The sequence below is a fragment of the Knoellia terrae genome, assembly GCF_048606435.1.
In the GTDB taxonomy this organism is placed as follows: Bacteria; Actinomycetota; Actinomycetes; order Actinomycetales; family Dermatophilaceae; genus Knoellia; species Knoellia terrae.
The window spans coordinates 1-113567 of sequence record NZ_JBMBWH010000004.1 but is presented as its reverse complement, the minus strand read 5'-3'; the positions used below and the strand labels follow the sequence as shown (position 1 = coordinate 113567).

The window sequence follows — 113567 nt, the reverse complement described above, 5'->3', positions numbered from 1 at the left end:
ATGTGGCTGAAGTCCGGGAGGATGAGGTCGATTCCGGGGTGGTGGTCGTCGGGGAACAGGACGCCGCAGTCGATGACGAGCAGCTGGCCCCGGTGCTCGAGAACCGCCATGTTGCGGCCGACCTCACCGAGTCCGCCGAGGGCGACGACCCGGACGCCGCCCTCCTGGAGCGGGCCCGGCAGCGACAGCTCGGGATGGGGGTGGCTCACCGCAGGCCGGCTTTCGCCAGGCCCGCCCGCAGCAGCTCGAGGTGCTCGGGCGGTGACTCCACCAGCGGCAGCCGCACGAAGGCCGACTCGATGACGCCGAGCTCGGCGAGCGCCGCCTTGGCCATGATGGCGCCCTGCGACGTCGTCATGATCGCGTCGACCGCCGGGACGAGACGGCGGTGGATCTCACGTGCGGCGACGAGGTCACCGGCGTCCACGGCAGCCAGCATCGCGGCATACTCTGCGCCCGCGACGTGGCCGACGACCGAGACCACGCCCACGGCACCCTGCGCGAGGTGCGCGAGGGAGAGCACGTCGTCGCCGCTGAACCAGAGCAGGTCGGTCGCGGCCATGACGTGGGTGGAGGCCCAGAGGTCAGCCTTGGCGTCCTTGACCGCCGTGATGCGTGGGTGCTCGGCGAGCGCGACGAGCGTCTCCGTGCTGAACGGCACCCCCGTGCGGCCGGGAATGTCGTAGAGCATGATCGGCAGCTCGGTCGAGTCGGCGACGGCGCAGCAGTGCGCGAGCAGGCCGGCCTGGGTCGGCTTGTTGTAGTAGGGCGACACGAGGAGCAGGGCGTCGGCGCCGACCTCGGCGGCCCGGGCCGCCATCTCGATGCTGTGCGCGGTCGAGTTCGACCCGACCCCGGCGGTGACGGCCGCACGGTCCCCCGCGACCTCCTTGGCGAGCCGGACCGCCTCGATGCTCTCCTCGTCGGTGAGGGTCGCCGACTCCCCCGTCGTGCCGTTGACGACGATGCCGTCGTGACCGCTCGCGAGGAGGTGCTCGACGACGGCGCGCAGGCCTCCCTCGTCCACGGATCCGTCGGGGCGCATCGGGGTGACCATGGCCGTGATGACCCGGCCGAAGGGGTTCGTCGTCATGGCCCACAGGGTAGTCGCCCACCTCACGGGGACCGTCGAGGCGCGGTCGGTGCCCGCGACTACGCTCGGGGCCATGCGCCAGTACCTCGACCTCCTCGACCGCATCCTCGACGAGGGGGTCGAGAAGTCCGACCGCACCGGCACCGGCACCCGCTCGGTCTTCGGCCACCAGATGCGCTTCGACCTCGCCGAGGGCTTCCCCGTCGTGACGACCAAGAAGCTCCACCTGCGCTCGATCATCGGCGAGCTCCTGTGGTTCCTGCGCGGCGACACCAACGTGCGCTGGCTCCAGGAGCGCGGCATCTCGATCTGGGACGAGTGGGCCGACGAGCTCGGCGATCTCGGCCCCGTCTACGGCCACCAGTGGCGGTCGTGGCCCACCCCCGACGGGCGGCGGGTCGACCAGATCGCCAGGGTCATCGAGTCGATCCGCACCAACCCCGACAGCCGCCGCCACATCGTCAGCGCCTGGAACGTCGCCGACGTCGACGACATGGCGCTGCCGCCGTGCCACGCCCTCTTCCAGTTCTACGTCAGCCCGGCGGTCGACGACCGTCCCGCGAGGCTGCACTGCCAGCTCTACCAGCGCTCGGCCGACGTCTTCCTCGGCGTGCCCTTCAACATCGCCTCCTACGCGCTGCTGACGATGATGCTCGCCCAGCTGACCGACCTCGAGCCCGGCGAGCTCGTCCACACCCTCGGTGACGCCCACCTCTACTCCAACCACCTCGAGCAGGCCCGCCTCCAGCTCACCCGAGAGCCGCGCGCCCTGCCGACGATGACGATCACCCGCAAGGACGGCATCGACGCCTACGACCTGGACGACTTCCAGCTCGTCGGCTACGACCCGCACCCGGCGATCAAGGCGCCCATCGCCGTCTGAGACGGCCAACGACACGACACCCGTATGCCGGCCCGCGCAGAGAGCGTGCGACCCGCGCGCACCCCGCGCTGACGGCATACCGACCCGGGCCGGTCCACCCCTACAGTGAGTCGCATGACCCAGGTGACCCTCATCGCGGCGGTCGGGCGCAACGGCGTCATCGGCGCCGACAACGACATGCCGTGGCACCTGCCCGAGGACTTCGCCTTCTTCAAGCGGACGACGATGGGCCACGCGATGGTCATGGGCCGCAAGACGTTCGACTCCATCGGTCGGGTGCTGCCCGGGCGGCGCACCATCGTCATCACCCGGCAGGCCGACTGGCGCCATCCCGATGTCGAGACCGTCCACTCGCTGGACGACGCGCTCGGGCTGGCCGGTCCGGAGGGTGAGGTCTTCATCGCCGGTGGCGGCGAGATCTATCGGCAGGCCATGCCGTTCGCCCACCGGCTGCTCATCACCGAGGTCGACCAGGAGCCCGAGGGCGACGTGCGCTTCCCCGAGATCGACCCGACGGTGTGGCGCGAGACCGAGCGCGTGGAGCGCGACGGCTTCGCGTGGGTGACCTACGAGCGCTGAGTCCCGCGCGGGTCCACGGGCCCGGTCGAGGTGAACCGCTCGCGGTGGATGTGCGCGGCGGCGACGCCCTGCAGGCCCAGCCAGGCCTCGACGTCGGCGATGAGTCCCTCGGGACCGCACAGCCACCAGTCGTCGACGCCCTCGATGCCACCGACGTCGCCGAGCACGTCGCGCACCACGAGGGCGTCGATCCGTCCGTGGCGCACGCCCGGGACCCGCTCGCGGCTGAGGACGTGCGAGACGCGGAGCCGGCCGCCCGAGGCGTCGGCCAGCTCGTCGAGCTCGCGACCCAGCACGGTCGACTCGCGGGTGCGGTTGGCGACGACGAGGTCGACCGTGGACTCCTCGTGCTGCTCCAGGGCGGCGGCGGTGATGGCCAGGACCGGCGTGATGCCCGACCCACCGACGACGCCCGCGTGGTGGCGTGGGCCCTCGGCCTCGTCGAGGACGAACTCCCCGAGCGGCGGCAGGACGCCCATGACCTCCCCGACCTCCACCTCCGAGGCCAGCCATGGCGACATGCGCCCGCCCTGGACGGCGGCAGCGGCGACGCGGATGACTCCCTCGCGTCGGGCCCGGCTCGGCGGCACCCAGATCGAGTAGGACTGGCGGACGTCCTCGCCACCGACGAGGGCGCGCAGGGTGACGTACTGCCCGGCGCGGTAGTCGAGGAAGACCGGCATCTCGCTCACGTCGAAGCCGATCGACACCGCGTGCTCGGCGACGGGGTCCACCTCGGCGACGGCGAGGGGACGGAAGACGGGGTGGGGTGTGGCGGGTCGCCGGAGCAGGGACACGCCCCCCATCCTCACAAACGCCACCCGGTTAGGCTCGACCGCGTGGCGATCTCCTCACGCAGCACGGACCGGGTCACGGTCATCACCCTCGATCGGCCGGAGCGACGCAACGCGCTGAACCACGATGCGCTCGAGGAGCTCGACGCCGCGGTGGAGCAGGCCGTGGAGGCCTCCCGGGCCGTGGTCGTCACCGGCGCCGGTGGCCACTTCTGCGCCGGCGCCGACCTCACCGAGCTGGAGGACGACGGCTTCACCGACCGCCTCGCCGAGGTGCTCGGCCGGTTGTCGACGGCTCCCGTGACCACCGTGGCCGCGATCTCCGGGTCGTGCATGGGTCTGGGCATGCAGCTCGCCGTCGCCTGCGACCTGCGCGTCGTCGGCCCGGACGCCCGCTTCGCCGTTCCGGTCGCGCGCCTGGGGTTGATGGTCGACCACTGGACCCTCGAGCGCGTCACGCGCTTCTGGGGCGAGGGCGCCGCCCGGCACATGGTGCTCGCCGGCGAGGTGCTGACGGCGGACGACGCGTGGCGGCTGGGCTTCACGCAGGTGCGTGGCGACCTCGACGCCGCGCTGGCGCTGGCCGCTCGCGCCGCCGACCTCGCTCCCCTCACGCAGGCGGGGTCGAAGCTCGGCTTCGACGCGCGCGGCGGCGACCCTGCCGAGGTGGGGCGCTACGAGGCGGCCTTCGCCCGCGCGTGGTCGAGCGACGACCTGACCGAGGGACGGTCCGCGTTCCGCGAGCGCCGCACGCCGGAGTTCGTGGGCCGATGAGCAGCGACCACGAGGGCCACTCGCACCCCACCGGACCGGTCGCCGACGCCAGCGTCCGCACGGCGGTGCCGACCGATGCCCCCGCTGTCGGGGTGGTCCAGGCGGCCGTCTGGACCCAGGCGTATGCCGGCCGCGTCCCGGACGACGTCGTCGCCCAGTTCGTCGCTCCTGCCTTCGCGAAGGCGTGGCGGAGCTCGCTCGAGAACCCGCCGGAAGGCGTGCACCGGCTGCTCGTGGCGCGGGCCGGTGAGCAGGTCGTCGGCTTCGCGGCGATCGGCCCGAGCCAGGACCCGGACGCCGGACCGGCCCGTGGCGAGGTGACGGCCATCGGGGTGCACCCGGGAGGCCGACGTCTCGGTCACGGCTCCCGTCTGCTCAACGCCTGCGTGGACCACCTGCGCGGCGCCGGCGCCGAGGACGTGGCGATCTGGGTGCTCGCCGACGACGAGGCCACCCGGGCCTTCCTCGTGGCCTCGGGCCTCGGCCCCGACGGCGCCTACCGCGACCGCGTGGTCTCTCCCGACGGCGACACGCTCCGGGAGGTGCGGCTCGTCGCGTCGCTGGCTCCCGACGATGCGGAGCCCCGGGGGTGAGGACCACCGCCGCGGACGACGGTGGGCGCGGCTCCCACGCTCTGCGTGGGTCGGCAGACGCACCGTTAACCACGGAGCACCGCAGGGCCGTGCTGCGACAGTCGCTCTCGGTCGGCGTCGCCACCGGCGCCTACGGCATCAGCTTCGGCGCCCTCGGGGTCGCGTCCGGGCTGAGCATCCTCCAGACCGTGGCGCTGTCGGTGCTGCTCTTCAGCGGTGGGTCGCAGTTCGCCGTCGTCGGCATCCTCGGCGCGGGTGGAAGCGGACCGGCGGCCGTGGCGACGTCGACCCTGCTCGGCGTCCGCAACGGCCTCTACGCGCTACAGACCTCGCGCATCCTCGGGGTGCACGGGTTGCGCCGCCTGCTCGCCGCCCACGTGACGATCGACGAGTCGACCGCCGTCGCGGTCGGTCAGGACGACCGCCGCGCCGGGCGGCTGGGCTTCTGGGCGACGGGCCTGGCGGTCTTCGCGCTCTGGAACCTCATGACGCTGGTGGGCGCTTTCGTCGGCAACGCCCTGGGTGAGCCGGAGCGCTGGGGACTCGACGCCGCGGCCGCTGCCGCGTTCACCGCGCTGCTGTGGCCGAGACTGCGCAGCCGGGACGCCGCGGCGACCATGGTGCTGGCCGTCGCCATCGCCCTCCTCACTTCGCCCGTGCTGCCGGTGGGGGTGCCGGTCATCCTCACCGTGCTGGCCGCGGTCGTCATCGGGCTCAGTGGCGGCGGTCGGCACGAGCGCGTCGAGCCGGAGGACGTCGCGTGAGCTCGTGGACGATCGTGCTGCTCGCCTCCGGCCTCGCCTACGCCACCAAGCTCGCCGGCTACCTCGTGCCCACAGCCTGGGTCGACGGTCCGAAGCGCAGCCGGGTGCTGGCCCTGCTCCCCGTCGCCCTGCTCGCCGGCCTCGTCGCCATCCAGACGTTCGGGGGCGACGGGGGCTCGCTCCACGTCGACGCCAGGTTGGCCGCCGTCTGCGCCGCCGTGGTCCTCCTGCTGCTGCGCGCGAACTTCCTCGTCGTCGTCATCGGGGCCGCGGCGGTCGCGGCCGGGCTGCGCGCGCTCGGCTGGGGCTGACGGCGCCCTGGATCGGCGCCGACACCTCGGTCAGATGCCGAGGTAGTGCTCGAGACCCACCGTCAGCCCGGGGTGGTCCGCGACGCGGCGGACCGCGGCGACGACTCCCGGCATGAACGACACCCGGTCGAAGGAGTCGTGCCGGATCGTCAGCATCTCGCCGGCCTGCCCGAAGAGCACCTCCTGGTGTGCGACGAGCCCGCGCAGGCGGACCGAGTGCACCGGTATGCCGTGTGCGCGCGCACCGCGAGCACCGTCCGGATCGGTGGTGGTCGCATCCGGGACCTGACCCAGGCCGGCCTGCTCGCGAGCCCGTCCGATGAGCTCGGCGGTCCGTGCAGCCGTGCCGGAGGGGGCGTCGACCTTGTCGGGGTGGTGCAGCTCGATCACCTCGGCCGACTCGTAGAACTCGGCCGCCTTCGCGGCGAAGGCCATCATGAGGACCGCCCCGACGGCGAAGTTCGGCGCGACGAGCACGCCCACCTCCGGCTTGGCCTCGAGCTGGGTCCTGAGGGCGGCGAGGCGGGCCTCGTCCCATCCCGTCGTTCCCACGACGACGTGGATCCCGCGCTCCACACAGTGGGAGACGTTGCCGGCGGAGGCGTCCGGCACCGAGAACTCGACGACGACGTCGGCGCCACCGAGCTCACCGAGGTCGTCACCCGCGTCGAACCGTCCGACGAGCTCCAGCCCGTCCGCCGCCTCGACCGCGCGGCACACCTCCGTGCCCATCCGGCCGGAGGCGCCGATGACCGAGACCATCGTGGGGACCTGTGCGTTCGCGTTCACCCGAGCGAGCCTATCGGCGGCCGGACCGCCCCTCACGAGGCCGCCACGTCGGCGAGTCGTTCACCTGTTGTTCACCCATGGTCTATCCTGAGATGAACAACAGGTGAACGAAGGGTCCAGCCATGAAGAAGGTCGTCACGACCACCACCGGTCCGGCGTGCCTCACCATGCGCTGGGTCCCGGTCACGCGCGACGGGCGCACCCGGATGGAGATGCGCTGGGTCGCCCCACCGACCGTCCCCCGCAGCACCCGCACGACCCACGCCGCCTGAGCCGGGCGAGGTCGCGGGCGGTCACCGATCCCTGCGACCGCTCCAGATCTCCCCGAGCGTTCGCAGGTCCGCAGCGACGTCCTCGCGGTAGCGGGTGTAGAAGGGGTCGAACGGGGTCCGCAGGTGGTAGGCCCGGACCGTCCGCGCCTGCACCGCCACGATGCGACCGCTCGCCCGCGAGAAGAAGTCGCGGTGGTCGACCATCCGCAGGCGCTCGTCCCACCGCACGCGCTGGATCGACGCCGTCCGCGCGAGGTAGAGCTGCGGTGCCTTGGGCACGACCGGAAGCCCTCCGACCTCGGTCCCGAACGGGACGAGCGGTGCCTCCGCCCCGGGGAACAGCGCCTCGGCGCCGAGCCAGTGCACGGCCCGCCACCGGGGCAGGTCGACCCGCGACAGGGCGACGAGGTCGACGTCGGGGTGGTCGTCGAGGTAGTTCATCGCGGCTACCACGTCGCTCGCCGCGGTGAAGACGATGTCGTCGTCGGTGACGAAGACGAGCTCGGTCGCGACCGTGTCGAGGGCGGCGTTGCGGCCGGCCGGCACACCGCTGTTGAACGGCATCGGGATGACGTCGATGCCGGGCCCGAGGCCGGAGACCGGCACGCGGGAGTCGTCGGCCACGACGATCCTGCCGTCGAAGACGTCGCGAGCACTGGCGAGGCACCGGCGCAGCACCTCCGGCCGCTCGAACGTCTTCACCGTCATCGTCACCCGTCGGGCGACCTCGTGGCGTTCCTCGGCCGTGGCCCGGCCGAACCGGGCGCGGTCGGCCCGCCTCACCAGCGCCAGCTGGCTTCGCTCGACGTGGCGGTAACCCGTGCGGAGGGGTCCGGCGAACCTGCCGCGCATCACGCGCCTGACCTGCGAAGTGTCCACGTCGTCCCTCCGGCTGCCGGTGTGAAGACCCATCATCCACACCGAGGGCGAAGGCCAAGTAGTGTTCGCCGGATGGGGGGCCCGAGGACGAACTCGCACGCACCGGCGGGCATGCCGTCGTACGCGGACGTCTTGCGGACCAGGGGGTTCGTCCCGGCCTTCCTGGCCCTGAGCATCTCGACCTGGGGCGACTACATCGCCCGGATCGCCGTGGCCCTCGTGGTGCGCGAGCGAACCGGCTCCGACCTCGCCATGGCGGCCACGTTCACGGCCAGCCTCCTGCCGAGCATCCTCGGGCGCAGCCTGCTCAGCCCGCTGGCCGACCGCATCCCCTACAAGCACGTGCTCGTGGGATCCGACCTCGTCCGCGGCATCTTCGTGCTCGCGATCCTGGCAGCCGTCGCGCAGGACAGCCGGGTCTGGCTCCTCCTCGTCCTGCTGTTCGCCCTCGAGCTGTTCGGCGGCCCGGCCGGCGCCTCCGTCCAGATCCTGCTGACGGACCTCTTCGAGGACCGCCGGGCCTTCCTGCGGGCCCGGGGCCTCTTCTCGCTCGCCGAGCAGGTCAACCAGGCCATCGGACTGGCCGTCGGGGGCATCATCGTGACCGCCCTCTCCGCCCACGGTGCGCTCCTCGTCGACCTGGGGACCTTCCTCGTGTCCGCCGCCCTCTTCGCGGTGGCGGTCAAGGCACGCCCGGTGAGCGGCATACCGACTCCGGGGATCGTCGGGTTCTTCCGCGACATCGCCGACGGGGCCCGCTACCTCGCGCGCCACCGCGTGCTCCTCTCGCTCCTCACCCTGAGCCTGTTCGCCATGTGGGGCATCGTCGCGCCGGAGGCCGTCGCGATTCCCTACGTGCTCGGAAACGGCCTGCCGCAGTGGCTCGGCGGGGTGCTCATGGCGGCACCCGTGAGTGGGGCCGTCGCGGGCCTGGTCATGGTCGGGCGTTGGCAGCCCGAGGCCGCCAGCTCGCGCATGATCGCGATGGCACTTCTCATGCCCGTCCCACTGATCGTCTCGGCCCTCGTGCCCCCGTCCACCGGGTGGCTGCCGGTGGTCTGGCTCCTGTGGTTCCTCAGCGGGGTGCTCCAGGCGTTCGTCCTGCCCCTCCAGGCGACCTTCGCCCTCGTGGTCGAACCGGACATGCGTGGCCGCGTGATCGGGCTCGCCGGCGCGGCGTCGATGACGGCGGCGGCCCTGGGCTTCCTGCTGGCCGGCTGGCTCTCCGAGAGCCTCACCCCGCGGGTGGCCGTGGCCGGCTGCGCCGCCCTGAGCCTTGCCGGAGTCGCCCTGCTCGCCGCGACCTGGCCGGCGCGGTCGCTGGACGACGCCGTCGACGTGGCCTTCAACGGAGAGCTGAACGAAGGAGACCGATGAGCGAAGCGACCGGTTGCCCCGAGGCGGCGCCCCCCGCGGCGGCGGGTTCCAGCCGTCTGCGGCTCCCCCTGACCGGGCCGGAGGTCTCCTTCCACCACTTCTTCCCCGATGGACCGATGCCGGTCCCGGCCCGGGAGATCCTGCGTGACCTGCTGCCCGCCAAGGCCGTGAAACGGTGCCCGCCGGTGACGTCCGGCAGCTCGTTCGGGTGGCTGCTGTTCCCGCCGACGTCGTTCGCGGTCCGTTGGGTCAGGGACGGCCTCGAGTTCGCGCTGATGGACGACGACGGCCGGTTCGGCTCCTGGGAGGTCCTCGACTCCGGGCGCCCGGGCCGGCACCCCGGGACGGAGGCAGCCCTGGCAGGTGTCCCGGAGCATCGCCGCGAGGAGCTGCGTGAGGCCATCGGCGACGAAGGTGTCCCCCTCGTCGACCCGAACCCCGCGGACCCACGCGAGTTCCAGATCATCACCGGCGTCACCGTGCGGACGGCACCCGGGTGGGCCTCGCTCGTCCGGCCCATCCCGAACCTGCCGGTGCCGCCGGAGACGCACGACGTCGTCGACGGGCTGGTCGAGACGGCGTGGTACGGCAACGGGCTGCCGGTCATGGTGCGGCTGCGGGTTCGCGACCAGGTCGTCCGCTTCGCGCAGTCGACGCCGGTCGCCGCCATCCAGCCGGTCCCCGTGGCCGCCTTCGCGACGGAGAACGCCCGGGCCACCTCTGGCGTGCCCGGGGTCGGGAGCTGGGGCGACGACGAGTGGGAGCGCTTCGTCACCACGCGTCGCCAGCGACAGGACGCACTGCCGGGGTCCTACCGCCGCGCCATGCACGCCTACCACCGCGAAGCACCCGCCGACCAGGACTGACGGCACGGCTTCCGAGGAAGCCGGCCACGAACGCCGACGGGGCGGCATACCGCATCGGTATGCCGCCCCGTCGTCACGCGTTCATGCGTGCGGGAGTCACTCGTCGCCGGAGGCGTCCCCGGTCTCGGAACGCTGGCCACGGCCACGGCCGCCGCGACGACGGCTGCGCTGACGGCGCTCGCCGCCCTCGGTGGACTCACCGGAGTCGGCCGTCTCCGACGCGTCGTCGCCGCCCTCGGCAGCAGCGTCCGCCACCGGAGCGTCGTCGAGCGTCGGGGCGGGCGTCTCGGCCGGAGCCTCGGTGCCCGCGTCGTCGGACGAGCCGGCGTCACCCTCGGAGGCGGCGTCGCCCTCGGCGATGACGGCCGCGAGCGACAGCTTGCCGCGCGGGTCGACCTCCTTGAGCTCCACCTGGACCTTCTGGCCGACGGCGAGGACGTCGTCGACGTTGTCGATCCGCTTGCCACCGACGAGCTTGCGCACCTCGGAGATGTGGAGCAGACCGTCCTTGCCCGGGAGCAGGGAGATGAACGCACCGAAGGTGGTCGTCTTGACGACGGTCCCCAGGAAGCGCTCGCCGACCTCGGGCATCTGCGGGTTGGCGATCGCGTTGATCGCGGCGCGAGCGGCCTCGGCGGACGGGCCGTCGGTGGCACCGATGTAGATGGTGCCGTCGTCCTCGATCGAGATCTGGGCGCCGGTGTCGTCCTGGATCTGGTTGATCATCTTGCCCTTCGGGCCGATGACCTCACCGATCTTGTCGACGGGGACCTGCACCGAGATGACGCGAGGAGCGAAGGGGCTCATCTCGTCGGGGGCGTCGATGGCCTCGTTCATGACGTCGAGGATGTGGAGGCGGGCCTCACGAGCCTGGGTCAGCGCACCACCGAGCACGTCGGCCGGGATGCCGTCGAGCTTGGTGTCGAGCTGGATGGCCGTGACGAACTCGCGGGTTCCGGCGACCTTGAAGTCCATGTCGCCGAACGCGTCCTCGGCGCCGAGGATGTCGGTCAGCGCGGCGTACTGCGTCTGACCGTCGACCTCGGCGGTGACGAGGCCCATCGCGATGCCCGCGACCGGGGCGCGCAGCGGCACACCGGCGTTGAGGAGCGACAGGGTGGACGCGCAGACCGAGCCCATCGACGTCGAGCCGTTGGAGCTGAGCGCTTCGGAGACCTGGCGGATCGCGTAGGGGAACTCCTCACGCGTCGGCAGCACCGGCATGAGCGCGCGCTCGGCGAGCGCCCCGTGACCGATCTCGCGACGCTTCGGCGAACCGACGCGGCCCGTCTCACCGGTGGAGAACGGCGGGAAGTTGTAGTTGTGCATGTAGCGCTTGCGCGTCACCGGCGACAGCGTGTCGAGCTGCTGCTCCATGCGGAGCATGTTGAGGGTCGTGACACCCATGATCTGGGTCTCGCCACGCTCGAAGATGGCCGAGCCGTGCACGCGCGGCAGGACCTCGACCTCGGCGCTCAGCGCGCGGATGTCGGCGAGCCCACGACCGTCGATACGGACCTTGTCGGTGATGATGCGCTGGCGGATCAGCTTCTTCTGGACGGCGCGATAGGCCGCGGAGACGTCCTTGGACTGGTCGGCGTACTCGCCCTCGACGTCCTCGCCGTCGCCCACGAGCGCGAGGTGCAGCTCGGACTTGATCTCGTCGAGACGGTCCTCGCGCTCCTGCTTGCCGGCGATCTGGAGGGCGGCAGCGGTCTGCTCGGAGACCTTGGCCTCGACCGCGGCGTACAGCTCGTCGCTGTAGTCGAGGAAGAGGGGGAACTCCTGGATGGGCTTCGCGGCCTCGGCGGCCAGCGACGCCTGCGCCTCGCACAGGGTGCGGATGAAGCCCTTGGCGGCCTCGAGACCCGCGGCGACGACGTCCTCGGTCGGAGCGGTCTTGCCCTCGCTCTTGACGAGGTCCCACGTGAACTCGGTGGACTCCGCCTCGACCATCATGATCGCGACGTCCTCACCGGCGACACGGCCGGCGACGACCATGTCGAAGGTCGAGCGCTCGATGTCCGAGAAGTTCGGGAAGGCGACCCACTGGTCGTCGATGAGCGAGACGCGGACGGCACCGATCGGACCCGAGAACGGCAGGCCGGAGATCTGGGTGGAGGCCGACGCGGCGTTGATGGCGAGGACGTCGTACTGGACGTCCGGGTTGAGCGCGAGCACCGAGATGACGACCTGGACCTCGTTGCGCAGGCCCTTGGTGAAGGTCGGGCGCAGGGGGCGGTCGATGAGGCGACAGGTGAGGATCGCGTCGGTGGAGGGGCGACCCTCACGACGGAAGAACGAGCCGGGGATCTTGCCCGCGGCATACATGCGCTCTTCGACGTCGACGGTCAGGGGGAAGAAGTCGAACCCCTCGCGCGGGTGCTTCCCGGCGGTGGTGGTGGAGAGGAGCATCGTGTCCTCGTCCAGGTAGGCGCTCACGGCGCCTCCGGCCTGCTTGGCCAGGCGTCCGGTCTCGAACCGGACCGTGCGGGTGCCGAACGAGCCGTTGTCGATGGTGGCTTCGGCGAACGTGATCTCAGGACCCTCCATGGGTCCTCCTTTTCTTGAGTGTCAGACCGTGCATCGTCGTTGTGCACGGGTTCTCGTGATGGTCGTGCTGGGACTGCGTCCTGCTATGGAGTTGTTCTGCACATCCGAAAGAGCGGCCCTCCACAAAGGAGAGCCGCTCCGACGGAAATCGGGGGGTCAGCGACGCAGACCGAGGCGCTTGATCAGCGAGCGGTAGCGCTCGATGTCGATGTCCTCCAGGTAGCGCAGGAGGCGGCGACGGCGGCCGACGAGGAGCAGCAGACCACGACGGCTGTGGTGGTCGTGCTTGTGCTGACGGGAGTGCTCGGTGAGGTCGAGGATGCGCTGGGTGAGGAGCGCGATCTGGACCTCGGGGGACCCGGAGTCGCCCTCGGTCGTGGCGTACTCGGACATGATCTTCTGCTTGACGTCTGCGGCCAAAGGCATGGTCGAGGAGACTCCTTCTGTGCTGGTTGCGCGGCGCTCCCGGGCTGGTTCACCGAGGCTCTCTGGATCCGCGGCCGATTCTCACGGCGTGGCAAGGCTACCAGCGGGCGGGGAGGCGCCCTAATTCCCCAAGGCTGGGTGCCCCGCTCAACGCCGGGAGGATCGTCAGGAGCGCTTCGTCGATCTCGTCCGCGCACCGGGCAGCGGCGGCCGCGCCGCGCCGGTACGGGTCGGCGAGGTCCCCGTTGAGGCCGTCGGGACGGGCGACGGACAGGGCGGCGTCGAGAGCCGCCAGGCCTGCGTGCGCCGCGGGCGCCCGGCGCAGCGCGTCGGCGAGCTGGCGGAGGCCGAAGACCTTGCCGGCATGCTCGGGCCACTGCTCGAAGATGCGCATCCGATGGGCGAACTCGACGGTGACGACGACGTCGGCCTCCTCGAGGACCTCCGCGGAGACCGACCGGCTCACGTGACCGCCCGCGTCCCCTCCGCGGGCGACGAGCTCGGCGACCATCGCGGGATCCATCCCCCGCCCGGGGAACCCCGGCACGCCGGCACTCGACAGGACCACCCCCGTCGCGTGGGTGCCGAGCAGGTGCTGCCCACGGCGCTCGGCGTACGGGGAGCGCGAGATGTTGGCCGTGCAGACGAAGAGCACCCGGAGGGGGTGCGGGAGATCCGTCGTCCGAGTTCTCACCGGCTCAGGCTATCCACGCGATGGGGCTCGAGGAGGTGAACCGCTGGATAGGGTGACCACAGTCCGGCGCTCAGCGCGAGCGTGGACTTCGACGCGGGAGGGGAACTCGTGAGCGACCTGCTCCTGCTGCACGGTCTCGGCGCCGTCGTCGAGGTCCGCTGCGAGGGGGCCGCCGGTCCGGTGCTGGCCTCGGCCCTGCGGTCCGCGTGGTCTCGCTGCCGGACGCCGGCCGGCACGTCGGCTCAGCCGCGGCCCGCGACGCCGGTGGTGGCACGCCTGGACCATCCTGACTTCCTCATACGAGAGCTCATGCTGACGACTCGGAGCGTGACGCGAGCACTGATCACGGCCAGGGCCGGCGACCTGCTCATGTTTCACGCGGGAGCCGTGAGCGACCCGGGCACGGGTCGAAGCCTCGTCTACGTCGCCGCGGGAGGGACGGGGAAGACCACCATGAGCCGTCTCCTCGGCCAACGGCTGGGCTACCTCACCGACGAGACCGTGGGCATCGACCCTGCGGGCGGCATCCTGCCGTACCCCAAGCCACTCTCGGTGCGGCGCGTGGGTGAGCCCGACCTCAAGGACGAGGTGTCCCCCGACGCATTGGGTCTCTTGGCGGCGCCGGCGAATCCAACCGTTGCACGCGTGGTGCTCCTCGACCGACGGGCCGAGGTCGATCAGGACGATCTCTCGGAGGTCGGGTTCATGGACGCCGTCGTCGCCCTCGTCGCGCAGTCTTCCTCCGTGGGCGAGGTTCCGCACCCGCTCCAGCGCTTGGCCGACCTCATCGACACGACAGGACCGGTGCTCCGCCTGAGGTACAGCGAGGCCGCCTCCGCCGAGAAGGCGCTGGTCGCACTCCTCGAGGACGCGTCGTGAGGGTGCGACGCCGCCCGGCCACCGACGCGCTCACCCGAGACGGGGAGACCGTGCTCCTCTTCGCGTCGAAGGTCGTGCGGCTGAGCGCCATGGGCGCAGCGATCTACGACATTGCCCAGGAGCCGGTCACCGTAGAGGCGCTCGTCGACGAGCTCGAGCTCAGATTTGGCACCCCGACCGATCAGTCAGTCGGCGACATCACGCAGAGGGCTGTCTCTGACCTCTTGCGCCTTGGCGTTCTCTACCGCCACGTGTGACATCTCGATCGGGGAGAGGCCACGGCAGTGGCACCCGGTGAACACCTCCGGACCTTGGTCACGGTTTGATGCAGGTACCCAGGGGCTCTTCGAGCGTCTCGCAGTCTGCCGGCGCATCCACGATGACGAAGTTGGGATTGTCCGCAGCAAGGGCAGCCGCTTGGGTTTCGCCGTAGTAGAGACGAAGGTTGCGGGAGCTGTTCGTGCTGTTGAACTGAACCGTCCCGCTGCACCCGCCGACCGGAACCTCGATCACCAGACCAGGGGCAAGCTCCGGATGGGCACCGGTGTTCGCACGGACGCTGACGTAGAGGACTCCGTCGCCACCGCCATCCGGACAGATGACTCCGTCGTTGCAGACGCTGACGAAGTAGTCTTTCGCGTTCTGCCCCTCGCCCGTGCAACGGCAGCTGTCCGGTGAGAAGTCGAGCGTCGGGACGCAGCCACTGACGGCCTGCGCCTGGGCCGACGCCGATCCCATCACGGCGACGACCGGAACGCTCCATGCGGTGCCCTTGGTGATCGTCCGGCGCGAAATTCGCCGGTCCTCACGCTGTTCGGTCATTGGAACTTCCCCTTGGTTCGGCCTTCCGGATTCGAGGCAAACCTAGCAGCGGGGGGTATTCGCCGTGAGCGATCATGACAATTCGCAAAAAGTGATTCATCAACGCTCCATCAAGTGCGAAAGGGCCACCTTTTCCTAGTCACCGTGGATGGACAGCAGGTCTTCGTCGACAAGGTGCCCGAGGAAGTTCGCCACGTCTCGCGCCACCTCGTGGCGAGCCTTCCCCACGGCCCGGCCGACACCCGCGGCCACGTCCCTCTCGCCCGAGGCCGCCAGGATCCAGATGGCTGCGGCGGCGTCATCGAGAACGACCGGGGGGCCGTCGGGAAGGGACATGAGGAACACCCGCGGCGCGTCCGTGTCGTCGGCAATGACGAAGGCGAGTCGCGCCGGCACCGAGTACGTCGTCACCGATGCACGCCCCGAGCCACCTTCGCCAGCTCCTTGGCGCTGCGGCGAGCGCTGTCGACGTAGGCGGCGGCCACCTCCCGGGGGGTTGGCGGTCGGCCCAGGCTCGCCTCCATCCGGTGCCGGTTCGGCACGACCAGCCGGACGGCCACCCGGAGCGCAGATCGTCTGGTCGGTGCCGCCCTCACCCGGGCAACCCAGAGCCGCGACCGGGACCGGTCCCCGCTGGACAGCACCTTCCACAGCTCGTAGCCAGGGGCGCCCACGAAGTCGTCGAGACGACCGGTGCCGGACGCGAGCGCCACCTGGGCCCCCACGTCGTCCGCGAGCGCCAGGACGGCGGCGCGCTCGTCGTCCGTCGCGGCGTCCCACGACCGGGTGATGTCGCCCTCACCCAGGCGACCGGCTCGAGCGGCGTGGATGACGAGCACGAGTCGCTGCGCCGCCACGGAGGGCACGGCACACGGCATACCGGCAAGGTCGGTGACGTGACGCTCGGACCACAGCCTGTCGAACGCCGACCCCGCGTCGGCGTCGATGCCGGGGAAGCGCCGATGCACGTCGACGGGGGCAAGGAAGGGGTGCACCAAGGTCGAGGCGTGCTCGAACGCCGACCCGTCCTCGAACCGGTAACGGGTGCTCCAGCCGTGCTCGTGCATCGCCGAGATCAGGCGGTCGACGTGCGCCGGTCTCACGAGCACGTCCGCGTCGACGCTCGGCCGCTCGCCGTCGAGGAGCACCTCGTCGACGGCCGGACCCTTGATGTGGAGCACGTCGACGTCGTGGTCGTCCGCGAGCACCTGAAGTGCCGCGTGGGCGAAGCGAACACCCACGGAACGGGGCATCCTCACGGCATCCACGCGGCAACCCTACCGAGCGGCAGCCGGCTGCGAGGGCCGATGGTAGCGTGCCGAGATCAGGCTCACGAGGGCTCGCCACCGGATCGACATGGGGGACATGCACGTGAAGGTCGTGGTGACCGGCGGAGCCGGCTTCATCGGCTCCAACCTCGGTCGCGAGCTGCTCTCGCGGCCCGAGGTCGACGAGGTCGTCGCCCTCGACGACCTGTCCACCGGGTCACGCTCCAACCTGGACGGCACGCAGGTCCGGCTCGTCGAGGCGAGCATCCTCGACCGTGACGCCCTGGACGCCGCCTGCGAGGGCGCCGGCGCCATCGTGCACCTCGGCGCACTGCCGTCGGTCCCCCGATCTGTCCTCGACCCGGTCGCCTCCCACCACGCGAACGCGACGGGGACGCTCGAGGTGCTGCAGGCAGCGCGACGGGCCGGCGGCCCCCACGTCATCGTCGCCTCGTCGTCCTCGGTCTACGGCGCCAACCGTGAGCTGCCCAAGCGCGAGGCCATGCGCACCGCGCCCATCTCGCCGTATGCCGTGAGCAAGCAGGCGACCGAGGCCTACGCGATGTCCTTCGGGCACACCTACGGCCTCCCGGTCCTGGCGTTCCGGTTCTTCAACGTCTACGGCCCGCTCCAGGCGGCAGGCCACGCGTACGCCGCGGTGCTCCCCGCCTTCATCGACGCCGCCCTGCGGGGCGTCCCCCTCACGATCCATGGTGACGGGGAGCAGACCCGCGACTTCACCTACGTGGGCACGGTGAGCCGCGTCATCACCGATGCCGTGACGCGGACCGTGACCGACCTCGAGCCGGTGAACCTCGCGTTCGGCAGCCGCACCTCCCTCAACGTCGTCGTCGACGAGCTGGCCGACATCCTCGGACAGCGTCCCGCGGTCGAGCACGTCGACCCCCGCGCCGGTGACGTGCGGGACTCGCAGGCCGACAACTCGCGGCTGCGTGGACACTTCCCCGATGTCACACCCATCACGCTGCGCGAAGGGCTCCAGGCGACGGTGGACTGGTTCAGGACCCTGCCGGCCTACGCCTCATAGCGTTTGTGGTGCGTCGGCCTGCCGTCGGGGACTGGGCCGCATGGCTCCCCCTCCTCGTGGGAAGCGTCGTCCTGCCGGCGTGGGCACTTCTCGGCTCGGGAAACCGTCCGGGGCTGGCGCTGGACAGCCCCTACGTCGTCGCACCGCTGTCGGTGGTGGTGGGCGCCGTGCTGGGGGCGACGCTCCTGTCGCGGTGGCGGGCTGAGGACGTGTCGGCGACCCTCACGGGGGGCGTCGCAGCACTGGCCCTGGCGTCCTTCGTCAGTCCGGGTGCCGGTGGCGGAGCCCTGGGGTACGCGAACGCCAATGCCGCTCTGGCGATCCAGGTCATGGCGGTGGCCGGGCTCGCGCGGCTGAGCGCGCCACACGGCGAGGCTCGATGGCTTCTGCGAGGTGCCGTGGTCCTCTGCTTCGCGGTGGTGCTGGTCAACCAGTCTCGCGTCGGCATGGTCGTGGGCGCCGTCGTGCTGACGGTGTCGGTGGCTGCCCGGCCGGCGCGACGCCGGGCCGGGATGTGGGCGGCGGTGGCAGCAGCGCTCGCGGGCGCGGTGAGTGCAGCCTTCGTCCTCGCCTCGGCATCGGGCCGGACCCGGTCCAGCGGACTGCCCTTCCCCGACGCGGTGAGGGCCGACCTGTGGCGTGGCTCCATGGTGCTGTGGCGTGACCAGCCGTGGCAGGGCAACGGCCCCGGAGCCGTGGCCCGCGCGGTCCCAGCGGCCGCCGACCCAGACCTGGCCTCGTCCCACTCGGTCCTCCTGCAGGTGGGTGCCGAGACAGGTGTCGTGGGGGTCGCCGCGCTGGCCCTCGTCGCGATGGGAGGGCTCGTGCTCGCCTGCCGAGGCTGGGGGGGCGGCCATGCCGTCGTCGGCGTGGTCGCGTGGGCCGCACTGATGACGCACGCCCTCGTGGACCACCTCGTCGAGTTCGCACCGGTGGTGCTCACGGCCGGCCTCGTCATCGGGTGGGTGAGCTCTCAGAGGAGCTCGACGTCCCCCATGGTCAGCACCCAGGAGCTCGGTGGCGGCGGGCCGCTCCCGAGCGCCCGGGCCATGAGCACCGGCCCCTGGCCCGGCACGGGCAGCAGGCCTGCCGAGGGACCGGCCCGCAGGCCGATGGCGTAGTCCGCACCCGTGCTGCGGACGACACGGGCCACGAGCGCGGCCCCGGTCCTGCGGTCCGGGGTGAGCTGCTCGACGATGACGACCTCCGTCGCGGCGCCGCGACGTCGGAGCCGGAAGACCACCCCACCTTCGGCAGGGTCGGCCGGGGAGGCCAGGAGCACCCGGTAGGCCAGCGGGCCGAACGCCGTGCGCCACGCGAGGTACTCCGGCGTGCGGGTCGTCCGGAACCCCCGGGCGGGAGCGTGCTGGAGGAGGTGCTCGGCGAACGACGGGTCGGCGAACGCCTCACGCGCGTCGACACCGACCGTCGTCGGCCGGGACCAGAGCTCGGCGGGGACGCGCGACGTCAGCATCGTCCGCAGGGACCTCGGCCCCGAGGGCAGCACCCCGACGAGTAGGCGACCGACCTGCTGCCACCCCATCTTGAGGTAGCCGGGTCCGCTCTGGGTGTTGGGGGTGTTGAAGATGATGCCCTCGTCGGCCCGGGTGAGCTCGGACACCGCGTGCAGAGTGAGGCGTCGGAAGATGCCCAGCCCCTGGAACTCGGGATGGGTGGCGGTGTCGACGGCCCGGAAGGCGGAGACCGGCTTCCCGGTGTCGTCGGTGAACCTCCATCGCAGCAGGGTGCGGTAGCCGACCACCGCTCCGTCATGGGTGGCCACCCACTCGGGCGAGGGCCCGACCGGGTTTGCCCGGTGCTTCCACGCGAAGAAGTCCTCGTTGGGGTCGCCGTCCTGCCAGCCGAGGGTCTGACGGAAGAGCCCGAGCACCGCCGCGTGGTCGGAAGGCTCGGCGCGACGGATCTCGATCCGGTCGCCGCGTCCACCCATCTCAGACTCCTCGCTCGGTCAGCCAGCTCTGCAGCACCAGGGCGGTCCACAGCCGGTAGTCGTGGTTTCGCTCGCCGCGGTCGTGCTCGGCGAGGGCGACTCCGATCGGCTCCGGCCGGAGCACGCCACCGCGGGCCAGGGCGGCTGGGCTCAGCAGATCGTGCGACCACTCGTGCAGCGGCCCTCGGAGCCAGTCAGCCAACGGGGGGTCGAAGCCCACCTTCGGGCGGTCCCACAGCTCGGCCGGAACGTACCTGCCGAGAATCTCGCGGAGCAGCCACTTCCCGCGACCGTTGCGCACCTTGGTCCGCACCGGGAGCCTCCAGCTCAGCTCGACGAAACGGTGGTCGAGAAAGGGGACGCGCACCTCCAGCCCGACCGCCATGCTCGCACGGTCGACTTTCACCAGCATGTCGTCAGGAAGGGTGAGGACCTGGTCCGCCCACAGCATCGATTCCAGCGGTGACAGGCCGGGAGGTGGAACCGGTCGTCCCCAGGGGCGCGCGGGGTGGTCGGCCATGACCTCCTGGGGTTGCCAGACCCTGGCGAGCATCGCGTGAGCCCCGGGCACGTCAGCGCTGCCGAGGACGTGACCCAGCTTGTGCAGCTTGGTGCCCAGCTCCGGGACGGGTCGGGGCGCACGCGCCCCCACCCGGTCCCACGAACGCACCGAGGGGCGGCGCAGGGCCGAGGCGCCGAGGCGCCGCACCGGACGCGGGAGGGACAGGAGCCTCCCGACCGGGCCGTGGCCGACGAGGTAGCGGTTGTAGCCACCGAGCAGCTCGTCGGCGCCGTCACCGCTCAGGGCCACGGTGACGTGCTCGCGAGCGGCGGCGGACAGCAGTGCCGTCGGGATGGAGGAGGGGTCGGCGAAGGGTTCGTCGTGCATGGCGATCGCCCGGGCGGACATCACGAGGGGGTCGAGGTCGGGCAGCTGCAGCGTCGTGTGCTCCGTGCCGAGGTGGTGCGCCACGGCCGCTGCCGCGGACGACTCGTCGCCCGTCCCCCCCACCGCCACGGTGTACGTCCTCACGGGGTGCGCGCTCACCTGCTGGGCGAGCGCCGCGATCGTCGACGAGTCGACGCCGCCCGACAGGAAGGCACCCACGGGAACGTCTGCCATGAGCCGCGCGCGGATGGATCGGCGCAGCATGGCGTCGGCTCGCTCGACGAGGGCGTCGTCGTCCTCGTCGAGCCGACGGGCACCGGCGTCCCGGACGGCCGAGTTCAGCGTCCAGTACGGCTCGGGGTGCCCCACGGCCTGACCGGCGCGCACGCGCAGGACCGACCCCGCGGGGAGCTTGCCGACTCCGGGAAGGATGGACAAGGGGGCGGGGACGAAGCCGAGCTCCAGGTAGGCGCCCACCGCCTCCATCGAGGGAGCCGCCGGCGCCCGGGGCAGCCGGCGGAGGGCGGTGAGCTCCGACGAGAACGCGAACTGCCGTCCGACGTTCCCGTAGTAGAGCGGCTTCTCCCCCAGGCGGTCGCGGGCGAGGGTGAGGACGCGGTCGGCGCGGTCCCACAGGGCGAGCGCGAACATGCCGTCCACCGACCTGAGCGCCTCGACCACGCCCCGGCTGGCGACCAGCTCGAGCAGCACCTCCGTGTCGGAGTGGCCACGCAGCACCCGGCCAGAAGCGACCAGGGACTCTCGATGGTCCCGGTGGTCGTAGATCTCACCGTTGAGCACGAGCACCCACCGGCCGTCCGCGGAGACCATCGGCTGGTGCCCCATCGGGCTGAGGTCCACGATGGCCAGCCGGCGGTGGGCCAGGGCGATGCCGGCGTCCGCGTCGACCCACTCCCCGCGGTCGTCCGGCCCTCGATGGGCCACGGACCGTGACATCTCCTCGAGGTCGTCGAGGAGAGCGCGGTCGCCCGGCGACAGCAGACCCACGAGCCCGCACAAACCGGTGCCTTCCGCCGAGCCGACTGACCTGTCGACGTGAGCCTACGATCTTTCGCCCCGCCCGAAGGCAGAATGGGCCGGTGCCCACGCCCCGCTCCGGTCCGCCCGTCCGCGTGCTCTGGGTCATCAAGGGACTGGGACAGGGGGGTGCCGAACAGCTGCTCGTCTCCTCCGCCAGGGTGGCCGACCACACCCGCTTCGCCTACTCGGCGGCCTACGTCCGGCGCGACAAGAGCCGTCTGGCCCCGCTCCTGGAGCGGGAAGGGGTTCTCGTCACCGCGTTGGCCGCGCCGGGCGTGGCCGGGGCGCTGTGGCCGTGGCGCCTGCGCCGGCTGCTGTCCGGGGTCGACGTCGCGCACGCGCACTCTCCCCTCGTCGCCGCGGTCGTCCGCCTCCTCGCGCGCACGCTGCCCCGTGGGCGCCGACCAGCGACCGTGTCCACCGAGCACAACGTGTGGCAGAACTACTCCGCACCCACTCGCCTGGCCAACGCCCTCACCGCCGGGCTCGACACCTGGCGCTGGGCCGTCTCGGGGCCCGTCCGGCAGTCGATGTGGCCCCGCCTGCGGCCGGGCGCGGAGGTCCTGGTCCACGGTGTCGTCCAGTCCGACCTCACCGACCCGCCGTCGCGGACCGCGGTCCGCGAACGCCTCGGCGTCCCCCCGGACGCGCTGGTGGTGCTGACCGTGGCCAACCTTCGCGCCGAGAAGGACTACCCGAACCTGTTGGAGGCGGCCGACATCGCCACTCGCCAGGACCACCGACTCGTCTTCCTCGCGGTGGGCCAGGGACCGCTCGAGCAGCAGGTACGTGCCCAGCACGACCGGCTCGGCCTCGCTGACCGGGTCCAGCTTCTCGGCTACCGGTCCGACGTCTCCGAGCTGCTCGGTGCCACGGACATCTTCGTCCTCGCCTCCTCCACGGAAGGGTTGCCCGTGGCCATCATGGAGGCGATGTGCGCGGGCGTCCCGGTGGTTGCCACGGCGGTCGGAGGTGTCCCGGAGGCCGTGGAGGACGGTGTGACCGGTCGGCTCGTACCGTCGCGCAACGCCCCGGCTCTGGCCCGGGCGCTGCTCGACGTCGCCGCCGACGACCGGCTCCGGCAGCAGATGGGCGAGCGCGCCCGGCAGAGATCAGCGGCGTTCGACATCCGTCGCACCGTCGGGCGGCTCGAGAACGTCTACGAGCTGGTAGCCCGTCCCCGCGTGCTGCGGCGGACGTAGGCACCGCGCCTTGACGCGAGCGCCTTGGCAACGCGTACCACCCGTTCGTAACTGCGCTCCGCAACCAGGTCGCCCACGAGCTTCGCGGCGAAGAACTCGTCCGGGTCGGTACGCCTCACAGGAACCCGTCTGAGCTGGTGGCGGTCGGTGGAGGGGTGGTTGCGCCCGACGCTGCCGGTCGACGCACTCCGGAACCTGGAGCGCAGCGCGGGCTCCATCCGCGGTACGGCGACGCCCCAGGGATAGGTGAAGCTCGTCGGTGTGACGCCCAGGTGCTGCCCGATCGCCCGGGTGCAGTCGTCGAGCTCATCGGCGGTGAGGACCTCCGGCCGCACGTGCCTGTGCGTGTGGTTCCCGACCGTGCACAGGCCCGAGGCCACCATCTCGGCCAGCTGTGCCCAGGTCATTCCTCGTCCGGGTGTCCCTCCCGCGGTCGACCCCTCCCAGACCATCACCCGGCCGACGTAGTCGCTGGCGAGGTAGACCGTGAACGGCAGGCGGAGCTCCCTCAGCAGCGGCCAGGCGTGCTCGTAGACGTCCTCGAAACCGTCGTCGAACGTCAGGACGAACGAGGGCGACGAGTCGCCCGCGTCCAGTCGGTCGAGAGCAGCGTCCAGCGAGACCACGTCGTGGCCCTCGAGCATGCGCAGGTGGCGGGCGAAGGTGCGGGCGTCGACGTCGAGCTCGTCCGCCGTGCCCCCACCGACCCGGTGGTAGATGAGGAGCGTGGCGCCGACGGCCGGGGTGGGGCGCTGGTAGCGAGCCAACGCCTTCTTGACGGCGGCGCGGGCAGGGGTCGACGACACGGACAGGCGCGTCATGCTCTCACCGACCTCGTGGTGGAAGCAGTGCCCGTGCGTCGCGCCGCGGACCTACCGGATCCGCCGGCTCGTCCTCCTCGGGCAGGGGCAGCGCCAGCAGGATGAGGATGAACGGAAGCATGAGCACCCGCTGGCGAGCCAGGATCCCGAAGTTGCTGAACCCGGCGAACGCCACGACGAAGGCGACCGAGTACACGAGGGCGAAGGTCAGGTAGGCGTTCGACCGCAGCAGGGGGACGAGGCGACGCAGGCGCGCGCGGGAGCGGAACGCGAGAACGATGAGGAAGACCCCTTCGAAGCTCTGCAGGAGCATCTGGGGGTTCACTGCCTCCCACGGGAACGGGCGCGCGAGGACGGTGACGAGGGCGACGAGGAGGTCCAGCGGTGCGCCGATCGTCGTGGCCTCGAACTCGGACCCACCCTGTGTCGTCCTTCCGGACGCCATGTCGATACCGTCCGAGATGGCCACGAAGCTCAGGTCGTCGATGCCGAGCATCTCGGCCGAGGCGTTCGCGAGCACGAGCGCGACCACGGCCATGACGGCCACTCCCCCGAGCTTCGCCAGCACGTCCGTGGCATGGCGGCGGGTGGGACGCAGGAGCTGGGCGACGAACAGCCCGGTGAAAAGCAGGACCGACAGGTGTGGACGGATCAGTGCCGTGCCCACCGCCCCTGCGCCGAGGAGGGCGAAGGCTCCGGATCGGTGGGTGAACAGGCGGGCAGCCCCCAGGGCCGTGGCGCCGGTGAACAGGAGCAGCCACGCCTCCTTCCCCATGCTCGAGGGCCAGTAGAGGATGGAGGGAAGGAAGAACACCAGCAGGGCGTACCTGCGGTGGTTCCCTGTGGGGAACGCCACGACGAACGCGCGGTAGAGCAGGAACGCCCCCCAGAAGGCCAGCGAGCTGTAGACCGCGAACCCGACCACGGGACTCGGTCCCGTCACGGCGTACAGGGCGGTGGTCAGCCGCTCCATGTTCTGGGTTCCTGCCCCCAGCGACATCTCCCAGTCGATGTCGCCGCGGCGCCACAGGAGGTAGTGGTCGGACGCGTAGGCGTTGTAGCGCTCGGCGTCGGAGGCGCGGTCGTAGACGATGTAGGCGACGAGGTACCGGGCCACGCTTCCGAGCATCTTGGCGGCGAGGGCCGCCAGCATGACGGTGTGCAGCCACCGGGTGGCCTCGTGCCGGGTGCAAGCCCGGATGAGGACGAGGTTGAGCAGGATGACGACGGGGAGGACCAGCAGACTGCCCCAGGCGTTGTACTCGTTGGTGGTGATGGCCCACGTCAGCAGGGCGCCGTAGCCGGCGCCCAGCGCGCCACCCAGCGTGATCGCCCACAGTGGGCTCGAGCCGAGGCTCACCGCTGAGCGGCTCGCCGAGTCCGGCGGGTGACGCTGTCCTCCGAGCCGGAGGCCTCTCCCCGGTTCTCGTCCTGGCCGTAGCCGTACCCGTACCCGGCCGAGCGACGCCGCGGCACCCCGACGAGGGCCACCCCGGTCACCGGAACCTGGAACCGCCTCAGGAGCTCTGCCACCCGCTGGGCCGCCGACTCGGTGAGCCGGCCACTGCGCACCACGACGAGGACGGTGTCCACCATCGGCAGGATGTCGAAGACGTCACTGGCGTCCAGCAGGGGAGCACTGTCGACGATGAGGACGTCACACAGGTGGCGCGCCTCGGCGATCAGGGTTCCCATGCGGCTCACGAGCGCCGTGGGGTTCGCGAGGCTGGTGCCCGCGGTGATGATGCCGACGTTGGGGATGCTTGTCGGGCGGACCAGTGCCTCGAGGGACGTGCCCATCGGGTCGAGGAGGTAGTCGGAGATGCCCGCACCTTGTGGCACGTCGAAGCGCACGTGGGTGTCCGGCGACCGGAGGTCGCCGTCCAGGACGAGCACCCGCTTCCCTGCCTCGACGAAGCTGGCGGCGAGGTTGACCACCGTCGTGGTCTTTCCCTCGGTGGCGTGACCGGAGGTGACGAGAACCGCCGAGGCGGCCGGGCCACGCCCGGGGACGCCGGGCTGGGGTTCGGCCCGCGTGGCCTCGCTCTGCGCCAGGGAGTACATCACTGCCGCCCGCGCGGCGCGGTACGCATCGGCGTACGGGCTCAGCGGTTCCGAGGTGACGATGACCTCGTGAGGGCTACGTTTGGAGCGGTTCAACCGCGGGACCTCCGCGATGATCGGCAGTCCCATGGCGGCATACACCTCGTCGCGAGTCCGCAGGCGCGAGTCGAACTGGTGGAGCACCAGCGCCAGGGCGAAGCCGAGGAGGAGGCCGACAAGTCCGCCGAGCACCGTCCTGGCCCAACGGCCCGGCGGCAGCACGTAGGAGGGTCCTTCACCGTCGGCGATGGGCGTCGCCTGCTGGAGGATCGCGAGCTTCGCCCCTCCGCTCCCGGGCCGGTCCCTTCCGAAGAACGCCACGCTCTCCGCGGCGAAGGCGTTCACCACGGTCGCGACCCTCGTCGCCTCCGTGCCGGTCGAGGAGATCTCGAGGGCGAGGGCCGCCTCGTCCTCGATCACCTTGATCTGGGAGGCCAGCACGGCAGGGTCACCTGCGTAGTCGAGACGCTGGGCTGCGCGGACCGGCACCTCACCCGTCTTGACGTAGAGGGCGATCCGTCCGAGCGACACCTGCGGGACCGGCTCGTCGCCGATCTGAGGAGGCGAGGACACGAGCAGGGTCGCCGTGGCGCTGTACGACTCGGGCTTGGGCTCGGGAGGCGTCGCCGGTGTCAGCAGCCACACGACGACCGCGGCCATGAGGGCGCACGCCACGATGACCGGCCACTTGCGCCGCACCACGGCGGCGTAGTCACGCAAAGTCACTCGAACCCTCCACAACTGTTCACGTCCCCCGGGGTGCCGTGTGGGCCTCCGAGCCGCGGTGACCGTCAGACTACCGGAGCCCTTCCTGCGCCGAAGGGCGTTTGCCGTGAGCGCTGGTCAATGCACCGGAACACGCGAGAAAATCCTTCGCGTGCTGGACAATCGTGAATCGTGAGACGGCGAGGGGTGGATGAGCACCGCAGGGCGGGGGGGCTGAGGATCGGTCACCTGACCACGGTCGACATGAGCCTCGCCCTCCTGCTCGCCACGGAGCTCGAGGTGGACGTCGCCGCAGGGCACACGGTCTTCGGTGTCAGTGCCACGGGCCCCTACGTCGAACGAGTGCGACGGCTGGGTGTCACCCACGTCCCCGTGCGCTCGCTCACGCGGAGCTGGAACCTGCCGACCGACGTTCGCGCCTTCGTCGAGCTCCTCCGCACGATTCGTGGGCTGGATCTCGACGTCCTGCACACGCACAACCCGAAGACCGGGGTCATGGGGCGGATCGTCGGACGGGTGACCGGAGTTCCGGTCGTCGTCAACACCTGCCACGGCCTCTGGGCCCGCCCGTCCGACGCGTGGCGGCGGCGTGCGTTCGTCTACGCCCTTGAGGGCCTCGCGTGTCGGTTCTCGGACTACGAGCTGTTCCAGAACGCCGAGGACGAGCGCACCCTCCGACCTGCGCTGCGCGCCGGCCGCAGCAGGGTCGTCGGCAACGGCGTGGACCTTGACCGCTTCCGGCCCGATCCCGACGCAGGGGCTCGGGTTCGTGCCGAGCTCGGAGTCGGACCGGACGAGCTGCTCGTCGGTGCCGTCGGCAGGCGGGTCACCGAGAAGGGTCTCGTCGAGTTCCTCCACGTGGCCCGGCGGCTGCGCGGCCGGGCCCGTTTCGTGTGGGTCGGCCCCGAGGAGGGTCCGTCCCCCGTGGCCGGGGCCGACGACGGGTCGGTGACGTTCCTCGGAGAGCGCAGTGACATGACGGCGCTCTACTCGGCCATGGACGTCTTCGTCCTTCCCAGCCACCGCGAGGGCTTCTCCCGCGCGGGGATGGAGGCCGCCGCGTGCGGTCTGCCCATGGTCCTCACCGACATCCGTGGCTGCCGCGAGCTCGGCGAGCACGACACTCACCTGCTCCTCGTGCCCCCCGGGGACGCGGAGGCACTCGGGGAAACGGTCGCCCGACTGCTTGCCGACGCGGGGGTCCGGTCCCGTCTCGGCAGGGCGGCGAGAGTCACCGCCCTCGAGCGCTTCGACCAGCGCGACGTCGCCGCGGCCTCACTCAGCACCTATGCCGAGGTCGCGCGCGAGAAGGGTCTGCCGTGGACGAGAACCGCCGTGTGACCGTCCTGCACGTTCTCCCGGAGGACTCGCACCGAGGAGCCCAAACGTATGCCGGCCGGCTGCGGGACTGCCTCGCTGGACACCGAGCGCAGAACCACCTGGTGGCCTCGCTGTTCGAGGCGCCGACAGCAGCCCTCCGGGCGGACATCGTGCTCGGAGTCCGCTCCGGCCGTTCACGGCAACGGGGACTGGACCTGAGCGCTGCCCGCACGCTCTCACGGGCGCTCCGTCGTCACCAGGTCGACATCGTGGTCGCGCACGGTGGGGAGGCACTCAAGTACGCCGTCGTGGCGGGACGGGGGACGCCGGTCATCTACTACAAGCTCGGGCTGTCGACGGCGGAGCTGTCGCGGAGGTCCCGCACCCTTCTGTACCGGTTCCTCGTTCGCGGCGTCGTGCGCGGCGTCGCGGTGTCCACGCCGATCCGCGACCAGCTCCACGGCCTCGGGATGCCCACCGACCGACTGCGCCTGATTCCCAACGGCCGCGACCCGCAGACCTACCGACCCGGGCCGCACGGGACGAAGGCACAGCCACCCCTCGTGCTGTTCGTCGGGCAGCTGGAGGTGGGGAAGCGCCCGGACGTCTTCCTCGACGTCGTGTCGCGCCTGCGCAGCGACGGGCTGTCGTTCACCGCGATGATCGTCGGTGACGGCCCCCTCCGCTCACACCTCGAGGGTCGCGCGACACAGCTGGGGGTGGACATGCTCGGCACCCGCGACGACGTGCCGGACCTCCTGCGCTCAGCCACCGTTCTGGTCCTGACCAGCGCTCCGGGGACCGAGGGCATGCCGGGAGTGCTGGTCGAAGCCGGCCTCACCGGAATACCGGTGGTCACCACGCCCGCCGCTGGCTGCCGGGACATCGTCGTGGACGGAACCACCGGGTTTGTCGTGGAGACCGATCGCATCGACCACTGCGCCGCCGCGGTCCGACAGGTCTGCGACGACCCCGAAGCGGCGGCCCGCATGGGCAGGAAGGCACGCGAGCACTGCCTCGTCGGCTTCACGGTGGACCACAGCGCCCAGCTGTGGACAGAGCTGGTCGACGAGCTCGCGGCAGCGCGTGCACGTGCCTGACGACGACGTCTCGGCCGAGGTCCCCGTGCTCATGGATCTCGGCGATCGGGCACGGGCGGGCGCCCGGCTGACGTTCGTCACGCAGGCGGCGATGCAGCTGGGAAGCATCCTCGCGACGGTCGCCATGGCTCGGCTCCTGACGCCGATGGAGTTCGGGCTCGTGGCGGCGGTGCAGACGGTCATGGGTGTGGGTGCCTTCGCCAGCGCAGCAGCGCTGACGACGTCATTGGTGACCAGACGCGGTGACGTGGCGCGGCTGGCCTCGACCTACTTCTGGGCCCTCGCGGGAATCGGGTCAGCGATCGCGGCGCTCGTGGCGCTCGGCGCAGAGCCGCTCATGCAGTTGTTCGGCCTGCCCGAGGCCCGATGGCTGCTGGTGGTCCTGGTGGTGTCGCTGCCGCTGACCCTCGTCGTGCAGATCCCCCAGGCTCTGTTGCAGCGTGACCTCGACTTCCGGCGCCTGACCATCGCGACTGTTGTGCCTGCGCTGGTGTTCTTCGTCTGTGAGGTGGCCCTGGCGGCTTCCGGCTTCGGACCGTGGGCCGTCGTCTGGGGTCAGGTCCTCAGCGCCGTCGTCGGCCTCGGCCTCACGCTGGTTCTGGCCCGCTGGCTCCCGGGCGGTGGCATGGCGTTCGGGAAGCTGCGCGAGGACTTGGGCCTCGTGGGCGGTGTCTCGCTGAGCAGCGTCTTCGCCTACCTCTACAAGAACGTCGACTACTGGGGCGTGGGCCGCGGGCTGGGCGCGGACTCGCTGGGCAGGTACTACATCGCCTACGTCCTTCCCAACATCCTGCGCGTGCGACTGAGCGGCATCTTCCGTGTGGTCCTCCTCCCGGTACTCGCCAAGGCTCCTGACGCCGAGACGAGGCGCGCGCACTGGCGCCGGGCCCTTCTGGTCACGTTCTTCGTCGGCGCACCGACTCTCGCCGGCATCGCGGCCATCGGCCGACCGCTCGTCGAGATCTTCTTCGGGGACCAGTGGAACGGAGTGGTCCGTCCGATGCAGATTCTCATGCTGGGGTCCGTCGTCGACATCGTCGTCAACGCGGTGGGCACCATTGCCGTGTCGGAGAGGAAGGTCGCTCGCCACACGACGCTCCTCGGTGTCCGTGTCGTGCTCACCCTTGTCGGGGTGCTCCTCGCCCTGCTCCTCGCCCCCACGCTGACCGGCATGGCGTGCGCAGTCACGGCAGCAGCGCTGGCCTCCCTCGTCGTCCAGCACGTCATCGTCTCGCGCCCCCTCGCTCTCAGCCTTCGACCGATCGCCGCCGATCTGCTCCTGGTGGTGGTCATGACGACGGCCATGGGTCTCGTGGCTGCTGTGGTCACACACGAGCTCCAGGGCAGCCACGCCGTGCTGCAGATCGCTGCTGCCGTTCCCGCCGGGATCGTGACCTACCTGGGTACCGGTGTGGTCCTGTCGAGGTCGCGCACGACCATGTTGGTCCGAGAGTGCCGGCTCCTGGTGGGGCGATGAGGGCCCCGACCCCCTTCACCGTCACGCCCCGTCGGAGATGATGAGGCATGACCCGAGGAACCCGTGTTCTCTACGTCATCGACTCCTTGGCCCCGGGTGGTGCCGAGACCTCACTTGCGTTGCTGGCTCCGCGGTTCCCTGCCCACGGCATCGAGCTCATCGTGCAGCCCCTCAAGCCGTCGTCCGGGCTGGTCGAGATGCTGCAGGCCTCGGGAACCCGAGTTCTCCCCCCGCCGCCCCGGCATGGTCGGCTCTCGAACATTCGTCACCTTGTCGGGGCGGTGCGCACGCATCGCCCCGACCTGCTGCACACGACGCTCTTCGAAGCCGACGTCGCCGGGAGCTGGGCGGGGCGAGTCACCGCAACTCCGGTGAGCTCCAGCATCGTCAAGGTTCCGGGATCGCCCGGCGCCGAGGGGATCTCGAGGTGGAAGCTTCGGGCAGCGCAGCTGCTCGGAGCACTCAGCAGACGACACGTCCGGGCATGGCATGTGCTGACCGACACGGTTGCACGGGAGTCGACCCGGGTCCTGGGAATCCCTCACGAGAGCGTGACGGTCATTCCCCGGGGGCGTGACCCCGAGTCGTTCCCCTTCCGGGATGCCCGGCGCAGAGCCGACACACGGAGCAGTCTCGGGCTCACTGACGCGAACGTGCTCCTGCTCGCCGTGGCTCGACAGGAGTACGTCAAGGGCATCGACCGCCTCATCACCGCCGCCGAGCTCCTCCGCTCCACGGTGCCGGGCGTCGTCCTGCTCATCGCAGGGAAGCAGGGTCGCGCATCGGACGACCTGGCGGAGCGAGCTGCTGGAGTGGCCGTGGACGTGCGCTTCCTCGGCCATCGCACCGACATCGCGGACCTGCTGTCGGCAGCGGATGTCTTCTGCGTGCCCTCACGCCAGGAGGGCATCTGCGGCGCACTCATCGAAGCCATGGCGGTGGGTGTTCCGTCGGTGGTGTCCGACCTCCCCACCCTCAAGGATGTGCTGGGCAGGGATGAGCCCTGCGGTCTCTTGGCGGACTTCGACGATCCGGCGGACGTCGTGAGGAGCATGGAGTCAGTCCTGAGCCGTACCGCCGCCACGGAGGAGATGACGCGGCGTGCTCGGGCGAGGTTCGAACGCCACTACACCCTGGAGAGCGCCGCAGCGTCGATGGCGGACTTCTTCCGCGCTACCGCCAAGCCACCGCAATGACCGTCCGCGTCCTACATCTCGTGGCATCGACCCAGCGTCGCGGCGCTGAGATCTTCGCGACCCGCCTGTCCCGTCACCTGACCGAGACCGGATGCGACAGTCAGGTGCTGGCCATCGCCGCAAGCCGCACTGAGGCCTCGTTGGACCTCGACACCCTGGTGCAGGGCAGCAGCTTGCACGCCGGGCTCGTCTCCCTGCGGCGGGCAATGCGCCAGGTGGACGTCGTCGTGGCTCACGGTTCGCGAACCCTCCCCTACTCCGTCCTGGCCGGAGTGGGAACGAGGGTCCCGATCATCTACAAGAGCATCGGCGACCCCTGGTACTGGGCCCGCACACGCTCGAGGCGATGGAGGACCACCGCACTGCTGTCGCGAGTGCAGCGGGTCGCTGCGCTCTCGCCCGGCGCCGCTCGTGCGATCGAGCAGTGCTGGCGTGTCCCGGCCTCTCGAATCGTCGTCACCGGCAACGGGCGTGACCCTCGCACCTTCGCCCCGGCAACCCCCTGGCAACGTCGGCAGGCGCGAGAAGCACTCGCACTCGATGACGCCGCCGTGGTCGTCCTCGGTCTCGGCGCCCTGTCCCCCGAAAAACGCCCCGACCTTGCCATCAAGGTCGCCCAACAGGTCCCTGAAGCCACGTTTCTCTTTGCTGGGGAGGGACCCCTCGCGGGCGTGATGGCTTCGGGCATCGACGATCCGGAACGGCTTCGCCTCCTGGGCGGCAGACGGAACGTCGTCGAGCTCCTGCATGCCGCAGACATCCTGCTCAGCACGAGCGACTCCGAGGGCCTGCCCGGCGCGATCGTCGAGGCGGCCCTGTGCGGGCTCGCCTCCGTGGCGACGCGCGCAGGGTTCACCGCCGACGTGGTGGTGGACGGGGTCACGGGGGTGCTCACGGCCACGGGCGATGTGGAGGCTCTCGTCGCCGGCGTCCGGGCGGTGATGAGGGAGCCTCGCAGCATGGGAGACGCCGCTCGTACGCACGCCGCGGCGGCCTTCGACGAGCGGGACGTGTTCGACCGATGGCGCGCACTGGTCGAGTCAGTCGGCGGCGCCGCCATCCGGGACGGCTGACGACCTCGGCTGGCTCGACGACCGCTGGACCCACCGGGTCTTCAGCGGGTAGAGGAGCTGCCGTGCCCTGAAGTTCCACTTCACCGGGTGGCAGCAGACGAACCTCCTGATGTTGTTGCCCTTGGTCCACCTGATCCAGTTGGCGGTCTTGGCCTGGTGGGAGCGCCCGTACATGATCTGGTCCGCCTCGAGGAACTCCACCCCGTTGCTTCGCAGCGTGGCTCGGGCCTGCTCGGCTCGCGGCGCCATCCCGGGGATCTTCTCGACGTCGAAGTGGACGAGCAGGTGCGAGACCCGGTCGAGGAGACGTGCCGCATCCAGCGCGTCGATGATGTCGCACTCGGCTCCTTCGCAGTTCAGCTTGAGCCAGATCTCGTCGCCGGCCCGGGTGTTCTCGGCCATCCATTCCGCAGCATCCACGAACCGGCACCGTTCCACCGTCGCGGTTCTCGCCTTCGCCGCGTGGACACTGGCCCCGATGTCGCCGGGGTCGTGCACGTCCATGAGGGCGTCCTCCTTCCACCACCCCGCATCGACGACCGTGAGGCTGTGGCTCGGGATGGAGCGCAACACCTCGACATTGCGGGCGACGGGCTCGAACGCGAAGACGCGGTCGAACTGCCACCGCGGACGAACCGCCTCCTCGACCGTCTCGCCCACATGGGCGCCGACGTCGATGAACACCGTGCTGGTCACTGCTGTCCTTCCGTTCGTGGGCGCCACCGGGCAGGCACACCGGTGACGATGACACCGCCGGGAACGTTCTTGGTGACCACTGCCCCCGCACCGATGACCGTGTCCTCACGCACCAGCAGGCCCTGCAGGATGGTGGCGCTCGCCCCGATGAGCGTGCCCGCCCCCACCGTGACCTCGCCGGAGACCACGGCGCCGGGGTTGACCGAGACGAAGTCGGCCAGCATCGCGTCGTGGCCGACGGTGACGTGCGGGTTCAGGTGGACGTGACGTCCCAGCGTGACGTTCGTCGAGACGACGACTCCGGCGCAGACCACCGCCCCGGGCCCGATCGACGAGGACGACCCGATGATGGCGCTCGGGTGGGCGGCGGACACCGCTGTGAACCCGGCATCGTCCAGCTGCTCGACGAGCCGGAAGCGCACCTGCGGGTGGCCGACTCCCAGGACGTAGCCGACGGACCTGTCCCCCGCGGCCACGAACTGCGCGACCGACCCGAGGAGGCCGGCGCCCCGCATCGCCAGCCGGTCGCGGTTGACCGACGAGGGTGCGTCGTCCACGACGCCGACCACCTCGAGCGGTGCGCCGTCGGCGACCATGGCGTCGAGGACGTCCAGGCACTCGCGACCGAAGCCGGACGCACCGACCACGACCACCTTCCGGCGAGAGGACTCAGCGCCCGACAACCCGGTCCTGCCCGTGCGATGGCGACGAGGCGCTGCCGAGGAACGGGCTCATCGTCGCCTCTCCCTCACCACTGATGCCTTGGCGCCGCAGGACGGCGGTCGCCGTTCGGCCGATGATAGACAGGTCGAGCCCCAGACTTCGGCGTTCGACGTATTCGACGTCGAGGGCGAACCGGTCCTCCCACGACAGGGCGTTGCGCCCCGACACCTGCGCCAGGCCAGTGACTCCCGGACGGACCTCGTGCCGACGCGCCTGTGCTGGGCTGTAGCGCTCGAGGTAGTCGACGAGCAGGGGCCGAGGTCCGACCAGGCTCATGTCACCGCGGAGCACGTTGACCAGGGTCGGGAGCTCGTCGAGGCTCGTGGACCGGAGGAATCGCCCGACGCGGGTGAGGCGGTCGGCATCGATGACGTGCGTGTCGTCCGGGTGGCGCATCGTGCGGAACTTGACGAGCTCGAACACCTCGCCGTGCAGACCCGGTCGCGCCTGGCGGAAGAGGACCGGACGCCCGTGCGCGAGGAGGACGAGGACGGCGACGACCACCTGGACCGGCGCGGACACGACGAGGGCCAGCCCGCTCAACCCGACGTCGAGCGCCCGCTTGACCTGGTCGTGGCGCTCACGCGGCACGGTGGACCTGCAGGAAATCGGCGAGCACGCCGTGGACCCGGTCGATCTGCTCCTGGCCCAGGACCGACCCGCTCGGGAGGGCGAGACCGGTCTGGAAGAGTCGTTCGCTCGTCCCGTTGACGAACGCCCGGACGCCGAGGAAGACGGGCTGCAGGTGCATCGGCTTCCAGAGCGGACGCGCCTCGATGTCGTGCGACGCCAGGCTCAGTCGCAGGTCCTCCTGCGAGAACCCGGCGCGCAGCGGGTCGATGAGCACGGACGTGAGCCACCAGTTGTCGCGGGTCGAGCCCCCTGCGGCACCGGACGGCTCACCGAAGACCGTGAGGCCCGGGAGGCCCCGGAACTGCTCGATGTAGCGCAGCCGGTGCTGTCGCCGACGCTCAATCATCTCGTCCAGCCGGGCCAGCTGGACCCGTCCGACCGCGGCCAGCAGGTTGGAGAGCCGGTAGTTGTAGCCGATCTCGGTGTGTTCGTAGTGCACCACCGGCTGGCGGGCCTGGGTGGCCAGGTAGCGCACGCGTTCCGCGAGGTCGGCATCGTCCGTGAGCAGCGCTCCCCCACCCGAGGTCGTCATGATCTTGTTGCCGTTGAACGACAGCACCGCCGCGTCGCCGTATGCCGCAGCCGGCCTTCCGCAGTGAACTGCGCCTGCCGACTCGGCGGCGTCGGAGAGCACGCGAGCCCCGTGGGCCTCGGCCAGCGCCCGGATGTGGTCGTGGTCCACCGGCTTGCCGAGGAGATCCACCGGCAGCACCACCTTGGCCGGGCGGCCGTCGGCGCGGCAGTCCTCGAGAGCCTCCTCGAGGAGGGCGGGATCCATGTTCCCGGTCTCGTCGCAGTCCACGAGGACGGCCTCCGCACCGGCATACGTGATGGCGTTCACCGTGGCGGCGAAGGTCATCGTCGAGGTGACGACGACGTCCCCCCGCTGGACCCCCAGAGCGAGCAGTCCCAGGTGCAGGCCAGCGGTTCCGGAGGAGAGGGCGACGGCCTGGGTCCGGCCGAAACGGGCCGCGAGCTCGGCCTCGAAGGCGTCGACCTCGGGACCGAGCGGCGCGACCCAGCCCGAACGGAGAGCGCGGACGAGTGCCATCTCCTCCGCCTCAGTGACGTCCGGTGACGACAGGTGGATGCGATCCTGGTGCGGGAGCAAGGTGGTCACAGGCGCATGTCCGTCTCGGACTTGTCGAGCACGTACTTCAGGTCGTACAGGATGTGGCCGTCGGGGCAGCCGAAGGCCCGGATGCGCTCCGCGCCCATCGCCACGAACTGCTCGTGCGCCACAGCGACGACGACTGCCGAGTAGGCGCCCACGTCGGGCTTCGCGACGAGGTCGATGCCGTAGTGCAGCTTCGCCTCCTCCGCACGCGCCCAGGGGTCGTGGACGTCGACGTCGATCTCGTACTCGGCGAGCTCGTCGAGGATGTCGACCACGTGCGAGTTGCGCAGGTCGGGGGTGTTCTCCTTGAACGTCAGCCCTAGCACGAGGACCCGCGCGTTCCGCACCGGGATCCGCTCCTTCGTCATCCGCTTGACGAGCTGGGCCGCGATGTAGGACCCCATCGAGTCGTTGAGGCGACGCCCCGCGAGGATGATCTCCGGGTGGTAGCCGACGGCCTGCGCCTTGTGGGTGAGGTAGTACGGGTCCACGCCGATGCAGTGGCCGCCGACGAGGCCGGGGCGGAAGCCGAGGAAGTTCCACTTCGAGCCGGCGGCCCGCAGCACCTCCTCGGTGTCGATGTCGAGGCGGTTGAAGAGGATCGCGAGCTCGTTGATGAGCGCGATGTTGACGTCACGTTGGGTGTTCTCGATGACCTTGGCGGCCTCGGCGACCCGGATCGAGGAGGCCCGGTGCGTGCCCGCCGTGATGATGCTCGAGTAGAGCTCGTCGACGAAGTCGGCGGCCTCCGGCGTGGAGCCCGACGTGACCTTGACGATCGTCGTGAGCCGGTGCTCCTTGTCGCCGGGGTTGATGCGCTCCGGGCTGTAGCCGACGAAGAAGTCCTCGTTGAGCCGCAGTCGCGAGATCTCCTCCAGGACGGGAACGCACCGCTCCTCGGTGGCGCCGGGGTAGACCGTGGACTCGTAGATGACCGTGTCACCGGGAGCGAGCATCGACGCGATGGTCTCGGTCGCGGACAGCACCGGCGTGAGGTCGGGCTGCTTCGCGGCGTCGATCGGTGTCGGCGTCGTGACGATGTAGACGTTGCAGTGCTCGATGTCCTCCGGGCGCTCGGTGAAGCGCAGGCCCGTCGCCTCGGCGAGCAGCTTGTCACTCACCTCGAGGGTGAAGTCGTTGCCGGCGCTCAGCTCCTTGACCCGCGACCCGTTGATGTCGAACCCCACCACGTCCATGGTCTTGCCGAACTCGACGGCGAGGGGCAGGCCGACGTAGCCCAGCCCGACGACGGCGAGCCGCACCCCGCTCGGCATCATGGGGAACCCCTGCGTGGCAGACGTGGTCATCGGATCCTCTTTCCTGGGGCGTCGCCCCGGCCGAGCAGGGACACATCGAGGTCGTCGATGTCGAAGCGGCCGGCGAGCACGTCGGCGGGTGGAAGCTGTGGAACGGAGACCTGGGTGATGAGCGGGTGGGCCGTGTGACGACCGCGCTCCTCGTCGCTGAGCAGCACCTCGTGGAGCTTCTCCCCGTCGCGCAGGCCGGAGAAGGCGATCTCGACGTCCTTGCCGGACTCCTCGATGAGACGCCGGGCCACGTCGATGATGCGGACCGGCTCACCCATGTCGAGGACGAGGACGTCGCCGGGGTGGCCGATGGCCGCGGCCTGGAGCACGAGCTCGCACGCCTCGGGGATGGTCATGAAGAAGCGGCTGACCTCGGGGTCGGTCACCGTCAGCGGACCACCGCGGTCGATCTGTGCGCGGAACGTGTCGAGCACCGAGCCCCGGGATCCAAGGACGTTGCCGAAGCGGACCGAGAGGAAGCTCAGCCCGGTGGCGCCGGCATACCAGGCGGTGAGCCGCTCGGCGAGCCGCTTCGTCTGTCCCAGAACGCTGGTCGCATCGGCGGCCTTGTCGGTCGAGATGTTGACGAAGTGCTGCACGCCGTTGGTGGCGGCGCACTCGAGCACGTTCAGCGTGCCGAGGACGTTCGTCTTCCATCCTTCCTCGGGGAAGCGCTCGAGCATCGGGAGGTGCTTGAGTGCTGCGGCGTGGAAGACGACCTCCGGCGCGAGCCGGCTGAACACGGCGCAGAGCGCGTTCTTGTCCCGGATGTCGCAGAGGACCGTGTCATCGGTGTCGAGGAGGCCGTCGCCGTCGAGCGACAGCTTGGTCGCGTGCAGGGCCGACTCGTCGCGGTCCAGCAGGATGAGCTGCGACGGACCGAGCTGGCGCACCTGGCGAGCGAGCTCGGAGCCGATCGACCCGCCGGCGCCGGTGACGAGCACGACCTTGCCCGTCACGTAGCCGGCGATCTCGGAGAGGTCGGTCTCGATGGGGCGCCGGCCGAGAAGGTCCGCGACGTTGAAGGCGCGCAGTGCGTCGAGCTCGATCCGGCCCGAGATCATCTCGCGCAGCGGAGGCACGACGACGAGCTCGAGCCCCGCCTCGGTGCAGCGGTCCGAGACGTCCTGGATGAGCTGGGGCGAGGCCTGGCTGATGGCGAGCACGACGACCTCGGCTCCGGCGGAGCGCGCTGCGCCCACGAGGTCGACCCCGCGCCCCAGGACCCGGTAGCCGCGCACCCGCAGGAAGCGCAGCCGCGGGTCGTCGTCGATGAACCCGACGATGGAGTAGGGCGAGTCACCCGCGGCGTCGACCAGGCCTGCCAGCTGGTGCCCGGCATCCCCGGCGCCGTAGATGAGGGCGGGGACCCCGGCACCGTCGACCTGCCGTCGCCGGTCCTGCTGGCGGGCCATCCGGAAGACCCACCTCCCGCTCGCCATGATGAGGAAGGCCAGGGCCGGCATGACGAACGCGATCCCGCGGGAGAAGAGTGGCGCCGCGATGTAGAACGTCGCGCCGAGGATGACGCTGTTCGCCACCACCACCTGGCCCAGGGAGGTGACCTCCTCGAAGCTGCCGACCTTGCTGCGTCCGAGGTAGAGGTGGGACGCGAACCCGCCGAGGACCTGGAGGAGGACCGCCGCCGCAACGTACGCCACCGCGATGACCCACATCCGCTCCGTGAGCGAGAACTCGTGCCGGACCAGGAGGAAGCCCATCAGCGCCAGCACCCAGGAGGCGGCGTCCCAGCCGACCATCACCGAGCGCCGAGCGAAGATCTGAGACCTCGACATCCTGCACCCCTGAACGCTGTCGTTTCGTCAGGTCCTGACGACGAGATCGACGCTAGGCGGGTCATCAGGGCCGCGCGGAGAAACGCCCGGAAGCCACCCAAGGGGGCCCAAGGGTTGTCTCGATCAACTAGTCCGGGCTAGTCCCAACGGGTCAGGGCCGAAGAGCGACGCGTCCCGCCACGATCGTGGCGAACACGTGCATCCCGCGAAGGTGAGCCGCCGCGTGCGGACCCGATTCGCCTGCGGCACAGGGGTTGTCGTCGAGCAGCACGAGGTCGGCGAGACTGCCGGACCCCACGGTCGGCGCGTCGTCGACGCTCGCGGCGAGCGCCTGCGCGACAGTGATCGTCTCCGCCGCGTTCCACTCCTCGCGCTCGTCGCCGGTGCGGTGCACGGCGGCCGCCATCGCCTCCCACGGGTCGAGGGGAGCGACCGGCGCATCAGAGCCCAGCGCCAGGGTGACGCCCGCTCGGACCATCGACCGCAACGGGAAGCACCGATCTGCGCGGTCGGGCCAGCACTGATGGGTCACGTCTCGGTCGTCGATCAGGTGCGCGGGCTGGACGCTGGCCACCACCCCCAGCCGGCCCATCCGGTCGAGGTCCGGGAGGGCGACGAGCTGGGCGTGCTCGATCGACCCGACGGCACCCGTGGCCGCGAAGGCGTCGAGGGCGATGCCGACCGCGGCATCACCGATCGCGTGCACCGCCACGTCGAGGCCGTGGGCGCGTGCCTGCGCCAGCAGGTCGACGAGCTCCTCCGGCGAGGTGTTGGCCTGTCCGCGTGGGTGCTCCAGCACGTCGTCGCCGACATACGGGTCGTGACAGAACGCCGTCCGCGTGTTGAGCGAGCCGTCGCTGATGATCTTCAGCGGACCCATCGTCACCATGCCGCCTTCGTCGAGGACGTCCCCCGAGCGCCGACCGGCCGCGATCGTGTCGGCCAGCCCGACGGCATACGTGGCGGTGCGCACGCGCAGCACGGCGAGCCCGGACGCGGAGCGCTCGATCCACTCGGTGGCGTTGTCGGCCCACTCCATGTCACGCACGCCGACGACGCCGCGACGCAGCGCGGCGTCGAGAACCTTCGCGTATGCCGTCCGCCGGCCCTGCGTGGTCTGGGTCAGCTCGTCGAGACGGGCGAAGACGGGGAACCAGTCGTTCTCCTCCACGACGGTGTCGCGCTGCGGCACACCGAGGAGGCGCTGGGCGGCCGAGTTGAGCCAGCCGTGGTGGGCGTCGCCGCTGATGAGGACGACCGGGGCGTCACCCGTCACGGCGTCGAGCTCGGCCACCGTGGGCTGCCGGGCCCACCCCGCCGTGCGGTGGCCGAAGCCCTGGAGCACAGCGAGTCCCGGTCCAGCGGACCGCGCGCCGACCTCTGCCGCGACCATCCGGACCACCTCGTCCGCGCTCGAGGTCGCGGACAGGTCGAGCCGGGTCGCGTTGGCGGCCCACTGCCCCATGTGGACGTGCTGGTCCCACAGCCCTGGAACGAGCCAGCGCCCGTCCGCGTCGAGAACGTCGTCCATGGCGCGGGGCCGGAGCGACGGGGCCACCTCGACGACGCGGTCGCCCTCGACCCGCACGTCGACCGGGACGTCGAAGGGCCCTTCGGGTGCGGGGCGACCGGCGATGGGGACGAGGCGGGCCTGACGGATCAACAGCGAGCTCACGCGGCGATCCTAGGAGGAGAACCGGCCGGGCCCGGCTACGGTCCCGTCATGACGACCGAGCTCTCGCCCGACACGCGACGCGGCCTGCGCCGGCTCAACCTCGCAGCCGCCGCCCTCCACCTGGCGCAGGCGGTCGCGGTGCTCGTCCTCGCCACGGACTTCGCTCTGCCGGTCACGGCGAGCTACCTGGCCGGACCTCCCGGGACGGTGCCGCAGGATCCCACCGTGCTCTTCGACCTCTCGACCGGTCTGGCCGTGGCGGCCTTCCTCGGCCTCTCGGCCCTGGCCCACCTCGTCGTCGCGACGGTCTGGTTCCCTCGCTACGTCCGTGACCTGTCCCGAGGCATCAACCGGGCGCGCTGGGTGGAGTACGCGCTCTCGTCCTCGCTGATGATGGTCGTCATCGCCCAGCTCGTGGGGATCGCCGACGTCACGGCGCTGCTGGCGATCGCCGGCGTCAACGCGTCGATGATCCTCTTCGGCTGGCTCCAGGAGAAGTACGAGCAGCCCCGCGGTGGCGGCTGGCTGCCCTTCTGGTTCGGGTGCATCGCCGGGGCGGTCCCGTGGGTCGCCGTCGTCCTGTACGTCGTCGCTCCGCAGTCCCCGTCCGAGGCCAGCCCGCCCGGCTTCGTCTACGGGATCGTCGTCTCGCTCTTCCTGTTCTTCAACGTCTTCGCCCTCAACCAGTGGTTGCAGTACCGCGGCCGGGGGCGCTGGGCGGACTACCTGTTCGGCGAGCGCGTCTACATCGTCCTCAGCCTCGTCGCAAAGTCGCTGCTCGCGTGGCAGGTCTTCGGCGGGACCCTCGCGGGATAGGGCACACCCGGGACAGTCCGTCGGACCGACCTCGCGGCATTACCGTGGAGTATCCGATCGCAGATCCCGAGGAAAGCCGCCCCATGGTTCGCACGACCCCCCGCACGGTGCGCATCCACGGGCACGACCTCTCCTTCGTCGACAGCGGCTCCGGACCGGCGCTGCTCTTCATCCACGGCATCCTCGGCTCGCAGCGGCAGTGGGCCCGCCTCGTCGACGGGCTCGACGACGAGCACCGGGTGCTGGTCCCGGACCTCTTCGGTCACGGCGACTCGGCCAAGCCGCTCGGCGACTACTCGCTGAGCGCGCACGCCGCCGCGCTGCGCGACCTGCTGGACCACCTCGGCATCGAGCGCGTGACGCTCGTCGGCCACTCCCTCGGCGGCGGCATCGCCATGCAGTTCTCCTACCTCTTCCCCGAGAGGGTCGACCGCCTCGTCCTCGTCGCCAGCGGAGGCCTGGGCCGCGAGGTTAACCTCATCCTGAGGTCGGCGACCCTCCCCCTGGCCGAGCAGGTGCTCAGCGTCGTCGCCTCCACCCCGGTCCTGTCGCGGGTCGAGGCCCTGGGGCGTGGCGCGGCCAGGCTGGGGTGGCGCCCCGGGGCCGACCTCGACGCCATCTGGCACGGGTTCACCTCGCTCGGCGACGGCGAGAGCCGGCGGGCGTTCCTCGCGACGACGCGGGCCGTCGTCGACATCGGCGGGCAGAGCATCAGCGCCCACGACCACCTCGAGAGCGTGGCCCGCATCCCGATCCTCATCGTCTGGGGCTCGAAGGACCGGATGATCCCGGCGTGGCACGCGCTGAGCGCGCAGCGCGCCGTCCCGGACTGCCGGGTGGAGCTCTTCGAGGGCGCCGGGCACTTCCCGCACCTCGACGACCCCGAACGCTTCACCCGGGTGCTCCGCGAGTTCGTCGCCGACTCCTCGGAGGAGCCGCCCGCCGCGCTGCCGGGCTGATCCCACGGCGGCGCGGCCCCCGATCGAGGTCTGGCGCGCGCCCCTGCCGACGAGGACACTGGCGCTTCATGGTCAGGACCGCACCCCACACCGTCGAGCACCTCTGGCGCCGCGCGTGCGACGCGGCGATCACCTTCCGGACCGGGGTGGTCGACCGGCCGGCTCCTCCCCGGCAGGACTACGCGTCGTCGCTGCGGGCCTTCGACGCACCCCTCCCCGCGTCGGGCACCGACCCTGAGGAGGTCGTGGACGACCTCGTGCGCCTCGCCGACGCCGGACTCATGACCCCGACCGGCGCCCGGTTCTTCGGATGGGTCATCGGCGGCTCGCACCCGGCCGGCGTGGCCGCCGACTGGCTCACGAGCGCCTGGGGCCAGAACGCCGGCAACCACCAGGCCTCCCCCGCCGCCTCCGCCGCGGAGACCGTCTCGGCCAGGTGGCTGCTCGAGCTCCTCGACCTGCCGCGTGAGGCGTCGGTCGGCTTCGTCACCGGCGCGACGATGGCGAACTTCACCGCCCTCGCGGCGGCCCGCGGAGAGGTGCTGCGCCGGGTCGGCTGGGACGTCGAGCGTGACGGGCTCTTCGGCGCTCCGCCGGTCGAGGTGGTCATCGGCGCCGAGGCGCACACGACCGTGTATGCCGCGCTGCAGCTCCTCGGGCTGGGTCGCGAACGCGTCACCCGCCTCCCGGTGGACGACCAGGGGCGCATCGTCGTCGGGCCGGCGCACGAGGTCCTCGCGCGGCTGGAGGAGCCGGCGATCGTCGTGCTCCAGGCGGGACACGTCAACACCGGCGCCTTCGACGACTTCGCCGCCCTCGTGCCGGCCGCCGCGGCCACGGGCGCCTGGATCCACGTCGACGGCGCCTTCGGCCTGTGGGCCAGGGCCTGCGACGAGACGGCCGGGCTGACGAGCGGGCTCGAGGATGCCGACTCGTGGGCGGTCGACGGCCACAAGTGGCTCCAGACGCCCTACGACTCCGGCTTCGTGGTCGTTCGCGACGAGCGGGCCCACCGACAGGCGATGACCATCTCGGCGAGCTACCTGCCGATGTCGGGCGATGGTGACCGCGACCCCTCGCACTATGTCCCCGAGCTGTCGCGGCGGGCCCGCGGGTTCGCCACGTGGACGATGATCCGCACCCTGGGACGTGACGGCATCGCGGCCATGGTCGCGCGACACTGCGCGTACGCCCGGCTCATCGCGACCACGTTGCAGGCCGAGCCCGGCGTCGCGGTTCTCAACGAGGTGGACCTCAACCAGGTTCTCGTCCGCTTCGGCGACGACCGCCGGGACCTCGATGGGGACCGGCTCACCCGCGCGACGATCGAGCGGATCCGGGCGGACGGCGTGTGCTTCACCGGCGGGGCGCACTGGCTCGGGCGCGAGGTGATGCGGCTGTCGGTCATCGGGTTCGAGACCGACGAGGGCGACGCCGTGCGCAGCGCGCAGGCGGTCCTCGCGGCATACCGACACGTCCTCGAGAGCGACGGACAGCCGGGGTCTTGATCATGTGACCATTTGGTCACACAATGGGGAGGTGGATCCCGACCAGGCCGTCTTCCGGGCGCTGGCCGACCCGACGCGCCGAGCCCTCCTCGACGCGCTGTTCGAGACCGACGGCCAGACCGTCGGCGCGCTCGTCGCCCTGTTCCCCGGCGTCACCCGGTTCGCGGTGATGAAGCACCTCACCGTCCTGGAGCAGGCCGGCCTCGTCGCGACCCGACGCGTCGGGCGCGAGAAGCACCACCACCTCAACCCCGTCCCCATCGCGCAGGTCGCCGACCGCTGGGTGAGCAAGTACGCGCAGCCGTTCACGCGCACCCTCCTCGACCTCAAGGGCACGACGGAGACGGCACACGACACCAAGGAGCAGCAGCCATGACGCAGCACGTCTACGAGATCGACATCCGGGCCGAGGTGGAGGACGTCTGGCGCGCGCTCACCGACCCCGCATCGACCCGGCAGTACTTCCACGCCACGCACTGGGCCTCGCCACCGGTGGCCGGCCAGCCGTTCACGACGCTCCTGCCGGACGGCCGCGTCGCCGTCGAGGGTGTCGTCGAGGAGGTCGACCCACCGCACCGCCTCGTCCACACGTGGCACCCCCTCTACGACCCGGAGCTGGCCGCCGAGCCACCCAGTCGCGTGGCCTGGGTCCTCACGGCCGTGGGCACCGGGACCACGCACTTGCGGCTGGTGCACGACCGGCTCGACGACAGCCCGCGGACGGCCGAGAGCGTCCGCGAGGGCTGGGTACGCATCCTCGACTCGCTGCGGTCGCTGCTCGAGACCGGCGCACCCCTCCCGGCAGCCACCACACCGGGCTGACCCAGCGCATCGACCGGGTGGTCCGAGTGCGCCATCCGCGCGGTTCCCTTCGGCCCATTGCCGGGTACCGTCCCTGCTCCCTACGCTCGAGGGGGCCGATCGTGCGAGGGTCGCCCGGTCCGCCCAGGGAGCAGTCATGATCGGGAACCACACCCCCGTCCCGACGCTCGGCGTCAAGGACCTCGGCGCCGCGCGGGCGTTCTACGAAGGGACGCTCGGGCTCACGGCAGGGCGGGAGATGCCGGGCGGCGTCGCCTACACCGCCGGGTCGGGAGGCCTGTTCGTCTACGAGTCGGAGTTCGCCGGCACGAACAAGGCGACGTCGATGATGATCGAGCTCCCGGAAGGCGAGTTCGACACGCAGGTGGCCGACCTGCGATCCAAGGGCGTGGAGTTCCAGACCTACGACATGCCGGAGACGCAGTGGGACGACGGCGTCGCGAGCATGATGGACGGCTCGTTCCGCAGCGTCTGGTTCCAGGACCCGGACGGCAACATCCTCAATCTCGGCACCGGCATGGGGTGAGCCCCTGACGGGCCTCCGGGTCTGCGCCTCCCCCTCGGTCAGAGGTTGATCATGTGGCCGGCGATGCCCTCGATGGCCTCCTTGACCGACTCGGACAGGGTCGGGTGGGCGAAGACGTTGCGGGAGACCTCGTCGGCGGTGAGGTCCCACTTCTGCGCGAGCGTCAGCACGGGAAGGAGCTCGGTGACGTCCGGGCCGATCATGTGCGCGCCGAGGATCTCGTTGTGCTTCGCGTCGGCGACGATCTTGACGAAGCCGACCGCGTCGCCGAGGCCCATGGCCTTGCCGTTGGCACTGAACGGGAAGGTCGCCGTCTTGACGTCGTAGCCCTTCTCCTTCGCCTGGGCCTCGGAGTAGCCGAACGAGCCGATCTGCGGGTGGCAGTAGGTCGCCCGGGGCACGAAGTCGTACTCGACCGCCATCGTCTCGGCGCCGGCCATCGTCTCGGCCGCCACGACGCCCTGCGCCTCGGCGACGTGGGCCAGCATGAGCTTGGCGGTGCAGTCACCGATGGCGTAGACGTTGTCCACGTTGGTGCGGCAGTAGTCGTCGATCTCGATGGCGCCACGGTCGGTGAGCCTGACGCCGATCGCCTCGAGGCCGTAGCCCTCGGTGCGCGGGGCGAAGCCGATCGCGGACATGAACTTGTCGGCCTCGAGCACCTGCGCGTCCCCGCCCGCGGCCGGCGAGACCGTGACCTTGACGCCGGAACCGGTGTCCTCGACGCCGTCGACCTTGGTGGACAGCAGGACCTTGACCCCGAGCTTCTTGTAGTGCTTGAGCAGCTCCTTGGACACGTCGGCGTCCTCGGTCGGGACCATCCGGTCGAGGAACTCGACGATGGTGACGTCGACGCCGAAGTTCTTCATGACGTAGGCGAACTCGACGCCGATGGCACCCGAGCCCGCGATGACGATCGAGCCGGGCAGGTTCTTGTCGAGGATCTGCTCCTCGTAGGTCACGACGTTCTCGGAGACCTCCATCCCGGGCAGCATCCGGGTCACGGCACCGGCCGCGATGATGAGCTTGTCGAAGGTGAGCGTGCGCGTGTCCCCCGAGCTGAGCGCGACGTCCATCGACGTCGGGCTGGTGAGGGTTCCCCAGCCGTCGATCTCCTCGATCTTGTTCTTCTTCATGAGGAAGTGCACGCCCTTGACGATGCCAGCCGACACCTGCCGCGACCGCTTGTGCGTCGGGCCGAAGGACATGGTGGCGTCGCCCTCGATGCCGAACTTCGCCTTGTCGTGCTGGAGCGTGTGCGCCAGCTCGGCGTTCTTGATCAGCGCCTTGGACGGGATGCACCCGACGTTGAGGCAGACACCACCCCAGTACTTCGACTCCACGACAGCGGCCCTGAGACCCAGCTGCGAGGCGCGGATCGCCGCGACGTACCCACCGGGACCAGCACCGAGAACAACGACATCGAAGTCAGCCATGCTCGCCAGCCTAGTGGGAGCCCCGCGCCGCCCGGTCGCCGACCGACCCTCAGCGCATCAGGCGCAGCGCCTCGTGGATCGAGCGGGCCGCCGGCGCTGCGGTCTCGCTGCCGTGGCCGCCCTGCGAGACGGCGACGGACACGGCATACCGGGGCCTGGTCGTCGGCGCGTAGGACAGGAACCACGACGTGTCCGAGCGGTCGAAGACCTCCGCCGTCCCGGTCTTGCCGGAGACCGGCCAGTCGATCGGCATCCCCCGGAACGCCTGCTCCGCCGTCCCCGACACCACGACCGCGCGCAGCCCGCCCTTCACGTAGTCGGCGACGTCCCGCGGCAGGTCGGCCGCCCTGGTGGGACCCGCATCGACCGGCGTCGACGCACCGGAGACCGGGTCGACCGTGCGCACCCCGACCCGCGGCGTGCGCACGACACCGTCCCCTGCCATCGCGGCATACGCCACGCCCATCTGCAGCGGGGTCGTCGCGACGTCACCCTGCCCGATCGAGAAGTTGGCGGCGTCCCCCGCGCGGAACTGCGCGCCGCTCACGCAGTTCTCCCTCGCCAGCGAGACGAGGTATGCCGCCCGCGACGGGTCCGTGCGCGCCACCTCCGGGTAGCCGTCCTTCGCCCGGCCACACGTCTCGTCCTTGGTCTGCTCCCAGACCGAGCGCTTCCAGCCCCGGTCCGGGATCCGTCCGGCGCTCTCGCCGGGCAGGTCGATGCCGCTGCGGCGGCCGAGGCCGAAGTCGCGCATCGTCGTGATGAAGGGGTCACGGGCGTCGGCTCCCGCGAGGCCGCCGAGGGCGAGCCACGACCGGTACGCGACGTCGTAGAAGACCGTGTCGCAGGAGATCTCGAGGGCCTTGTGGAAGGTGATGGGGCCGTAGCCACGCGACTCGAAGTTGCGGAACTCGCGGTTCCCGATGCGGTAGCTCGACCCGCACTCGTAGGTGCGACTGAGCGAGTTGCCCGCGGCCACCGCCGCCGGGACGCTGAGCGCCTTGAGCGTGGAGGCCGGCGCCATCGCCGTCCCGGTCACGCGCGACAGCAGGGGCGTGCCGGCAGCCGGCGAGGTGAGTGCGGCGTACTCCTTGGCCGAGATGCCGCCGGTCCACACGTTGGGGTCGTAGGTCGGGGCGCTGGCCGAGGCGATGACGTGACCCGTCGTCACGTCGAGGACGACCGCCGCGCCGGAGTCCGCGGGCAGCCCGCGGGAGCGGGCCGCCGCGATCTCCCGGGCCAGGGCCTTCTCGGTCGCGGACTGCACGCCGGCGTCGATGCTCGTCACGAGGTCGCGTCCAGGCACGGGGTCGACCCGGTCGACGACACCGGTGACCAGGCCCCTCGCGTCCACCGACACGGTCGTGCGACCCGGGGTGCCCCGGAGGGCGGAGTCGTACTGCTGCTCCAGACCGGCGCGGCCCACGAGGTCGTCGGCGCCGACGCGACCGGCCTCGACCTCCGCCCTGGTCGCGCGGCCGAGGTAGCCGAGCAGGTGCGCGGCGTTGACGCCGAGCGCCGCCGGGTAGCGCCGGACCGGCAGGGCCTCGACGGCCACGCCGGGGAAGAGGTCGGGCCGCTCGACGAGGCTCAGCGCCCGCTGCGGGTCGACCCCGCTGGCGACGGGGATGGGGACCTGCGGTGACCCGGACCAGCAGGCCGGCGCCGGCGGCGCACCGTCCGACCCGCACAGGTGGGTGCGGGCGAGGAGGTCCTCGACCGGACGGTCGATCGCCGAGGCGACCCGCTCGAGCAGCGCCCTCCCCCCGTCCCGGCTGTCGGCGACCACGCGCCGCTCCACGGTGACGACGGTGACGGACGTGTTGTCCGCCAACGGTTTCCCGCTGCGGTCGAGGATGCGGCCGCGCACGGCGGGGACGACGACCTCGCGGGTGTTGAGCTGCGACGCCGCGGCGGCGTAGTCGGCGTGCTCGGTGAGCTGCACCTGCCCGAGACGGCCGAACAGGACGACGAAGAGCAGGGCGACCACGGCCCCCACGGCGAGGAAGCGCCCCTGGTGCCCGGACCCGTCGAGCGGCCTCAGCCCGGCCCGGGTCACGCGAACCTCCGGCGCTCGGAGGCGTGCTCGAGGCGGCCCACGACCGGGACGAGCACGAGGCCCACGGTGGCCGTGGCGACGACGCGCCCGAGGGACGAGGCGACGCCGACGGGGACACCCTGCGCCAGCGCCAGCAGCGCCCGGACCAGCTCGAGACCCAGGCAGGTCGCCGCGAGGACCGCGACCACCCAGACGAGGGCGACGGGACCGGGACGGCGGGCCAGACCGAGGAGGAGCCCGCACCCGGCATACAGGACGGCCTGGGTCCCGAGGACCGCCGAGCCCGGCGGGAGCAGGTCGAGCAGCCACCCGCCGACCAGCCCGGTGACGAGACCGGCGCGCGGCCCCGACCTCAGTGCGGCCGACGCGACCACCACGAGCACGAGGTCGGGCAGGGGCGCGAGCTGCCGGGCCGCAAGGGTGACGCCGAGGACGGCACCGACGAGCAGGAGCGCGGCTCGCACGACCACGCCCGTCGCGGTCACGACGCTCCCCCGGTCGCCGCCGGACGTGCGGTGGCGCGAGGTGCGGTGAGCAGGACGCCGACGACCGAGAGCGAGCCGGTGTCGACGGCGGGGCGGACGGTGCCCGTGGGTGCGAGCCGTCCGCGGGTCGGCTCGACCCCCGTCACCGTGCCGATGAGGACGCCGGGGACGAACGGCCGGCCGTCGACGCTGCCCAGGGTGCGGACCTCGTCGCCGACCGCGAGCTCGCCCACCTGGACCAGGGTCAGCCCGAGCTCGCCCGGGGCGCGCCCGGCGGTGCTGCTGGCCGCGACGTCGACGGTCGCCAGCGCCCCGGCGGACCCCACCCTGGCGCCGACGACCACCTCCGGACCGCCGAGGACGAGGACGTCGCTCGTCCAGGGTGCGACGGAGGCGATGCGTCCGACCAGCCCACCGGACGCCACGACGGTGCGGTCGACGCTCACGCCGTCTCGGCTGCCGACGTCGATGGTGATGCGGGCGACGCCCTGCGGTCCCCGTGCGCCGACACCCACGACCCGTGCCGGGACCACCTCGGCCCCGGCGGTGGAGGGTGCCGCGAGCAGCCCGGCGGCGGCGACGGCCTCGGCCTCGGTGAGCCGGAGCTGGCGCAGCTCGGAGGCGAGCTGCTCGTTCTCGCGGCGCAGGTCGTCCTCGCCGGTCCGGCCCGCGGGCGCGAGGACGCGCTCGAGCGGCCCGAGGACGGTCGCGGCGCCCAGGCGGAGCATCCCGGGCCCGGGGCCGCCGACGAGGTCGGCGACGGCGAGGCCGACGGTGGCCACGAGGGCGACCGAGACGAGGCGTCGCCGTCGACGGTCGGCTGCGTCGCCCCTCACGGTCGTCGGTTGTCCACGAGGACGCGGTGCAGGGTGTCGAACTCCTCGACGCACCGGCCCGCCCCCCGCGCCACGGCGCGCAACGGGTCGTCGGCGACGACCACCGGCACCCCGAGCTCGTGGTGCATCCGCTCGGCCAGCCCTCGGAGCAGGGCTCCCCCACCGGTGAGGGTCACGCCGCGCTCGAGGACGTCACCGGCCAGCTCGGGCGGGCACACGTCGAGCACCGCCCGCGCCAGCTCGACCATCTGCAGCACCGGACCCTCGATCGCGCGGCGGACCTCGACGGACGAGATGGAGACGGTCCGGGGCAGGCCGGTGACGAGGTCACGCCCCCGCACCCGCTCGCTCAGCTCCTGGCGCAGCGGGAACGCGGACCCGACGGCCACCTTGATCTGCTCGGCGCTGCGCTCTCCGAGGAGCAGCGAGTACTCGGACTTCACGTGGGCCACGATCGCCTCGTCGACCTCGTCCCCGCCGGTGCGGATCGAGCGTGACGTCACGATGCCGCCGAGGCTGATGACGGCGACGTTGGTCGTGCCACCGCCGAGGTCGACGACCATCGAGGCCATCGTCTCCTCGATGGGCAGGCCGGCGCCGATCGCCGCCGCCATGGGCTCCTCGATGACGTGCACCCGCCGGGCGCCGGCCCGCAGGGTCGAGTCCTCCAGGGCCCGTCGCTCGACGCTCGTGATGTCGCTGGGGACGCACACGACCATGCGCGGACGGAAGAGCCGCGAGGGCGCCACCTGGTCCACGAAGTAGCGCAGCATCCGCTCGGTCACGTCCGCGTCGGAGATGACCCCGTCGCGCAGTGGCCGGACGGCGCGCACCGAGTCCGGGGTGCGCCCGAGCATCTCCTTGGCGCGGTGACCCGCCGCCAGCAGCTCGGTCGTGCCCGTGCGGACGGCGACGACCGAGGGCTCGTCGAGGACGACCCCTCGTCCGCGCTCGTAGATCACCGTGTTGGCGGTCCCGAGGTCGATGGCGAGGTCCCTCGCTCGCACCCATCGGTCCACTCCAGCCACGCTCGCGATGCTACGCGGGGCGCCTCGCGGGTCGTCGGCCCAACACGCGGTATGCCGCCCGCTCCGGGGAGCGAACGGCATACCGTCTCGTGGTGGTCCGGACGAGCGGTCACTCGTTGCTGGAGGTGACCTTCGCGCGGTTGCAGGGGTTGCCGACGTTCACGGACTGGCCGCGATCGACGACGATGCTGCGGGAGCCGAGCACCTTGCCCTGCTTGTTCTCGCAGGTGAGGTTCCACGTCTCCTTGACGCCGGTGACGATGGCCGGGGTGGGCGGCTCGAACGACATCGTGCCGGTCCAGTCGGCGTCCGCGCCGCCGCCGTAGTTCACGGCCTCGACCCGGTAGCCACCGGGGACGGGGTCGAGGGATGCGGCGACCTCGGGGTTGGCCAGCGTCGCCGCCGAGGCCACCTGGTTGCCGGCGGAGTCGTAGATGTAGAAGTCCCAGTCGGTGCCCGGGTCGGGGTTGGGACCCTCCCACCCGAAGGTGAACACGACCTTGCCGTTGTCGTAGGTCGGCAGGCCCTGGATCGTCACGTTCGAGAACTCCGAGGCGCCCACGGCGGGGATCCCTGCCGGGTTGGCGACCGGAGCGCTCGGCTGCGTCGGGGCGACCGGGTCACGGCCGTAGCGTCCGGTGACGACCGGGCGCGTCGACGGGTTGACCGCCCAGCTGAACGCGCCGCCCCTGCTCTCGAGCGAGGAGGTGAGGACGTCCGTGTAGGGGATGGGGTCACCGACGGCGCCGCCCGGCTGGATCACCGGCGAGGTCATGCTCTGGTACGTCTTGCGGATCGTGAGCCGGGTGTTGGCCGGTGCCACGCCCTGGATCGTCGAGTGCATGCTCGGGTCCATCGCCGCCGCTGCCGCCGTGTAGTAGGCCTCGCGGTTGCCGCCGAGTCCGGCGCCGGCGGCCGGAGCCAGACCGGCGTACTCCGCCACGACGCCGGTCTCGTACGGCGGGTGGAAGCCCTCCGTGCCGATCTCGAAGGTGAACCCGAAGCCACCGGTGTTCCAGTAGCTCCAGTCCTCGGTCGAGCCCGAGGTGTCGTAGAGGCCGAACGAGGGGATGTTGGCGTAGCCGTTGTGCTCGGCGAACTGGGCACCGAGCGCGCGGTACTTCACCTCGTCGGGGCTGAAGCCGGTCGAGGCGATCGACGGCGGGCGCAGCACGAGGTTGCTGTAGGTGTGGTTGGTGATGAGCGCCGTCACCTGCCGGCCGCTCACGAGCTTGCGGATGTTGTCGACCTCGGGCTCGCTGCCCGGGGCGTCACCGCGGTAGGTGTCGCTGCTCCACGACGTCGACGCGCCCGGACCGCCCCAGAAGCCGGGGTAGTTGCGGTTCGGGTCGGTCCCGCGCAGGCGTCCGGCGAGGTTGGCGTCGCACGGGCCGGGCTGGTAGGCGGCGGGCGTCTTGGCGCTGATGAAGCAGTTCTTGCGCTTCATCTCGTAGTCGAAGGTGCCGAAGTTCCCGATCGGGGCGGCCTTGCGCGAGATCTCGAAGCCGTCGACGTTGACCACGGGGACGACGATGGTGCGCATGCCGGCGAGCAGGCCGGCGTTGCGGGAGTCGCCGCTCTCGAGGAGGTCGTAGGCGAACTCCATCGCGTGCTCGGAGGAGGGCCATTCGCGGGCGTGGTGGGCGCCCATGATGAGGAAGACCGGCTTGCCGTCGTCGACCTTGGAGGCGCCGTCCGTGATCTCGATGCCGTGGACCGGCTTTCCGAGGACGGACCGGTTCTCGAGGGTGAGCGGCCTGACGCGGGTGGGGTGCTTCGCGGCCAGCGCCTGCATCTCGGCGTTGTAGTCGGCCAGGTGACGGTAGGACGTGCGCCCGCTGGGCAGTGCGGACGACGCCACGCTCGCGGCATACGCCTCGTCCTTGGCGGCGTTCTCGCGGGAGACGGCCCCGAGGTCGGCGACCTTGACGGTCCACGTCTTGCCGGAGGCCCGCAGGCGGGCGACGTCGGCCGCTCCGTGCAGGACGACGTCGACGCCGTGCTCGTCGGCGTGCTCGGTGGTGTCGAGGCCCAGGGCGTCGACGGCTGAGCGTTCCTTCTGCGTGGACGCGTGGACGGTGACGATCTGCACCGTGTCGTCCTGCGCACTGGGCTGCGGCGCCGCGGTGGCGACTCCGACACCCGCGAGGCCGGCGGCGACCAGCGCGACCGCCGACACCACCCCCGGCCCGACTCGAGTGATCCTCATGCTGGCTCCTTCGGATGAGAAGTGCGGCCCGAAAGGGGGGTCGCTGGACTCAACCTAGGGGGCTGATCGCGGGTCCGCTCGTCGAGCGAAGTGGAGCGCCGACGGCCCGGCGGAGGAGGAGCGTGCGGGCTCAGAGCCCGGGGAACCAGATGGCGATCTCGCGCTCGGCCGACTCCGGCGAGTCGGAGCCGTGGACGATGTTCTTCTGGACCTTCTCGCCCCAGTCGCGACCGAGGTCACCGCGGATGCTGCCCGGCGCGGCCTCGGTCGGGTTCGTGGCACCGGCGAGCGCCCGGAAGCCGGGGATGCAGCCGTGGCCCTCGATGACGGCGGCGGTCACGGGTCCGGACGACATGAACTCGACCAGCGGCTCGTAGAAGGGCTTGCCCTCGTGCTCCGCGTAGTGGTCGGCGAGCATCTCGCGGGTGGGCGTCGTCACCGCGAGTGCGGCGAGGGTGTAGCCCTTGGCCTCGATCCGGCGGAGCACCTCTCCGGAGAGGCCGCGGGCAAAGCCGTCGGGCTTGATGAGGACGAGCGAGCGTTCGGTGGTCACGCTGGTCAGCCTAGCGAGCACCCTCGGCCTCGGCGGCGCCGGACTCGCGCGCCGCCATCATCGCGTCCACCCCCTGCCCCTTGACGAGGCACAGCAGCCACAGCCCGGTGAAGACCAGCCCCACCCCGATCATCGCGGGGACGAGGGCCGCACTGGCCCACGTGAGCACCTGGACGAGCCAGCCGAGCGGGAGCCCGAGCGGTCCACGCATCAGCCCGGCGGCGACGATGGCGAGGAGGCCGAGGGCGCAGCCGGCCCAGAGCAGGGTGCCGGCGTCAGCGTCACCGCGGGCGAGTGCCGTGCTGCGGGCCAGCAGCGCCCCGAGGAAGATCACGAGGGACTGACCGATGAGGACGGTGGCGAGCATCCTCCAGGTGAACGTCCCCAGCTGTCCGGTGAACGGGACCCGGGTCATCCGCGCTTCCACTCCCGCACGTCGATCGCCGCCTGGGCCGCGGCGAGCGGAGCCTTCGTGGCACGACGGTAGAGCCTGACCGCCGTTCCCTTCCTGCCGTGCGCGAGCGCGTGGTCGATGGACTGCTGGACGTCGGCCGGCAGGTCCTCGACCGGTCGGAAGCTGACCTTGTCGCCGCGCGTGCTCTCGCGCAACCGGGTGACGAGCCAGAACACCAGCGCCGCGACGGCGATCAGGAGGAGGAGCCGGGCGATCGGGTGCATGCGACGAGGGTATGCCGCGGAGCCTGTTTGGATGGACGGGTGCCTCCCCCAGCCTCCTCCCCCGCCGTCGTCGATCCGGGGCGCCTGCGGCGCGTCGTGCTCACGGTGGCCGGGCTCAACGCCGCCGGCTTCGTCGTCGAGGTGGGCGTGGCGCTGGCGATCGGGTCGGTGGCCCTGTTCGCCGACAGTGTCGACTTCCTCGAGGACACGGCGATCAGCCTGCTCATCGCCCTCGCGCTCGGCTGGGGCGCCCGGCACCGGGCCATCGCGGGCAAGGCCATGGCCGGCGTGCTCCTCGTCCCCGCGGCAGCGGCCGTCTGGCAGGCGGTGCAGAAGTGGGGCGACCCCGTGCCGCCGGACGTGCCGTGGCTGGTCCTCACTGCGCTGGGCGCTGCCCTCGTCAACGGGCTGTGCGCCTGGCTCCTCGTGCGCGTCCGGCACGCGGGAGGCAGCCTGTCGCGGGCGGCATACCTCTCCGCGCGCAACGACGTCGTCGTCAACCTCCTCATCGTCGCCATGGCGGCGGTGACGGCGGTGACCGGCTCGGGGTGGCCCGACCTCGTGCTCGGCCTCGTCATCGTCGCGATCGGCGTCCACTCGGCCGCCGAGGTGTGGGAGGTCGCCGACGAGGAGCACCTCGCCGCGAAGGCGCTGGCCGGCGAGGAGGTCGGCTGAGCAGGCCGCCGGGCGCCTGGGGTCGGCTCAGGCGTCGGTCACGCCGAGGAGCATGCGCACCTCGGCCGCGGTGACGACAGAACCGGTGGCGAGCACTCCCCCACCGACGCCGGCGGCGTCGGCGATGCCGGCGGCCCGGTCGAGGGCGTCGGGCAGGTCGTCGACGACCGTCACGCGGGCGTCGCCGAAGATGCCGCGGGCGAGCTCACCCAGGTCGTTGGGGCGCATCGCCCTCGGTGACGTCGTGCGCGTGACGACGACCTCGTCGAGGACCGGCTCGAGAACCTCGAGGATCGACGACGCGTCCTTGTCCTTGAGGACCGCGACCACCCCGACGAGCCTGGTGAAGGTGAACGCCTCCTGGAGCCCGTCGCGCAGGGCGACAGCCCCGGCCGGGTTGTGCGCCGCGTCGACGAGGACGGTGGGGCTGCGGCGCACGACCTCGAGCCTGCCCGGGGAGGTGGCGGCTGCGAGCCCGGCCCGCAGCACCTCGATGTCGAGCTCCTGCTCCCCGCCGCCGAGGAAGGCCTCGACCGCCGCGATGGCCAGGGTGACGTTCTGGGCCATGTGGGAGCCGTGGAACGGCAGGAACAGGTCGGGGTAGGTGCCGGCGAGGCCACGGACCGTGACCGCCTGTCCACCCACGGCCACGTCGCCGCCCTCGAGGCCGAACTGCTCGCCCTCGTGGGCGATCTGGGCGCCGACCTCCTCGGCGCGGGCGTTGAGGATCGAGACGACCGCGGGGTCGTACTGGCGGGCGCTCACGGCGATGGCCTCGGGCTTGATGATCCCGGACTTCTCGAGGGCGATGTCGCTCTCGGTGTTGCCGAGGAAGTGCTGGTGGTCGAGGCTGATCGGCGTGATGACCGAGACGACGCCGTCGGCGACGTTGGTCGCGTCCCAGCTGCCGCCCATGCCGACCTCCACGATGGCGACGTCGACCGGTGCGTCGGCGAAGGCCGCGTAGGCGACGGCGACGAGGACCTCGAAGTAGGTCATCCGCGGCTCCCCCTCGGCGACGGACCTCGCGTCGACGATCTCGATGAGCGGGACGACCTCGTCGTAGGCGCGCAGGAACTTCTCCGCCTCGATGGGGCGTCCACCGATGGCGATCCGCTCGAGCATCGTGTGGAGGTGGGGCGAGGTGAATCGCCCTGTCTTGAGCCCCATCTCACGCAGGATCGACTCGATGACCCGGGCCGTCGTCGTCTTGCCGTTGGTCCCCGTGAGGTGGATGACCGGGTAGGTGCCCTGCGGGTCACCCGCAAGCTCCATGACGGCCCGGATGCGGTCGAGTGACGGCTCGAGGTCGTGCTCGGGGGCGCGGGCGAGGATCGACTCCTCGACCTCGCGCAGCCGCTGCATGATCTCGAGGGTGCGCGCTGCTTCGCGCTGGGAAGAGTCGGGAGCCGGTGCCATGCGACCCATTCTCTCAGCCACGCGGTCCCGGCCCGTCCGTCAGTCGAAGGTGACGCCCTCGAAGTCCTCGGGCGTGTACTCGCGGGGCTCGACGAGCACCATCCAGTTGCCGGAGTTGTCGCGCATGAGCGCCTCGACCCCGTAGGGCCGGTCCTCGGGCTCCTGGAGGAACTCGACGCCCTTGCCCTTGAGCTCCTCGACGGTCCTGCGGCAGTCGTCGACGTGCAGCCCGACACCGGGGAGCCCGCCGTCGAGCTGGGCCCGCTGCATCGCGGCGATGAGCTCGTCCGAGAGAGGCTTGCTCGGGGTGGTGAGGTGCAGGTGCAGCTCGGGCTGGGACGGGTGGGTGACGGTGACCCACCGGAAGTCCTCCCCGAGGCTGATGTCGTCGCCGGCACGGAAACCGAGGGCGTCGGTGTAGAAGGCGAGGGACTCGTCGAGGTCCTTGACCCAGACGGACACGAGGGACACGTTGGTGATCATGGGACCGACGCTATGTCGCGCAGTCAGCGGCGCGCTTCTCCCGGATTGCGCGGTGTCCCGTCGGCCCCCGTCGTCCGCCCACCTGCCGCACCTTTCGACCAACAGGGCACGACCTGCGCCGGGCGAGCCCGCACCTTTCGCCCTATTGGTCGATGGCTGACGGCGCGCGCCTCTCGACGAGGCCGGCCATGAAGACGTGGCAGCCGGGAATGCGAGGGGCACCGCGGACGGCATACCGGGCCTGGAAGGCGCTGGGAGTCTCGCCGACGATCTCGCGGAAGCGACTGCTGAACGAGCCGAGGCTCGAGTAGCCGACGGCGTGGCACACCTCGGTCACCGTGAGGTTCGTCGTCCGCAGCAGGTCCTGGGCTCGCTCGACCCGCCGTTCCCCCAGGTAGGCCAGCGGGGTGAGCCCGTAGACCTTCGCGAACGACCGCAGGAAGTGGAACTTGCTCAGCCGCGCGACCGCGGCGAGCGCGTCGAGGTCGAGCTCCTCGGCGAAGCTCCTGTCGATGTGGTCGCGCGCCCGGCGCAGGTGGACGAGCACGTCACCGGGAACGCGTCGCGTGCTCTCGCTCACCCGTGCAGCGTATGCCGCGCGAAGGCTTCCCCCGGAAGGTGACCCTTGCCCCCAGAACCTTTTCGGGGGGAAGGGTCACCTTCCGTGATGAGGCGGGAAAGAGGGGACGGCGGGGGGTGCCGGTCAGCCGAGCTTCGCCACCCGGATCCGCACGCTCTCGCCGTCACCGACCGTCGTCTCGCTCGTGCCATCGCCGAGCGGCAGCGCGTCGAGCTGGGGGGCCGAGCCGAACTGGGTCGCGAGGGTCTCATCGACGATGAGCGACTGGTGGGCGACCGTCGCCTCCCAGACCGCCGGTGAGCCGGTCACGGTCAACGAGATCCGGTCGCTCACGTCGAGGCCCGCCTCACGACGGGCCTGCTGGACCGCGCGGATGACGTCGCGAGCCAGGCCCTCTGCGGCGAGCTCGGGCGTGACCTCCGTGTCGAGGACGACGAAGCCGCCACCGGGCAGCACCGCCGTCGCCCGCGACGCCTCGCCGCCACCCTGGACGACGGTCTCGAGGGAGTACTCACCCTCGACGAGCTCCAGCCCGCCACTGGTCACGGTGCCGTCGTCGCCCACCGACCAGTTCCCCGACTTCGACCCCTTGATGGCGGTCTGCACGTCGCGCCCGAGCCGCGGCCCCGCGACCCGCGCGTTGACGGTGAGCTTCTGGGTGACCCCGAAGTCGCTCTCGCCGGCGGCGTCGAGGTCGAGCAGCGACACCTGGCGGACGTTGACCTCGTCGGCGATGATGCCGGCGAAGTCCTGGAGCGCAGCGGCGCCGGGCACCACGACCGTGAGGTCACGCAGCGGCAGTCGCACGCGGAGCTTCTCGGACTTGCGCAGCGAGGACGCGACGGAGCAGATGGTGCGGGCCTGGTCCATGCGCGCGACGAGCTCGTCGTCGGCCGGCAGCTCGTCGACCGACGGCCAATCGGCGAGGTGCACCGAGCGCTCACCGGTGAGGCCGCGCCAGATCTCCTCCGACACCAGCGGCAGCAGTGGCGCGGTGACGCGCGTGAGCACCTCGAGCGTCGTGAAGAGCGTGTCGAAGGCCGCCCTCGTGTCAGCGTTCGACCCACCCGCCGAGTCGCCAGAAGCGGTGTCCCAGAAGCGTTCCCGTGACCGGCGGATGTACCAGTTGGTCAAGACGTCCACGAAGCCACGGATCGAGTCGCAGGCGCCGGCGACGTCGAGCCCGTCGAGCTGGGCCGTCGTCGTCTCGACGAGCTGGCGCAGCTTCGCGAGCAGGTAGCGGTCGAGTGCCGCGGTGGACGCGGTCGACGACGACGCGGCATACCCGTCCCGTCCTTCTGCTCCGCCGCCGTAGGCGTTGGCGTAGAGCGTGAAGAAGTACCAGCTGTTCCACAGGGGGATCTGGACCTGGCGCACGCCCTCGCGGATGGCCTCCTCCGTGACGATGAGGTTGCCTCCACGCAGGATCGACGACGACATGAGGAACCACCGCATCGCGTCGGCACCGTCGCGGTCGAACACCTCGCGCACGTCGGGATAGTTGCGCAGCGACTTGCTCATCTTCTGGCCGTCGTTGCCGAGGACGATGCCGTGGCTGATGCAGGAGCTGAACGCCGGTCGGTCGAAGAGCGCCGTCGCGAGGACGTGCAGGGTGTAGAACCAGCCACGCGTCTGCCCGATGTACTCGACGATGAAGTCGCCCGGGAAGTGGTGCTCGAACCACTCCGCATTCTCGAACGGGTGGTGCACCTGCGCGAACGACATCGAGCCCGAGTCGAACCAGACGTCCATGACGTCCTCGACGCGGCGCATCGTGGACCTCCCGGTCGGGTCGTCCGGGTTGGGCCGGGTCAGGTCGTCCACGAACGGGCGGTGGAGGTCCGGCTCCCCCTGCGCGTTGAGCGGTAGCCGCCCGAAGTCGCGCTCGATCTCCTCGAACGAGCCGTAGACGTCGATCCGGGGGTACTCCGGGTCGTCCGAACGCCACACGGGGACAGGGCTGCCCCAGAAGCGGTTGCGCGTGATCGACCAGTCACGGGCGTTCTCCAGCCAGCGACCGAACTGGCCGTCCTTGACGTGCTCGGGCACCCACTGGATCTGCTGGTTGAGCTCGACCATGCGGTCCCGGAACTTCGTCACCTCGACGAACCAGGACGACACTCCCTTGTAGATGAGCGGCTGGCGGCAGCGCCAGCAGTGCGGGTACGAGTGGTCGTAGGTCTCGCGTCGCAGCAGCACCGTGCCGGGCGTGACCGCACCCGTGTCGCCCGACCCCCGGGTCGCGGCCTTGAGGTGCTCGATGATCGGCTGGTTGGCGTCGAAGACCAGCTGGCCCTCGTAGTCCGTCACCGGGAAGGTGAACGCCCCGTCGGCGCCGACGGGCATGACCGCCTCGATGCCCTCGCGGTCGGTGACCTCCTTGTCGACCTCGCCGAACGCACCGGCCGTGTGCACGACCCCGGTGCCGTCGGTCGTTGTCACGGCGTCGTCGGCGGCGACGATACGGAAGGCCTTCTCGTGGCCGGCGTAGTAGGAGAACGGCGGCGTGTACGAACGGCCGACGAGGTCGGAGCCCTTGTAGCGACCCACCACGACGGTGTCCTCGCCCAGCTCCCGGGCGTAGTGGGACAGCCGCGCCTCGGCGAGCACGTAGCGCGCGGTCGTCCCGGCGTCGGGCACGGGGGCCTCGACGACGACATAGTCGATGTCGGAGCCGACCATGGCGGCAAGGTTGCTCGGCAGGGTCCACGGCGTGGTCGTCCACACGAGCAGGTGCGCGCCGTCCAGCACCGGGTCCGACCCCGTGGTGTCGAGCAGGTAGCCGACGGTGACCGCAGGGTCCTGGCGCATCTGGTAGACCTCGTCGTCCATCCGCAGCTCGTGGTTGGACAGCGGCGTCTCGTCGTTCCAGCAGTAGGGCAGGACGCGGAAGCCCTCGTAGACGAGGCCCTTGTCGTGGAGCGACTTGAACGCCCAGATGACCGACTCCATGTACGGCGCGTTGAGCGTCTTGTAGTCGTTGTCGAAGTCGACCCAGCGTGCCTGGCGGGTGACGTACTCGCGCCACTCGTCCGTGTACTTGAGGACCGACGTGCGGCAGGCGTCGTTGAACTTCTCGATGCCGAGCTCGACGATCTCGTCCTTGGTCTTGATGCCGAGCTGGCTCATCGCCTCGAGCTCGGCGGGCAGTCCGTGGGTGTCCCAGCCGAAGCGCCGCTCGACCCGGCGGCCGCGCATCGTCTGGTAGCGCGGGACGAGGTCCTTGACGTAGCCGGTGAGCAGGTGGCCGTAGTGCGGCAGCCCGTTGGCGAACGGCGGGCCGTCGTAGAAGACGAACTCGTTCTCACCGTTGGTGCCGGCGTCGCGCTGCTCGACCGAGGCGCGGAAGGTGTCGTCGGACTCCCAGTAGGCGAGCACCGCCTCCTCGACCTTCGGGAAGCGTGGGCTCGAGGGAACCGCGGCCGCGCCCGGCCGGTCCGTCTGGTTGCCGGCGCTGGTGGAGACCTTGGGGTAGGTCATGTCGTCGCTCGTCCTTCGCTCGATCGCTGCACTCGTGACCGAGGACGACGTCACCGGGACCGATCCCGGTGGCACCGCGGTACCACCCCGCTTGCCGGGTGCGAGACCCGACCACTCTTGCCGAAGGCCGTGACGTGGCCCGTGCGTCCGGGTCTAGTGAGCGTCCCGATCGGGCTGGGACGCCGTTCTTCCGGAGGCTCGCCGCTGATGACGGCTCAGACGCCTGTCCGGTCAGTCTACCGGCAGCGAGGGGAACTCCCGGATGGCGCTACAGTGGCTGCGTCGTCGGTCCGCCGGCGGCACCAACCGTGTCCGCGGGGGGAAGCCGGTCCGAATCCGGCGCTGACCCGCAACCGTAGGCCGCCCGCGAGGGTGGCGAGCCGGAATGCCTCGTGGACGCGAGCGGCTCCATATCACCCGTCGAGGTCACGGGACGGAGCCCGGAACCGCTGCTGCACTCGGGTTCGGGCGTTCGTCACGAACCGCTCCCGAGAAGGCTGTCCCCCACATGCGTCGTTCCACCTCCCGCCTACGAGTGCTCGCGCCCCTTCCGCTCGCAGCCCTCGCGCTCACCCTCGGTATGCCGTCCGCTGCCGTCGCCGAGACCACGCCGGCTCCCAGCCCGACCACGTCGGCGAGCCCGAGCCCGTCTGCGACGCCGAGCGCGACGCCCTCCCCCTCGCCGACGTCCTCCGCCACGGTCAGCCCGAGCCCGTCCTCGAGCACGTCCACCCCGACCACGCCGGGGACGAGCTCCCCGAGCCCCACGGCCACCCTGACCGTGCCGAGCCCCACCACGAGCCCGGCCGTCAGGGCCGCGGCCGACCCGGCCTTCACCGGTGTCGCCGTCGGCAGCGTCCAGGAGCAGCAGGCGCGCTACGCGGCGCACTTCCTCGCGACCCAGCTCGCCGCCACCGGCAACCACCTCAACTACCCCGACGCGGGCTTCGGCATCTGGCCCGACCCGGGCAACACCATCGACGCCGTGCTGGCCCTCGACGCGACCCGCACCGGCGGAACTGCTGCCGAGGCAGCCACCGACTGGGTCGAGGAGAACCTCGAGGAGTACATCGAGTACCCCGGGACCCCGATCTCCACCGGCGGTACGGGCAAGGCCCTCATCCTGGCCGACGCTCAGGGCCGCAACCCCCGGGCGTTCGGCGGCTACGACCTCGTCGGCGAGCTCCAGGGCCTCGTGACGGCCGAGGGCCGCTTCGGGTCCTCCGCCAACGACTACGGCGTGACGATCAACCAGGCGCTCGCCGTCATCGGCCTCCAGCGGGCGGGCGTCACCCTGCCCGCCTCCAGCGTGGAGTTCCTCGGGGCGCAGCAGTGCGCCGACGGTGGAGTGCGCGGGACCATCGCGGCGAGCACCTGCACCAGTGACCCCGACGCCACGGCCTTTGCCGCCCAGGCCTTCCTCGCAGGTGGCGACACGGCCCGTGCGGCCAGGGCGCTGGACCACCTCGAGTCACGTCAGCGGGCCGACGGTGCACTGACCAACGCCACCGGTGAGGGCGCGAACGCGAACACGACCGGTCTCGCGGCCCAGGCGTTCGCCCTCGGTGGCCGCAGCCCGGCCCACCTGCGCGCGACGAGCTTCATCCTCGGCCTGCAGTGGGGCTGTGACGCCCCGAGCCAGTACCGCGGCGGCATCGCCTTCAACGCGGACTCGCGCACCGCGACCAACGCCAACCTCGAGAAGGGCATCCGGGCCACCCCGCAGGCCGTCCTCGGTCTCGTCGGTGGCGCGCTCCCGACCGTCGAGAGCAGCGACGACGTGGCCGCGTCCACCGTGGCAACGCCGTGCGCCGCACCCAGCCCGACCGCCACGCCGACGACCAGGCCGACCGCCACGTCGCCCGCGCTCCCGACGACCACGCCGACGGTCACCGAGCCCACGACCCCCGAGGCCGGCACTCCCGGCACGGGCGGCGGCGACGACGACGACAGCGACGGTGCCGTGGCCGGTTCGGACACGTCCGACGACGCCCCCGGCCTCGCCTACACGGGCGCCGAGCCCATGCTGCCCCTGCTCGTCGCCACCCTGCTCCTCCTCGCCGGAGGGGCGACGATCCTCGTGTCACGACGCCGGGGTGCCCACCAGTGACGGCACCCCACCCCAGGCATCGCCTGCTCGCCGCAGGGGGCGGGCTCGCGCTGGCGGCCGTCGGCCTCGTCGGAGCTGCCGCTCCGGCGCAGGCCGCGGCCTGCGCAGGCACGTCCGGCGTGACCGTCGTCGTCCAGTCTGCGGCCGGCACGTCGACGCGCTGCGCCGGTGGCGACCCGGAGTCGGCCATGGGCGCCCTGCGCGCCTCCGGCCACAGCGTCGACATGCCCAGCCAGTTCCCCGGAGCCATCTGCCGGATCGACGGCTACCCGGCGTCGGACCCCTGCGTCAGGATGCCGCCCGCCGATGCCTACTGGGCCTTCTTCCACGCCTCCTCCGGCGGGTCCTGGACCTACAGCCAGAGCGGCGCGGGGAGCTACGACCCCAGGCCGGGCTCCTCGGTCGGCTTCCGGTTCGGGTCGGGCTCGGCACCCTCGGTGAGGCCGGCAGCACCGGCCCCTGCTCCGCAGCCGACGCGGACGACGGCCGCCCCGCGGCCCACGACGTCCACGCCGAAGCCCACGAGCACGCCGCGTCGCACGACGGCGGCTCCTCGCAGCACCCCAGGCTCGACCCCGGGCACCACCGCGCCCCGCGCCCCCCGGACCACGGCGAGCTCCGGACCTGCCGGGGCGCCGGCGACGCCGCCCACGGCCGCGTCCCCCTCGCGGAGCGTCCGCCCCTCGGCGTCGGCATCCCCGTCGAGGGGGTCCAGCCCCTCCCCCTCGGTGGCTGCGCCGACGTCGTCATCGCCCACGCCGTCGCCCTCGGACAGCGTCGTCACCACCGCCGCGCGCCCCGAGGCCGACACCGGCACCTCGGGAACGGGTCGGCTCGTCGGAGGTGGTGCCCTGCTCGCGGGGCTGGCCGCCGCGGTCGCCGTCGTCGCGGTCCGACGCCGCCCCACGGAGTGACCGGCCCCCGTGTCGGGCACCCGGGCAGGATGAGTCCATGAGCCCGGCCCTCCCCCGCCCGGTCCACCCGGTCGCGTGGTGGGTCTGGGCACTCGGGCTGGCCGTGGCGGCGAGCTCGGTGACCAACCCGGTGCTGCTGCTCGCGGCCCTCGGTGTCGCCGCGCTCGTCGTCACCTCGCGCCGGGGCAGCTCACCGTGGGCAAGGTCGTTCCGCCTCTACCTGTGGCTGGGCCTGTTCATCGTCCTCGTCCGCACCGTGCTCCACGTCCTCGTCGGCCTCAAGTTCGGGACCACGGTGCTGCTGCCGCTCCCCGAGGTCACCCTGCCCTCGTGGGCCGCGGGCATCGACGTCCTCGGCGACGTCCGCCTCGAGGGACTGGTGCGCGCGGTCACCGACGGGCTCCGGCTCGCCGTGATGATCGCCTGCATCGGTGCCGCGAACGCCTTGGCCAACCCCAAGCGCCTCCTCCGAAGCCTGCCCGGCGCACTGAGCGAGATCGGCTCGGCCGTCGTCGTCACCATCACCGTGGCCCCCCAGCTCGCCGACAGCGTGCAGCGGGTGATGCGGGCGCGAGCCCTGCGCGGGGACACCGCGCGCGGCATCCGGGCCCTGCCGCGCATCGCCCTGCCGGTCCTCGAGGACACGCTCGACCGCTCGCTCATGCTCGCCTCGGCGATGGACTCGCGCGGCTACGGCCGCCGGCGCCTCGTCTCCACCGGGACGCGGGCGCTCACCTCGCTCTGCACCCTCGGCGGCCTCCTCGCGAGCGCCGTCGGCATCTACGGGATCCTCGACGCCACGACCCCGGGCTGGCTCGGCGCCCCCGCGCTGGGCGCTGGTGTCGCGCTGTCATTGACCGGCATCTGGCTCGGCGGCCGCGCCAACGCCCGCTCGACCTACCGGCCCGACCCGTGGCGGGCGCCCGAGTGGCTGACGGTGCTGTCGGGCATCGCTGCGGCCGTGGCCGTGCGCATCGTCATGGTCTCGGGTGACGCCGCCTCGCTGGGCATGCCGCTCGACCCGCTGTCGGCCCCCGCCCTCCCCCTCGTCGCCGTCGCCGGCCTGCTCGTCGCCGCCCTCCCGGCGTTCCTCACCCCGCCGCCGCCCCCCGCGGCGACCCGTGCCCGCTCATCCCCCCGTGGCCGGGCTGGATCCGGCCACGCAGGCCCTGCGGGTGCGACCGTTGCGAACAGACAGCCGGCCGGAGGTGCGACGTCGTGATCGAGCTCGACCACGTCAGCGTGACCTTCGAGGGTGCCGCGGCGCCGACCCTGCGCGACGTCTCCCTGCGCATCGACGAGGGCGAGCTGGTGCTCGTCGTCGGGCGCACCGGCTCCGGCAAGTCGACCCTGCTCGGGGCGATCACCGGGCACGTCCCGCACTTCACGGGAGGCACCCTCGCCGGGCACGTGCGGCTCCTCGGTCGCGACACCCGCGAGCACCGTCCACGTGACCTCGCCGACCTCGTCGGCGTCGTCGGGCAGGACCCGCTCGCCGGCTTCGTCACCGACACCGTCGAGGAGGAGCTGGCCTACGGCATGGAGCAGCTCGGCCTCGGGACGGCGACGATGCGCAAGCGCGTCGAGGAGACGCTCGACGTCCTCGGGATCGCCGACCTCAGGGGCGCCGCCCTGACCGAGCTCTCCGGCGGCCAGCAGCAGCGGGTGGCCATCGGCTCGGTGCTCACCGCCCATCCCCGGGTCATCGTCCTCGACGAGCCGACGTCGGCCCTCGACCCCACCGGTGCGGAGGACGTCCTCGCGACCATCACCCGCCTCGCCCACGACCTCGCCGTCACCGTGGTCGTCGCCGAGCACCGGATCGAGCGCGTCCTCCAGTACGCCGACACCGTGGTCCACGTCGGCCAGGACGGGGTCGTCACCCAGGACGTCCCGTCCGCGGCCATGGTCACGGCCGACGTCGCCCCTCCGGTCGTCGAGCTGGGTCGGTGGGCCGGGTGGTCACCTCTCCCCCTCTCGGTTCGCGACGCACGTCGACGGGCGGCCCCGTGGCGTTCGCTCGACACCGCCCTCCGCGAACGGCCGCCGACCGTCGGCGCCACCCTGGTGGAGGCCCGTGACGTCGTCATCACCCACGACGCGGTCGTCGCCGTCGCCGGTGTCGACCTCGACCTGCGCGCGGGCGAGACCACCGCGCTGATGGGCCGCAACGGCGCCGGCAAGTCCTCCCTCCTGTGGGGTCTGCAGGGCTCCGGAGCCCTGCGCTCGGGCAGCGTCCGTGTTCGCGCGGCCGCAGGCTCCGGTGACGGCGTCGACGTCTCCCGCCTCGACGCGGGCGAGCGGCGCCGCCACGTCGGGCTGGTCCCCCAGTCGGCAGCCGACCTCCTCTACCTCGACTCGGTGGGCGCGGAGTGCACGCAGGCCGACCACGAGAGCGGCCGCGAGGCGGGCACCTGCCGCACGCTCCTCGACGGGCTCGCACCCGGCATACCGGACGACCGTCACCCGCGAGACCTGTCCGAGGGACAGCGGCTCGCGGTGGTGCTCGCCGTCCAGCTGACCGCCGACCCGCCGGTCCTCCTCCTCGACGAACCGACGCGTGGGCTCGACTACGCCGGCAAGGCGGCCCTGCGGCGGTCCCTGCACGCGCTCACCGCGAGGGGCCGCAGCGTCGTCGTCTCCACGCACGACGTGGAGTTCGTCGCCGAGACCGCGGACCGCGTCGTCGTGATGGCCGCCGGGGAGGTCGTCGCCGACGGGCCCACCCGCGAGGTGGTCGTCTCCAGCCCGGCGTTCGCACCCCAGGTCGCCAAGATCACCGCGCCCCAGCCGTGGCTCACCGTCGACGACGTCCGGTATGCCGTGGAGGCCGCCCGATGACCGCGTCACCCGCCGCGCCGCCGGGCGTTCGGACCCGCGCGATCCGGTTGCGTCCCCGCTCGACCCTGGCGATCGTCGCCGTCAGCCTCGCCGGAGTGCTTGCCTTCGGATGGCCGCTCATCGTCGATCCCGGCACGGCCTTCGCCCACTCCACCGACGCACCCCTGCTGTTCTCGCTGCTCTTGCCGCTGCTCCTCGCCGTCGTGCTCGCGGAGGTCTCGGAGGGCGGGCTCGACGTCAAGGCGATCGCAATGCTCGGTGTCCTGTCAGCCGTCGGTGCGGCGCTGCGGCCGGTGGGAGCCGGCACCGCCGGCCTCGAGACCGTGTTCTTCCTCCTCATCCTCGGGGGACGGGTCTTCGGCGCGGGCTTCGGCTTCGTGCTCGGCGCCACGACCCTGTTCGCCTCGGCCCTCATCACCGGCGGGGTCGGGCCCTGGCTGCCCTTCCAGATGCTCGGTGCGGCTTGGGTCGGCCTCGGTGCCGGCCTGCTCCCCGCACTGCGCGGACGAGCCGAGATCGTCCTGCTCGCGGCCTACGGCGCGGTCGCGGGACTGCTCTACGGCATCGCCCTCAACCTCATGTTCTGGCCGTTCACGACCGGGCTCGGCGGCGGGCTGTCCTTCGTCGCCGGCGCGCCCGTGCTCGACAACCTGCACCGATTCCTCGTCTTCTCCTTCGCGACCTCGCTCGGCTGGGACATCGGACGGGCCGTCACCAACATCGTCCTGGTGAGCCTGACCGGGAGGGTCGTGCTCCGCACGCTGCGCCGCGCTGCCCGCAAGGCCGCGTTCGAGGCGCCGGTGGTGTTCACGCCGTCGACCACGCGCGACTGAGCGACCGGGCCCACTGGCACAATCGCCGCCATGAGTCATCTCGAGCTCGACAACACCCGGTCCTGGCTGAGCCGCGAGGAGCTCGACAGCGCCCGCGAGCGGCTGCCGATCCTCTATGTCGACGCGGTGCCCGTCCGGGTGGACGAGCGCGGGGCGGTCGCGGCCGTGGGCCTCCTGCTGCGCGCGTCGGACGACGGCGACATCCAGCGCGAGCTCGTCTCGGGGCGCGTGCTCTACCACGAGCGGGTGCGCGACGCCCTGCTGCGGCACCTCGAGAAGGACCTCGGCCCCATGGCCCTGCCGGCCGTGCCCACGTCGCCGGTGCCCTTCACGGTGGCCGAGTACTTCCCCACGCCCGGCGTGACCCCGTTCCACGACCCGCGCCAGCACGCGGTGTCGCTGGCCTTCGTCGTGCCGGTGACCGGGGACTGCGCCCCGCAGCACGACGCCCTGGACCTCGCTTGGCTCACGCCCGAGGAGGCGCTCGCCCCCGGCGTGCTCGCCGAGATGGAGCGCGGCCACGGTGTCCTGCTCCGCCAGGCGCTCGGGCACCTCGGCCACCCGGTCTGACCCTGCCCGGGTCGACCACGACGGCGACGGTCAGGCGCGGCGCTTCTTGTTGAACTTGTCGACCGTGCGCGTCATGTCGGCGAGGTCCTCGGCCGCGGCGGCCTCGGGCGTCGGCGCCCGGCCGCCGAGCCGGGCCGGCTGGAAGACGAGGTCGTCACCGGTCATCGCCGGGTAGGCCGCCTGCTGCGCCCGCAGCTGGGCCTCCATGACCGCCTGCAGCCGGCGCGTGGCCTCCGCGCGGTTCTCGTCGGGCGCCACGTGAAAGGGCTCCCCGATGACGACCGAGATCGGGATGTTGCTGCGGCCGAGGTGCTTGGGGGTGTTCTTGCTCCACACCCGCTGCGAGCCCCACAACGTCGTCGGCAGGATCGGCACCCCGGCCTCTTGGGCCATCCGCACCGCGCCTGGTTTGAACTCCTTGAGCTCGAACGACCGCGACATCGTGGCCTCCGGGAAGACGCCGACGATCTCGCCGTCCTTGAGCGACTGCACCGCCCGCATGAAGGAGGCCTTGCCGTCGCGCCGGTCCACCGGGATGTGCTTCATACCGCGCATGAGCGGCCCGGCAACCCGGTGCGAGAAGATCGACTTCTTCGCCATGAAGCGGACGAGACGCTTCGACGGCTGGGCCGCGAGGCCGGCATACGTGAAGTCGAAGTAGCCCGTGTGGTTGATGGCCATGACGGCTCCACCCACCCGGGGCACGTGCTCGGTGCCCTCCATCCGGAAGCGCAGCCCCTGTGCGAGGAACACGGCGCGGGCCGCGGTGATGACGGGGGTGTAGACGGGTTCCATGCGGGGCAGCCTACGGCCCCGTCAGTCAGCCGTGCCGCGCCGGGAGCCACGCCAGCTGCACGAACTGGTTGCCCTCGTCGCGGGTGACGAGCCGACCTCGTCCCGCCGGCTGGAGCGAGCCCTTGACGGTGCCGATGAGGGCGCCCTCGTCCGGTGGCGTGCTGAGCATGATGCCCGGGCTGGCGAGGTCGCGCAGCGCCTGCAGCACCGGCTCGTAGCTCGCTCTCGAGGCACCTCCGGCACGGCGGGTTACCACGAGGTGCAGGCCCACGTCCGCCGCCTGGGCGAGCAGCGGGACGAGCGGCCGCAGCGGCGACCCGCTCGAGGTGACGACGAGGTCGTAGTCGTCCACGAGGATGAACGCCTCCGAGCCGGACCACCACGAGCGGCCACGGAGCTGCTCGGGCGTGACGTCGGGTCCGGGGAGCCGCGTGCGCAGGAACGCGGTGAGCCCCTCCATCTCGGCCGTCACCTGCTCCTCGGTCGTCATGTACTCGGCCACGTGGTCCTGCGGCAGCTCGCCGAGCAGGGCCCGCCGGTAGTCGACGACGAACAGCTTGGCCTGCGCCGGGGTGTAGAGGCGGGCGATCTCGCTGGCGTAGGCACGCAGCATCGAGGACTTGCCCGAGTCGGTGTCGCCGAAGAGATAGAGGTGCGAGTCCTCGGCCACGTTCACCCCGACCGGCTCGAGGTTGCTCTCATTGATGCCGAGCAGCACGCGCCGGTCGTCGGGACCGGCCTGCTCCCGGATCGTCTCGAGCGAGATCCGCTCGGGCAGCAGGCGCAGCTTCGGCCCCTGCGGCCCCTTCCAGGCGGCGCGCACCCTCGCGACGAGGTCGTCGACCCCCTCACCGAGGTCGTCCACGCTCCCCGAGCCGTCGACCCGGGGTATGCCGGCCAGGAAGTGGTGCTTCGTCGTCGTGATCCCGCGGCCCGGCCGGCCCTTGGGGACGTTGGCGGCGAGCTTGCGGTCGATCTCGGAGTCGCCGGGGTCGCCGAGGCCGAGCTCGACGCGGGTCCCGAGCATGTCGCGGATCTGCATGCGGAAGTCCATCCAGCGCGATGTCGTGATGACGACGTGGATGCCGAAGGTGAGGCCGCGCCCGGCGATGCCGCTGATGGTCTGCTCGAGCTCGTCGAACTCGGCCCGGATGGTCGGCCACCCGTCGACGACGAGGAAGATGTCGCCGTAGCCGTCGTCGGCCCGGCCCTCCGCCCGGCGCCGCCGGTAGGTCTCGATGGAGTCGATCCCGGTGGCCCTGAAGTGGGCCTCGCGCCGGTCGATGATGCTCGAGATCTCGGCCACCGTGCGCCGGACGACGTCGGGCTCGTTGCGGTTGGCCACGCCCGCGACGTGCGGCAGGCCCGCGAAGGGGGTGAACGTGCCGCCACCGAAGTCGAGGATGTAGAACTGCGTCTCCAGCGGCGTCGTGGTGAGGGCGATCGAGCTCACCAGCGTGCGCAGGAACGTGCTGCGACCGGTGCGCGGACCGCCGACGACGGCGACGTGGCCCGCGGCTCCACCGAGCTGGAGGGTGAACAGCTCGCGCCGCTGCTCGAGAGGCCGGTCGACGATGCCCAGGGGGACGACGTACGCCCCGCGGGCGCGCCAGCGCTGGCTCACGAGTCCGAGCTGCGGGTGCTCGGTGAGGTCGCCGAGGAGCTGGTCGAGGGAGTTCGGCACGTCCAGCGGCGGCAGCCACACCTGGTGGGCCGGCCGGCCCTGCCCCTTCATCCGGGCGACGGCGATGTCGAAGACCGCGCGGGTCTCCTCGGCCTCCGGGCGCGGTCGGGGGTCCTCCTCGACCCGCGGCACCGCGGAGACCGCCCTGGCGGAGGTGAACGGGAGCACCTGCATCGCCGGACCGCCCCCGGAGGCCGCCCGGCGACGACGGCCCTTCGGTGGTCCGGAGACGTAGGCGGCCTTGAACTTGAGCAGGGTCGTCTGGTCGGGCTTGAGGTAGCCCAGGCCCGGGACCGGAGGCAGCTCGTAGGCATCGGGGACACCGATGACGGTGCGCGACTCCCCGGCCGAGAACGTCCGCAGACCGATGCGGTAGGACAGGTGCGACTCCAGGCCGCGGAGCCGTCCCTCCTCGAGCCGCTGCGACGAGAGCAGCAGGTGCATCGAGAGCGACCGGCCGAGGCGCCCGATGGCGACGAAGAGGTCGGCGAACTCGGGTTTGGCCGACAGCAGCTCGGAGAACTCGTCGGCGACGATGAGCAGCGCCGGCAGCGGCTCGAGGTCGGCGCCTGCGGCCCGGGCCTTCTCGTAGTCCGTGACGTTGGCGAAGTTGCCGGCCGAGCGCAGCAGCTCCTGGCGCCGGGTCATCTCGCCCTGGAGGGCGTCCTGCATGCGCTCGACGAGGGTGAGCTCCTGGCCGAGGTTGGTGATGACGGCCGAGACGTGCGGCATGTCGGCCATGCCGGCGAACGTGGCACCACCCTTGAAGTCGACGAGGACGAAGTTGAGCTGCTCGGACGAGTGGGTCATCGCGAGTGCGAGGACGAGGGTCCGCAGGAGCTCGGACTTGCCGGACCCGGTGGCACCGATGACGAGGCCGTGCGGCCCCATCCCCTGCTGGGCGGACTCCTTGATGTCGAGGGCGACCACCTGGCCGTTGCCCCCCACCCCGATGGGCACCCGGAGCCGGTCGCGCTGCAGGCGCGGACGCCAGGCGGTGGCCGGGTCGAAGTCGCGGACGTCGCCGAGACCGAGCAGGTCGACGAGCTCGGTGCTCGAGGTCAGGGCGTCGCGCACCTCGACCTCGCCGCTGACGAACATCGGGGCCAGGCGTCGAGCCGCGGCCTCGGCCTGCGTCACGCTCATCTGGTCGGCCAGTCCCTTCGCGCCGCCACGGCTCAGGCTGAGGATCTCGAACGGGACCTGGCCCTCCGCGGTGCCGTGTCCACCGTCGACGGCGAGGCGCAGCGTGGTGGTGCTGTCGAGCTCGCCCCACTGGTCGGGCAGGTCGAGGACGGTGACCCCGAGGACGCCGTCGTCGGTCACGAGCGGGTTGTGGCGGGGCAGGCGGGCGCCGTCGACGATGACGAGGACGTGGGGCGCCGGGCGCTGGCCGCTCGGTCCGAACCGGGGCCGGTCGGTCACGTCGTCCGGCAGCAGCTCGAGGAGCTCCTCGACCGACTCGGCCACGAGCCGCGACGGTCCGACGGCATCGCGCTCACGCGGGCTGAGCGCGTGCGGGAGCCACTTGAGCCAGTCCCACTCGGCCCGGGCGTCGGGTCCGGTCAGGGCCGCCACGATGAGCGTGTCGGGCGAGTGCATCACGGCGGCGTTGACCACGAGCGCCCGCGCGAGCGCCCGCGACGGACCGGCCTCCCCCGTGACCTGCACCCGGGCCCAGGCCGGCAGCGCCACCGAGGCCGGAAGCCCGTGCTGGACGCGGTGGGTGGTGAGCAGCCGGTGCAGGGCCGAGGCGGCGACCGGGTCGAGCTGGGCGAGCGGCGGCGTCTCGGCCGGCTCGAGGGTGAGGCACAGGGGCTGGGACGTCGTGCCCATCCGGACGTGGAGGAAGTCGTCGTCCTTGGGCAGGCGCTCCCAGACCCGGCTCCTCTCCTCGGCGAGCAGGGGCAACGACGAGGGCGCCGGGAAGTTCCACAGGCCCGCCTCACGCTGCTTGGCGGCGGCGTCGCGCACCGTCCCCCGCACCTCGGCGAGGTAGGCGAGGTACTCGCGACGGTTGGAGACGACCTCCGTGGTGCGCTGGGTGCGCTGGCGCATCCCGCTGGCGAAGACGAAACCGAGGGAGGCGACGAGGAACATGCCGGCGCCGACGTAGCCCTTGGGGCCGGGCGAGGCCAGGGCGACGAAGCCCATCGAGCCCACCGAGCCGAGCATGGGCACCGCCTGCATGAGCAGGTTGCTGAGACCCTCGGCCGGCGTGATCTCCGGCGGCGGCTGCAGGACGATGCGTCCGGTCGGCACCGACGGTGCCTCCTGGCGCGTCCCTCCGACAGTTGCGGTCACGTTGTCCTCCCCGGTGCTCGCACCGGGTCAACCTATCCCGTGGCGCCACCCCGCACCGAGGGTGCCGCACCGCGGAACCGCTCCGCGGCCTATCCTTCGCGGGGGACGTTCCGTGTCGACGCGAGGGGTGGGTATGCCGGGTACGGACGTGGGTGCCGGACTCCAGATCAGCCTCAGCGCGGGCGGTCGCCGACACGACCTCGTCGTGCCGGTCGGAGCGCAGGTCACCGAGGTCCTGTCGGTCCTCGGGATCGCCTCGCGCGCCAACCCCCACGCCGTCGCGACCCCGAGCGGGCGCGTCCTCGGGCCGCTCGACACCTTCGACGAGTCGGTCCCGACCGGGTCGATCCTCACCGTCGTCCCCGTGACCACCCACGCCGTGACCCGCGACATCCTCAACCTCGACCGAGGTCGCGGGGCGGGTGGCGCCCGCTCTCACGCTCCGGCCGGGTCCGGCGGACGCCACCGGGAGCCCGCCGAACCCGTGGCCGCCCGGACGGTCGCCGACGAGTCGACGCGCCGCCGCGGAGAGGAGCCGCCCAGCGAGGTCTCCGAGGCGACGACCCCGCGGTCCGGGCTCGTGCCGTCGCCGCGCTCCCCCCGTCCGTCGAGGACGACGCCACGCGCTGCTCCCCCGGCGGCGACCACCCAGCTCCTCTGGCTCGCCGCCTCGTTCGGCGCGATCGTCAGCCTCGTCGCGGCGTGGAGCCTTGCTCGGTCGTCGGCGGACCCGGCCACCACCACGTCGGAGCAGCTGGCCTGGATGCCGCTGGCTGCCGCGGCGCTGCTCGCCGCGGGTGCGGTCGGCCTCGCCACCTTGGGCACCTCCCGCTCGCACCGGTTCGCTGCTGCCGCCACCGCACCTGCCCTCGGGCTGGCCGCCGGCCTGACCCTGCCCTGGCCGGCCTCCCCCGGACGCGAGTCGGTGGCCGTCGTCGCCGGCTGCGCCGTGGGGGTGCTGGCGCTCGCGAGCGCCCGGCCCCGGACATCGGCCGACTCCCCCGGCGATCGCACAGTCCTGGCGACCCTCGTCGGTCTCGGCCTGCTCGTCGGCGTCGGCACCGTCCTCGACTGGCCCGGTCACTCCATCGCGGCCGTCGCCACCGGGCTCGGGCCCCTCCTCATGCGGCTGCTGCCCACGAGCAGCCTCATCGTCGACGGCAACCAGCTCGTCGACACCGACCGTCTCTCCACGACCGTCTGGTCGGTCCGCGAGCGCAGCGCCGGTCGGCGCCGGCGCATCACGCGCGACGACATGCGAGCACGCTTCGACGCCGCGCGGGAGATCGTGGCGATCGGGACGGCATACCTCTCCGTCACGACGGCCGTGAGCGGGTGGCTCACCGTGACGACCCCGGCACCCGACACCACGTCCCGCTGGGGCACCCTCGCGCTGGTCGTCGCCGCAGCCCTGGCGTGCGGCTACCAGTCGAGGACTGTGCGCGACCGGCTGCCTCGCTACAGCATGCTCGGGGCCTGCGCGGCCCTGCTGCTCGCCGGCGCGTACTCCCTGCTCACCAGCGGCTGGGGCGGCGCCACCGTCCTCGCGTTCCTCGTCGCGACCGCGGTCGGCTGGGTCGGCGTCGTCAGCGCGACCGCGTTGCGACGGGGCTACCGGTCGACCCGCATGTCGCGCTTCGCCGACAGCCTCGAGGGCCTGACGGTCGCCCTCTCCGTGCCGCTCGGCATCGTGGCGGCCGGCGGGGTGGAGGCCCTGCGGCGGGTGACCTCGGGCTGAGGCCACCTGCCTCACCGGACGGGAGGCGGTCGCTGGGGTGTCGGGGATCAGGGGGCACTGCGGCCGCCAGGGTCCCGGAAACCCGACACCGGACCGTGGCCGGCGCCTGAGACGCCGCGCTGGCGGTCAGTCCCAGACCTGGGGACTGGACTCGTCGGTCCCGTCGTACCAGGTGTCCTCGTCCTCGTGGGTGAGCCCGTCCACGTCCGCGGCCGTCCGCTTCTCGCCCGTGCGGCCGCCACCGGCACCGGCCGCGCCGACGGGGCCACTGCGTCCCGCCCTGCCTCCAGCAGTCCTGCCGGACTGGCCGGAGGCCGTGGGCGCCGCGCCGCCGCCCCTGCCGTCGAGCTTGGGGACGCCGTAGCGACCGGAGCCACTCGCGCCCTTGACGGCGCTGCCGCGCCCCGAGGCGCCGGCCCGGGACTGCCCTGCGGCGCCACCACCGCCCGGCACCACCGTCGCCCCACCGCGAGCGCTTCCGGCGCTGCCGAAGGCCGCGCCACCACGGGCACCGGCCCCACCGGGCCGGACAGTCGTCCCACCGCGCGTCCCGCCGGAGCTGCCGACACCGATGGCACCGCCGCGGGCCATGCCGCCACGGGCACCGAGGATCCCACCGACACCGGCGGCACCTGCACCGAGGCCGCCCGCAGCGAGGCCGCCGGCCCCGATGCCGCCGCCGCCCCGGGGAGCCTGCATGCCGGGCGAGGTCACCCCGTCACCGGTGGGGTTCGTGCCGATCGTGCCGGTGACGTCACCGTCGGAGCTGATCGGGTCGAGACCGGTCTCCGGGTCCACGCCGGTCTCCGGGCCGACACCGGTCTCCCGGTCCGGCTCGGTCTCCGGGTCCGGGTCGAGCTCCGGGTCCGGGTCGGTCTCCGGGTCGGGGTTCTCGATGATGACGACCGGGTCGGGACGGTCACGGTCCTCGTCGTCGCCGCGATCGCCGTCGAACACGACCCCGGTGTCGGGCTGCACGGCGTAGCCCCCCGAGGTCGAGGGGGTCCTCGTCCCCGCGGGGTAGTCGCCGCCTCCGCCGCCGGGACCGGACTGGCTGTACGGCGTCTCGGACCTCGTCCTCGTCTCGATCGGCATCGTCGAGGTCGCCGTCTGGGTGTCGGTGCCCAACCGGTCGAGCACGCGCTTGGCCGCCTGGTTGCGCTGCTCCCAGAGGGCGTCCTCCGCCGCCGCGGCCGCCTCGGTGTCGGGCACGCTGTACTGGGCGCGGTTCTCCGGGGTCGGCAGGTAGGGCGCCGGGAGACGCGTGTGCTCCGCCGGGTCGACGTAGGTCGAGATGCTCGCCACCTCGGAGTACCAGCCGGCCTTCGCCTCGGTGATCGCCGTGTGAACCTGACCCAGGCTCGTGTCCACGTCGCCGACCTTGGTCGCGTGGGTGTCGAGGGTCGAGCTGAGCTTCTGGAGTGAGGCCAGGGCCGCCTCGGCTGCCGGCCCCTGCCAGCCGCGACCGCCGGTCGGCGGAGCCTGGAGCTCGGTGTGCACCTGGCGCACGTCCTTGGCCAGGTCCTCGAGCTGGGTCTTCGCGGCCCTCCAGTCGTTCTGCGTCAACCAGATGGACGCGGTGCTGGAGGAGAAGACCTTGAACAGCCGCCGCTCGTAGTGCTTGGCCTTGGGGTTGAGCGTCGGCCCGCTGCCGCCACCGTCAAGAACCGCCATGACTGTGCTCCTTCATCGTGGCCGCGACCCCGTCCGTCGCGGTCGTCGGGTCGTGGGAAACAGAGGGGGATGCGAGGTCGTGAGCGCCGTCCGAGCGTCTGGCTCGGCGTCGCCGGGACAGCACGAGGACCGCGGTCGCCAGTGCCAGCGCCAGGAGCCCGGCGAGCGCCCACACCCGGAGCGGGCTCCCCGCGTCGGCGGCCTCGTCGGCACCAGCAGGCCGGGTCTCCTCGATCGCCGTCGCGGCGGCGCTGGCCGACGGTGATGCGGAGGTCGGCGTCGACGGCGATGCCGTGGACGCGCTCGCGGCGCCGACCACTGCGGCGATCTGCGCGGCGGTGGGTGAGACCACGCCACGGTCGACGACCATGGGGTTGGTGTCGGGCAGCGCGGCCACGTCGAGCCTGACCGCGTCCGCCGGGGAGAAGATGCCGAAGCCGTAGGACTCGGTCTTGCCCGCCGACCGCGGCAGGTCCTGGCCCACCCGTCGGAACCAGGTGAGGTACGTGCCGTTCTCGGCGCGCAGCCCGATGGCGTCCTTGGCGGCCTGCAGGACCTGGTTGCCCGTGGCGTCGGGATGGGCCGACCAGAGCGCGGCCAGACCTCCGGCCGTGATCGCCGTGGCCTGGGAGGCGCCGTCGGAGATGGCGTCGGAGCGCCATCCCGACGGGGTCCAGGCCCCGGCGGCAACCTTGGTCCCCGGGGCAGCGAAGTCGAGCAGCGGGCTCCGCCGCAGCGCGCTGGAGTCGAGGTTCCCGGCGGCGTCGACGTGGGTCACCGTGACGACGCCGTTGCCGATCCCGGGCCAGAAGACGTTGCGGGTGTCGTTGTTCGTCGAGGCGACGACGATCGCGCCCGCGCGGTAGGCCTCGAGCAGCGCGTCGACGAGCGCGGCGTCGTAGTCGACGGAGAGGCTGATGCTGAGGACCTTGGCGCCGTCCCCGACGGCCTGGCGGATGGCCCGCGCCGTGGCGGCGCCGGACTGGTCCAACCCGGAGGCGTCGAGGCGGCACCCGTCCCCGCCGCCGTCGGTGGTCCTCGCGTACAGCACCGCGTAGTGGCGTAGCGTCGCCCGCGGCGCGATCCCCGAGATGCCGCGCCCTCCCGCGGTCGTCCCCTTCCCGCTCCCGACGATGAGCGAGGCCATGCTCGTCGCGTGGCCCGCTTCGGGGCCCCTGAGCGTGGCGGCCCGGCGGTCGCCGTCCCGGGTCAGGCACTCCGTGCTCGAAGACGCGACCCGACCCCGCAGCTCGGGCACGCTGGAGTCGATCGGCCCGTCGATGACGGCGACCGTGACCCCCTGGCCGGCGCCGGTGCGGTGGAGCTCGTCGACGCCCATCGCCGCCCGCCACCACTGCCCGTCGTCGAGCGGGTCCGCCGATGCCGACGGGGCGCAGGCCAGGCTCGCCGCGGCAGCCGCACCGGCCACCGCCAGGGCGACCCCGCGGCGCACGCGTGTCGAGCGGGCGCGCACGGTCACCGGGGTGACGGGACGTCGGACGCGGGCCCACCCGCGGGGACGGCGCCTTCTGCGCGGGTTCCTCCCGTGGCACCGTCGGCGGGCGTGCCTCTTTCGGCGGGCTCCGCCGGTACCGCCGGTGCCGCCGCCGTGGCGGAGGTCGCGGCCTCGGCCGACTCGGCGGTCTGCGCCGCAGCCTGGGCGGACTGGGTGGAGGAGGCCTGCTCGTGGTTCCGGGTGCTCGCGAGCGGGCCGTTCTCCCATCGCTGCCACAGCTCGAGGAAGGCGGCACCCGCCTGGTCGTCCCGGTCCCGCATCTGCTGGGCGGACGTGCGGATGCCCTGCGCCACGGCGTCGAGGTCGTCCTTGACGCCGCGCAGCGTCTCGAGGTAGATCGTGCGGACCTCCTCGAAGACCGTGCCGTAGGCGGCCAGCTCGGGGAGGTCGCCGAACGTGCTCCTGTCCGCGAGCGCGTCGCGGATCCTCCGCACGCCCTCGGTGGAGTCCTCGGCCCACGTGGTCTGCCTCGTGTTGGCCAAGCTGTTCATGTACTCGGTCGGGTACTCGACCTCGTCGCCTGCCATGGCTGCCTCCCCTGTCCCTCGTCACGCGGCTGCGTGCCGGCACCCCCGTCCGGGGTGCCGGCACGGCCCTGTGGTTCTGCCGACCGTGCGGTCAGGACCAGCTGTTCTTGTTGCGGAGCTCACCGGCGAGGTAGGCCTCCTTGGACTGCTCGACGGCCTTCTTGATGTCGAGGAGCAGCTCGTTGAGGTCGTTGACCTCGGTGTTCCACCTGCTCTTCACGTCCTCGAAGGCGGTCTTGGCCCCCGCCTCCCACTCCGCCATGTGCGGCTTGAGGTCACGCTCCATGTCGGCGACCTTGCCGCGCAGGTCGTTGACGCCCTTCTGCATGTCACCGATGAGGGCGTCGAGGCCCCCGCCGACGACCTTGATGTCCTGACCGCCACTCATCACTTGCCACCCATCTGCGAGACGTACTTGCTGAGCAGGTCGGAGGAGCCCTGGTCGTCCGCCGTGTACTGCTTGTCGTTGGCGACGAGGTTCTCGCGGAAGTTCTCGAGGATGTCGACGAGGTCCTGGGCCTGCGTCGTCCACGCGACCTGCACGTTCTGGAAGGCGCCGGCGCCCGCACCCTCCCAGTGCGCCTTCACCTGCTCCATCTGCCCCTGCAGCGTGCCGAGCTTGTTCTTGAGGTCGCTCTTGGACTGGTCGACGATGCTCGCGCTCTTGGCGATGGCGCCTGCGCCGACCTTGTGGCTGTCTGACATTGTCACTTCCCTTCTCTCTTCGGCCCCTACGGACCTCGCTGGCCCACCCGACCACTCATGGTGGTTGGACCCCGGCCTGACGTTCCCCCGAAGTCCTGACAGGGAAGACCATACGGGTGCCCCCAGCGACCGCCAATGGGGAGAACTCCCCGGTCTATGCTCGTGGCGGTTCCCGTCGCGGCGGGGGGATGACAGCGCTGGAGCACCGGGGAGGACCATTCGTGAGTCAGAGCACGGCGACGTCGCTCGTGAGGCTGTCGGTGACGTCGGGGACCCGGCGCGCCGACCTCGGGATCCCCGGGTCGATCCCGGTCGCCGAGGTGATCCCTGACCTCGCGCGCGAGCTCGGCGTCCTGGACGCGCACTCCGCCAGCATGGGGTACCGCCTCGTCCGCTCGGACGGGTCGGTCGTCGAGAGCGACACAAGCCTTGCGGCACAAGGTGTCGAGGACGGCGCCGTCCTCGCCCTCGAGCCCAACCGCCCTGACGGCGAGAAGGTCTACGACGACGTCGTGGAGGCCGTCGCCGACCTGGTCGAGACGCAGTTCACGCCGTGGACCGCGAGCAACAGCGCCGGCACGGCGGTGGGTGCCGCGGTCGTTCTCTTCGTCGCAGCCGCCTACGCACTCTTCACCGCCCGGGACAACGGGCTCCTCGTCGCCGCGCTCGCGGGGGCGTGCGCTCTCCTGCTCGTCGGTGCCGCCGCCGTCCTCGCCCACGTCCGCCAGCAGCCTTACGCCGCAGTGGCGCTCGCGCTCACCGCGGTCACCTATGCCGGTGTGTCCGGGTATGCCGCCGTGCCCGACGCGCGCCTCTGGGGCGAGGGCCTGCTGTATGCCGGCGCGGCCGTCACGCTCGTTGGTGCCCTCGGTGCCGCGGCCGTCACCCGCTCCCGACTGCTCGTCGCTGCCACCTCTGCGATCGGCCTGGCGATGGTGGTCCTCGGCTCCCTGACGCACGTCGTCGGGTGGGGGATGACCTCGGTCGCCGCAGTGGTCTTCCTCGTCGCCACCCTGATCGGCAACGTCCTGCCCTGGGTCGGCATCTCCACCAGCCGGCTGTCGACGCACCCGCCCAAGAGCGACCTCGAGATCTTCTCCGACGCGCCCGAGGTGGAGCGCGAGCAGGTTCGGCGCCAGGTCGCGGCGGGCCACGAGCTCATGGTCGCCCTTGGCGTCGCGAGTGCCGGCGTCATGGTCCTCTGCACCCCCCAGCTGGTCTCCGCGGGGGTGTCCGGCGCCCTGCTCGTCTTCGTCGGGTTCGTCGCGACCCTGCTGCGCACCCGGCACAGCCGGACCCGCACCACGGTGCTCATCGCCATGGTGTCCGGCGTCGCCGGCATCGCCGTCGCCGCCGTCAGCGCGGCCGAGACCCATCCCGACTGGCGGCCGGCCCTCGCCCTGGGGCTCGCCGCAGCCGCGGCGGTCGTGGTGGCGCTGGCGCTCGTCCTGCCACGCACGCGGGTGCAGCTCGGACGGATCGCCGACGCCGTCGAGGGCGTCGCCCTCGTCACCCTCGTCCCGCTGGCGGCCCTGACCGTCGGCCTCCTCTGAGGTCGTCGAGTGGCCACCAAGAAGGACCTCGTCGACGCCCAGTCGTTCAGCAGGCGCCGTCTCACCACCGCCTTCGTCAGCGGCGCACCCGGAGGACGTGAGGTCGAGCCGCACCGCCCGATGAAGGCGGTCATCGGTGGGCTGGCACTGACGGTCGTGCTCGTCGTCGGGAGCCTCGCCTTCGGCTGGCTCCTCGGTTCCCTGCCGAAGAACTGGGGGGACAACAAGCTCGTCATCGCCAAGGACAGCGGGGCCCGCTACGTCTCGATCAAGAAGACCCTGCACCCCGTGCTCAACACGACCAGCGCCCGGCTGCTCATCCCGGCGAGGAGCTTCGAGGTGATCACGGTCGCCGACGACAAGCTGGCCACGCAGCAGCGCGGTGCCACCATCGGCATCCCGGGCGCCCCGGACTCGCTGACGCCCCCCGACTCCCTGACCAACAGCGGCTGGGTGTCGTGCCTCGGTCCCGAGAGTGGCGTGGCGACCGCCGTCGGCGCGTCGGCCAGGAGCACGCCGACCGCTCAGGGAGCGACCCTCGTGACGACCGGCGGCCAGACCTTCGTCATCGCAGGGGGGCAGCGCCACCCGGTGGCGGCCGCCAACCTCTCGACCGTGACGATCGCCCTCGGCCTCGACGGGCGAGCGCCGCAGGCCGCGCCTGCCCTGTGGACCAACCTCTTCGCGCTCGGCCCCGAGCTGGCGCCGCTGCGGATCCCCGACTTCGGCAAGCCGGTGGCCGGCCTTCCCCCCGGTGCCACCGTCGGGTCCGTGCTCGCCGTCGCCAACGCCGGCCAGGAGGCGCGCCGCTACCTCGTCAGCTCGGCCGGCGACCTGGAGCCCCTCCCCGACCTCGCGCACGCCCTCTACCGCGTCGGCTCGGGGAGCACCACCGACGACCTCGAGGTGACACCGGCCCAGGTCACCCAGCTCGCGGTGCAGCGCCAGCGGATCGCCCCGACCGGCTGGCCCAGCGAGCTCCCCACGCTGCTGAGCGACGCACCGTGCGCCACCCTCACGTCCGAGCGCGGGCAGCAGCCGGTCGTGGCCCTCTCGACCTCGACGACGGTCAGTGCCGCACCGTCCGCCACCAGGGTGAGCGTCGACCTCGGGACAGGAGCACTCGTCCGGGCCGTGGGGGCCGGCTCGCTCACCGCGGGTCCGGTGCTCGCCATCGACCAGACCGGCACGGCCTACGCGATCGACGCGTCCACGCCCGACCTGCTGCAGCGACTGGGATACGACGCGGGCGACGTCTCGCCCGTCCCACAGGCCTGGGCGGAGCTGTTCCGCCCCGGACCCGTCCTCAGCGTGCGCGCCGCGCAGACCACCGTGGCCGCCGCGCCGTGACACGTCGTCGGACGGGGCGGCGCACAGGGGCCGCCGGCGCCCTGACCCTCGTCCTGCTCGCGGGTGGTGCGGTGTCACCGACGGGCACACCCGTCGCGCACGCCGAGCCGAGGGCCTGCACCGAGGACCAGGTCCGCTACGTCGCGGACGAGCCCTCGGGGCTGGCCCGCCTCGGTGCCCGCCGCGCCTGGGCCCTGGCGACCGGCCGGGGTGTCGTGGTCGCGGTCATCGACTCCGGCGTCTCCACGACCAACGCGCACTTCCCCGCGGGGTCGGTCCTGCCGGGCCGCAGCTTCGTCGGTGGTCCAGCCACGACCGACGAGACGGGTCACGGCACCGCGATCGCGGGCATCATCGCCGCTCGCGACATCGGGAAGCGATCCGGCGTCGTGGGGGTGGCCCCGGCCGCGACGATCCTCCCGGTCAAGATCAGTGGCGGAGAGTCAGGCGGCGACGAGGCCGAGCAGCGGGCGGCCAACCTCGCCCGGGGCATCACGTACGCCGTCTCCGCAGGTGCCGACGTCATCAACCTCTCGCTGTCGACGAGCTCGGACCGACGCGACGTCCGCAGCGCGGTCGCCGCCGCGGTCGGGGCGGGCGTCGTCGTCGTGGCCTCGGCCGGCAACCGCGAGCAGGCCACCGAGGTCAAGGACGGGCTGCGCTACCCGGCCGCGAACCCCGGCGTTCTCGGCGTCGCCGCCACCACCGGTCCCGACGAGGTCACGGAGGACTCGATCCACGGTCCCCACGTCGACCTCGCCGCCCCGGGTGACACCGTCCTCACGACCTTCCGCACCGGCGGCGACTGCGTCCTCTCGCAGCAGGGCCAGTCGACCAGCTATGCCACGGCGTACGTCAGCGGCGCCGCCGCCCTGCTCCGCCAGCGGTTCCCGTCGGCGAGCCCGGCCGAGCTGTCCCACCGCCTCCAGAGCACCGCCTCCCGCGGCACCCGCACCATCCGGGACGACCTCTCCGGCTGGGGCGTCGTGCAGCCCTACGAGGCGATGACCGCCGTCCTCGACGACACCGTGGCCGGTCCGGTGCGCCCCGGTGGGGCGCCGCGAGCCTCGCTCCCACCGGCGGTCTCGACCGTCGACCTCACGCCCGCTCCGGACCCTCGGGCCCCCGCCCGCGAGACCGTCCTCTGGCTGCTCCTCGGCATCGCCGTCGCCGTCCTCGGTCTCGGCATGGGCCGCATGCTCCGCGTCCCGCGAGGCTCCTGACCCGCGGCTGCCGGAGGGACGACGCGCGCGGGTGGGATGCGGGTCCCACGCTCTGCGTGGGCCGGCATACGCGGTGGGGGAACCCGGTTGGGAGCACCCCTGACGTTCTGGGAGAATTCCGCACATGTCTGCCGACCTCACGTCCTCTCGCGCTGCCACCATCCCGGAGCGTCCCTCGTTGGACGGCCTCGAGGACAAGTGGGGCCGGGTATGGGCGCAGGAGCAGACCTACTCCTTCGACCGTGAGGCAGCCCTGGCCGGGAGCCGCTCGCAGGTCTTCTCGATCGACACCCCCCCGCCGACCGCGTCGGGCAGCCTGCACATGGGGCATGTGTTCTCCTACACGCACACCGACTGCATGGCGCGCTACAAGCGCATGGTCGGCCTCAACGTGTTCTACCCGATCGGCTGGGACGACAACGGGCTCCCGACCGAGAAGCGGGTCCAGAACTTCTACGGGGTGCGCGGCGACGCCTCGCTGCCCCACGACCCCACCTTCGAGCCCCCGCACCGTGGTGACGCCAAGAGCCTGCGGGCCGGGGACGCGATGCCCATCTCGCGGCAGAACTTCATCGAGCTCTGCGACGAGCTGACCGTCGAGGACGAGAAGGCCTTCGAGTCGCTCTTCCGGCGCCTCGGCCAGTCCTTCGACTGGTCGATCTCGTACCGCACCATCGACGACCACTCCCGCGCCACCGCCCAGCAGGCGTTCCTGCGCAACCTCGCCCGCGGTGAGGCCTACCAGGCCGAGGCACCCGGCCTGTGGGACGTCACCTTCCAGACCGCGGTCGCCCAGGCCGAGCTCGAGGCGCGCGACTACCCCGGCGCCTACCACCGCGTCGCGTTCCACCCGACAACCCAGGATGCAGAGCCGGTCTTCGTCGAGACGACCCGACCGGAGCTCATCCCCTCGGTCGTCGCCCTCATCGCGCACCCCGACGACGAGCGGTATGCCGGCCTGTTCGGCTCCACGGTCAGCTCGCCGCTGTTCGGGGTGGAGGTGCCCGTCGTGGCCCACCCGGCCGCCGAGATGGACAAGGGTGCCGGCATCGCGATGTGCTGCACCTTCGGTGACCTCACCGACGTCATCTGGTGGCGTGAGCTGCAGCTGCCGACGCGGTCGGTCATCACCCGCCAGGGCCGCATCCAGGCCGAGACGCCGGAGTGGGTCGCCGGCGGCCCCGGGGCCGAGCTGTTCGGCGAGCTCGCAGGCAAGACGGTGCACTCGGCGCGCGAGAGCGTCGTGGCGGCGCTGCGCGAGTCCGGCGACCTCGACGGTGAGCCGAAGGCGACGCAGCGCAAGGCCAACTTCTACGAGCGCGGCGAGAAGCCCCTCGAGATCGTCACGTCGCGCCAGTGGTACATCCGCAACGGTGGTCGCGACGCCGCGCTCAACGACACGCTCGTCGGCCAGGGCCGGGCCATCGACTTCCACCCGTCCTTCATGCGGTCCCGCTACGCCAACTGGGTCGCCGGCCTCAACGGCGACTGGCTCGTCTCCCGACAGCGCTTCTTCGGCGTCGCGATCCCCGTCTGGTATCCCCTCGACGCCGAGGGCGAGCCCGTGTGGGACCAGCCGATCGTCCCGTCCGAGGCAGCGCTGCCGATCGACCCCGTCACCCAGGCCCCCGAGGGCTACGACGAGTCGCAGCGTGGGCAGGCCGGCGGCTTTGTCGGCGACCCGGACGTCCTCGACACCTGGGCGACGTCCTCGCTGTCGCCGCAGATCGCCGGCGGGTGGCGGCGGGTCGACGCCTCCGGTGAGGTCACGACCGACCCCGTGTTCGACAAGGTCTTCCCGATGGACGTGCGCCCCCAGGGGCACGACATCATCCGGACGTGGCTCTTCGCGACCGTCGTGCGCGCCCACTACGAGCACGGCACGGTGCCGTGGCGCAACGCCGCCATCAGCGGCTGGATCCTCGACCCCGACCGCAAGAAGATGAGCAAGTCCAAGGGCAACGTCGTCACGCCCGAGGACGTGCTGCGCGAGCACAGCGCCGACGCGGTCCGCTACTGGGCGGCCTCGGGCCGGCTCGGCGCCGACGCCGCCTACGACGTGGGCCAGATGAAGGTCGGCCGGCGCCTCGCCATCAAGGTGCTCAACGCGTCGAAGTTCGCCCTGTCGTTCGGCGACGTGGACGGCGACGCCGACCTCGCCGCGATGGTCACTGAGCCGCTCGACCGGGCCCTGCTCGCGGGGCTGGCCGACGTCATCGAGAAGGCCACCGCCGGCTTCGAGTCGTGGGACTACACCCGCTCGCTCGAGGTGACCGAGACCTTCTTCTGGACCTTCTGCGACGACTACCTCGAGCTCGTCAAGGACCGGGCCTACGGCGCGACCGTCGATGCGGCCGCCTCCGCGTCGGCGCGGGCAACCCTGCGCCTGGCGCTGGACTCGCTGCTGCGGCTGCTCGCGCCGTTCCTCCCCTACGTCACCGAGGAGGTGTGGTCCTGGTGGCACGACGGCTCCGTGCACCTCACCTCCTGGCCCACCGTCGAGGAGGTCCGGCTCGACGGCGAGCCCGCCGACCCGGCGATGCTCGGGGCCGTGGGGGCCGCGCTGGCGACGGTGCGCAAGAGCAAGTCCGAGGCGAAGCTCTCGATGCGCGCCGAGGTGGCCCGCATCGTGCTCGGTGGGCCCGAGGCCCTGCTCGACCACGTGCGGGCCGGCGAGGCCGACCTGCGCGCGGCCGGGAAGATCACCGGCACCCTCGACTACGCCCCTGCGCAGACCTGGACGGCCAGTGACGTCGAGCTCATCCCCGTCGAGAAGCCTCGGCCGCAGGGCTGACCGGCTCGTCCGGACCGGCCTTCAGGCGCCCGACGTCACCCGGGCCGCACCGAGGGCGCGGCTCGGCGCGACGGCCAGGACGCGGCGGTGTCCGGTCGGCTGCACGGCGAACCACGGCACCTGCCAGCCGCTGAGGCCGATGCGACGCTCGACCACGGCGTCGCGGCGGAGGTGGTGGACCCGGCCGTTCCCCGGGTCGTAGACGTCGAGCAGCCGGTCGCCGTCCCCCGGGAGCACGAGGACGACGTGGCGGGGCAGCTGGGCGTTGCCGATGTAGAGCAGCCCCGGCTCGCCGTCGGCCACCACGTCGACGAAATGGTCGAACGCCTCGCGCAGGCTGGTGCGCGACAGCGGACGCCAGGTGGCGACGTCGTAGCGCGTTCCCTGGCGCGCGGCACCGAGCTCGAGCTCGCGCTTGGCGCCCCATGGAGGCGTGCCGAGGGCACGCGGCCACGGCAGGTGCGGGCGGCGCCGACCGTCGACGATGCCGTTGGTCCGCCCCATGACGACGCGTTCGTATGCCGCGAAGCGCTCCTGCTCGTCCTCGCCGTCGGGTGAGCCCGGCAGGCGCGGCTCGCCGGTCCGCACCCAGCTGGCGAAGACCGGGTCCACGAGCATCCGGGCCACCGTGAGGCAGGCCGAGCCACAGGTCACCGGGGACTGCTGAACCGGGCCGGTGTCGCCGGCGCGAAGTCGGTATGCCGTGGCCACGACGCCATCCTCACCCGTGGGGGCGCTGCCCCGCCACCCCCCGACGCCCACCGGCGTCCCGGCGATGGCGACGTGGTCCCCTCAGGGGCGACCGACGGGACGCAGCCTCGTGATCAGGCTCCCACGCCGGGTGGCTGGCATAGGCTCGGTCGGGTGAGACGTCGGGAGTGGGGCTGGGCCGGCGGCACCGTCGCGGCGCTGCTGCTCACCGCCTGGGTCTCGGGCGCGGGCTCCGTCTCGGCCCTCACCGTGCCCGGTGAGAGCCCACCCGCGATTGAGGAGTTCGGTGAGCTCGTCGAGGGCGAGGTCGGCGACAACCGCCAGCCACGCGGCGAGGGGGCATCCCTGGAGGACAACGAGACCGTCGCCGCCATCGTCGCCTGGACCCTGCGTGCCCTCCTCGTCCTCGTCGTCGTCCTCGCGGTGGTGCTCGTGGCTCGCGCCCTCGCGCGCCGGTTGCGGCGCGACCCCGTCACGGTGAAGGACGAGGTCAGGGGCGGGCTCCTCCCGGACGTCCTCGTCGCCGGGGTGCGCGAGAGCGAGGCGCAGCTGGACCACGGCACGTCGGGTGAGGCCGTGATCAACGCCTGGCTCACCCTCGAGCGGACCGCCCACGCGGTCGGCATCCACGACGACGCGTCCCGCACCCCCGCCGAGCTCGTCGCCGCCGTGCTCGACGAGCACGCGGTGGACCCTGCAGCCATCGAACGCCTGGCCGCGGTGTACCGGGAGGCACGCTTCTCGGATCACTTCATCGGTGAGGAGCACCGGGAGGCGGCCCGCGAGGCGCTGCGCACCGTGCGTGAGGACCTCCTGCGGCCCCTCGCCGCCCTCGGGGAAGGGACCACGCGGTGAGGGGACGTCTTCTCGCGCTCGTGCGCGGGCGTGAGCTTCCCGCTGCGGTCGTCGTCGCCTGCGTGCTGGGCCTGCTGCTCATGCTCGCGCCGGCCCTCGACCAGCCCCTCCTCCTCCTCGTCACGGCCGGCCTGCTCGTCGCCGTCGGGGCGCTCGGCACGTGGCTCGTCGGGGAGCACCGCACCGTCGAGTGGACCACGAGCGCGGGGACGCCGGTCCGGGTTCGCGGGAGCGACCGTCGGGTCACGGCACTCACCCGGACCATCGACCGTGCGGTCGCGGGCGACGTCTCCGCTGTCGGGGAGGTCCACCGGACGGTGGAGTCCGTCGCTCGGGCCCGGCTCACCCAGCTCGGGCTCCCGCCCGAGCTCGACGACGACCGCGCGCGGGCCGCGCTGGGACCGCAGCTCACGGCATACCTCGCCTCGTCTCCCCCGCCGCGGGTGGACGCCGCCGAGCTCGCCACCTTCATCACCATCCTCGAGGAGCACTGAGTGACCGACATCCCCTCCCTGCACGAGGTCTCCGACCTGGCCGCGGCCGTCCTGACCGCGGTCGAGCGCGCGGTCGTCGGCAAGCGCGCCAACCTCGAGCTCGTCCTCGCGGGCGTCCTCGCCGGCGGGCACGTCCTCATGGAGGACTTCCCGGGGCTCGGCAAGACGTTGGCCGCCCGCTCGTTCGCGCAGGCCCTCGGGCTGGACTTCGCGCGCGCCCAGTTCACCCCGGACCTCCTCCCGAGCGACCTCACCGGCGCGTTCATCTACGACCAGCGCAACCACGAGTTCGTCTTCCGGCGGGGTCCGCTGTTCACCGAGCTGCTGCTCGCCGACGAGATCAACCGGACGCCCCCGAAGACCCAGGCCGCCCTGCTCGAAGCGATGCAGGAGGGGCAGATCACGGTGGAGGGCGAGACGTTCGCCCTGCACCGGCCCTTCCACGTGCTCGCCACGGCCAACCCCGTCGAGTACGAAGGCACGTATCCCCTCCCCGAGGCCCAGCTCGACCGGTTCCTCCTGCGCGTCTCCTTCGGCTACCCCACCGCCGGTGAGGAGTGGGAGGTGCTGCGGCGCCGTCTCGAGCGCCAGCAGGAGGCGCAGACGGTGCCGGCCATCACCGACGCCGCCGGGCTCGTCGCCATGCAGCGAGCGGTCGAGACGGTGACGGTCGACGAAGGCGTCGGCCGCTACTGCGTCCGCCTCGCCGCCGCCACGCGGTCGCAGTCGAGCCTCGTCATGGGGGCGTCCCCGCGCGGGGCTCTGGCGCTCATGCTCGTCGCCCGCTCGCACGCCGTCATCCGCGGTCGCGACTTCGTCACCCCCGAGGACGTCAAGGCCGTGGCGCACGCGGCGCTCGACCACCGCGTCACCGTGCGCCCGGAGCTGTGGATCAACGACGTCACCGCCACGAGCGTCATCGCCTCGATCCTGGCGACCGTGCCGACTCCCTCGCCGACCGGACGTGGGGCTCGCACCGGGTACGAGGGGCCATGACCGAGGGCGAGCCGGCCTCCGAGGGGCTGGCCGAGGAGGAGGACGCCACGACCAGCCCGCCGCCGCCGGGCAGCCGGCTGTCGGCCCGGTGGCGTGCGACCCCCGCGCACGCACGAGCGGTGCTGCTCGGGGTGGCCCTGCTGGGGCTGGGCGCGATCCTGCTCCGGCCCGACGTGGTCGCGCTGGGCACCCCGCTGGTCATCGTCGCCGCCTGGTCGCTCATCCGCCGCCCCGTCGAGCCCCCCGTCGTCCACGCGTGGCTGCGGCATCCCGTGCTGCGCGAGGGCCAGACGACGGCCTGGACCGTCGACGCGCAGCCCGGCGACGGTGTGGAGGACGTCGCGCTCGCCGTCACCGAGACCGAGTTCACCCGCTACACCCCGACGAGCCAGTGCGCCACCACCGGCGAGGCGACGACCACCCCGCGGATCGACGTCCTCTGCCAGAGCACGCGCTGGGGGCTGCGCGCGCTCGGTCCGGCGACCTGCGCCGTGAGCAGCGCCTTCGGCTCCCACGTCTGGGCGCCGACGCCCGTGGAGGCTCCGCCGCTGCCCACCGTCCCGCTGCCGGAGGCCTTCGCGGCACGCAGCCCGACCCCTGACCCCGACGGGCTCGTGGGCCGCAGCCGCTCGCGGCGGCACGGCGACGGCAGCGAGCTGGCCGACGTCCGGGCGTTCCGCTTCGGCGACCGCCTGCGGCGGATCCACTGGCCGGTCTCGGTGCGCACGGGTGAGCTGCACGTGACGACGACCTACTCCGACGAGGACAGCGAGATCCTCCTGCTCGTCGACGCGATGCAGGACCTCGGGCGCAGCACCGGCTTCGACGGTGAGAGCAGCAGCCTCGACAACGGGGTCCGGGCCGCCGCTGCGGTCGCCGAGCACTACCTGCGGGTCGGTGACCGGGTCGGTCTCCAGGTGCTGGGAGCCCACCGGAGCCCGCGACTGTCGGCGGGTCTCGGGAGCAACCAGCTGCGCCGGGTCCTCGACGTCCTCGCTCGGGTCCGGGTCGCCGACGGCGGCGTCGTCGACGAGAAGCGCCTCGCCGGCCAGCTGCGCCACCCCGTGTCCGCGGGCACCCTCGTCGTCTTCCTCACCCCGGCGATCTCCGTGCAGGTGCTCGCGCACGCCGCCCAGCTCGCCCGTCGTGGCACGTCGACGATCGTGGTGGACACCCTCCCCCGGTCCATGGCCACCGGCGACGTCAGCGACGAGCTGCTGAGCGGGCTCGTCCCCGAGCAGGACCTCTCCCCCGGCGCCCGGCTCGCTTGGCGGATCCGCCTGCTCGAGCGGTCGCGCGAGATGACCCGCACCCGCCTGAGCGGTGTCCCGATCGTCACGTGGGTGGGACCGGGCACCCTCGACCTCGTGCTGCGCGACCTCAGCCGGCAACGGCGCGTGCCGAGGATGGTGACCCGGTGACGTCCCCCTCGCAGCGCGTGCTGCGCGCCACGATCGCCGTGGCCTCCGTGGCACTCGCGGCGCTCACGACCCTGACGGCGCCGGGAGGATCGCTCGTCCTGGCCCTGGTCCTCGTCGCGCTCACGCCGTTCGTCGTGCTCGACCCGGCGTCGCGGCTCGGCACCCTGCTCCTCGCCGGGCACGCCGTCAACTGGCTCGACAGCGTGCCGGTCCCGGTCGAGACGGGCGACTGGCTGCCCGTGCTCGCCGCAGCCGTCCTCCTCGCGACGATCCACCTCGCCGCCGCCCTGTCGTCAGCCTTCCCGGCGGCGGCCGACGTCCCGGGTGCCACGGTGCGTCGCTGGGCGCGTCGCTCAGCGGTCGTGCTGGGTCTGTCGCTCCCGGTCTGGCTGCTGCTCGTCACCCAGTCGGCAGCGGCGACCGAGGGCGACGCCCTGCTGACGTATGCCGCACTGGCCGCCGTCGGCCTGCTCGCCTTCGGCTTCTGGCAGGCCGGAACCCGTTCGGGCAGGGCCGCGCCGCCGACCTCGACGACGCCCTCCCCGCGACGCTGACGGCAGACGCGACGGCGAGCGGACGGCATACCGCCGTCAGCGGGAGCCTGGTCGGCTCAGGCGGTGCGCTTGCGGCGCTTGGGTCCGGAGTCGCGACGCACGATCGTCGGAAGGACGTTCTTGCGGACGACCTCGTCGGTGACGACGACCTTGGTGATCTCGTCGTCGCTGGGCACGTCGAACATCACGGGGAGGAGGACCTCCTCCATGATCGCGCGCAGGCCGCGGGCGCCGGTGCCGCGGGCGAGCGCCTGCTCGGCGACCGCCTCGATCGCCTCGGTGGTGAACTCGAGCTCGACGCCGTCGATGCGGAACATCTTCTGGTACTGCTTGACGAGGGCGTTGCGCGGCTCGGTGAGGATCTGGACGAGCGCGCTGGTGTCGAGCGGCGAGACGGTCGTGATGACCGGGAGCCGGCCGATGAACTCGGGGATGAGCCCGAACTTCATGAGGTCCTCGGGCATGACCTCGTGGATGGACTCGGCGAGGTCCTTGGGGGTGTGCAGCTCGGAGCCGAAGCCGAGGCCCTTCTTGCCGTTGCGCGACTCGATGAGCTTCTCGAGGCCGGCGAACGCGCCGCCGACGATGAAGAGCACGTTGGTCGTGTCGATCTGGATGAACTCCTGGTGCGGGTGCTTGCGTCCGCCCTGCGGCGGGACGCTGGCCGTCGTGCCCTCGAGGATCTTGAGCAGGGCCTGCTGCACGCCCTCACCGGAGACGTCACGCGTGATCGAGGGGTTCTCGCTCTTGCGGGCGATCTTGTCGACCTCGTCGATGTAGATGATGCCCGTCTCGGCCTTCTTGACGTCGTAGTCGGCGGCCTGGATGAGCTTGAGGAGGATGTTCTCGACGTCCTCGCCGACGTAGCCGGCCTCGGTCAGGGCCGTCGCGTCGGCGATCGCGAAGGGGACGTTGAGCATCTTGGCCAGCGTCTGGGCGAGGTAGGTCTTGCCGCAGCCGGTGGGGCCGATGAGCAGGATGTTGGACTTGGAGATGTCGACGTGGTCGGCGTCCTTCTTGCCACCACTCGCCTCACCGGACTGGATCCGCTTGTAGTGGTTGTAGACGGCGACGGCGAGCGAGCGCTTGGCGACGTCCTGGCCGATGACGTACTGCTCGAGGAAGTCGAAGATCTCGCGGGGCTTGGGAAGCTCGTCGAGCCCACCGAGCTCGGAGGACTCGGCGAGCTCCTCCTCGATGATCTCGTTGCACAGCTCTATGCACTCGTCACAGATGTAGACCGCCGGTCCGGCGATGAGCTTCTTGACCTGCTTCTGGGACTTGCCACAGAACGAGCACTTCAGCAGGTCGCTGGTCTCTCCGACGCGTGCCACTTGACTGATGTCCCTTCGTCCACTCGGCTGATGTCGCACCCCGGCCCCGGGGGCCGAGTGTCTTCAGCGACGTCTCCGACGCTACCTCGCGATGGCGCCGACGCAACCCATTGAACGCCTCCGACGCGTCGCGAGTCGCCCTTGTCCGCTGAGGGCAGAACGCCTCACCGCACCGCCGTCCGGGACGTCGTCCCGGACGGTTCGTGCTCAGCGCTCCGGCATCCCGCGCGTGCCCGGCCTCGAACGACTACATTTCACGTGCCGCCGGACGTCGGTGGCTCGAGTCGAGGGAGACAGCATGTTCGCAAGGACCCCAGTCGTGGTCGGCATCGCCGCCGCCGCCATGGTGGGAGCAGGTATGGGGGGGACAGCCGTGGCACAGCCCGCGCAGGTTTCCAGCGCGGCCGCAGCATCGAGCTTCGAGGGGGCGCAGGGCACCTACAAGGCAGTCAGCCCGACCCGTGTGCTGGACACCCGCACCGGGAACGGCGCACCCAAGGCCCTCGTCGGCGCGCAGGGCGAGGTCTCACTGCTCGTCGCCGGCCGCGGAGGGGTCCCGAGCGGCGTCTCCGCCGTGGTGCTCAACCTCACGGCCGTGACCCCCAGCTCCGACACGTGGCTGACGGCCTACCCGTCGGGCACTCCCCGGCCGGCGACCTCCAACGTCAACACCGTCGCGAAGGCCACCCGGGCGAACCTCGTCACCGTGCCGGTCGGGACCGACGGTCGCGTCCGCATCTACAACCAGGCCGGCACCACCGACATCCTCGCCGACGTCATGGGCTACTACCACGGTGAGGTCGCGCCCGCCACGGGTGTCGGCGCCCAGTACTACACGCTCGACCCGGAGCGCTGGTTCGACTCCCGCAGCGAGGGTGGGGCCCTGGCACCCGGCGAGATCGTGACCATCTCGGCCGACTTCGGCCCGGGAGCCGCCGACGTCGTCGCGCTCGCGACCAACGTCACGGTGCTGCAGGGCTCGCGGCCCGGCTTCGTCTCGGCCGGCGGCACCTTCGGTCCCCAGGCGCCGACGTACTCGACCCTCAACTACGGCACGGGGCAGGTCATCGCCAACATGAGTGTGGGCTCGTCTGGGGTCTCCGGCACCGAGGTGCTGTTCAGCGTCCGCAACGGCGGCACGGGCACGGTCCAGGCCATCGTCGACGTCGTCGGCATCTACGTCAGCGGCGACCCCGAGGGCCTGCGCTACCGGCCCCTGGCACCCCGTCGGACCGTCGACACCCGGTCGGGGATCGGCGGGACCGCGACCCCGCTCGGCGCCAACGAGCCCCGGCTGTTCACCGCACCGACCACGGTCGCCGGTCTCGAGACCTACGCGCTGGTCACGAACACGACCGTCGTCCGCCCGACCGTCACCACCTACGTCACGGCCTACAGCAACGACCTGCCCAAGCCGCCGGTCAGCAACGTCAACGCCGCCCGCGGCGAGGTCGCGGCCAACTCGGCCTTCATCCCCCTCGGTGACGGTGAGCGGTTCCGCGTGCACAACGCCGCCGGTCAGGCCCACCTGATCACGGACGTCTTCGGCAGCTTCGAGTACCACACCGGCGCGGCCTCGGCCGGCGCCGCCGAGCGGTCCTCGGGCACCGAGCGCTCCGCGGCTCCGAGCCCGGCGTCCGTCCGCGTCGGGCGGGGCTGACCGACGCCCACCACCCCATGAAAAGGTGTGCCGTCCGCTCCTCGAGCGGACGGCACACCTGTCTGTGCGGGGAGCTGGAACTCAGACCTCGAGCGCGGCCTTGCGCGAGACGAGGACCTCGTCGATGAGGCCGTACTCCTTGGCGCCGGCCGCCGACAGGATCTTGTCGCGCTCGATGTCCTTGCGGACGAGCTCGACGTCGCGCTCGGCGTGCAGCGCGATGGTGTCCTCGAGCCAGCCGCGCATGCGGAGCACCTCGTTGGCGTGGATCTCGAGGTCGGAGGCCATGCCGCCGGTTCCCTCGATCGCCGGCTGGTGGATGAGCACGCGGGCGTTCGGGAGGGCGTAGCGCTTGCCCTTGGCGCCGGCACCGAGGAGCACCGCGGCAGCCGAGGCCGCCTGGCCGACGACGAAGGTCTGCACGTCCGGCCGGATGTACTGCATCGTGTCGTAGATCGCAGTCATCGCCGTGAACGAGCCACCGGGGCTGTTGATGTACATGAGGATGTCGCGGTCGGGGTCCTGCGACTCCAGCACGATGAGCTGGGCGATGACGTCGTCGGCGGACGCGTCGTCGACCTGCACGCCGAGGAAGATGATCCGGTCCTCGAACAGCTTGGTGTAGGGGTCGGTCCGCTTCATGCCGTAGGAGGTGCGCTCCTCGAACTGCGGCAGGATGTAGCGGCTCGACGGGCTGGGCACGCTGAGTCGGCCCTGGGACGGGTAGTTCGCGTTCATGTGTGTTGTCTCTCCTGGTCGCCGGGTCAGTCGGTGACCGGGTTGTCGGACGAGCGGCCGGCCTGCTCGGCCCGCGAGAACACGTGGTCGACGAAGCCGTACTCCTTGGCCTCCTCGGCGGTGAACCAGCGGTCGCGGTCGGAGTCGAGGCCGATCTGCTCCGGGGTCTGGCCGGTGTGCTCGGCGATCAGCTCGGCCATCTGCTTCTTGATGTGCAGGAGCTGCTCGGCCTGGATCTTGATGTCGGACGCGGTGCCGCCGATGCCGCCCGAGGGCTGGTGCATCATGACGCGCGCGTGCGGGGTGGCGTAGCGCTTGCCGGGCGTGCCCGCGGACAGGAGGAACTGGCCCATCGAGGCGGCCATGCCCATCGCCACGGTCGCGACGTCGTTGGGGACCCACTGCATGGTGTCGAAGATCGCCATGCCGGCGGTCACCGAGCCACCGGGGCTGTTGATGTAGAGCCAGATGTCCTTGTCGGAGTCCTCCGCGGCGAGGAGGAGCATCTGCGCGCAGATCGCGTTGGCGTTCTCGTCACGCACCTCGGAGCCGAGGAAGATGATCCGCTCCTTGAGGAGGCGGTTGTAGATGCTGTCGTCGAGCCCGAGCCTCTCGCCCGGTCCGGCTGCGACGATCTCGTTGCTGCTCACGCTGGTCTCGCTCCTGCCGTGATCGGTGGTTGTACCTGTCGCTGACCCTAACGCCCGGCCTCGCCCGCACACTCCCCCTGTCGGGCCGTGTTCGCCGTGAGCACAACGACCGTGCGGGCCACGACGGCGTATGCCGGTCAGCCGCGTTGGTGCGCCGGCTCCGCCTCCGCCGTGGTCCCGGTCGCCGCAGGCTCCCGCACGGACTCGAGGAGGAGCTGCACGAGCAGGGCCATCGTGCCGACGGCGAGCAGGGAGCGCAGCACCCCGACGTGGTCACCGAGGAAGCCCAGCGCGGGTGGGCCGGCGATGAAGGCGAGGTAGCCGATGGTGGCGACGACCGACATGCGGGCACCCGCCCGTGCGGGATCGTCGGCGCTGGCGCTCATGCCCACCGGGAAGCCGAGGGAGACACCCACGCCCCAGACCGCGGCACCGACGAAGGCCAGCCAGGGCGACCCGAACACGACGAGCAGCGAGCCCAGGACGGCCAGCGCGAAGGTCACGCGCAGCACGGGGACGCGCCCGTAGGTGTCGAGCCAGCGGGTGCCGAGCAGGCGCCCCACCGTCATGAAGCTGAGGAAGGTCGCGAACGCGAGCACCCCGGCCCACGCGGGCAGGTCGTGGCCCTCGACGAACGCCACGGCGAGCCAGTCGTTGGCGGTGCCCTCGGTGAAGGCGGCGACGAGCGTGACGAGCCCGATGAGGAGGGTGCGCGGCTCGAGCCAGGCCGACCGCGTGCGACCCGCGGAACCGGGCGCGGCGCCCTCGGCGCCGATCTCGGCGGCGTGTGCCTGCGCGCTCTCGGCCTCCTCGAAGGTCCGGGGCAGGAACCGGCGCATGGCCCAGAAGGCCACCGCGGTGACGAGCAGGGCCGAGCCCAGCAGGTGCGGCAGCAGCGGCACCGAGGCCCACGACATGCCCGAGCCCACGAGGGCCGAGACGACGGTGCCGCCGCTGAAGGCGGCGTGGAACTGGGGCATCACCGTCTGGCCCAGGAGGCGCTCGACGGTGGCGCCCTCGAGGTTCATCGCGACGTCCCAGACGCCGACACCGCTGCCGATGAGGAACAGGCCCGCCGCGACGACGGCGCGCGACTCGGCGAGGTCGACCCCGGCCCCGACGACGGCGAAGCCGACGACGCCGATGAGCATGCCCGCCCGGATGGTGGGCACCACCCCGAACCGCTCGGCGAGGCGCCCGGTCGACGGCATGGCCAGCAGCGAGCCGGCCGACATGGCGAAGAGCGTCAGCCCGAGCTGCCCGGCGGTGAGGTCCAGCGCGGCCTTGGCGTCGGCGATCCTCGAGGCCCACGTCGCGAAGGCGACCCCGGCGAGCGCGAAGACGACGAAGACGGCGGTGCGGGCCGCGACGACGCGCTCGCGGGGCAGGGCGGGGGGATTCATGGAGCAGGTCCCTCTCGGGGCGGGTTGGAAGAGATCGAATCGATTCGATAGTCTTCCCGCCATGGCCGGTCCACGTCAAACCCGCAAGGTGACGCTGCGCGACGTCGCCTCGAGGGCCGGGGTGTCGATCAGCACGGCCTCACTCGTCTTCAGCGGACGCGGCCCGGTCGCCGCGGCGACCGCCGACCGCGTCCGTGACGCCGCGAGCGACCTCGGCTACGCCGGGCCGGACCCCCTCGCGAGCTCGCTGCGGCAGGGACGTGCCGGCGCCGTCGCGGTCATCGTCGAGGAGCGGCTGAGGGACGCGTTCCGCGACCCCTTCGCGCTCGCCGTCCTCGACGGGCTGGCCCAGGAGCTCGACGCGATGGGCACGAGCATGCTGCTCGTCGCCGACCACGGGGAGGCGTCGGGCAACCCGGTCGCCGGGCATGCGATCGACGCCGCCGTCTTCGCCCTGTGCGGGCGCTCGGCCAGCCCGCTCGTGGACCACCTGCTGGCGCGCGGTGTGCCGATCATCGGCTCGGGGGCGCCGATCCACCCGGCCGTCAGCCAGGTCGTCGTCGACGAGCACGGCGCGTCCGCCGAGGCGACCCGCCACCTGCTCGACCTCGGCCATCGGCGGCTGGCCCACGTGACGATGCCACTGGGCAGCGCCCGTCCGACGTCCCCGGTCCGGCCCGACGAGCTGGAGCGCGCGGTCTACCCGGATGCGCGTGAGCGGGCCTGCGGCTTCGTCGACACCGCGCCGCCCGGCAGCCTCCTCGTCGAGGCCGAGCGGCCCGACGTCGCCCAGGGCGAGGCCGCAGGGCGGCTCCTGCTCGACGTGCCCGTGGCACAGCGCCCCACCGGGATCGTGGCCCAGTCGGACCTCCTCGCGGCGGGCGTGGTGCGGGCGGCGGAGTCGCTCGGCCTGAGGGTCCCGCAGGACGTGTCGGTCACCGGCTTCGACGCCGTCGACCTGCCGTGGCTGGACCGCACCCTGACGACGATCGTGCAGCCCGGCGAGGCGAAGGGCCGGCTGCTCGGCGAGCTCACCCGCCGTCGCCTCGCCGGGGAGCCGCCCGCGAGCGAGCCGTTCGCGGTCTCGCTGCGGGTCGGCGACACGACGTCAGGACCCGGCTGACACCTCGGCGAGGGTGGCGAGGGTGTCCTCGAGGTCGCTCTGCGTCACGAGCGGGAACGAGACCTTCTGGAGGATGTCCTTGTCGGTGACCTTGCTCCAGTCGTACGTGTGCGTCACGAGCGTCTGGTCGGGGCCCTGCTGCTCGAGGCGCCACACCCACTCCCAGCCGGGAGGCGTCGTGCCGGCGGGGGCGGTCTGCCAGGCGAGGAGGGCGTTCTCGGAGTAGCCGACGACGTGGTTGTCGGTCTGGTAGTCGCCGCCCATGTGGTCGCCCGACATGTTCATCGTGAACACGTCACCGACCTGCTGGATGCGGTTCGACTTCTCGTCGGAGCGGACGAACCCCGAGCCGTCGAGCTGCTGGTGCCGCTCGGGGTTGCTGAGGACGTCGAAGATCGCCCGGGCGGGCGCGTCGATCGTGCGAGAGACGGTGATCTGCGTGTCGGAGGTCATGCCCCCACCCTCATCACGGATCCGCTCCAGGTGCAAGCTCACGGCCCTCGCGACGCACCCCGAGACGCACGTATGCCGTGTGCCCACCTCTGGGGTGAGCACACGGCATACGCGGTGTTCCGGTGGCTGCGCCGGCGGGCGTCAGGCCTTGGCCGACTCCTCGGAGTCCTCGGTCTCGACCTCCGCGGTCTCGAGCTCGGCGGACTCGTCGTCCTCGAGCTCGGGGTCCACGGTCTCGGCCTGCGGCACGAGCTCGTTGAGGTCGATGGTCCTGCCGGCGGTGTCGGTGACGACGGCCTTCTCGAGGACGGCCGCGAGCGCCTTGCGACGCGCGACCTCCTGGACCATCGCGGGCACCTGGCCCTGCTGGTCGATCGCCTGGGCGAACTGGTTCGGGTCCATGCCGTACTGCTGCGCGCTCATGATGAGGTACTCGATCAGCTCGGGCTGCTCGACCGAGATCTCGAGCTTCTCGGCGAGGGCGTCGAGGAGGAACTGGCCCTTGAGCGCCTTGCGGGTGCTCTCGTCGACCTCGGCGCGGTGCACCTCGTCGTCGAGCCGGTTCTCGCCCTCGAGGTGGCTGTTGACCTCGGCCTCGACGATGCCGTCGGGCACGGGGACGTCGGTGGACTCGAGGAGGTGCTCGAGGACCTTGTCGCGGGCCTGGACGCCCTGCTCGAACTTCTTGGCCTGCTCGGCCTGCGTCGCGACGTCGGCGCGCAGCTCCTCGAGCGTGTCGAACTGCGAGGCGAGCTGGGCGAAGTCGTCGTCGAGCTCGGGCAGCTCACGGACCTTGACGGACTGCACGGTGACGGTGCACTCGGCGTCCTGGCCCTCGCGGTCGCCACCGGCCAGCGGCGCGGTGAACGTCTTCGTGTCGCCGGCGCTGACGCCGAGGACGGCGTCGTCGAGGCCGTCGAGCATGTTGCCGGAGCCGACCTCGTAGGTCACGCCCTCGACGTTGTCGACCTCGTCGCCGTCGATGACCGCGGACAGGTCGATCGAGAGGACGTCGCCGGTCTCGACGGCGCGCTCGACCGGGGTCAGGGTGCCGAAGCGCTGACGCAGCGAGGTGAGGCGCTCCTCGATGTCCTCGTCGCTGGCCGTGACCTCGTCGACCTCGACGGCGATGCCCTCGAGCTCGGGCAGCTCGATGTCGGGACGCACGTCGGTCTCCACGGTGAACTCGAGGTCCTGCCCGTCCTCGAGGGGCACGGCGGTGACGTCGACCTCGGGCTGGCCGATGGCGCGGATGCCCTCGGTGTCCACGGCCTCGGAGAAGAAGCGCGGCAGGGCCTCGTTGACGGCCTCCTGCACGACGGCGCCACGGCCGACACGCTGGTCGATGATGCGGGCGGGGACCTTGCCCTGGCGGAAGCCGGGGATCTGGATCTGGGAGCCGATCGTCCGGTACGCCTTGTCGAGGTCGGGCTTGAGCTCGTCGAACGGCACCTCCACGATCAGCTTGACCCGAGTCGGGCTGAGGGTCTCGACGGCACTCTTCACTTCAGGCACTCCACACGTTGGGATTCAGGGACGAATTCGGGCCCCATGCTAACGGCACCGGGCCCGCACCCCCGAATCGCGTGGGGCCGGACGGCCCATTTCGGGCCGGTGACGGTTACGGTCCCGGGAGCGGCCCGACCCGGGCCCCACCCCTGAGGAGAACCCTTGATGTCACGTCGTCTCATCCGTCCCGCGGTCGGCGCCATCGCGCTCACCGCGGCCGCCCTGGCCCTGTCCGCCCCCGCCACGGGAAGCACCGCCTCGGCGCCCTCCCCCGCCGTCGCCGAGTGCGACCCGGCCACCGGCGCCGCCTCGGCCGCGCGCGTGCGTGACGACGCCAAGGGCGCCACGGAGCCGGAGCTCTACAGCAAGAACGAGGCCAACGCCTACGGCGTGCTCAAGGACAGCCCCCTCATGGCCGCCGGCTCGGTCACCATCCCGACCGTCTTCCACGTCGTCTCCAAGGAGGAGCTCTCCGGCGCCGCCGCGACCCGCATGGACACGATGATCGCCGCGCAGATGGACGTCCTCAACGACGCCTTCGCCGGCACGACGGCCGCCGACGCGGCCGACTCGCCGTTCCGCTTCGACCTCGTCAGGACGACCCACACGGTCAACCCGGCGTGGAACACCGTCGTCCCCGGCAAGGTCGAGCGTGACATGAAGCAGGCGCTGCACGAGGGCGACGCCCGGACCCTCAACGTCTACGTCGCCGACATCGGTGGCGGACTGCTCGGCTGGGCCTACTTCCCCAAGGGCTACAACAACGGCCGCGACTTCATCGACGGCGTCGTCATGCTCGACGAGTCCATGCCGGGTGGCACCGCGGGCAAGTACGCGCTCGGCGACACCCTCGTCCACGAGGTCGGTCACTGGATGATGCTCGAGCACACCTTCGCCCACGGCTGCTCGGCCGCCGGCGACTTCGTGGCCGACACCCCCCGTGAGGCCGTCCCGCAGTTCAACTGCCCGACCGGCGCCGACACGTGCACCGCTCCCGGGCTGGACCCGATCCACAACTTCATGGACTACACGCAGGACTCGTGCATGAACATGTTCACGCCCGGTCAGGTGGAGCGCATGAACGACGCCTGGCTCGCCTTCCGCGCCTGAGGCCGGACCACGACGAGGTATGCCGTCCGCTTCCCAGAAGCGGACGGCATACCCCTGTTGCGGAGCGGGTGACGAGAATCGAACTCGCGTAGCTAGTTTGGAAGACTAGGGCTCTACCATTGAGCTACACCCGCGCGCTCGTCGCGACCGACGTGGATCGACCGGCTCGGAGCAGGGGTTAGCCTAGTGGCCGCCTCCGCAGGAACCGAAATCGACGGGCACACGTGTCGTCGGGTCGGCCCGCGCAGGCACAGCCGGGGTATGGCGCAGCTTGGTAGCGCGTCCGCTTTGGGAGCGGAAGGTCGCCAGTTCGAATCTGGCTACCCCGACCAGCAGCACCTGATGGGACCACGCAGCTCATGGTGAGCGGTGCGCGCGTTTGCGACGAAGGAGCAACTGAGCGCGTACCGCTCGCCATGCGCGGAGGTGGTCACCCGCGGGTGAGGGCGAACTCGGAGACGGTCCGTCCGGCGCGCAGTCCCTTGGCCTCGAACCCGTCGGAGGGCCGCCAGTGCGGTCGCTCCCCCTCGACGACGTGCCAGCCACCGTGGTGGGCCACCTGCACGCGGACGTGGGCGGCGTAGACGTCGTGGTCGGTGGCGATGCGCAGGACGCCGCCGGGCTCGAGCCGGTCGGCGAGCAACGTGAGGGTGTGCTGCTGCACGAAGCGTCGCTTGGCGTGCTTGCCCTTGGGCCACGGGTCGGGGAAGAACAGGTGCACGGCCGCCAGCGATCCCGAGGGGATGCGCTCGGTGAGCAGCGGCATCGCGTCGTCGCACTCGACCCAGAGGTTGCGGAGCTCGAGCGGCTCGGCCAGCGCCAGCATGCGGGCGACCCCCGGCACGTGGACCTCCGCGGTGAGGAGGTCGTGCTCGGGGTGCGCGGCGGCGTAGGCGACGGCTGCCGCGCCGTGCCCGGAGCCGATCTCCAACACCACCGGTGCGCTGCGCCCGAACCACGACTCGCGGTCCAGGACCCCTGCCTCGGGCACCGCGTGACGGGGCAGCAGCCGCTCCATGCGCTCCGCTGTCAGCGGCGACGTGCGCCACCGGGGCGTGAAGGTGCGCACCCCGTGACGGGCGACGTGGTCGAGGGTCGAGCGTGGTGAGGACACGCCCACGAGGCTAGCCGCGGTCAGCGGCGGACGATGACGAAGACCGCGCGGTCGTCGGACTCGCCCGACCGGGCCGAGCCGAGGACGGCCTCGGTGAGGGACGCCCCGTGCCGGACCATGGCGTCCGACGCGGCGCCGAGCATGCGGTCGGTGCCCTCGGTGAGGTCGTGGCCGCGGGACTCGATGATCCCGTCGGAGTAGATCATCAGCGCGTCGCCCATGGCGAGCACCCCGCTCGCGCGCGGGAAGTGCACGCCGTTCATGATCCCGAGCACGGGACCACGACCGGCCTCGAGGAGGCTCCACGTGCCGGCGCCGGCGGAGTAGCGGACGGCGGCGGGGTGCCCGGCGTTGCCGACCGAGTAGGCGCCGGTGTCGAGGTTGATGTCGACGTGCACCGCGGTGGCGAAGCCCTCCTCCCACCCCTGTCGGACGAGGTAGCTGTTCGCCGCGTCGAGGAAGGCGGAGGGCGGCAGCGCCCCGAGGAGGGCGCCGAGCGCGCCGGAGAGCAGGAGCGAGCGGGTCCCCGCCTCGCGCCCCTTGCCGCTGACGTCGACGAGGGTCACCTCGAGGTGGCGGCCGCCGTGGGTGCGGTCGGCGACCATGAAGTCGCCCGAGAACCCCTCACCGTTGGCCGACAGGACTGCGGACTCGGCCGTCCACCCCTGCGGCAGGCCGGGGAGCCGCGCCGACTGGGCGATGCGGTCGCGCAGCTCGACGAAGAGGTTCTCGCCGTGGAAGCCGGTGGCGCCCACTCGCGTCCGGGAGGACGCGACGATGACCATCATCACCATGAGCGCGATGACGGCACTCATCACCACGACCCTGGTGGCGGTCGTGAAGGGCAGCCGCGGCACGGCGACGCACAGCCCGACCGTGATGACGGCATACAGGGCGACGAGGCGGCGGATGGGGAGGTACAGACCGCTGAGCAGGATCAGCGGGGTCATCGCCACGGTCGGGAAGCGCCCCGGCCAGCTGAGGATCGCGAGGATGAAGGCGACGGCGACGACCAGCGCGACGCCGAAGGCGATGCGGTCACGGCGAACGCCCGGAGCCAGGGTGTACGCGCGGAAGCGACGCGCGAGCGTGGACGGCCGCCTGCGCGCGAGGACGCTGACGTCCGTAGCCACCAGTCGGTCTCCTGTCTGCGCGGCTGCACCGAATGACACAGTAACCGAGACGGAGCCAAAGTCGATAGCGTTCCGGGTTCGTTCCCGAACCGCGTCACGGCAGGTCAGGCAGCCTTTTCGACCCTTCGTAGGCCGTCACCATGTCGATCCGCCGCTGGTGCCGAGGGTCGCCCGAGAACGGCGTCCCGAGGAATGTCCGGACCATGGCCCGCGCCTCGTCCGGACTGCTCATCCGCGCACCGATCGAGAGGACCTGCGCGTCGTTGTGCTCACGGGCCAGACGGGCCAGCTCCTCGTTGTAGCAGAGGGCGGCGCGCACGCCCGTCACCTTGTTGGCGGCCATCTGCTCGCCGTTGCCGGAGCCGCCGAGCACGATGCCGAACGAGCCCGGGTCGGCCGCCACTCCCTCGGCCGCGCGCAGCACGAAGACCGGGTAGTCGTCCTGCGGGTCGAGCTCGAACGGACCGTGGTCGGTGACCTCGTGGCCCTCGGACTCGAGGAAGGCCACGAGCTCCTGGTGCAGCTCGTATGCCGCGTGGTCGCCGCCGATGTGTACGCGCATGTCTGCCGGTTCTCCTGTGTCGGACGTCGTGGTCGAGGGGGTCGCGGAGGTGTCAGTCGAACTGCGGGCCGACGGTGCGGCTGCGCTTGAGCTCGAAGAAGCCGGGCGTCCCGGCGACGAGCACGCAGCCGTCCCAGAGCCGGCCGGCGGCCTCGCCCCGGGGGGCCGGGCTGACGACGGGGCCGAAGAAGGCCACGCCGTCGACGGCGACGACCGGGGTGCCCACGTCGTCACCGACGAGGTCGAGGGCGCGCTTGGTGGAGGCGCGCAGCTGGGCGTCGTACTCCTCGGAGTGCGCATGCGCGGCGAGCTCGGCGGGAAGTCCGGCGTGCTCGAGGCCGATGCGGATGGCCTCGTCGTAGTCCTCGACGCCCCCCGGGTGGATCGCCGTGCCGATGGCGTCGTAGAGGGGCTTGACGACCTCCGGCCCGTGCAGCTCACCGGCGGCGGTGACGACCCGGACCGGACCCCAGCCGCGGTCCAACATGTCGCGGTAGTCCTGCGGCAGGTCGCGACCCTCGTTGAGGACGGAGAGCGACATCACCGACCAGGTCACGTCGACCGGACGCTGCTGCTGCACCTCTCCCATCCACCGGGAGGTCATCCAGGCCCAGGGGCACAACGGGTCGAACCAGAACTCTGCCTGCGTGCGCTGCTCGTCGGTCATGCCGATCATCGTGCCACTGCGCCGCGGGCGAGCCGACCCGAGGGCGCGTGCGAGGATTTGTCAGGACCACCCGACGACCTCCCTGCCCTCCCACGGATCCCAAGGATGTGCCCCTGTGCCCGGCAAGAACCTCACTCGTCTCGAGGCCGAGGAGCGCTCGTCGCTCGTCGCCGTCGACTCCTACGCCGTCGAGCTGGACCTCACGACCTCGGAGACGACCTTCGCGACGACCAGCACCATCCGCTTCCGCGCCTCCGAGGGCGCGTCGACCTTCGTCGACTTCCTCGGGACGTCGGTGGACGCGGTGACGCTGAACGGCGACGTGGTGCAGCCGGCATACGACGGCACGCGCATCGCGGTCGAGGGTCTGGCGGCGGAGAACGAGCTGCGCATCGAGGCCACCGGCACGTACATGAACACCGGTGAGGGCCTGCACCGCTTCGTGGACCCGGTCGACGACGAGGTCTACCTCTACAGCCAGTTCGAGGTGCCCGACAGCCGGCGCATGTACCCCGTGTTCGAGCAGCCCGACCTCAAGGCGCGCTTCTCCTTCACCGTCACGGCGCCGAGCCACTGGCAGGTGCTGTCCAACTCCCCCACGCCGGAGCCGGAGCCGGCCGGCCGTGACGGCGTCGCGACGTGGCGCTTCTCGCAGACCCCACCGATCTCCAGCTACATCACGGCCCTCGTCGCCGGCCCCTACGACGTCGTGCGCGACAGCCTGACCAGCCGCAAGGGCGAGATCCCGCTCGGCATCTTCTGCCGGAGGTCCCTCACGCAGTTCCTCGACGCGGACAACCTCTTCGACCTCACCAAGAAGGGCTTCGCGTTCTTCGAGGCCGAGTTCGACCAGCCCTACCCGTTCGAGAAGTACGACCAGGTCTTCACGCCCGAGTACAACATGGGCGCGATGGAGAACGCCGGGTGCGTGACCTTCAACGAGATGTACGTCTTCCGGTCCCGGGTCACCGAGTCGATCGTCGAGCGCCGCGCGCTCACCGTGCTGCACGAGCTGGCCCACATGTGGTTCGGCAACCTCGTGACGATGAAGTGGTGGAACGACCTCTGGCTCAACGAGTCCTTCGCCGAGTGGGCGTCGACGACCGCGCAGGCCGAGGCCACCGAGTGGACCGAGGCGTGGACGACCTTCGGCACCCACGAGAAGGACTGGGCCTACCGCCAGGACCAGCTCAGCTCGACCCACCCCATCGTCGCCCCGATCCGGGACCTCGAGGACGTCGAGGTCAACTTCGACGGCATCACCTACGCCAAGGGCGCCTCGGTCCTCAAGCAGCTCGTCGCCTACGTCGGGCGTGAGGCCTTCCGCGACGGGCTGCGCGCCTACTTCGCCAAGCACCAGTGGGGCAACACCACCCTCGCCGACCTCCTCCGTGAGCTCGAGAGCACCTCCGGGCGCGACCTGCACACGTGGAGCACGGCCTGGCTCGAGACCGCCGGCGTCAACACGCTGCGCCCGGTCGTCGAGGTCGACGACCGCGGACGCATCTCGTCCGCGGTGGTCGAGCAGACGTTCGCCGAGGGCTTCGAGACGATCCGTCCGCACCGTCTCGCGATCGGCCTGTATGCCGTGAGCACCGGGGAGGACGGCGCACCTCGCCTCACGCGGACCGACCGTCTCGAGCTCGACCTCACGGGTGCCCGCACCGAGGTCCCCGAGCTCGTCGGGCGCGAGCAGCCCGACCTGCTGCTCGTCAACGACGACGACCTCACCTACGCGAAGATCCGCCTCGACGAGCGCTCGCTCGCGACCGCGCTCGAGCACGTGCGCGGCTTCGAGAGCTCGCTGCCCAAGTCACTGGTCCTCGCCTCGGCGTGGGACATGACGCGCGACGCCGAGATGGGGGCCCGGACGTTCGTGGACCTCGTCCTGGCCGTGCTCCCGGACGAGCACGACTCGACCCTGGTCCGCACGCTCATCGCGCAGCTCTCGACGGCAGTCCACCTCTACACCGCTCCCGCCCACCGGGACGCCGTCCGACGCTCCACGTTGGAGCGCCTGTGGGAGGCGGCGAGGCTGGCCGAGCCCGGCAGCGACGCCCAGCTCCAGCTCGTCACGGCCGCCGCAGGGTTCACGACGACCGGTGACGACACGGCATACCTGCGTGGGCTCCTCGACGGCACCGAGCAGCTCGAGGGCCTGGCCCTCGACACCGACATGCGGTGGACGCTGCTCACCGGGCTCGCCGGAGCGAACGCGCTCGCCGACGGAGAGATCGAGGCCGAGCTGCGCCGCGACGCGACGGCCACCGGACGCGAGCGGGCCGCACGGGCGCACGCCGCGGTTCCGACACCGGAGGCGAAGGAGGCCGCGTGGAAGGCGGCGGTCGAGGACGACGGGCTGTCCAACTCGATGGTCGACGCCTACGGGCTCGGGTTCGGCCGCCTCGGCGACGTCTCGGCGCTCGCGCCGTTCGTCGACCGCTACCACGCCGCCCTCGAGACGCTCGAGGACAAGGGCTCCATGGCGCTCATCGAGTCGATCGTCTCCGGGTTCTACCCCCGCGGCCTGGCCTCGGCCGAGCTGCGCGACGCGACCCAGGCCTGGCTCGACACGCACACCGACGCGCACGACGCCCTGCGCCGCCTCGTGGCCGAGAACCGCGACCCGATCACGCGCGCCCTCGCGGCGCAGGAGCGTGACGCCCGGGCATGACGCGAGTCGACCTCACCACCACGCGGCTGACGGCCGAGCGGGTCCAGGACTGGCTGCTCACCGACGGCCTGCGGATCCTGCTCACCGTCGTCCTGGCGATCGTCGTCCGGTGGCTGCTGCACCGGATCATCACCCGCACGGTCGCGACGATGACCGCCCGCACCAGCGAGCGCCACGACACCACCGACGCCTCGCGGGCCGGGCGGATCTGGGCCGAGGCCACCGGCATGGCGCGGGCCCGCCACCAGCAGCGGATGGCCACGCTGGGGTCGCTGCTGCGCAGCACCGTGACGTTCGTCGTCGCCGCCATCGCGGTGCTGACGATCATGGACCTCGTCGGCATCCCCCTCGCTCCCCTGCTCGCCTCCGCGGGTGTCGGGGGTGTCGCGCTCGGCTTCGGGGCGCAGAGCCTGGTCAAGGACTTCCTGTCGGGGGTCTTCATGATCCTCGAGGACCAGTACGGCGTGGGTGACGTCATCGACACCGGTGAGGCCGTCGGGACGGTGGAGGAGGTGTCGCTGCGGGTGACGCGGCTGCGGGACGCCGACGGGGTGACCTGGTACGTCCGCAACGGCGAGGTCATCCGGATCGGCAACCTCAGCCAGCACCGCGCCACCGCGATCGTCGACGTGCCGGTCGCCTACGACGAGGACGTCACCCGTGTCTCGGCCGTGATCCGCGAGGCGACCGAGGCGATGGCGACCGAGGAGGACTGGGAGGGGCGGGTGCTCGAGCCACCCACGGTCGCGGGTGTCGAGTCGATCCTCGGTCAGACGATGACCATCCGCGTGCTCGCCCAGACCTCGCCCGGTGACAAGGTCGACGTGCAGCGCGCGCTGCGCCAACGCATCAAGTCCGCGCTCGACGCGGCCGGGGTCAAGGCCCCGCCCATGGGACCCTTCGGCGCCTTCGGTGGGTCCGTCGGACCGGGAGGACGGCCATGAGCTTCTACGACGAGGTCGGCGGCGCCGAGACGTTCGAGCGTCTCGTGCACGCCTTCTACCAGGGCGTCGCCGACGACCCCGAGCTGCGGGCGCTCTATCCGGAGGAGGACCTTGGCCCGGCCGAGCGCCGCCTGCGGATGTTCCTCGAGCAGTACTTCGGCGGCCCGCACACCTACAGCGAGGAGCGGGGCCACCCGCGCCTGCGGATGCGGCACGCCCCCTACCCGGTGACGCTGGACATGCGCGACCGGTGGATGCGCCACATGCTCGCGGCGATGGAGACGCTCGACCTCGACGAGGCCCACGCCGAGGCCATGCGCGAGTACTTCCTGCGGGCCGCACACATGCTCGTCAACACCGACGAGCCGGCCACAGCGGCACCCGAGGGTCGACCCACTCTCTGAGGAGGCCGGCCGGGGTGTCGGGGAAACGGGACCACCGTGCACCGCATGGGCCTGAATGCCCGACAGCGGACGAGAGTGCTCCGGCTTGGTCGCGGGCACGGCATACGCAACGATGGGGAGGGTGACCCAGACCACTCCTGACGTCCGAAGCACGACCATCCACCCCGCCGACCCGGCCGACGCACCGTGGTGGCGTGACGCCGTGATCTACCAGATCTACCCGCGGTCGTGGGCGGACTCCGACGGCGACGGCATCGGCGACCTGCCCGGCATCACCGCCCGCCTGCCCTACCTGCGCGACCTCGGCGTCGACGCGGTGTGGCTCTCGCCCTTCTACGTCTCCCCCATGAACGACGCGGGCTACGACGTCGCCGACTACCGCGACATCGACCCGATCTTCGGCTCCCTCGCGGACGCCGACGCCCTCATCGCCGGTGCTCACGACCTGGGCCTGAAGGTGCTCGTCGACCTCGTGCCCAACCACTCCTCCAGCGAGCACGAGTGGTTCAGGGCGGCGGTCGCCAGCCCGCCGGGGAGCCCGGAGCGAGGCCGCTACATCTTCCGCGAGGGCCGCGGTGTCGACGGTTCGCAGCCGCCGAACAACTGGCCGTCGGTCTTCGGCGGCGCCGGCTGGACCCGGGTCACCGAGGCCGACGGGTCGCCCGGCGAGTGGTACCTCCACCTGTTCGACAGCACCCAGCCCGACTACGAGTGGAACAACCCGGAGATCGGCGACGAGTTCGTCTCGATCCTGGAGTTCTGGTGTGACCGCGGCGTCGACGGCTTCCGGGTGGACGTCGCCAACGCGCTCGTCAAGGAGGAGGGGCTGCCCGACTTCGAGGGCCCGCTGCAGGCCTTCGACGCCACGGACCACAACCCCGAGGCGGCGCTGCCGCCGCCCCCCGAGGAACGGGTCGACGACGAGGAGAGCGGCCCGCGCGCACCGATGTGGGACCAGGACGGCGTCCACGAGATCTACCGCCGCTGGCGCACGGTCCTCGAGGCGCAGCCCTCGCCCGAGCGGATCCTGTGCGCCGAGGCGTGGGTCAAGCCGGGGTCCCGCCTCGCCCGCTACGTCCGGCCCGACGAGATGCACCAGGCGTTCAACTTCGAGTTCCTCGACACGCACTGGCGTGCGGGGAGCCTGCGTGCCGTGATCGAGCGCTCCTACCGCGACAACGACGCGGTGGGCGCACCGACGACGTGGGTGCTGTCGAACCACGACGTCGTGCGCCACGCCTCGCGGCTCGGTCTGGACCAGTCGCTCCCCCGCCCGAACGGCATCTCCGCCGACCGGGCCCAGCCGGACGCCGACCTCGGCCTACGCCGGGCCAGGGCCGCGACGATGGTCATGCTGGCCCTGCCGGGGAGCGCCTACGTCTACCAGGGTGAGGAGCTCGGTCTGCCCGAGTCGACCGAGATGCCCCACGAGTTCCGGCAGGACCCGACCTTCCACCGCACCGAGGGCAAGGAGATCGGCCGTGACGGGTGCCGCGTGCCGATGCCGTGGGTCAAGGACGCGCCCTCGCACGGCTTCGGCCCCTCGGACCGGACCTGGCTGCCCCAGCCCGACTCCTACGGCGCGTATGCCGTGGACCAGCAGGTCGGCGTCGAGGGCTCGACGCTCGAGCTCTACCGGTCGCTGCTCGCCGCGCGCCGGGAGGGCCGGCTCGGGCTCGGGTCGGCGTCGTGGCACGAGCTGTCCGGCGACGAGGTCGTCGCCCTGGTCAACAGCGCGGCGGATGGGTCGCGGCGCACCCTCGCGCTCGCCAACCTCGGTCAGGCGCCCGTGGCCCTGCCCGAAGGGGCGCGGGTGACCCACCGGTCGGGCGAGCTCACGCCCGAGGGGCTGGTCCCCACCGACGTGGCTGTGTGGGCGGTGCTCTGAGCCGTGTCCCGCGCTGCTGACTTCGCCTACTTCGACCAGAGCGGGTTCGACGCCGACGCTCCCATCGCCATGGCCCACCGCGGCGGGGCCGGCTATGCGCCCAACGTCGGTCTCGAGAACACCGTCGGCGCGTTCCGCCGGGCCGTCGACATGGGCTACCACTACCTCGAGACCGACGTGCACGCGACGTCGGACGGCGAGCTCGTGGCCTTCCACGACACCCACCTGGGCCGCGTCACCGACGTCGAGGGGGCGATCCTCGACCTGCCGTATGCCGCGGTGCGCGAGGCCCGCATCAACGGGACGGACTCCGTGCCGCTGCTCACCGAGCTGCTCGAGGAGTTCCCCACGACCCGGCTCAACATCGACATCAAGGCCGACTCGGCGCTGGCGCCGACCGTCGACACGATCAAGCGACACGCCGCGACGGCGCGGGTGTGCATCGGGTCGTTCAGCGAGCGGCGGGTACGCGCGGTGCGGCGCGCACTGGGGCCGTCGCTCGCCACCGCGGCCGGCCAGGTGGGGACGGGGTTGCTGCGCTTCGCACCCGCGGTCGTGACACGACTGCTGCACACCCCGGCTCCGGTCCTGCAGATCCCGTCGACGCACCGGGTGCGAGGGCGCGAGATCCCCCTGGTGACGCCGGGCCTCGTCGCGACGGCCCACCGGCTCGGCAAGCAGGTGCACGTGTGGTTCCACGCGGGCAGCAAGGAGGACGCCGAGGAGATGCACCGGTTGCTCGACCTCGGGGTCGACGGCATCGTGACCGACCACATCGACGTGCTGCGGGACGTCCTCGTCGAGCGCGGCCATCCCCTCACGCCCGTGTCCTGACGTGCCTCACGTAGCGTGACCGGGTGAGAGATCGGGGTTCGGCAGGGACGTCGAGTGGGACCGGCTCGGCTGGTGCGTCCGCGCCGTCGGGCCCGTCCGGTGTCGCGGTCGCGCCGCGAGGGCGGGTCGGGCTCTTCGGGCCGGAGTTCGCGGCGCTGACCCTGGCGATCGTCGCCCTCATCACGGTCATCGCCTTCGAGTCCATGGCCGTCTCGACCGCCATGCCGGAGGTTGCGGTCGAGCTCGACGCGGTCCGCTCCTACGGGCTGGCCTTCTCGGTGATGCTGACGCTCCAGCTGCTCGGCATCGTGCTCGCCGGCGTGTGGTGCGACCGGTCCGGATCGCTGCGCGCGCTGCTCGTTGGACAGGTGCTCTTCGCGGTGGGGTGCGGGATCTGTGGTGCGGCCGCGGCGTTCGGGCCCTTCCTCCTCGGCCGCGCGGTGGCCGGCCTCGGGGCGGGTCTGACGTTCGTGGCCGGGTTCGTCGTGGTCGGTCGCGCCTATCCGGAGGCGCTGCGGCCCAAGGTGTTCAGCGTCATCAGCGCTGCCTGGGTGCTGCCCTCGCTGCTCGGTCCGGTGCTGGCCGGCTGGGTGACGAGCACCTGGTCGTGGCGGTGGGTCTTCTGGGTCGTGATCGCTCCCGTCGCGGTGGCCCTCGTCGTCATCGTGCTCCGCCGGGGCCAGATCCGGTCCGCGGACGCGGTGGTGCACTCCTCGGGGCGGGACCACCGTTCACACGTGCGCGCGGCCTGGCTCGGGCTGGGCATCGCCGTCTCGGCCGGCGTCATGCAGTGGGGCACCCACAAGCTCGAGATCGCCTGGTCCATCCGCACGGTCGCCGGCCTGCTCGGACTCCTCGGCATGGCGATCTGCGCGCCGCTCCTGCTTCCGCGCGGCACCTTCACGATGCGCCGTGGGCTGCCTTCCGTGATGGTCAGCCGCTTCTTCCTTCCCTGCGCGTTCTTCGGGACGATCACGTACGTCCCCCTCATGCTGACCGGCGAGCGGGGCTTCACGCTCGCGCGGGCGGGGACGGTGCTCGCGGTCGGGTCGATCGGCTGGTCGCTCGGGTCGTGGGTGCAGGGTCGCGACCGCTTCGCCGGGTCGAGGGACCGCCTCGTCAGCCTGGGCGGGGCGTCCTTGGCGTTGGGTTTGCTCGGAGTCGTCGCGGTGACCCACTTCGAGTGGTGGCCGTGGCTCACGGCCGGGGCTCTCGCGGTGGCCGGGCTCGGGATGGGGCTGGGGACGGCCAGCCTGTCCGTGCTCGCGCTCTCCTTGACCGCGCCCGCCGACCACGGAGCGGCGTCGTCGTCCCTCCAGCTGTCGGACGTCCTGGGGTCGGTGATCGGCATCGCGGCCACCGGGGCCGTGTTCGCCGCTCTGCACACCCGCGCCGGCGAGGACCTGCCCGTCTTCGTCACGATGTGGGTCGGCACGGCCCTCGTCGCCGGCCTCGTCGTCCTCGCGGGCCGGCGCATCCGTACCTGACGGCGGAGACGTCGTCGGCGAACCCTTGGTGCGACCAGCCCGGACGGATGCATGACCATCCGTTTTCGGTGAGAGGTTCCCACCCCAAGCGCAACGTCTGAGCCGCATGGGACTGGAGGGTGCGGAACGATGCGCTGAAGCGAATAGGCTTGCAGCGGAACCGGTTTGCGTCGGTATGCACTGTCGGTGGTGGTCCGTAGTGTCTGCTGCATGGGGACGGCGACGGTGCTGAGCTACGCGGAGTGCGTGCAGCGGTTGCGTGCAGCGCGGGAGGCCGCGGCGGTGATGCCGTCGGTGGTGTGGCAGGCCTCGGGGGCGGAGCTGGCCGAGGGGATGCAGGCCCTGGGTGAGCTGTCCGCGGTCGGGGAGGGCGCCGAGGTCGCGGTCACGGTCGAGGCGCTCGAGCGCGGTGAGCCGGCGCTGCAGTGCCCGCCGGTGTCGGCGCGGGAGTGGGTCGCGGCCCATCATCGCCGGTACGCCGTGGCCGGGGCGTCCCGGCTGGTCCAGGTCGCGCAGGCGTGCCGCGACACCCGCCACACCATCCTGCGGGACGCCGTGTTCTCCGGGCGGGTCGGCGTCGGGACCGCCCAGGCCGCGCTGAAGGAGATGCGGCTGCTGCGCCCGCACCTGCGACCGGAGGCGGTCGACACCGTCTG

At 71.9% G+C, this 113567-nt stretch carries 105 protein-coding genes, 2 tRNA genes and 2 pseudogenes (1 of these 109 running past the window's edge); 52 read left to right on the top strand and 57 right to left on the bottom strand.

Going from position 1 to position 113567, the window contains the following annotated elements:
• Positions 1-209: the start of a ribonuclease J gene (locus tag ACOJV9_RS07525; RefSeq protein ID WP_420184575.1), read on the bottom strand. The gene continues 1477 nt to the left of window position 1, outside the view; the window shows 209 of its 1686 coding nt (coding positions 1-209); the start codon lies at positions 207-209; its stop codon lies beyond the left edge, outside the window.
• Entirely contained in the window at positions 206-1093 is an 888-nt protein-coding gene (gene dapA, locus ACOJV9_RS07520) for a 4-hydroxy-tetrahydrodipicolinate synthase (protein ID WP_420184574.1), read from the bottom strand. The genes ACOJV9_RS07525 and dapA overlap by 4 nt, the downstream gene beginning before the upstream one ends.
• 73 nt (positions 1094-1166) lie before the next feature.
• Between dapA and ACOJV9_RS07515 the strand changes: the two genes are divergently transcribed.
• Together ACOJV9_RS07515 and ACOJV9_RS07510 are read left to right on the top strand one after the other, a co-directional pair.
• Positions 1167-1976, top strand: coding sequence for a thymidylate synthase (locus ACOJV9_RS07515; RefSeq protein ID WP_420184737.1), 810 nt, complete (start codon positions 1167-1169; stop codon positions 1974-1976).
• A 114-nt stretch (positions 1977-2090) separates the two neighbouring features.
• Complete coding sequence (locus tag ACOJV9_RS07510; protein WP_420184573.1) at positions 2091-2555, top strand: dihydrofolate reductase; 465 nt, start codon at positions 2091-2093, stop codon at positions 2553-2555.
• On the opposite strand, the gene ACOJV9_RS07505 is transcribed toward ACOJV9_RS07510, so the two are convergent.
• Entirely contained in the window at positions 2543-3361 is an 819-nt protein-coding gene (locus tag ACOJV9_RS07505; RefSeq protein WP_420184736.1) for an FAD-binding oxidoreductase, read from the bottom strand. The two genes, ACOJV9_RS07510 and ACOJV9_RS07505, sit on opposite strands and share 13 nt — an antisense overlap.
• A 33-nt stretch (positions 3362-3394) precedes the next feature.
• Here ACOJV9_RS07505 and ACOJV9_RS07500 point away from each other — a divergent pair, with 33 nt between their 5' ends.
• The 4 genes from ACOJV9_RS07500 (at position 3395) to ACOJV9_RS07485 (ending at position 5791) form a co-directional block, all read left to right on the top strand.
• A complete protein-coding gene (locus ACOJV9_RS07500; RefSeq protein ID WP_420184572.1) occupies positions 3395-4123 on the top strand; it encodes an enoyl-CoA hydratase in 729 nt (242 codons plus the stop codon).
• Positions 4120-4716, top strand: a complete 597-nt coding sequence (locus ACOJV9_RS07495) for a GNAT family N-acetyltransferase (RefSeq protein WP_420184571.1) — start codon at positions 4120-4122, stop codon at positions 4714-4716. The genes ACOJV9_RS07500 and ACOJV9_RS07495 overlap by 4 nt, the downstream gene beginning before the upstream one ends.
• Before the next feature lie 89 nt (positions 4717-4805).
• Positions 4806-5480, top strand: a complete 675-nt coding sequence (locus tag ACOJV9_RS07490; RefSeq protein WP_420184570.1) for an AzlC family ABC transporter permease — start codon at positions 4806-4808, stop codon at positions 5478-5480.
• Entirely contained in the window at positions 5477-5791 is a 315-nt protein-coding gene (locus ACOJV9_RS07485) for an AzlD domain-containing protein (RefSeq protein WP_420184569.1), read from the top strand. The genes ACOJV9_RS07490 and ACOJV9_RS07485 overlap by 4 nt, the downstream gene beginning before the upstream one ends.
• A gap of 30 nt (positions 5792-5821) precedes the next feature.
• Here the strand turns inward: ACOJV9_RS07485 and dapB are convergent, their stop codons facing one another.
• On the bottom strand, positions 5822-6553 hold the full coding sequence (gene dapB / locus ACOJV9_RS07480) for a 4-hydroxy-tetrahydrodipicolinate reductase (RefSeq protein WP_420184735.1): 732 nt from the start codon (positions 6551-6553) through the stop codon (positions 5822-5824).
• Positions 6554-6702: 149 nt separating this feature from the next.
• On the opposite strand from dapB, the gene ACOJV9_RS07475 reads away from it, so the two are divergent.
• Positions 6703-6852 (top strand): hypothetical protein, encoded by a 150-nt coding sequence (locus ACOJV9_RS07475; RefSeq protein WP_420184568.1) that lies wholly within the window; start codon positions 6703-6705, stop codon positions 6850-6852.
• 21 nt (positions 6853-6873) lie between these two features.
• Here ACOJV9_RS07475 and ACOJV9_RS07470 read toward each other — a convergent pair whose 3' ends face one another.
• Positions 6874-7704: a glycosyltransferase family 2 protein gene (locus ACOJV9_RS07470; protein WP_420184734.1), complete on the bottom strand. Its 831-nt coding sequence runs from the start codon at positions 7702-7704 to the stop codon at positions 6874-6876.
• Positions 7705-7803: 99 nt separating this feature from the next.
• Here ACOJV9_RS07470 and ACOJV9_RS07465 point away from each other — a divergent pair, with 99 nt between their 5' ends.
• Both ACOJV9_RS07465 and ACOJV9_RS07460 read left to right on the top strand, forming a co-directional pair.
• A complete protein-coding gene (locus ACOJV9_RS07465; RefSeq protein ID WP_420184567.1) occupies positions 7804-9108 on the top strand; it encodes an MFS transporter in 1305 nt (434 codons plus the stop codon).
• Positions 9105-9974 (top strand): hypothetical protein, encoded by an 870-nt coding sequence (locus ACOJV9_RS07460; RefSeq protein ID WP_420184566.1) that lies wholly within the window; start codon positions 9105-9107, stop codon positions 9972-9974. The genes ACOJV9_RS07465 and ACOJV9_RS07460 overlap by 4 nt, the downstream gene beginning before the upstream one ends.
• Positions 9975-10070: 96 nt before the next feature.
• On the opposite strand, the gene ACOJV9_RS07455 is transcribed toward ACOJV9_RS07460, so the two are convergent.
• The 3 genes from ACOJV9_RS07455 to ACOJV9_RS07445 form a co-directional block, all read right to left on the bottom strand.
• Entirely contained in the window at positions 10071-12527 is a 2457-nt protein-coding gene (locus ACOJV9_RS07455; protein WP_420184565.1) for a polyribonucleotide nucleotidyltransferase, read from the bottom strand.
• 156 nt (positions 12528-12683) lie between these two features.
• Entirely contained in the window at positions 12684-12953 is a 270-nt protein-coding gene (rpsO, locus tag ACOJV9_RS07450; protein ID WP_420184564.1) for a 30S ribosomal protein S15, read from the bottom strand.
• Positions 12954-13050: 97 nt separating this feature from the next.
• Entirely contained in the window at positions 13051-13647 is a 597-nt protein-coding gene (locus ACOJV9_RS07445; RefSeq protein WP_420184563.1) for an arsenate reductase/protein-tyrosine-phosphatase family protein, read from the bottom strand.
• A gap of 108 nt (positions 13648-13755) precedes the next feature.
• On the opposite strand from ACOJV9_RS07445, the gene ACOJV9_RS07440 reads away from it, so the two are divergent.
• Both ACOJV9_RS07440 and ACOJV9_RS07435 read left to right on the top strand, forming a co-directional pair.
• Positions 13756-14526, top strand: coding sequence for a hypothetical protein (locus ACOJV9_RS07440; RefSeq protein ID WP_420184562.1), 771 nt, complete (start codon positions 13756-13758; stop codon positions 14524-14526).
• Positions 14523-14783 (top strand): PqqD family peptide modification chaperone, encoded by a 261-nt coding sequence (locus ACOJV9_RS07435; RefSeq protein WP_420184561.1) that lies wholly within the window; start codon positions 14523-14525, stop codon positions 14781-14783. The genes ACOJV9_RS07440 and ACOJV9_RS07435 overlap by 4 nt, the downstream gene beginning before the upstream one ends.
• A gap of 58 nt (positions 14784-14841) precedes the next feature.
• Here ACOJV9_RS07435 and ACOJV9_RS07430 read toward each other — a convergent pair whose 3' ends face one another.
• The 3 genes from ACOJV9_RS07430 to ACOJV9_RS07420 form a co-directional block, all read right to left on the bottom strand.
• Entirely contained in the window at positions 14842-15348 is a 507-nt protein-coding gene (locus ACOJV9_RS07430; protein ID WP_420184560.1) for a hypothetical protein, read from the bottom strand.
• Positions 15349-15483: 135 nt separating this feature from the next.
• Positions 15484-15759, bottom strand: coding sequence for a PqqD family peptide modification chaperone (locus tag ACOJV9_RS07425; protein WP_420184559.1), 276 nt, complete (start codon positions 15757-15759; stop codon positions 15484-15486).
• On the bottom strand, positions 15756-16589 hold the full coding sequence (locus tag ACOJV9_RS07420) for a nucleotidyltransferase family protein (RefSeq protein WP_420184558.1): 834 nt from the start codon (positions 16587-16589) through the stop codon (positions 15756-15758). The genes ACOJV9_RS07425 and ACOJV9_RS07420 overlap by 4 nt, the downstream gene beginning before the upstream one ends.
• 130 nt (positions 16590-16719) lie before the next feature.
• Between ACOJV9_RS07420 and ACOJV9_RS07415 the strand changes: the two genes are divergently transcribed.
• Together ACOJV9_RS07415 and ACOJV9_RS07410 are read left to right on the top strand one after the other, a co-directional pair.
• On the top strand, positions 16720-17664 hold the full coding sequence (locus tag ACOJV9_RS07415; protein WP_420184557.1) for an NAD-dependent epimerase/dehydratase family protein: 945 nt from the start codon (positions 16720-16722) through the stop codon (positions 17662-17664).
• Positions 17665-17993: 329 nt separating this feature from the next.
• Positions 17994-18452 (top strand): annotated as a pseudogene (locus ACOJV9_RS07410) (O-antigen ligase family protein); the annotation flags it as partial.
• A gap of 185 nt (positions 18453-18637) precedes the next feature.
• Here the strand turns inward: ACOJV9_RS07410 and ACOJV9_RS07405 are convergent.
• Positions 18638-19615, bottom strand: a complete 978-nt coding sequence (locus tag ACOJV9_RS07405; RefSeq protein WP_420184556.1) for a GNAT family N-acetyltransferase — start codon at positions 19613-19615, stop codon at positions 18638-18640.
• Position 19616: 1 nt separating this feature from the next.
• Positions 19617-21524 carry an asparagine synthase (glutamine-hydrolyzing) gene (asnB, locus tag ACOJV9_RS07400; RefSeq protein WP_420184555.1) on the bottom strand — a complete coding sequence of 636 codons (1908 nt, stop codon included), beginning with the start codon at positions 21522-21524 and terminating at the stop codon, positions 19617-19619.
• An 80-nt stretch (positions 21525-21604) separates the two neighbouring features.
• Between asnB and ACOJV9_RS07395 the strand changes: the two genes are divergently transcribed.
• Positions 21605-22747, top strand: a complete 1143-nt coding sequence (locus ACOJV9_RS07395) for a glycosyltransferase (RefSeq protein WP_420184554.1) — start codon at positions 21605-21607, stop codon at positions 22745-22747.
• Here ACOJV9_RS07395 and ACOJV9_RS07390 read toward each other — a convergent pair.
• Genes ACOJV9_RS07390 through ACOJV9_RS07380 form a run of 3 tightly spaced genes read right to left on the bottom strand, consistent with a single transcriptional unit; the run spans position 22705 to position 26397 of the window.
• A complete protein-coding gene (locus ACOJV9_RS07390) occupies positions 22705-23568 on the bottom strand; it encodes a polysaccharide deacetylase family protein (protein WP_420184553.1) in 864 nt (287 codons plus the stop codon). The genes ACOJV9_RS07395 and ACOJV9_RS07390 overlap by 43 nt on opposite strands.
• 4 nt (positions 23569-23572) lie before the next feature.
• On the bottom strand, positions 23573-24928 hold the full coding sequence (locus ACOJV9_RS07385; protein ID WP_420184552.1) for a hypothetical protein: 1356 nt from the start codon (positions 24926-24928) through the stop codon (positions 23573-23575).
• On the bottom strand, positions 24925-26397 hold the full coding sequence (locus tag ACOJV9_RS07380) for an AAA family ATPase (protein WP_420184551.1): 1473 nt from the start codon (positions 26395-26397) through the stop codon (positions 24925-24927). Before ACOJV9_RS07380 ends, ACOJV9_RS07385 begins: the two co-directional genes overlap by 4 nt.
• Before the next feature lie 243 nt (positions 26398-26640).
• On the opposite strand from ACOJV9_RS07380, the gene ACOJV9_RS07375 reads away from it, so the two are divergent.
• Genes ACOJV9_RS07375 through ACOJV9_RS07355 form a run of 5 tightly spaced genes read left to right on the top strand, consistent with a single transcriptional unit; the run spans position 26641 to position 32563 of the window.
• Entirely contained in the window at positions 26641-27738 is a 1098-nt protein-coding gene (locus tag ACOJV9_RS07375) for a glycosyltransferase family 4 protein (protein WP_420184550.1), read from the top strand.
• Entirely contained in the window at positions 27717-28817 is a 1101-nt protein-coding gene (locus ACOJV9_RS07370) for a glycosyltransferase family 4 protein (RefSeq protein ID WP_420184549.1), read from the top strand. The genes ACOJV9_RS07375 and ACOJV9_RS07370 overlap by 22 nt, the downstream gene beginning before the upstream one ends.
• Positions 28810-30294, top strand: coding sequence for an oligosaccharide flippase family protein (locus ACOJV9_RS07365; RefSeq protein ID WP_420184548.1), 1485 nt, complete (start codon positions 28810-28812; stop codon positions 30292-30294). Before ACOJV9_RS07370 ends, ACOJV9_RS07365 begins: the two co-directional genes overlap by 8 nt.
• 47 nt (positions 30295-30341) lie before the next feature.
• Positions 30342-31490, top strand: coding sequence for a glycosyltransferase family 4 protein (locus ACOJV9_RS07360; protein ID WP_420184547.1), 1149 nt, complete (start codon positions 30342-30344; stop codon positions 31488-31490).
• Positions 31487-32563, top strand: coding sequence for a glycosyltransferase (locus tag ACOJV9_RS07355; protein WP_420184546.1), 1077 nt, complete (start codon positions 31487-31489; stop codon positions 32561-32563). The genes ACOJV9_RS07360 and ACOJV9_RS07355 overlap by 4 nt, the downstream gene beginning before the upstream one ends.
• Here ACOJV9_RS07355 and ACOJV9_RS07350 read toward each other — a convergent pair.
• The 7 genes from ACOJV9_RS07350 to ACOJV9_RS07320 form a co-directional block, all read right to left on the bottom strand.
• Positions 32531-33259 (bottom strand): FkbM family methyltransferase, encoded by a 729-nt coding sequence (locus tag ACOJV9_RS07350; protein WP_420184545.1) that lies wholly within the window; start codon positions 33257-33259, stop codon positions 32531-32533. The two genes, ACOJV9_RS07355 and ACOJV9_RS07350, sit on opposite strands and share 33 nt — an antisense overlap.
• Positions 33256-33906 carry a NeuD/PglB/VioB family sugar acetyltransferase gene (locus tag ACOJV9_RS07345; RefSeq protein ID WP_420184544.1) on the bottom strand — a complete coding sequence of 217 codons (651 nt, stop codon included), beginning with the start codon at positions 33904-33906 and terminating at the stop codon, positions 33256-33258. The genes ACOJV9_RS07350 and ACOJV9_RS07345 overlap by 4 nt, the downstream gene beginning before the upstream one ends.
• Positions 33907-33928: 22 nt before the next feature.
• Positions 33929-34573: a sugar transferase gene (locus ACOJV9_RS07340; protein WP_420184543.1), complete on the bottom strand. Its 645-nt coding sequence runs from the start codon at positions 34571-34573 to the stop codon at positions 33929-33931.
• Complete coding sequence (locus ACOJV9_RS07335) at positions 34563-35735, bottom strand: DegT/DnrJ/EryC1/StrS family aminotransferase (RefSeq protein ID WP_420184542.1); 1173 nt, start codon at positions 35733-35735, stop codon at positions 34563-34565. The genes ACOJV9_RS07340 and ACOJV9_RS07335 overlap by 11 nt, the downstream gene beginning before the upstream one ends.
• The gene (gene tviB, locus ACOJV9_RS07330; RefSeq protein WP_420184541.1) at positions 35732-37039 is read right to left on the bottom strand and encodes a Vi polysaccharide biosynthesis UDP-N-acetylglucosamine C-6 dehydrogenase TviB; all 1308 of its coding nucleotides are present in this window, start codon (positions 37037-37039) and stop codon (positions 35732-35734) included. Before tviB ends, ACOJV9_RS07335 begins: the two co-directional genes overlap by 4 nt.
• Positions 37036-38835 (bottom strand): polysaccharide biosynthesis protein, encoded by a 1800-nt coding sequence (locus ACOJV9_RS07325; protein WP_420184540.1) that lies wholly within the window; start codon positions 38833-38835, stop codon positions 37036-37038. Before ACOJV9_RS07325 ends, tviB begins: the two co-directional genes overlap by 4 nt.
• 151 nt (positions 38836-38986) lie before the next feature.
• Entirely contained in the window at positions 38987-40510 is a 1524-nt protein-coding gene (locus tag ACOJV9_RS07320) for an amidohydrolase (RefSeq protein ID WP_420184539.1), read from the bottom strand.
• Positions 40511-40558: 48 nt separating this feature from the next.
• On the opposite strand from ACOJV9_RS07320, the gene heR reads away from it, so the two are divergent.
• The 6 genes from heR to ACOJV9_RS07290 all read left to right on the top strand — a co-directional run bounded on the left by heR (position 40559) and on the right by ACOJV9_RS07290 (position 45141).
• The gene (gene heR, locus ACOJV9_RS07315; protein ID WP_420184538.1) at positions 40559-41326 is read left to right on the top strand and encodes a heliorhodopsin HeR; all 768 of its coding nucleotides are present in this window, start codon (positions 40559-40561) and stop codon (positions 41324-41326) included.
• Positions 41327-41409: 83 nt separating this feature from the next.
• Positions 41410-42285: an alpha/beta fold hydrolase gene (locus tag ACOJV9_RS07310; RefSeq protein WP_420184537.1), complete on the top strand. Its 876-nt coding sequence runs from the start codon at positions 41410-41412 to the stop codon at positions 42283-42285.
• 68 nt (positions 42286-42353) lie between these two features.
• The gene (locus ACOJV9_RS07305; RefSeq protein ID WP_420184536.1) at positions 42354-43793 is read left to right on the top strand and encodes a pyridoxal phosphate-dependent decarboxylase family protein; all 1440 of its coding nucleotides are present in this window, start codon (positions 42354-42356) and stop codon (positions 43791-43793) included.
• Between the two features lie 31 nt (positions 43794-43824).
• Entirely contained in the window at positions 43825-44169 is a 345-nt protein-coding gene (locus ACOJV9_RS07300) for an ArsR/SmtB family transcription factor (protein ID WP_420184535.1), read from the top strand.
• Positions 44166-44615, top strand: coding sequence for an SRPBCC domain-containing protein (locus ACOJV9_RS07295; RefSeq protein WP_420184534.1), 450 nt, complete (start codon positions 44166-44168; stop codon positions 44613-44615). Before ACOJV9_RS07300 ends, ACOJV9_RS07295 begins: the two co-directional genes overlap by 4 nt.
• A 136-nt stretch (positions 44616-44751) precedes the next feature.
• A complete protein-coding gene (locus tag ACOJV9_RS07290) occupies positions 44752-45141 on the top strand; it encodes a VOC family protein (RefSeq protein WP_420184533.1) in 390 nt (129 codons plus the stop codon).
• A 38-nt stretch (positions 45142-45179) separates the two neighbouring features.
• On the opposite strand, the gene lpdA is transcribed toward ACOJV9_RS07290, so the two are convergent.
• From lpdA to ACOJV9_RS07245, 9 genes are all read right to left on the bottom strand, one after another.
• Entirely contained in the window at positions 45180-46577 is a 1398-nt protein-coding gene (gene lpdA / locus ACOJV9_RS07285; protein WP_420184532.1) for a dihydrolipoyl dehydrogenase, read from the bottom strand.
• 49 nt (positions 46578-46626) lie between these two features.
• Positions 46627-48636 (bottom strand): penicillin-binding protein 2, encoded by a 2010-nt coding sequence (gene mrdA, locus ACOJV9_RS07280; RefSeq protein WP_420184531.1) that lies wholly within the window; start codon positions 48634-48636, stop codon positions 46627-46629.
• On the bottom strand, positions 48633-49121 hold the full coding sequence (locus ACOJV9_RS07275) for a hypothetical protein (protein WP_420184530.1): 489 nt from the start codon (positions 49119-49121) through the stop codon (positions 48633-48635). The genes mrdA and ACOJV9_RS07275 overlap by 4 nt, the downstream gene beginning before the upstream one ends.
• Positions 49118-49957 (bottom strand): rod shape-determining protein MreC, encoded by an 840-nt coding sequence (mreC, locus tag ACOJV9_RS07270; protein WP_420184529.1) that lies wholly within the window; start codon positions 49955-49957, stop codon positions 49118-49120. The genes ACOJV9_RS07275 and mreC overlap by 4 nt, the downstream gene beginning before the upstream one ends.
• A complete protein-coding gene (gene mreB / locus ACOJV9_RS07265) occupies positions 49954-50985 on the bottom strand; it encodes a rod shape-determining protein (RefSeq protein ID WP_420184528.1) in 1032 nt (343 codons plus the stop codon). Before mreB ends, mreC begins: the two co-directional genes overlap by 4 nt.
• 109 nt (positions 50986-51094) lie before the next feature.
• Positions 51095-53194, bottom strand: a complete 2100-nt coding sequence (locus tag ACOJV9_RS07260; RefSeq protein ID WP_420184527.1) for a M14 family zinc carboxypeptidase — start codon at positions 53192-53194, stop codon at positions 51095-51097.
• Positions 53195-53324: 130 nt separating this feature from the next.
• Positions 53325-53747 carry a nucleoside-diphosphate kinase gene (ndk, locus tag ACOJV9_RS07255; RefSeq protein WP_420184526.1) on the bottom strand — a complete coding sequence of 141 codons (423 nt, stop codon included), beginning with the start codon at positions 53745-53747 and terminating at the stop codon, positions 53325-53327.
• Between the two features lie 10 nt (positions 53748-53757).
• The gene (locus ACOJV9_RS07250) at positions 53758-54162 is read right to left on the bottom strand and encodes a DUF4233 domain-containing protein (protein WP_420184525.1); all 405 of its coding nucleotides are present in this window, start codon (positions 54160-54162) and stop codon (positions 53758-53760) included.
• Positions 54159-54425, bottom strand: a complete 267-nt coding sequence (locus tag ACOJV9_RS07245) for a hypothetical protein (protein WP_420184524.1) — start codon at positions 54423-54425, stop codon at positions 54159-54161. Before ACOJV9_RS07245 ends, ACOJV9_RS07250 begins: the two co-directional genes overlap by 4 nt.
• A gap of 39 nt (positions 54426-54464) precedes the next feature.
• Between ACOJV9_RS07245 and ACOJV9_RS07240 the strand changes: the two genes are divergently transcribed.
• Entirely contained in the window at positions 54465-55100 is a 636-nt protein-coding gene (locus tag ACOJV9_RS07240) for a cation efflux transmembrane domain-containing protein (protein ID WP_420184523.1), read from the top strand.
• A gap of 27 nt (positions 55101-55127) precedes the next feature.
• On the opposite strand, the gene ACOJV9_RS07235 is transcribed toward ACOJV9_RS07240, so the two are convergent.
• The 5 genes from ACOJV9_RS07235 to ACOJV9_RS07215 all read right to left on the bottom strand — a co-directional run bounded on the left by ACOJV9_RS07235 (position 55128) and on the right by ACOJV9_RS07215 (position 61830).
• A complete protein-coding gene (locus tag ACOJV9_RS07235) occupies positions 55128-56519 on the bottom strand; it encodes a bifunctional folylpolyglutamate synthase/dihydrofolate synthase (RefSeq protein WP_420184522.1) in 1392 nt (463 codons plus the stop codon).
• A gap of 39 nt (positions 56520-56558) precedes the next feature.
• Positions 56559-57002, bottom strand: a complete 444-nt coding sequence (locus ACOJV9_RS07230; protein WP_420184521.1) for a VOC family protein — start codon at positions 57000-57002, stop codon at positions 56559-56561.
• Between the two features lie 142 nt (positions 57003-57144).
• Entirely contained in the window at positions 57145-57582 is a 438-nt protein-coding gene (locus tag ACOJV9_RS07225) for a helix-turn-helix transcriptional regulator (RefSeq protein ID WP_420184520.1), read from the bottom strand.
• Between the two features lie 123 nt (positions 57583-57705).
• Entirely contained in the window at positions 57706-61062 is a 3357-nt protein-coding gene (gene ileS, locus ACOJV9_RS07220; RefSeq protein WP_420184519.1) for an isoleucine--tRNA ligase, read from the bottom strand.
• Between the two features lie 426 nt (positions 61063-61488).
• Positions 61489-61830, bottom strand: coding sequence for a hypothetical protein (locus tag ACOJV9_RS07215; protein ID WP_420184518.1), 342 nt, complete (start codon positions 61828-61830; stop codon positions 61489-61491).
• Between the two features lie 13 nt (positions 61831-61843).
• On the opposite strand from ACOJV9_RS07215, the gene ACOJV9_RS07210 reads away from it, so the two are divergent.
• The gene (locus tag ACOJV9_RS07210; RefSeq protein ID WP_420184517.1) at positions 61844-63172 is read left to right on the top strand and encodes a hypothetical protein; all 1329 of its coding nucleotides are present in this window, start codon (positions 61844-61846) and stop codon (positions 63170-63172) included.
• Positions 63173-63548: 376 nt separating this feature from the next.
• Here the strand turns inward: ACOJV9_RS07210 and ACOJV9_RS07205 are convergent, their stop codons facing one another.
• Entirely contained in the window at positions 63549-64106 is a 558-nt protein-coding gene (locus ACOJV9_RS07205; RefSeq protein ID WP_420184516.1) for a hypothetical protein, read from the bottom strand.
• Positions 64107-64123: 17 nt separating this feature from the next.
• On the opposite strand from ACOJV9_RS07205, the gene ACOJV9_RS07200 reads away from it, so the two are divergent.
• Genes ACOJV9_RS07200 through ACOJV9_RS07185 form a run of 4 tightly spaced genes read left to right on the top strand, consistent with a single transcriptional unit; the run spans position 64124 to position 68330 of the window.
• Positions 64124-65308, top strand: coding sequence for an energy-coupling factor transporter transmembrane component T (locus ACOJV9_RS07200; protein WP_420184515.1), 1185 nt, complete (start codon positions 64124-64126; stop codon positions 65306-65308).
• A complete protein-coding gene (locus ACOJV9_RS07195; RefSeq protein ID WP_420184514.1) occupies positions 65305-66927 on the top strand; it encodes an ABC transporter ATP-binding protein in 1623 nt (540 codons plus the stop codon). Before ACOJV9_RS07200 ends, ACOJV9_RS07195 begins: the two co-directional genes overlap by 4 nt.
• A complete protein-coding gene (locus ACOJV9_RS07190; RefSeq protein WP_420184513.1) occupies positions 66924-67760 on the top strand; it encodes an ECF transporter S component in 837 nt (278 codons plus the stop codon). Before ACOJV9_RS07195 ends, ACOJV9_RS07190 begins: the two co-directional genes overlap by 4 nt.
• 30 nt (positions 67761-67790) lie before the next feature.
• Positions 67791-68330 carry an NUDIX hydrolase family protein gene (locus ACOJV9_RS07185; protein ID WP_420184512.1) on the top strand — a complete coding sequence of 180 codons (540 nt, stop codon included), beginning with the start codon at positions 67791-67793 and terminating at the stop codon, positions 68328-68330.
• Between the two features lie 30 nt (positions 68331-68360).
• On the opposite strand, the gene ACOJV9_RS07180 is transcribed toward ACOJV9_RS07185, so the two are convergent.
• The gene (locus tag ACOJV9_RS07180) at positions 68361-69125 is read right to left on the bottom strand and encodes a lysophospholipid acyltransferase family protein (RefSeq protein ID WP_420184511.1); all 765 of its coding nucleotides are present in this window, start codon (positions 69123-69125) and stop codon (positions 68361-68363) included.
• Between the two features lie 25 nt (positions 69126-69150).
• Positions 69151-73113, bottom strand: coding sequence for a type VII secretion protein EccCa (gene eccCa / locus ACOJV9_RS07175; protein WP_420184510.1), 3963 nt, complete (start codon positions 73111-73113; stop codon positions 69151-69153).
• A 133-nt stretch (positions 73114-73246) separates the two neighbouring features.
• On the opposite strand from eccCa, the gene ACOJV9_RS07170 reads away from it, so the two are divergent.
• A complete protein-coding gene (locus tag ACOJV9_RS07170) occupies positions 73247-74851 on the top strand; it encodes a hypothetical protein (RefSeq protein WP_420184509.1) in 1605 nt (534 codons plus the stop codon).
• 126 nt (positions 74852-74977) lie between these two features.
• Here the strand turns inward: ACOJV9_RS07170 and ACOJV9_RS07165 are convergent, their stop codons facing one another.
• The 5 genes from ACOJV9_RS07165 to ACOJV9_RS07145 all read right to left on the bottom strand — a co-directional run bounded on the left by ACOJV9_RS07165 (position 74978) and on the right by ACOJV9_RS07145 (position 79273).
• Entirely contained in the window at positions 74978-76525 is a 1548-nt protein-coding gene (locus ACOJV9_RS07165) for a WXG100 family type VII secretion target (protein ID WP_420184508.1), read from the bottom strand.
• Positions 76512-78005: a S8 family peptidase gene (locus ACOJV9_RS07160; protein WP_420184507.1), complete on the bottom strand. Its 1494-nt coding sequence runs from the start codon at positions 78003-78005 to the stop codon at positions 76512-76514. Before ACOJV9_RS07160 ends, ACOJV9_RS07165 begins: the two co-directional genes overlap by 14 nt.
• The gene (locus ACOJV9_RS07155) at positions 78002-78568 is read right to left on the bottom strand and encodes a hypothetical protein (RefSeq protein ID WP_420184506.1); all 567 of its coding nucleotides are present in this window, start codon (positions 78566-78568) and stop codon (positions 78002-78004) included. The genes ACOJV9_RS07160 and ACOJV9_RS07155 overlap by 4 nt, the downstream gene beginning before the upstream one ends.
• 91 nt (positions 78569-78659) lie before the next feature.
• On the bottom strand, positions 78660-78956 hold the full coding sequence (locus tag ACOJV9_RS07150) for a WXG100 family type VII secretion target (protein WP_420184505.1): 297 nt from the start codon (positions 78954-78956) through the stop codon (positions 78660-78662).
• A complete protein-coding gene (locus ACOJV9_RS07145) occupies positions 78956-79273 on the bottom strand; it encodes a WXG100 family type VII secretion target (RefSeq protein WP_420184504.1) in 318 nt (105 codons plus the stop codon). The genes ACOJV9_RS07150 and ACOJV9_RS07145 overlap by 1 nt, the downstream gene beginning before the upstream one ends.
• A gap of 221 nt (positions 79274-79494) precedes the next feature.
• Here ACOJV9_RS07145 and eccD point away from each other — a divergent pair, with 221 nt between their 5' ends.
• The 4 genes from eccD to valS all read left to right on the top strand — a co-directional run bounded on the left by eccD (position 79495) and on the right by valS (position 86193).
• Positions 79495-80826 carry a type VII secretion integral membrane protein EccD gene (gene eccD, locus ACOJV9_RS07140; protein ID WP_420184503.1) on the top strand — a complete coding sequence of 444 codons (1332 nt, stop codon included), beginning with the start codon at positions 79495-79497 and terminating at the stop codon, positions 80824-80826.
• A 9-nt stretch (positions 80827-80835) separates the two neighbouring features.
• Positions 80836-82176: a type VII secretion protein EccB gene (eccB, locus tag ACOJV9_RS07135; protein WP_420184502.1), complete on the top strand. Its 1341-nt coding sequence runs from the start codon at positions 80836-80838 to the stop codon at positions 82174-82176.
• The gene (locus ACOJV9_RS07130) at positions 82173-83399 is read left to right on the top strand and encodes a S8 family serine peptidase (RefSeq protein ID WP_420184501.1); all 1227 of its coding nucleotides are present in this window, start codon (positions 82173-82175) and stop codon (positions 83397-83399) included. Before eccB ends, ACOJV9_RS07130 begins: the two co-directional genes overlap by 4 nt.
• A 124-nt stretch (positions 83400-83523) precedes the next feature.
• A complete protein-coding gene (gene valS, locus ACOJV9_RS07125; RefSeq protein ID WP_420184500.1) occupies positions 83524-86193 on the top strand; it encodes a valine--tRNA ligase in 2670 nt (889 codons plus the stop codon).
• Between the two features lie 21 nt (positions 86194-86214).
• Here the strand turns inward: valS and ACOJV9_RS07120 are convergent, their stop codons facing one another.
• Complete coding sequence (locus ACOJV9_RS07120; RefSeq protein WP_420184499.1) at positions 86215-86904, bottom strand: hypothetical protein; 690 nt, start codon at positions 86902-86904, stop codon at positions 86215-86217.
• Between the two features lie 153 nt (positions 86905-87057).
• Here ACOJV9_RS07120 and ACOJV9_RS07115 point away from each other — a divergent pair, with 153 nt between their 5' ends.
• From ACOJV9_RS07115 to ACOJV9_RS07095, 5 genes are read left to right on the top strand one after another with little or no spacing between them, the layout of a single operon-like run.
• Positions 87058-87759 carry a DUF4129 domain-containing protein gene (locus tag ACOJV9_RS07115; RefSeq protein WP_420184498.1) on the top strand — a complete coding sequence of 234 codons (702 nt, stop codon included), beginning with the start codon at positions 87058-87060 and terminating at the stop codon, positions 87757-87759.
• On the top strand, positions 87756-88253 hold the full coding sequence (locus tag ACOJV9_RS07110; protein ID WP_420184497.1) for a hypothetical protein: 498 nt from the start codon (positions 87756-87758) through the stop codon (positions 88251-88253). The genes ACOJV9_RS07115 and ACOJV9_RS07110 overlap by 4 nt, the downstream gene beginning before the upstream one ends.
• Positions 88254-89249, top strand: coding sequence for an AAA family ATPase (locus ACOJV9_RS07105; RefSeq protein ID WP_420184496.1), 996 nt, complete (start codon positions 88254-88256; stop codon positions 89247-89249).
• Positions 89246-90670, top strand: coding sequence for a DUF58 domain-containing protein (locus tag ACOJV9_RS07100; protein WP_420184495.1), 1425 nt, complete (start codon positions 89246-89248; stop codon positions 90668-90670). The genes ACOJV9_RS07105 and ACOJV9_RS07100 overlap by 4 nt, the downstream gene beginning before the upstream one ends.
• The gene (locus ACOJV9_RS07095; RefSeq protein WP_420184494.1) at positions 90667-91224 is read left to right on the top strand and encodes a hypothetical protein; all 558 of its coding nucleotides are present in this window, start codon (positions 90667-90669) and stop codon (positions 91222-91224) included. Before ACOJV9_RS07100 ends, ACOJV9_RS07095 begins: the two co-directional genes overlap by 4 nt.
• A gap of 56 nt (positions 91225-91280) precedes the next feature.
• Here the strand turns inward: ACOJV9_RS07095 and clpX are convergent, their stop codons facing one another.
• Complete coding sequence (clpX, locus tag ACOJV9_RS07090) at positions 91281-92558, bottom strand: ATP-dependent Clp protease ATP-binding subunit ClpX (RefSeq protein WP_420184493.1); 1278 nt, start codon at positions 92556-92558, stop codon at positions 91281-91283.
• A 319-nt stretch (positions 92559-92877) separates the two neighbouring features.
• Here clpX and ACOJV9_RS07085 point away from each other — a divergent pair, with 319 nt between their 5' ends.
• A complete protein-coding gene (locus ACOJV9_RS07085; RefSeq protein ID WP_420184492.1) occupies positions 92878-94218 on the top strand; it encodes a hypothetical protein in 1341 nt (446 codons plus the stop codon).
• An 81-nt stretch (positions 94219-94299) separates the two neighbouring features.
• Here the strand turns inward: ACOJV9_RS07085 and ACOJV9_RS07080 are convergent, their stop codons facing one another.
• The 3 genes from ACOJV9_RS07080 to ACOJV9_RS07070 form a co-directional block, all read right to left on the bottom strand.
• A complete protein-coding gene (locus ACOJV9_RS07080) occupies positions 94300-94956 on the bottom strand; it encodes an ATP-dependent Clp protease proteolytic subunit (protein ID WP_420184491.1) in 657 nt (218 codons plus the stop codon).
• A 26-nt stretch (positions 94957-94982) separates the two neighbouring features.
• Entirely contained in the window at positions 94983-95606 is a 624-nt protein-coding gene (locus ACOJV9_RS07075; protein WP_420184490.1) for an ATP-dependent Clp protease proteolytic subunit, read from the bottom strand.
• Positions 95607-95743: 137 nt separating this feature from the next.
• Positions 95744-97009, bottom strand: coding sequence for an MFS transporter (locus ACOJV9_RS07070; RefSeq protein ID WP_420184489.1), 1266 nt, complete (start codon positions 97007-97009; stop codon positions 95744-95746).
• 61 nt (positions 97010-97070) lie between these two features.
• Here ACOJV9_RS07070 and ACOJV9_RS07065 point away from each other — a divergent pair, with 61 nt between their 5' ends.
• On the top strand, positions 97071-98132 hold the full coding sequence (locus tag ACOJV9_RS07065; protein WP_420184488.1) for a LacI family DNA-binding transcriptional regulator: 1062 nt from the start codon (positions 97071-97073) through the stop codon (positions 98130-98132).
• On the opposite strand, the gene ACOJV9_RS07060 is transcribed toward ACOJV9_RS07065, so the two are convergent.
• Both ACOJV9_RS07060 and tig read right to left on the bottom strand, forming a co-directional pair.
• On the bottom strand, positions 98118-98585 hold the full coding sequence (locus ACOJV9_RS07060) for an SRPBCC family protein (RefSeq protein ID WP_420184487.1): 468 nt from the start codon (positions 98583-98585) through the stop codon (positions 98118-98120). The genes ACOJV9_RS07065 and ACOJV9_RS07060 overlap by 15 nt on opposite strands.
• 141 nt (positions 98586-98726) lie before the next feature.
• A complete protein-coding gene (gene tig / locus ACOJV9_RS07055) occupies positions 98727-100091 on the bottom strand; it encodes a trigger factor (RefSeq protein WP_420184486.1) in 1365 nt (454 codons plus the stop codon).
• 168 nt (positions 100092-100259) lie between these two features.
• Here tig and ACOJV9_RS07050 point away from each other — a divergent pair, with 168 nt between their 5' ends.
• A complete protein-coding gene (locus ACOJV9_RS07050) occupies positions 100260-101204 on the top strand; it encodes a zinc metalloprotease (RefSeq protein WP_420184485.1) in 945 nt (314 codons plus the stop codon).
• 63 nt (positions 101205-101267) lie between these two features.
• On the opposite strand, the gene ACOJV9_RS07045 is transcribed toward ACOJV9_RS07050, so the two are convergent.
• A tRNA-Gly gene (locus ACOJV9_RS07045) sits at positions 101268-101338 on the bottom strand.
• Positions 101339-101459: 121 nt separating this feature from the next.
• On the opposite strand from ACOJV9_RS07045, the gene ACOJV9_RS07040 reads away from it, so the two are divergent.
• A tRNA-Pro gene (locus ACOJV9_RS07040) sits at positions 101460-101536 on the top strand.
• 98 nt (positions 101537-101634) lie between these two features.
• Here the strand turns inward: ACOJV9_RS07040 and trmB are convergent.
• The 4 genes from trmB to ACOJV9_RS07020 all read right to left on the bottom strand — a co-directional run bounded on the left by trmB (position 101635) and on the right by ACOJV9_RS07020 (position 104680).
• Complete coding sequence (gene trmB / locus ACOJV9_RS07035) at positions 101635-102318, bottom strand: tRNA (guanosine(46)-N7)-methyltransferase TrmB (RefSeq protein ID WP_420184484.1); 684 nt, start codon at positions 102316-102318, stop codon at positions 101635-101637.
• Positions 102319-102338: 20 nt separating this feature from the next.
• Positions 102339-103451, bottom strand: coding sequence for a PP2C family protein-serine/threonine phosphatase (locus tag ACOJV9_RS07030; RefSeq protein WP_420184483.1), 1113 nt, complete (start codon positions 103449-103451; stop codon positions 102339-102341).
• Between the two features lie 94 nt (positions 103452-103545).
• Positions 103546-104013, bottom strand: coding sequence for a ribose-5-phosphate isomerase (locus ACOJV9_RS07025; protein ID WP_420184482.1), 468 nt, complete (start codon positions 104011-104013; stop codon positions 103546-103548).
• Positions 104014-104065: 52 nt separating this feature from the next.
• Positions 104066-104680, bottom strand: a complete 615-nt coding sequence (locus ACOJV9_RS07020; RefSeq protein WP_420184481.1) for a mycothiol-dependent nitroreductase Rv2466c family protein — start codon at positions 104678-104680, stop codon at positions 104066-104068.
• Positions 104681-104795: 115 nt separating this feature from the next.
• Here ACOJV9_RS07020 and pepN point away from each other — a divergent pair, with 115 nt between their 5' ends.
• The 7 genes and pseudogenes from pepN to ACOJV9_RS06985 all read left to right on the top strand — a co-directional run.
• Positions 104796-107354: an aminopeptidase N gene (gene pepN / locus ACOJV9_RS07015; RefSeq protein ID WP_420184480.1), complete on the top strand. Its 2559-nt coding sequence runs from the start codon at positions 104796-104798 to the stop codon at positions 107352-107354.
• Positions 107351-108298 carry a mechanosensitive ion channel family protein gene (locus ACOJV9_RS07010; RefSeq protein ID WP_420184479.1) on the top strand — a complete coding sequence of 316 codons (948 nt, stop codon included), beginning with the start codon at positions 107351-107353 and terminating at the stop codon, positions 108296-108298. The genes pepN and ACOJV9_RS07010 overlap by 4 nt, the downstream gene beginning before the upstream one ends.
• Entirely contained in the window at positions 108295-108702 is a 408-nt protein-coding gene (locus ACOJV9_RS07005) for a globin (RefSeq protein WP_420184478.1), read from the top strand. Before ACOJV9_RS07010 ends, ACOJV9_RS07005 begins: the two co-directional genes overlap by 4 nt.
• 112 nt (positions 108703-108814) lie before the next feature.
• Complete coding sequence (locus ACOJV9_RS07000; protein ID WP_420184733.1) at positions 108815-110590, top strand: glycoside hydrolase family 13 protein; 1776 nt, start codon at positions 108815-108817, stop codon at positions 110588-110590.
• Positions 110591-110593: 3 nt separating this feature from the next.
• Positions 110594-111424: a glycerophosphodiester phosphodiesterase family protein gene (locus ACOJV9_RS06995; protein ID WP_420184477.1), complete on the top strand. Its 831-nt coding sequence runs from the start codon at positions 110594-110596 to the stop codon at positions 111422-111424.
• Between the two features lie 23 nt (positions 111425-111447).
• Positions 111448-112911, top strand: a complete 1464-nt coding sequence (locus ACOJV9_RS06990; RefSeq protein ID WP_420184476.1) for an MFS transporter — start codon at positions 111448-111450, stop codon at positions 112909-112911.
• Between the two features lie 210 nt (positions 112912-113121).
• Positions 113122-113567 (top strand): annotated as a pseudogene (locus ACOJV9_RS06985) (hypothetical protein); the annotation flags it as partial.

Excerpts from the sequence above, each read along its gene's own strand:
- dapA (WP_420184574.1), bottom strand. The coding sequence starts at position 1,093 with ATGACGACGAACCCCTTCGGCCGGGTCATCACGGCCATGGTCACCCCG.
- ACOJV9_RS07515 (WP_420184737.1), top strand. The coding sequence starts at position 1,167 with ATGCGCCAGTACCTCGACCTCCTCGACCGCATCCTCGACGAGGGGGTC.
- ACOJV9_RS07510 (WP_420184573.1), top strand. The coding sequence starts at position 2,091 with ATGACCCAGGTGACCCTCATCGCGGCGGTCGGGCGCAACGGCGTCATC.
- ACOJV9_RS07505 (WP_420184736.1), bottom strand. The coding sequence starts at position 3,361 with ATGGGGGGCGTGTCCCTGCTCCGGCGACCCGCCACACCCCACCCCGTC.
- ACOJV9_RS07495 (WP_420184571.1), top strand. The coding sequence starts at position 4,120 with ATGAGCAGCGACCACGAGGGCCACTCGCACCCCACCGGACCGGTCGCC.
- dapB (WP_420184735.1), bottom strand. The coding sequence starts at position 6,553 with ATGGTCTCGGTCATCGGCGCCTCCGGCCGGATGGGCACGGAGGTGTGC.
- ACOJV9_RS07475 (WP_420184568.1), top strand. The coding sequence starts at position 6,703 with ATGAAGAAGGTCGTCACGACCACCACCGGTCCGGCGTGCCTCACCATG.
- ACOJV9_RS07470 (WP_420184734.1), bottom strand. The coding sequence starts at position 7,704 with ATGCGCGGCAGGTTCGCCGGACCCCTCCGCACGGGTTACCGCCACGTC.
- ACOJV9_RS07465 (WP_420184567.1), top strand. The coding sequence starts at position 7,804 with ATGGGGGGCCCGAGGACGAACTCGCACGCACCGGCGGGCATGCCGTCG.
- ACOJV9_RS07460 (WP_420184566.1), top strand. The coding sequence starts at position 9,105 with ATGAGCGAAGCGACCGGTTGCCCCGAGGCGGCGCCCCCCGCGGCGGCG.
- ACOJV9_RS07455 (WP_420184565.1), bottom strand. The coding sequence starts at position 12,527 with ATGGAGGGTCCTGAGATCACGTTCGCCGAAGCCACCATCGACAACGGC.
- rpsO (WP_420184564.1), bottom strand. The coding sequence starts at position 12,953 with ATGCCTTTGGCCGCAGACGTCAAGCAGAAGATCATGTCCGAGTACGCC.
- ACOJV9_RS07430 (WP_420184560.1), bottom strand. The coding sequence starts at position 15,348 with ATGACCGAACAGCGTGAGGACCGGCGAATTTCGCGCCGGACGATCACC.
- ACOJV9_RS07405 (WP_420184556.1), bottom strand. The coding sequence starts at position 19,615 with ATGGGTGGACGCGGCGACCGGATCGAGATCCGTCGCGCCGAGCCTTCC.
- ACOJV9_RS07390 (WP_420184553.1), bottom strand. The coding sequence starts at position 23,568 with ATGACGCGCCTGTCCGTGTCGTCGACCCCTGCCCGCGCCGCCGTCAAG.
- ACOJV9_RS07375 (WP_420184550.1), top strand. The coding sequence starts at position 26,641 with ATGAGCCTCGCCCTCCTGCTCGCCACGGAGCTCGAGGTGGACGTCGCC.
- ACOJV9_RS07360 (WP_420184547.1), top strand. The coding sequence starts at position 30,342 with ATGACCCGAGGAACCCGTGTTCTCTACGTCATCGACTCCTTGGCCCCG.
- ACOJV9_RS07355 (WP_420184546.1), top strand. The coding sequence starts at position 31,487 with ATGACCGTCCGCGTCCTACATCTCGTGGCATCGACCCAGCGTCGCGGC.
- tviB (WP_420184541.1), bottom strand. The coding sequence starts at position 37,039 with ATGACCACGTCTGCCACGCAGGGGTTCCCCATGATGCCGAGCGGGGTG.
- ACOJV9_RS07325 (WP_420184540.1), bottom strand. The coding sequence starts at position 38,835 with ATGTCGAGGTCTCAGATCTTCGCTCGGCGCTCGGTGATGGTCGGCTGG.
- heR (WP_420184538.1), top strand. The coding sequence starts at position 40,559 with ATGACGACCGAGCTCTCGCCCGACACGCGACGCGGCCTGCGCCGGCTC.
- ACOJV9_RS07310 (WP_420184537.1), top strand. The coding sequence starts at position 41,410 with ATGGTTCGCACGACCCCCCGCACGGTGCGCATCCACGGGCACGACCTC.
- ACOJV9_RS07305 (WP_420184536.1), top strand. The coding sequence starts at position 42,354 with ATGGTCAGGACCGCACCCCACACCGTCGAGCACCTCTGGCGCCGCGCG.
- ACOJV9_RS07295 (WP_420184534.1), top strand. The coding sequence starts at position 44,166 with ATGACGCAGCACGTCTACGAGATCGACATCCGGGCCGAGGTGGAGGAC.
- ACOJV9_RS07290 (WP_420184533.1), top strand. The coding sequence starts at position 44,752 with ATGATCGGGAACCACACCCCCGTCCCGACGCTCGGCGTCAAGGACCTC.
- lpdA (WP_420184532.1), bottom strand. The coding sequence starts at position 46,577 with ATGGCTGACTTCGATGTCGTTGTTCTCGGTGCTGGTCCCGGTGGGTAC.
- ACOJV9_RS07260 (WP_420184527.1), bottom strand. The coding sequence starts at position 53,194 with ATGAGGATCACTCGAGTCGGGCCGGGGGTGGTGTCGGCGGTCGCGCTG.
- ACOJV9_RS07250 (WP_420184525.1), bottom strand. The coding sequence starts at position 54,162 with ATGACCCGGGTCCCGTTCACCGGACAGCTGGGGACGTTCACCTGGAGG.
- ACOJV9_RS07245 (WP_420184524.1), bottom strand. The coding sequence starts at position 54,425 with ATGCACCCGATCGCCCGGCTCCTCCTCCTGATCGCCGTCGCGGCGCTG.
- ACOJV9_RS07235 (WP_420184522.1), bottom strand. The coding sequence starts at position 56,519 with ATGGCACCGGCTCCCGACTCTTCCCAGCGCGAAGCAGCGCGCACCCTC.
- ACOJV9_RS07230 (WP_420184521.1), bottom strand. The coding sequence starts at position 57,002 with ATGATCACCAACGTGTCCCTCGTGTCCGTCTGGGTCAAGGACCTCGAC.
- ileS (WP_420184519.1), bottom strand. The coding sequence starts at position 61,062 with ATGACCTACCCCAAGGTCTCCACCAGCGCCGGCAACCAGACGGACCGG.
- ACOJV9_RS07200 (WP_420184515.1), top strand. The coding sequence starts at position 64,124 with ATGAGCCCGGCCCTCCCCCGCCCGGTCCACCCGGTCGCGTGGTGGGTC.
- ACOJV9_RS07190 (WP_420184513.1), top strand. The coding sequence starts at position 66,924 with ATGACCGCGTCACCCGCCGCGCCGCCGGGCGTTCGGACCCGCGCGATC.
- ACOJV9_RS07185 (WP_420184512.1), top strand. The coding sequence starts at position 67,791 with ATGAGTCATCTCGAGCTCGACAACACCCGGTCCTGGCTGAGCCGCGAG.
- ACOJV9_RS07180 (WP_420184511.1), bottom strand. The coding sequence starts at position 69,125 with ATGGAACCCGTCTACACCCCCGTCATCACCGCGGCCCGCGCCGTGTTC.
- ACOJV9_RS07170 (WP_420184509.1), top strand. The coding sequence starts at position 73,247 with ATGCCGGGTACGGACGTGGGTGCCGGACTCCAGATCAGCCTCAGCGCG.
- ACOJV9_RS07165 (WP_420184508.1), bottom strand. The coding sequence starts at position 76,525 with ATGGCGGTTCTTGACGGTGGCGGCAGCGGGCCGACGCTCAACCCCAAG.
- ACOJV9_RS07155 (WP_420184506.1), bottom strand. The coding sequence starts at position 78,568 with ATGGCAGGCGACGAGGTCGAGTACCCGACCGAGTACATGAACAGCTTG.
- ACOJV9_RS07150 (WP_420184505.1), bottom strand. The coding sequence starts at position 78,956 with ATGAGTGGCGGTCAGGACATCAAGGTCGTCGGCGGGGGCCTCGACGCC.
- ACOJV9_RS07145 (WP_420184504.1), bottom strand. The coding sequence starts at position 79,273 with ATGTCAGACAGCCACAAGGTCGGCGCAGGCGCCATCGCCAAGAGCGCG.
- valS (WP_420184500.1), top strand. The coding sequence starts at position 83,524 with ATGTCTGCCGACCTCACGTCCTCTCGCGCTGCCACCATCCCGGAGCGT.
- ACOJV9_RS07100 (WP_420184495.1), top strand. The coding sequence starts at position 89,246 with ATGACCGAGGGCGAGCCGGCCTCCGAGGGGCTGGCCGAGGAGGAGGAC.
- ACOJV9_RS07080 (WP_420184491.1), bottom strand. The coding sequence starts at position 94,956 with ATGAACGCGAACTACCCGTCCCAGGGCCGACTCAGCGTGCCCAGCCCG.
- ACOJV9_RS07070 (WP_420184489.1), bottom strand. The coding sequence starts at position 97,009 with ATGAATCCCCCCGCCCTGCCCCGCGAGCGCGTCGTCGCGGCCCGCACC.
- ACOJV9_RS07065 (WP_420184488.1), top strand. The coding sequence starts at position 97,071 with ATGGCCGGTCCACGTCAAACCCGCAAGGTGACGCTGCGCGACGTCGCC.
- ACOJV9_RS07060 (WP_420184487.1), bottom strand. The coding sequence starts at position 98,585 with ATGACCTCCGACACGCAGATCACCGTCTCTCGCACGATCGACGCGCCC.
- ACOJV9_RS07050 (WP_420184485.1), top strand. The coding sequence starts at position 100,260 with ATGTCACGTCGTCTCATCCGTCCCGCGGTCGGCGCCATCGCGCTCACC.
- ACOJV9_RS07025 (WP_420184482.1), bottom strand. The coding sequence starts at position 104,013 with ATGCGCGTACACATCGGCGGCGACCACGCGGCATACGAGCTGCACCAG.
- ACOJV9_RS07020 (WP_420184481.1), bottom strand. The coding sequence starts at position 104,680 with ATGACCGACGAGCAGCGCACGCAGGCAGAGTTCTGGTTCGACCCGTTG.
- ACOJV9_RS07010 (WP_420184479.1), top strand. The coding sequence starts at position 107,351 with ATGACGCGAGTCGACCTCACCACCACGCGGCTGACGGCCGAGCGGGTC.
- ACOJV9_RS07005 (WP_420184478.1), top strand. The coding sequence starts at position 108,295 with ATGAGCTTCTACGACGAGGTCGGCGGCGCCGAGACGTTCGAGCGTCTC.
- ACOJV9_RS07000 (WP_420184733.1), top strand. The coding sequence starts at position 108,815 with ATGGGGAGGGTGACCCAGACCACTCCTGACGTCCGAAGCACGACCATC.